The 114,565-nt window shown below is 68.0% G+C and carries 98 protein-coding genes, 1 pseudogene and 1 riboswitch (1 of these 100 cut by a window edge); of the genes and pseudogenes, 46 read left to right on the top strand and 53 right to left on the bottom strand.

Going from position 1 to position 114,565, the window contains the following annotated elements:
- Nucleotides 1-2,769 carry the 5' portion of a DUF748 domain-containing protein gene (locus CY658_RS25585; RefSeq protein ID WP_101492871.1) on the bottom strand. It extends 1,041 nt beyond the left edge of the window, so the window shows 2,769 of its 3,810 coding nt (coding positions 1-2,769); its start codon is at nt 2,767-2,769; the stop codon falls past the left edge of the window.
- Nucleotides 2,770-3,495: 726 nt separating this feature from the next.
- Between CY658_RS25585 and CY658_RS25580 the strand changes: the two genes are divergently transcribed.
- The 15 genes from CY658_RS25580 (at nt 3,496) to CY658_RS25510 (ending at nt 20,658) form a co-directional block, all read left to right on the top strand.
- Nucleotides 3,496-4,356, top strand: coding sequence for a lytic transglycosylase domain-containing protein (locus tag CY658_RS25580; protein ID WP_101492870.1), 861 nt, complete (start codon nt 3,496-3,498; stop codon nt 4,354-4,356).
- Between the two features lie 49 nt (nt 4,357-4,405).
- Nucleotides 4,406-4,532: riboswitch (ZMP/ZTP riboswitch) on the top strand.
- 38 nt (nt 4,533-4,570) lie between these two features.
- Nucleotides 4,571-5,815, top strand: a complete 1,245-nt coding sequence (gene glyA / locus CY658_RS25575) for a serine hydroxymethyltransferase (protein ID WP_101492869.1) — start codon at nt 4,571-4,573, stop codon at nt 5,813-5,815.
- 36 nt (nt 5,816-5,851) lie between these two features.
- Nucleotides 5,852-6,295, top strand: coding sequence for a transcriptional regulator NrdR (gene nrdR, locus CY658_RS25570; RefSeq protein WP_007836918.1), 444 nt, complete (start codon nt 5,852-5,854; stop codon nt 6,293-6,295).
- Nucleotides 6,296-6,336: 41 nt separating this feature from the next.
- A complete protein-coding gene (ribD, locus tag CY658_RS25565) occupies nt 6,337-7,455 on the top strand; it encodes a bifunctional diaminohydroxyphosphoribosylaminopyrimidine deaminase/5-amino-6-(5-phosphoribosylamino)uracil reductase RibD (protein ID WP_101492868.1) in 1,119 nt (372 codons plus the stop codon).
- A gap of 86 nt (nt 7,456-7,541) precedes the next feature.
- The gene (locus tag CY658_RS25560; protein WP_101492867.1) at nt 7,542-8,207 is read left to right on the top strand and encodes a riboflavin synthase; all 666 of its coding nucleotides are present in this window, start codon (nt 7,542-7,544) and stop codon (nt 8,205-8,207) included.
- Nucleotides 8,204-9,358, top strand: a complete 1,155-nt coding sequence (gene ribBA / locus CY658_RS25555; protein ID WP_099796647.1) for a bifunctional 3,4-dihydroxy-2-butanone-4-phosphate synthase/GTP cyclohydrolase II — start codon at nt 8,204-8,206, stop codon at nt 9,356-9,358. The genes CY658_RS25560 and ribBA overlap by 4 nt, the downstream gene beginning before the upstream one ends.
- Nucleotides 9,359-9,364: 6 nt before the next feature.
- Nucleotides 9,365-9,826 (top strand): 6,7-dimethyl-8-ribityllumazine synthase, encoded by a 462-nt coding sequence (ribH, locus tag CY658_RS25550; protein ID WP_101492866.1) that lies wholly within the window; start codon nt 9,365-9,367, stop codon nt 9,824-9,826.
- The gene (nusB, locus tag CY658_RS25545) at nt 9,823-10,353 is read left to right on the top strand and encodes a transcription antitermination factor NusB (RefSeq protein ID WP_099796645.1); all 531 of its coding nucleotides are present in this window, start codon (nt 9,823-9,825) and stop codon (nt 10,351-10,353) included. The genes ribH and nusB overlap by 4 nt, the downstream gene beginning before the upstream one ends.
- Nucleotides 10,350-11,537, top strand: coding sequence for a pyridoxal phosphate-dependent aminotransferase (locus CY658_RS25540; protein ID WP_101492865.1), 1,188 nt, complete (start codon nt 10,350-10,352; stop codon nt 11,535-11,537). Before nusB ends, CY658_RS25540 begins: the two co-directional genes overlap by 4 nt.
- Nucleotides 11,534-11,992, top strand: a complete 459-nt coding sequence (ybgC, locus tag CY658_RS25535) for a tol-pal system-associated acyl-CoA thioesterase (RefSeq protein WP_101492864.1) — start codon at nt 11,534-11,536, stop codon at nt 11,990-11,992. The genes CY658_RS25540 and ybgC overlap by 4 nt, the downstream gene beginning before the upstream one ends.
- Nucleotides 11,989-12,711 (top strand): protein TolQ, encoded by a 723-nt coding sequence (gene tolQ / locus CY658_RS25530; protein WP_099796642.1) that lies wholly within the window; start codon nt 11,989-11,991, stop codon nt 12,709-12,711. The genes ybgC and tolQ overlap by 4 nt, the downstream gene beginning before the upstream one ends.
- A gap of 34 nt (nt 12,712-12,745) precedes the next feature.
- Nucleotides 12,746-13,183: an ExbD/TolR family protein gene (locus CY658_RS25525; protein WP_101492863.1), complete on the top strand. Its 438-nt coding sequence runs from the start codon at nt 12,746-12,748 to the stop codon at nt 13,181-13,183.
- Nucleotides 13,184-13,186: 3 nt separating this feature from the next.
- On the top strand, nt 13,187-14,110 hold the full coding sequence (locus CY658_RS25520) for a cell envelope integrity protein TolA (RefSeq protein WP_101492862.1): 924 nt from the start codon (nt 13,187-13,189) through the stop codon (nt 14,108-14,110).
- A 93-nt stretch (nt 14,111-14,203) separates the two neighbouring features.
- On the top strand, nt 14,204-15,442 hold the full coding sequence (locus tag CY658_RS25515; protein WP_101492861.1) for a M48 family metalloprotease: 1,239 nt from the start codon (nt 14,204-14,206) through the stop codon (nt 15,440-15,442).
- Nucleotides 15,439-20,658 (top strand): AAA domain-containing protein, encoded by a 5,220-nt coding sequence (locus CY658_RS25510; RefSeq protein WP_101492860.1) that lies wholly within the window; start codon nt 15,439-15,441, stop codon nt 20,656-20,658. Before CY658_RS25515 ends, CY658_RS25510 begins: the two co-directional genes overlap by 4 nt.
- Here the strand turns inward: CY658_RS25510 and CY658_RS25505 are convergent.
- Together CY658_RS25505 and dnaE are read right to left on the bottom strand one after the other, a co-directional pair.
- Entirely contained in the window at nt 20,642-21,013 is a 372-nt protein-coding gene (locus tag CY658_RS25505) for a YgiW/YdeI family stress tolerance OB fold protein (RefSeq protein ID WP_180839055.1), read from the bottom strand. The genes CY658_RS25510 and CY658_RS25505 overlap by 17 nt on opposite strands.
- Before the next feature lie 94 nt (nt 21,014-21,107).
- Nucleotides 21,108-24,626, bottom strand: a complete 3,519-nt coding sequence (dnaE, locus tag CY658_RS25500) for a DNA polymerase III subunit alpha (protein WP_101492859.1) — start codon at nt 24,624-24,626, stop codon at nt 21,108-21,110.
- 61 nt (nt 24,627-24,687) lie between these two features.
- Here dnaE and CY658_RS25495 point away from each other — a divergent pair, with 61 nt between their 5' ends.
- Nucleotides 24,688-25,473, top strand: a complete 786-nt coding sequence (locus CY658_RS25495; protein WP_101492858.1) for a sulfurtransferase — start codon at nt 24,688-24,690, stop codon at nt 25,471-25,473.
- A 15-nt stretch (nt 25,474-25,488) separates the two neighbouring features.
- Here CY658_RS25495 and CY658_RS25490 read toward each other — a convergent pair whose 3' ends face one another.
- The 4 genes from CY658_RS25490 to CY658_RS25475 form a co-directional block, all read right to left on the bottom strand.
- On the bottom strand, nt 25,489-26,412 hold the full coding sequence (locus CY658_RS25490) for a pirin family protein (protein WP_101492857.1): 924 nt from the start codon (nt 26,410-26,412) through the stop codon (nt 25,489-25,491).
- Between the two features lie 34 nt (nt 26,413-26,446).
- On the bottom strand, nt 26,447-26,998 hold the full coding sequence (locus CY658_RS25485) for a flavodoxin family protein (RefSeq protein ID WP_101492856.1): 552 nt from the start codon (nt 26,996-26,998) through the stop codon (nt 26,447-26,449).
- A 78-nt stretch (nt 26,999-27,076) separates the two neighbouring features.
- Nucleotides 27,077-27,502 carry a DoxX family protein gene (locus CY658_RS25480; protein ID WP_180839054.1) on the bottom strand — a complete coding sequence of 142 codons (426 nt, stop codon included), beginning with the start codon at nt 27,500-27,502 and terminating at the stop codon, nt 27,077-27,079.
- A 60-nt stretch (nt 27,503-27,562) separates the two neighbouring features.
- The gene (locus CY658_RS25475; protein WP_101492855.1) at nt 27,563-28,264 is read right to left on the bottom strand and encodes a pirin family protein; all 702 of its coding nucleotides are present in this window, start codon (nt 28,262-28,264) and stop codon (nt 27,563-27,565) included.
- A gap of 163 nt (nt 28,265-28,427) precedes the next feature.
- Here CY658_RS25475 and CY658_RS25470 point away from each other — a divergent pair, with 163 nt between their 5' ends.
- The 4 genes from CY658_RS25470 to trmB all read left to right on the top strand — a co-directional run bounded on the left by CY658_RS25470 (nt 28,428) and on the right by trmB (nt 32,270).
- Nucleotides 28,428-29,381, top strand: a complete 954-nt coding sequence (locus CY658_RS25470) for a LysR substrate-binding domain-containing protein (RefSeq protein ID WP_099796632.1) — start codon at nt 28,428-28,430, stop codon at nt 29,379-29,381.
- 130 nt (nt 29,382-29,511) lie between these two features.
- On the top strand, nt 29,512-30,594 hold the full coding sequence (locus CY658_RS25465) for an NAD(P)/FAD-dependent oxidoreductase (RefSeq protein WP_101492854.1): 1,083 nt from the start codon (nt 29,512-29,514) through the stop codon (nt 30,592-30,594).
- Between the two features lie 15 nt (nt 30,595-30,609).
- Nucleotides 30,610-31,515 (top strand): tRNA glutamyl-Q(34) synthetase GluQRS, encoded by a 906-nt coding sequence (gene gluQRS, locus CY658_RS25460; protein ID WP_101492853.1) that lies wholly within the window; start codon nt 30,610-30,612, stop codon nt 31,513-31,515.
- Entirely contained in the window at nt 31,512-32,270 is a 759-nt protein-coding gene (trmB, locus tag CY658_RS25455) for a tRNA (guanosine(46)-N7)-methyltransferase TrmB (protein WP_101492852.1), read from the top strand. The genes gluQRS and trmB overlap by 4 nt, the downstream gene beginning before the upstream one ends.
- 21 nt (nt 32,271-32,291) lie before the next feature.
- Here the strand turns inward: trmB and CY658_RS25450 are convergent, their stop codons facing one another.
- A complete protein-coding gene (locus tag CY658_RS25450) occupies nt 32,292-32,840 on the bottom strand; it encodes an energy transducer TonB (RefSeq protein ID WP_180839053.1) in 549 nt (182 codons plus the stop codon).
- A gap of 96 nt (nt 32,841-32,936) precedes the next feature.
- Here CY658_RS25450 and CY658_RS25445 point away from each other — a divergent pair, with 96 nt between their 5' ends.
- Nucleotides 32,937-34,109, top strand: coding sequence for an ABC transporter substrate-binding protein (locus tag CY658_RS25445; RefSeq protein WP_101492850.1), 1,173 nt, complete (start codon nt 32,937-32,939; stop codon nt 34,107-34,109).
- Between the two features lie 6 nt (nt 34,110-34,115).
- Here the strand turns inward: CY658_RS25445 and CY658_RS25440 are convergent, their stop codons facing one another.
- Nucleotides 34,116-34,994 carry a LysR family transcriptional regulator gene (locus CY658_RS25440; RefSeq protein ID WP_101492849.1) on the bottom strand — a complete coding sequence of 293 codons (879 nt, stop codon included), beginning with the start codon at nt 34,992-34,994 and terminating at the stop codon, nt 34,116-34,118.
- Between the two features lie 53 nt (nt 34,995-35,047).
- Here CY658_RS25440 and CY658_RS25435 point away from each other — a divergent pair, with 53 nt between their 5' ends.
- The gene (locus CY658_RS25435; RefSeq protein WP_101492848.1) at nt 35,048-35,641 is read left to right on the top strand and encodes a GNAT family N-acetyltransferase; all 594 of its coding nucleotides are present in this window, start codon (nt 35,048-35,050) and stop codon (nt 35,639-35,641) included.
- Complete coding sequence (locus CY658_RS25430; RefSeq protein ID WP_101492847.1) at nt 35,638-37,161, top strand: MFS transporter; 1,524 nt, start codon at nt 35,638-35,640, stop codon at nt 37,159-37,161. Before CY658_RS25435 ends, CY658_RS25430 begins: the two co-directional genes overlap by 4 nt.
- 6 nt (nt 37,162-37,167) lie before the next feature.
- Here CY658_RS25430 and CY658_RS25425 read toward each other — a convergent pair whose 3' ends face one another.
- The gene (locus CY658_RS25425; RefSeq protein ID WP_101492846.1) at nt 37,168-37,857 is read right to left on the bottom strand and encodes an alpha/beta hydrolase; all 690 of its coding nucleotides are present in this window, start codon (nt 37,855-37,857) and stop codon (nt 37,168-37,170) included.
- 110 nt (nt 37,858-37,967) lie between these two features.
- Nucleotides 37,968-38,690, bottom strand: coding sequence for a Crp/Fnr family transcriptional regulator (locus CY658_RS25420; protein WP_099796622.1), 723 nt, complete (start codon nt 38,688-38,690; stop codon nt 37,968-37,970).
- A 132-nt stretch (nt 38,691-38,822) separates the two neighbouring features.
- Between CY658_RS25420 and CY658_RS25415 the strand changes: the two are divergent.
- The 7 genes and pseudogenes from CY658_RS25415 (at nt 38,823) to CY658_RS25385 (ending at nt 47,428) form a co-directional block, all read left to right on the top strand.
- Nucleotides 38,823-39,417, top strand: a pseudogene (locus tag CY658_RS25415) (HD domain-containing protein).
- A gap of 20 nt (nt 39,418-39,437) precedes the next feature.
- Nucleotides 39,438-40,205: a class II aldolase/adducin family protein gene (locus tag CY658_RS25410; RefSeq protein ID WP_101492845.1), complete on the top strand. Its 768-nt coding sequence runs from the start codon at nt 39,438-39,440 to the stop codon at nt 40,203-40,205.
- Nucleotides 40,206-40,304: 99 nt separating this feature from the next.
- Nucleotides 40,305-41,171 (top strand): bile acid:sodium symporter family protein, encoded by an 867-nt coding sequence (locus tag CY658_RS25405; RefSeq protein ID WP_101492844.1) that lies wholly within the window; start codon nt 40,305-40,307, stop codon nt 41,169-41,171.
- 190 nt (nt 41,172-41,361) lie between these two features.
- Complete coding sequence (locus CY658_RS25400) at nt 41,362-42,288, top strand: LysR family transcriptional regulator (RefSeq protein ID WP_101492843.1); 927 nt, start codon at nt 41,362-41,364, stop codon at nt 42,286-42,288.
- Between the two features lie 77 nt (nt 42,289-42,365).
- Nucleotides 42,366-43,793, top strand: a complete 1,428-nt coding sequence (gene tcuA / locus CY658_RS25395) for an FAD-dependent tricarballylate dehydrogenase TcuA (protein WP_101492842.1) — start codon at nt 42,366-42,368, stop codon at nt 43,791-43,793.
- Nucleotides 43,777-45,015: a tricarballylate utilization 4Fe-4S protein TcuB gene (gene tcuB / locus CY658_RS25390; RefSeq protein WP_101492841.1), complete on the top strand. Its 1,239-nt coding sequence runs from the start codon at nt 43,777-43,779 to the stop codon at nt 45,013-45,015. Before tcuA ends, tcuB begins: the two co-directional genes overlap by 17 nt.
- 100 nt (nt 45,016-45,115) lie before the next feature.
- Nucleotides 45,116-47,428: a glycoside hydrolase family 3 N-terminal domain-containing protein gene (locus CY658_RS25385; RefSeq protein WP_101492840.1), complete on the top strand. Its 2,313-nt coding sequence runs from the start codon at nt 45,116-45,118 to the stop codon at nt 47,426-47,428.
- Nucleotides 47,429-47,697: 269 nt separating this feature from the next.
- On the opposite strand, the gene CY658_RS25380 is transcribed toward CY658_RS25385, so the two are convergent.
- The 6 genes from CY658_RS25380 to CY658_RS25355 all read right to left on the bottom strand — a co-directional run bounded on the left by CY658_RS25380 (nt 47,698) and on the right by CY658_RS25355 (nt 54,525).
- Nucleotides 47,698-49,122 carry a YadA family autotransporter adhesin gene (locus CY658_RS25380; RefSeq protein WP_101492839.1) on the bottom strand — a complete coding sequence of 475 codons (1,425 nt, stop codon included), beginning with the start codon at nt 49,120-49,122 and terminating at the stop codon, nt 47,698-47,700.
- Between the two features lie 5 nt (nt 49,123-49,127).
- A complete protein-coding gene (locus tag CY658_RS25375; RefSeq protein ID WP_101492838.1) occupies nt 49,128-51,383 on the bottom strand; it encodes a phosphocholine-specific phospholipase C in 2,256 nt (751 codons plus the stop codon).
- A gap of 66 nt (nt 51,384-51,449) precedes the next feature.
- Nucleotides 51,450-51,638: a hypothetical protein gene (locus CY658_RS25370; protein WP_101492837.1), complete on the bottom strand. Its 189-nt coding sequence runs from the start codon at nt 51,636-51,638 to the stop codon at nt 51,450-51,452.
- 147 nt (nt 51,639-51,785) lie between these two features.
- Nucleotides 51,786-52,784 (bottom strand): phosphonate ABC transporter, permease protein PhnE, encoded by a 999-nt coding sequence (gene phnE / locus CY658_RS25365; protein WP_101492836.1) that lies wholly within the window; start codon nt 52,782-52,784, stop codon nt 51,786-51,788.
- Nucleotides 52,781-53,581 carry a phosphonate ABC transporter ATP-binding protein gene (gene phnC, locus CY658_RS25360; protein WP_101492835.1) on the bottom strand — a complete coding sequence of 267 codons (801 nt, stop codon included), beginning with the start codon at nt 53,579-53,581 and terminating at the stop codon, nt 52,781-52,783. Before phnC ends, phnE begins: the two co-directional genes overlap by 4 nt.
- An 8-nt stretch (nt 53,582-53,589) precedes the next feature.
- On the bottom strand, nt 53,590-54,525 hold the full coding sequence (locus tag CY658_RS25355) for a phosphate/phosphite/phosphonate ABC transporter substrate-binding protein (RefSeq protein WP_101492834.1): 936 nt from the start codon (nt 54,523-54,525) through the stop codon (nt 53,590-53,592).
- A 186-nt stretch (nt 54,526-54,711) separates the two neighbouring features.
- On the opposite strand from CY658_RS25355, the gene CY658_RS25350 reads away from it, so the two are divergent.
- Complete coding sequence (locus CY658_RS25350) at nt 54,712-55,581, top strand: HAD-IIA family hydrolase (RefSeq protein ID WP_101492833.1); 870 nt, start codon at nt 54,712-54,714, stop codon at nt 55,579-55,581.
- Here CY658_RS25350 and CY658_RS25345 read toward each other — a convergent pair.
- Nucleotides 55,518-56,438, bottom strand: a complete 921-nt coding sequence (locus CY658_RS25345) for a MurR/RpiR family transcriptional regulator (RefSeq protein WP_180839052.1) — start codon at nt 56,436-56,438, stop codon at nt 55,518-55,520. The genes CY658_RS25350 and CY658_RS25345 overlap by 64 nt on opposite strands.
- 10 nt (nt 56,439-56,448) lie before the next feature.
- Entirely contained in the window at nt 56,449-57,414 is a 966-nt protein-coding gene (locus tag CY658_RS25340) for a LysR family transcriptional regulator (protein WP_101492832.1), read from the bottom strand.
- Nucleotides 57,415-57,519: 105 nt separating this feature from the next.
- Between CY658_RS25340 and CY658_RS25335 the strand changes: the two genes are divergently transcribed.
- The 4 genes from CY658_RS25335 to CY658_RS25320 are packed head-to-tail and all read left to right on the top strand — an operon-like array spanning nt 57,520 to nt 61,367.
- Nucleotides 57,520-58,521, top strand: a complete 1,002-nt coding sequence (locus CY658_RS25335) for a hydroxyacid dehydrogenase (RefSeq protein ID WP_101492831.1) — start codon at nt 57,520-57,522, stop codon at nt 58,519-58,521.
- Complete coding sequence (locus CY658_RS25330) at nt 58,518-59,210, top strand: RraA family protein (RefSeq protein WP_101492830.1); 693 nt, start codon at nt 58,518-58,520, stop codon at nt 59,208-59,210. The genes CY658_RS25335 and CY658_RS25330 overlap by 4 nt, the downstream gene beginning before the upstream one ends.
- A 49-nt stretch (nt 59,211-59,259) precedes the next feature.
- The gene (locus CY658_RS25325; protein WP_101492829.1) at nt 59,260-60,237 is read left to right on the top strand and encodes a Bug family tripartite tricarboxylate transporter substrate binding protein; all 978 of its coding nucleotides are present in this window, start codon (nt 59,260-59,262) and stop codon (nt 60,235-60,237) included.
- A gap of 5 nt (nt 60,238-60,242) precedes the next feature.
- Complete coding sequence (locus CY658_RS25320) at nt 60,243-61,367, top strand: NAD(P)/FAD-dependent oxidoreductase (protein WP_101492828.1); 1,125 nt, start codon at nt 60,243-60,245, stop codon at nt 61,365-61,367.
- A 61-nt stretch (nt 61,368-61,428) separates the two neighbouring features.
- On the opposite strand, the gene CY658_RS25315 is transcribed toward CY658_RS25320, so the two are convergent.
- The 8 genes from CY658_RS25315 to urtA all read right to left on the bottom strand — a co-directional run bounded on the left by CY658_RS25315 (nt 61,429) and on the right by urtA (nt 68,661).
- Nucleotides 61,429-61,779, bottom strand: a complete 351-nt coding sequence (locus CY658_RS25315; RefSeq protein ID WP_101492827.1) for an alpha/beta hydrolase — start codon at nt 61,777-61,779, stop codon at nt 61,429-61,431.
- 231 nt (nt 61,780-62,010) lie between these two features.
- Nucleotides 62,011-62,355 (bottom strand): zinc ribbon domain-containing protein, encoded by a 345-nt coding sequence (locus tag CY658_RS25310; protein ID WP_101492826.1) that lies wholly within the window; start codon nt 62,353-62,355, stop codon nt 62,011-62,013.
- Nucleotides 62,356-62,374: 19 nt separating this feature from the next.
- Nucleotides 62,375-63,607 carry a formamidase gene (gene fmdA, locus CY658_RS25305; protein WP_013541972.1) on the bottom strand — a complete coding sequence of 411 codons (1,233 nt, stop codon included), beginning with the start codon at nt 63,605-63,607 and terminating at the stop codon, nt 62,375-62,377.
- A gap of 24 nt (nt 63,608-63,631) precedes the next feature.
- Complete coding sequence (gene urtE / locus CY658_RS25300; protein WP_101493083.1) at nt 63,632-64,321, bottom strand: urea ABC transporter ATP-binding subunit UrtE; 690 nt, start codon at nt 64,319-64,321, stop codon at nt 63,632-63,634.
- A gap of 15 nt (nt 64,322-64,336) precedes the next feature.
- Nucleotides 64,337-65,080 carry an urea ABC transporter ATP-binding protein UrtD gene (gene urtD, locus CY658_RS25295; RefSeq protein ID WP_101492825.1) on the bottom strand — a complete coding sequence of 248 codons (744 nt, stop codon included), beginning with the start codon at nt 65,078-65,080 and terminating at the stop codon, nt 64,337-64,339.
- 22 nt (nt 65,081-65,102) lie between these two features.
- The gene (urtC, locus tag CY658_RS25290; protein ID WP_101492824.1) at nt 65,103-66,299 is read right to left on the bottom strand and encodes an urea ABC transporter permease subunit UrtC; all 1,197 of its coding nucleotides are present in this window, start codon (nt 66,297-66,299) and stop codon (nt 65,103-65,105) included.
- Nucleotides 66,300-66,328: 29 nt separating this feature from the next.
- Nucleotides 66,329-67,243 carry an urea ABC transporter permease subunit UrtB gene (urtB, locus tag CY658_RS25285; protein ID WP_101492823.1) on the bottom strand — a complete coding sequence of 305 codons (915 nt, stop codon included), beginning with the start codon at nt 67,241-67,243 and terminating at the stop codon, nt 66,329-66,331.
- 149 nt (nt 67,244-67,392) lie between these two features.
- Nucleotides 67,393-68,661: an urea ABC transporter substrate-binding protein gene (gene urtA, locus CY658_RS25280; protein WP_056582156.1), complete on the bottom strand. Its 1,269-nt coding sequence runs from the start codon at nt 68,659-68,661 to the stop codon at nt 67,393-67,395.
- 242 nt (nt 68,662-68,903) lie between these two features.
- On the opposite strand from urtA, the gene CY658_RS25275 reads away from it, so the two are divergent.
- The 3 genes from CY658_RS25275 (at nt 68,904) to CY658_RS25265 (ending at nt 74,034) form a co-directional block, all read left to right on the top strand.
- Nucleotides 68,904-72,302 (top strand): hybrid sensor histidine kinase/response regulator, encoded by a 3,399-nt coding sequence (locus CY658_RS25275; protein WP_101493082.1) that lies wholly within the window; start codon nt 68,904-68,906, stop codon nt 72,300-72,302.
- Complete coding sequence (locus tag CY658_RS25270; protein ID WP_101492822.1) at nt 72,271-73,173, top strand: response regulator transcription factor; 903 nt, start codon at nt 72,271-72,273, stop codon at nt 73,171-73,173. Before CY658_RS25275 ends, CY658_RS25270 begins: the two co-directional genes overlap by 32 nt.
- Nucleotides 73,174-73,263: 90 nt before the next feature.
- The gene (locus CY658_RS25265; RefSeq protein ID WP_101492821.1) at nt 73,264-74,034 is read left to right on the top strand and encodes a TIGR04325 family methyltransferase; all 771 of its coding nucleotides are present in this window, start codon (nt 73,264-73,266) and stop codon (nt 74,032-74,034) included.
- Between the two features lie 60 nt (nt 74,035-74,094).
- On the opposite strand, the gene CY658_RS25260 is transcribed toward CY658_RS25265, so the two are convergent.
- The gene (locus CY658_RS25260) at nt 74,095-74,526 is read right to left on the bottom strand and encodes a VOC family protein (protein WP_101492820.1); all 432 of its coding nucleotides are present in this window, start codon (nt 74,524-74,526) and stop codon (nt 74,095-74,097) included.
- A 109-nt stretch (nt 74,527-74,635) separates the two neighbouring features.
- On the opposite strand from CY658_RS25260, the gene CY658_RS25255 reads away from it, so the two are divergent.
- From CY658_RS25255 to CY658_RS25235, 5 genes are all read left to right on the top strand, one after another.
- Complete coding sequence (locus tag CY658_RS25255) at nt 74,636-75,556, top strand: LysR family transcriptional regulator (protein ID WP_101492819.1); 921 nt, start codon at nt 74,636-74,638, stop codon at nt 75,554-75,556.
- Between the two features lie 24 nt (nt 75,557-75,580).
- A complete protein-coding gene (locus CY658_RS25250) occupies nt 75,581-76,477 on the top strand; it encodes an SPFH domain-containing protein (protein WP_101492818.1) in 897 nt (298 codons plus the stop codon).
- Between the two features lie 46 nt (nt 76,478-76,523).
- A complete protein-coding gene (locus CY658_RS25245) occupies nt 76,524-76,727 on the top strand; it encodes a hypothetical protein (protein ID WP_099796597.1) in 204 nt (67 codons plus the stop codon).
- A 54-nt stretch (nt 76,728-76,781) separates the two neighbouring features.
- Nucleotides 76,782-77,627: a substrate-binding domain-containing protein gene (locus CY658_RS25240; protein ID WP_101492817.1), complete on the top strand. Its 846-nt coding sequence runs from the start codon at nt 76,782-76,784 to the stop codon at nt 77,625-77,627.
- A 71-nt stretch (nt 77,628-77,698) separates the two neighbouring features.
- The gene (locus CY658_RS25235; protein ID WP_101492816.1) at nt 77,699-78,433 is read left to right on the top strand and encodes a transporter substrate-binding domain-containing protein; all 735 of its coding nucleotides are present in this window, start codon (nt 77,699-77,701) and stop codon (nt 78,431-78,433) included.
- A gap of 272 nt (nt 78,434-78,705) precedes the next feature.
- On the opposite strand, the gene CY658_RS25230 is transcribed toward CY658_RS25235, so the two are convergent.
- From CY658_RS25230 to alaS, 22 genes are all read right to left on the bottom strand, one after another.
- Nucleotides 78,706-79,113 (bottom strand): hypothetical protein, encoded by a 408-nt coding sequence (locus CY658_RS25230; RefSeq protein WP_101492815.1) that lies wholly within the window; start codon nt 79,111-79,113, stop codon nt 78,706-78,708.
- 82 nt (nt 79,114-79,195) lie between these two features.
- Entirely contained in the window at nt 79,196-81,427 is a 2,232-nt protein-coding gene (locus CY658_RS25225) for a M1 family metallopeptidase (RefSeq protein ID WP_101492814.1), read from the bottom strand.
- Nucleotides 81,428-82,086: 659 nt separating this feature from the next.
- Entirely contained in the window at nt 82,087-83,403 is a 1,317-nt protein-coding gene (locus tag CY658_RS25220) for an MFS transporter (RefSeq protein ID WP_101492813.1), read from the bottom strand.
- 46 nt (nt 83,404-83,449) lie between these two features.
- Nucleotides 83,450-84,556: a porin gene (locus CY658_RS25215; RefSeq protein WP_101492812.1), complete on the bottom strand. Its 1,107-nt coding sequence runs from the start codon at nt 84,554-84,556 to the stop codon at nt 83,450-83,452.
- Nucleotides 84,557-84,612: 56 nt separating this feature from the next.
- Nucleotides 84,613-85,581 carry a PDR/VanB family oxidoreductase gene (locus tag CY658_RS25210; protein ID WP_101492811.1) on the bottom strand — a complete coding sequence of 323 codons (969 nt, stop codon included), beginning with the start codon at nt 85,579-85,581 and terminating at the stop codon, nt 84,613-84,615.
- Between the two features lie 23 nt (nt 85,582-85,604).
- Complete coding sequence (locus tag CY658_RS25205) at nt 85,605-86,657, bottom strand: aromatic ring-hydroxylating oxygenase subunit alpha (protein WP_101492810.1); 1,053 nt, start codon at nt 86,655-86,657, stop codon at nt 85,605-85,607.
- 12 nt (nt 86,658-86,669) lie between these two features.
- Nucleotides 86,670-86,891: a recombinase-like helix-turn-helix domain-containing protein gene (locus tag CY658_RS25200; RefSeq protein ID WP_099796588.1), complete on the bottom strand. Its 222-nt coding sequence runs from the start codon at nt 86,889-86,891 to the stop codon at nt 86,670-86,672.
- 31 nt (nt 86,892-86,922) lie between these two features.
- Entirely contained in the window at nt 86,923-88,104 is a 1,182-nt protein-coding gene (locus CY658_RS25195) for an FAD-dependent monooxygenase (protein WP_101492809.1), read from the bottom strand.
- A 28-nt stretch (nt 88,105-88,132) separates the two neighbouring features.
- Nucleotides 88,133-89,119, bottom strand: coding sequence for a Bug family tripartite tricarboxylate transporter substrate binding protein (locus CY658_RS25190; protein ID WP_101493081.1), 987 nt, complete (start codon nt 89,117-89,119; stop codon nt 88,133-88,135).
- A 14-nt stretch (nt 89,120-89,133) separates the two neighbouring features.
- Complete coding sequence (locus tag CY658_RS25185; RefSeq protein WP_101492808.1) at nt 89,134-90,105, bottom strand: VOC family protein; 972 nt, start codon at nt 90,103-90,105, stop codon at nt 89,134-89,136.
- 16 nt (nt 90,106-90,121) lie between these two features.
- Nucleotides 90,122-91,597, bottom strand: coding sequence for an aldehyde dehydrogenase (locus tag CY658_RS25180; RefSeq protein WP_101492807.1), 1,476 nt, complete (start codon nt 91,595-91,597; stop codon nt 90,122-90,124).
- Between the two features lie 20 nt (nt 91,598-91,617).
- Complete coding sequence (locus CY658_RS25175) at nt 91,618-92,418, bottom strand: aspartate dehydrogenase (RefSeq protein WP_101492806.1); 801 nt, start codon at nt 92,416-92,418, stop codon at nt 91,618-91,620.
- A gap of 20 nt (nt 92,419-92,438) precedes the next feature.
- Complete coding sequence (locus tag CY658_RS25170; RefSeq protein ID WP_101492805.1) at nt 92,439-94,136, bottom strand: thiamine pyrophosphate-binding protein; 1,698 nt, start codon at nt 94,134-94,136, stop codon at nt 92,439-92,441.
- Nucleotides 94,129-94,968, bottom strand: coding sequence for an SDR family oxidoreductase (locus CY658_RS25165; RefSeq protein ID WP_101492804.1), 840 nt, complete (start codon nt 94,966-94,968; stop codon nt 94,129-94,131). Before CY658_RS25165 ends, CY658_RS25170 begins: the two co-directional genes overlap by 8 nt.
- Nucleotides 94,969-94,984: 16 nt before the next feature.
- Nucleotides 94,985-95,818 carry an IclR family transcriptional regulator gene (locus CY658_RS25160; RefSeq protein ID WP_101492803.1) on the bottom strand — a complete coding sequence of 278 codons (834 nt, stop codon included), beginning with the start codon at nt 95,816-95,818 and terminating at the stop codon, nt 94,985-94,987.
- 36 nt (nt 95,819-95,854) lie between these two features.
- A complete protein-coding gene (locus tag CY658_RS25155) occupies nt 95,855-96,724 on the bottom strand; it encodes an alpha/beta fold hydrolase (RefSeq protein WP_101492802.1) in 870 nt (289 codons plus the stop codon).
- A gap of 23 nt (nt 96,725-96,747) precedes the next feature.
- Nucleotides 96,748-97,311 (bottom strand): cupin domain-containing protein, encoded by a 564-nt coding sequence (locus CY658_RS25150; RefSeq protein ID WP_257884991.1) that lies wholly within the window; start codon nt 97,309-97,311, stop codon nt 96,748-96,750.
- Nucleotides 97,312-97,364: 53 nt separating this feature from the next.
- Nucleotides 97,365-98,180, bottom strand: a complete 816-nt coding sequence (locus CY658_RS25145; RefSeq protein WP_101492801.1) for an SDR family oxidoreductase — start codon at nt 98,178-98,180, stop codon at nt 97,365-97,367.
- Nucleotides 98,181-98,209: 29 nt separating this feature from the next.
- The gene (locus tag CY658_RS25140) at nt 98,210-99,193 is read right to left on the bottom strand and encodes a Bug family tripartite tricarboxylate transporter substrate binding protein (RefSeq protein WP_101492800.1); all 984 of its coding nucleotides are present in this window, start codon (nt 99,191-99,193) and stop codon (nt 98,210-98,212) included.
- A 192-nt stretch (nt 99,194-99,385) separates the two neighbouring features.
- Entirely contained in the window at nt 99,386-100,645 is a 1,260-nt protein-coding gene (locus CY658_RS25135; RefSeq protein WP_101492799.1) for a D-amino acid dehydrogenase, read from the bottom strand.
- 53 nt (nt 100,646-100,698) lie between these two features.
- Nucleotides 100,699-101,715, bottom strand: coding sequence for a 2-dehydropantoate 2-reductase (locus CY658_RS25130; RefSeq protein ID WP_101492798.1), 1,017 nt, complete (start codon nt 101,713-101,715; stop codon nt 100,699-100,701).
- Between the two features lie 32 nt (nt 101,716-101,747).
- Nucleotides 101,748-104,372 (bottom strand): alanine--tRNA ligase, encoded by a 2,625-nt coding sequence (gene alaS / locus CY658_RS25125; protein WP_101492797.1) that lies wholly within the window; start codon nt 104,370-104,372, stop codon nt 101,748-101,750.
- 261 nt (nt 104,373-104,633) lie between these two features.
- Between alaS and CY658_RS25120 the strand changes: the two genes are divergently transcribed.
- The 3 genes from CY658_RS25120 to CY658_RS25110 all read left to right on the top strand — a co-directional run bounded on the left by CY658_RS25120 (nt 104,634) and on the right by CY658_RS25110 (nt 107,243).
- Entirely contained in the window at nt 104,634-105,458 is an 825-nt protein-coding gene (locus CY658_RS25120) for a ferritin-like domain-containing protein (protein WP_101492796.1), read from the top strand.
- Between the two features lie 741 nt (nt 105,459-106,199).
- Nucleotides 106,200-106,436, top strand: a complete 237-nt coding sequence (locus tag CY658_RS25115; RefSeq protein WP_101492795.1) for a hypothetical protein — start codon at nt 106,200-106,202, stop codon at nt 106,434-106,436.
- A gap of 3 nt (nt 106,437-106,439) precedes the next feature.
- The gene (locus CY658_RS25110; RefSeq protein ID WP_101492794.1) at nt 106,440-107,243 is read left to right on the top strand and encodes a winged helix-turn-helix domain-containing protein; all 804 of its coding nucleotides are present in this window, start codon (nt 106,440-106,442) and stop codon (nt 107,241-107,243) included.
- Nucleotides 107,244-107,291: 48 nt separating this feature from the next.
- Here the strand turns inward: CY658_RS25110 and CY658_RS25105 are convergent, their stop codons facing one another.
- The 3 genes from CY658_RS25105 to CY658_RS25095 all read right to left on the bottom strand — a co-directional run.
- Nucleotides 107,292-107,729 carry a hypothetical protein gene (locus CY658_RS25105; RefSeq protein WP_101492793.1) on the bottom strand — a complete coding sequence of 146 codons (438 nt, stop codon included), beginning with the start codon at nt 107,727-107,729 and terminating at the stop codon, nt 107,292-107,294.
- Between the two features lie 2 nt (nt 107,730-107,731).
- On the bottom strand, nt 107,732-108,592 hold the full coding sequence (locus CY658_RS25100) for an OmpA family protein (RefSeq protein ID WP_101492792.1): 861 nt from the start codon (nt 108,590-108,592) through the stop codon (nt 107,732-107,734).
- Nucleotides 108,593-108,618: 26 nt separating this feature from the next.
- A partial coding sequence (locus tag CY658_RS25095) for a beta strand repeat-containing protein (protein ID WP_101492791.1) occupies nt 108,619-114,565 on the bottom strand: 5,947 nt, incomplete at its 5' end.

Genomic DNA, 114,565 nt, shown 5'->3' with positions numbered 1-114,565 from the left:
GTCGGCGAGCGCCGGGCGGCCGCCCTGCCCGTTCGGCGGATTCGACGAGAACGAACTGAGCTTGCCGGTCAGCTCGCTCAGGTCGGCCGAGTAGTTGGGCTTGACGAACAGGTCGGTGAAATCGATCTTGCCGTTGACCAGGCTCATCGGGCCGAAGTTGATGACAGGCGCCGGGCCGCTGTCGGCCGCGGGCGCGCCAGCTACCACCGGGGCGGATGCGGCCGGTGCGGCCTCAGGGGCACCGCCGACCATGGCTTCGGCCGACACCGGCGCACCACCCGAGGCCCGCTGCGGCGCCGAGGCCGGCGCGCGGGTCGTGGTGGTCGTGCCGCCCGGGCCCTTCTTGGTGCTGGCTTCAGTGGCAGCGGCGGCGGCCTTCGAGGCTTCCTCGCCCTTCTTGGTCAGGCTCAGCAGGTTGAGGCGACCGGTGGGATCAACGATCACGCGGGCGAAGAAGTCGGTCAGCGTGGTCTCGCGCACATCGACGGTCGGCGCCGCATTGGGCGCCAGGCTGACCTGCAGACCGCGCAGGCTCAGGGTCTTCCAGCTCAGCAATTGGCTGTTGCCGCGGTCGAAGCCCGGCGATTGGGTCAGCGAGACGCTGTTGGCGCGAAAGTCGTCCAGCGCGGTATCGCCGGCCAGCTTGACGCTCATGCCGGCTGGCGTGGTCGCATAACGCACCGTGCCGCGGTAGCTCGCGAAGGCGCGGCGGATGTCGACATTGAGCGCGTCGGCGTAGTAGGCCTTGAAGGCATGCGCCGGGAACGACGCCACCTCGAGCCGGCCCTCGGCCGCCAGCGGCTTGAGCACGACGGTGCCCTTGTAGTCGAAGCGCCCCGGGTCCGCGCGGCGGCCCGCGCCGATGCGGCCCGACACCTGCAGCGGCGAGACGGTGTTGGTGTCGGGCGCGATCTTCTGGGCGTGGAGCTTGAAGGCCGTGACCTCGATCGCCACCGGCGCCGAGCCGGCCTTGTCCGCATAGGACAGGCTGCCGTTGTCCACGGCCAGCGTGCCCAGCGTCAGCGCCCAGGGCTTGGTGTTGGCATTGGCGCGCGCCGCGCCGGCGTCGGCCGGCTTGGGCGCCGCCACCTTGACGCCGCCGGCCGGGGTCTTGAGCCAGCGCTCGAACATCCAGCGCTTCTCGTTGTCGCGCTCGATGCTCACCTTGGGGTTGGTCGCGGTGAACGACGCGATGTTCAAGGTGTGCTTGGTCATGTCGACCTCGGCATCGACCAGCTCGAAGCGGCCAACGCTGGCCAGCGCGGTCTTGGCCTGGGTGAGCGCCAGACCGTCGGCAGCCAGGCGGCGCGCCTTGAACTTCAGGTCGGGCTGGGCCCAGGACACGTCGATCTGGCCGCTGAGCTTGCCGTCGAGCGTGGGCTCCAGGCTCTGCGCCAGGTACGGCGCGGCCAGCGAGAGCGGCAGCGCCTCGACCTCGGTCTGCACGTCGGCCACCTTGTCGGTCGCCGTGCCCTTGAACTTCAGCGTGGCGCCGGCAACGGCGGTGCTGCCGTCGAACTGTGCGGGCTTTTCCATGGGCCAGGTGACGGCCGTGAGGTTGATTCCGAGGTCGGTGAGGTCGATGGACGCGCCGGGCTTGACGGTCTCGTCGCGCCAGCCGATGCGTCCGCCGTCGAGCGCGATCTTGTCGACCTGCACCTTGAGCTTGGGCTTCTCGGCCGGCTTTCCGCCCGGCGCGCTGGCTGCGGGCGTGGGCAACGGCGCCACCTTTTCGGCCGTGCCGGTCGCGGGGTTCGTGGCCATCAGGTTGAGCTGGCCGGCCGCGTCGCGCGCCACCACCAGTTGCGGCTTGGTCAGCGCAACCTCGCTCAAATGAAACACGGACTCCAGCGGCCGCACGTCGGCCAGTGCCAGCTTGAGCGAGTCGAAGCCCAGCAGGTCACGACCGCGGGCGTCGCTCAGCTTGGCGCCGTGGGCCTCGACCGTGCCGGTGATCTTCAGGCCGATGGTGCCGGTCTGCTGGAAATCGATCTTCAGGTCCGCGTCCAGGCTGCCGGCCTGCAGCTTCACCGGCAGGCCGCCGGGGATGTAGCCCAGGTACGGCACGAGGTCGAGCCCCTTGAACTGCACGTGGGCGTCGGTCTTGCGGCTTTGCGCGAACGGCGTCGTGAAGGCGGCCGAGTCGAACTGGCTGCCGTTGAGCGCAAAGGCCAGCTTGGGCTCGGTCTTGATCTCGCGCTGGGAGGCGAGGTTGCTCAGGAACGGCACGTTCAGCGTGAAGCCGCGCAGTTCGTGGCGGCGTTTGACGGTCTGGTCGTCGAAATCGACCGCACCGTCCTTGATCGAGATGTTGTAGATCGCAAAGCGCGCGGGCTCGGCGTTGGGGTCGGGCGGCGGACCCGAGGCCAGCTTGGCCAGGATGTCGTCGATGTCGTACTTGCCGTCGGCCTGGTGCGTGAGCAGCACCGCGGGCGCCTCGACCGTCACCGCGTCGATCACCGGCGCCAGGCGGAACAGCGATTGCAGTTCGGCGTCGGCGTAGATGCGCTTGATGGCCACCTGCGGCTGCTTGCCGTCGACGGTGGCAATGCGCAGGTCATTCAGTGCGAGTTCGAGCGTCCAGGGCTTGAAGTCGATCTTGCCGACGGTGACTTGGCGGCCCAGTTTCTCGCTCGCAATCTTCTGGAGCTGGCTCTTGGCAATCGGCGGCACCGCCAGCCAGGCAATGACCCACAAGGCCAACAACACCAGCAACGCGACAACCCCACGCCGCACCCATTTGTTCTGTTTGATCGAAGCAGCATCCATTCGCAGAAGTGTGCCGCAAACAGATGCCAACAAAGTTGGCTGAAACGTGAATGCGTTCCCATTTGGCGAGGCATTGCGATGCGCCTGCGGCGCTCAGCAAGACAGTGAGGCAGAAAGTGCGCAGCGCTGCGCAGGTGAGGTCCTAAAACGAGAAAGCCCGGTGAGTCGACGAAGTGTCTTGTCACCGGGCTTGATGGCGGGCTCAAAACCCATGCCATCGATTCGCGCGACCGGAAGTAATGGTTCCCGCCGTGCTGGCAGCAAGAGATTGCCGCCGTGGAGTCCTCCATCGTTCGAGTCCTTGACTTGCACCTCGGACTGCCTGACTTCGGAAAAACGCCTGAAACCTCAGGCCCGTTCAGATTAGGCGTCCCTCCCTTCCTTTGCAAATGTCTTTTTCCAAGGGATTTCCCGTAGGCGCCCCCCCCTGGCGCCCCCTCGGACGAGGGGATTCTTCAAGCATTTATTAACATATGAAACTAAATCCTTATGCTTGACCGTGTATTTAGCCACGCTAGAATCCGCCTGCCCTCGCTGCTCGACGCAGGAGGGCCTCCCTGAATCCGCTGCCGAATTCCACCGGCGTGATCAGGCCGCCGCGCTCCCACCCCCACCCCTCCATGCGCGGAGCCTGATTCGTAGACATACCAATCCAAGCGCCGTTGCCTTCATCCATCGCCCTTTCCGGCGCTGCATGCCAGGTGCCGCACAGAAAGGAAAAAAGCGATGAGCAAGGCGTTTGATGCCACAGCCCGCGGGCTACGGACCTTCGTGTCCGATGTGGCAGACGGCTTTTTTGAAATCACCCACAACGGGTTTGCACTGGTCGGTCTGGCCATCGTGTTCGCGGCCCTCGCCCTCGTGGCGCGTCCCGACCTGCGCAAGACCGGCGAGGAACAACTGATGGGCTGGCTGCAGTCGCGCAAGCCCGCGCCCGAAGCCACCGACCTGGAGCCGACCGCCATCGTGCGTACCACGGCTGCGAGCCCCGACGAGCTGCCCAAGCAGCAGGCGGCGGTGGCTTACTGGCTCAGCAAGAAGTACCGCGTCGCGGCCGAGCCGCTGAGCGTGCTGGTCTCCGAGGCCTACCAGATCGGCAAGCGCACCAAGCTCGACCCGACGCTGATCCTGGCCATCATGGCCATCGAATCCAGCTTCAACCCGTTCGCGCAAAGCCACGTCGGCGCGCAGGGCCTGATGCAGGTCATGACCCGCGTGCACGGCGACAAGTACGAAAGCGCGGGCGGCACGCTCACCGCCTTCGACCCCGTGACCAACATGCGCGTCGGCGTGAAGGTGCTGCAGGAATGCATCGCCCGCGCCGGCTCGCTCGAAGGCGGCCTGCGCTACTACGTGGGCGCTGCCAACCTCGACGACGACGGCGGCTATGCCGCCAAGGTACTGGCCGAGCACGAGCGCCTGCGCCAGGTCGCCGCCGGCCGTGCGCCGTCGACGATGGCCGTGCCGCCGCCGACCACGGCGCGCGCACAGCCGATTCCCGTCGTGGCACCCGCCAAGCCGGCAGGCGAAGAGCCTGCCACCGGCAGCGAGCCGGCCAAGGTCGCCCTGCTCTCCGCGGTTTCCTGAGGCCTTGTCACCCCTACAGGCCCGGATGCCTCCGGGCCTGCGCTACACTCGGCCTGTACGCGACTGGCGATAGGCGCAGCACCCCGAAAAAGGTGCCACGCGCTGACGTGGAATACCACTGGGAAGCGTGCCGCCTGACCACAACAGGCGTTCAGCCGTTCGCCTGGGCAGCCCTTGTTTGGTTGAACAAGGACCTCGTCTTCAAAGGACTGCCATGTACCACCGCAACATCCTGGTCGAACAGACCGATCCCGAAATCTGGGCCGCGATTCAAGCCGAAAACGCGCGCCAGGAACACCACATCGAGCTGATCGCCAGCGAGAACTACGCCTCGCCGGCCGTCATGCAGGCCCAAGGCTCGCAGCTCACCAACAAGTACGCCGAAGGCTACCCGGGCAAGCGCTACTACGGCGGCTGCGAGCACGTCGACGTGGCCGAGCAACTGGCCATCGACCGCGTCAAGCAGATCTTCGGCGCCGACGCCGCGAACGTGCAGCCGCATTGCGGCGCCTCGGCCAACGAAGCCGTGATGCTCGCCTTCCTGAAGCCCGGCGACACCATCATGGGCATGAGCCTGGCCGAAGGCGGCCACCTGACCCACGGCATGCCTCTCAATATGAGCGGCAAGTGGTTCAACGTGGTGAGCTACGGCCTGGACGCCAACGAAGCCATCGACTACGACGCAATGGAACGCAAGGCGCATGAGCACATGCCCAAGCTGATCATTGCGGGTGCGTCGGCCTACTCGCTGCACATCGACTTCGAGCGTTTCGCCAAGGTCGCCAAGGACGTCGGCGCGATCTTCATGGTCGACATCGCCCACTACGCCGGCCTCGTGGCCGCGGGCGTGTACCCCAACCCGGTGCCGCACGCCGACATCGTCACCTCGACCACGCACAAGAGCCTGCGCGGCCCGCGCGGCGGCATCATTTTGATGAAGTCGCAGCACGAAAAAGCCATCAACAGCGCCATCTTCCCCGGCCTGCAAGGCGGCCCGCTGATGCACGTGATTGCCGCCAAGGCCGTCGCGTTCAAGGAAGCCATGACGCCCGAGTTCAAGGCCTACCAGCAACAGGTGGTCAAGAACGCCAAGATCGTGGCCGACACCCTCACCGAGCGGGGCCTGCGCATCGTGAGCGGACGTACCGAAAGCCACCTGATGCTGGTCGACCTGCGCGCCAAGGGCATCACCGGCAAGGAAGCCGAAGCCGTGCTGGGCGCCGCCCACATGACGATCAACAAGAACGCGATCCCCAACGACCCGGAAAAGCCGATGGTCACCAGCGGCGTGCGCATCGGCACCCCCGCCATGACCACGCGCGGTTTCAAGGACGAAGAGGCCCGCATCACGGCGAACCTGGTGGCCGACGTGCTCGAGAACCCGCGCGACGCGGCGAACATCGACGCGGTGCGCGCCAAGGTCCACGCCTTGACGAGCCGCTTCCCTGTCTACCGTTGATTTCGTAAGTAACAGAAGAAGAGAAGCACTGGCCGCATGAAATGCCCTTTTTGCGGTCATCTCGAAACGCAGGTCGTCGAGACCCGCGTTTCGGAAGACGCCGACTTCGTCCGCAGGCGCCGCCAGTGCAGCGCCTGCGACAAGCGCTTCACCACGTATGAGCGCCCAGACGTCAATTTCCCCGTCGTGGTCAAGAAAGACGGCAGCCGCGCCGACTTCGACTCGACCAAGGTGCGCGCCTCGATGATGCTGGCGCTGCGCAAGCGCCCCGTGAGCATCGAGCAGATCGACAACGCCCTGCTGCGCATCGAGCAAAAGCTGCTGGCCAGCGGTCTGCGCGAAATCGATTCGACCAAGGTCGGCGAACTCGTGATGCGCGAACTCAAGAAACTCGACAAGGTCGCCTACGTGCGCTTTGCCTCGGTGTACCGCAGCTTCGAGGACGTGGACGAGTTCCGGCAGCTGCTGCGCGATATCTGAGCAAGGCGCTGCCTCGCGCCGCCTTTTTTCGCTCCGTACCCATGCCCTCCTCCGAACACATCGCGACCGCCCTGCGGCTCGCGGCCTCCGCGATCCGTCTGACCGACCCGAACCCGCGCGTCGGTTGTGTGCTGTGCGACGCCGAAGGCCGCGTGATCGGCCAGGGCCACACGCAACAAGCGGGCGGCCCCCACGCCGAGGTGATGGCGCTGCGTGACGCGCAGGCCCAGGGCCATTCGACCGCGGGCGCCACCGCCTACGTCACGCTCGAACCCTGCTCGCACCACGGCCGCACCGGCCCCTGCTGCGACGCGCTCATCGCCGCCGGCGTGCGCCGCGTCGTGGCTTCGCTGGCCGATCCGAATCCGCTCGTGGCAGGACAAGGCTTTGCGCGCCTGCGCGCGGCGGGCATCGAGGTCGAGGTCGGACCGGGCGCCGACGAATCCCGCGAGCTCAACATCGGCTTCTTCAGCCGCATGATCCGCCGGCAGCCCTGGGTTCGAATGAAGATTGCCGCCTCGCTCGACGGCCGCACAGGCCTGCAGAACGGCGTGAGCCAGTGGATCACCGGCGAGGCCGCGCGCACCGACGGCCATGCCTGGCGGGCCCGCACGGGCGCGGTGCTGACCGGCGTCGGCACGCTGCTCGAAGACAATCCGCGCCTGGACGTGCGCCTGGTCGACACGCCGCGTCAGCCCCACCTCATCGTGGTCGACAGCCACCTCCAGACCTCGCCCGACGCTCACATTTTCATAGCTGGCCGCGCTGTCTGGATCTACGCTGCCAGCCGGCACAACGAAGAAAAGGCGGCCGCGCTCGAAGCCCGCGGCGCCACCATCACCTGCCTGCCCAACCTGCACGGCAAGGTCGACCTGCCCGCGATGCTCAAGGACCTCGCGGCGCGCGGCGTCAACGAGCTGCACGTCGAATCGGGCCACAAGCTCAATGGTTCGCTGCTGCGTGAAGGCTGCGTGGACGAGCTGCTGGTGTACCTGGCGCCCAAGCTGATCGGCAGCGGGCTCGACATCGCCAGCCACCTGCACGCCGACGGCCCGCTCACCTCGCTGACCGGCGCGCTGCCGCTCGAATTCAAGTCGGTGGACATGCTCGGGCCCGACCTGCGCATCGTTGCGCGCGTCGCCGGCCGCGACCGCTTCTGAGCCGTCGAGGCTGCGGCGCGGCACATTCGCTGCCGTAAACCGGCCCTTCGGGCCGAAGACCCCTCGATGTCTGCGAAAATGTGCGAATGTTCACCGGAATCATCACCGGCGTGGGGCGCATCGCCGCCATCCACGACCTCGGCACCTCCTCCTCCTACGGCAAGCGACTCAGCATCGAGGTGCCCGACGGCTACCTCGACGACGTCGGGCTCGGCGACAGCATCGCGCTCAACGGCGCCTGCATGACGGTCACGACGCTCGCACCTGAACGCGGGCAATTCACCATCGACATTTCCGCGGAGTCCCTCGACAAGACGGCCGGCCTGACCAACGAAGGCAGCCGCATCAACCTCGAGAAAGCCCTGCGCGCAAGCGACCGCCTCGGCGGCCACATCGTCTCGGGCCACGTGGATGGCATCGGCACGGTGAGCTTCTTCGCGCCGGTCGGCGAAAGCTGGGAGCTGCGCGTGGTCGCACCGCCCGCGCTCGCACGCTTCCTGGCCTACAAGGGCTCGATCACCATCAACGGCGTGAGCCTCACGGTCAACAGCGTGGCCGACATTGAAGGCGGCGCCGAGGTCAGCATCAACCTGATCCCGCACACCGTGGACAACACCTCCCTCGGCGGCCTGTCGGCCGGCTCGAAGGTCAACCTCGAAATCGACACTGTGGCGCGGTACGTGGAGCGCATGCTCCAGGCCGGCGTCCTGGTTCCGCAGACTTCCACGTATTCCAAGGACACCGCCGAATGAACGCCTCCGTCACGCCGATCGGCGCCTCCCGCGCCGACCGTGCGCCCGCACCGATCTCCCCGGTCGAAGACATCGTGGCCGAGCTGGCCGCCGGCCGCATGGTCATCCTCGTGGACGAGGAAGACCGCGAGAACGAAGGCGACATCGTCATCGCGGCCGACCACATCACCGCCGAATCCATCAACTTCATGGCACGCCACGCGCGCGGCCTGATCTGCCTCACGCTCTCGCGCGAGATGTGCGAGCGGCTGCAGCTGCCGCCGATGGTCCAGCGCAACGGCGCCAAGCATTCGACCGCGTTCACCGTCTCCATCGAAGCCGCCGAAGGCGTCACCACCGGCATCTCGGCCGCCGACCGCGCCCGCACCGTGCAGGCCGCCGTGGCGCGCAATGCCGTGGCCGCCGACCTCGTGCAGCCCGGCCACATCTTCCCGCTGCAGGCAGTGGACGGCGGCGTGCTCATGCGCGCCGGCCACACCGAAGCCGGCTGCGACCTCGCCGCCATGGCCGGCTGCTCGCCCGCCTCGGTGATCTGCGAAGTGATGAACGAAGACGGCACGATGGCCCGCCTGCCCGACCTGCAGATCTTCGCGGCCGAACACGGCCTCAAGATCGGCACCATCGCCGCGCTCATCGAGCACCGCAGCCGCGTCGAATCGCTGGTCGAAAAAGTCGGCTGCCGCGAGATCCAGACCAACTGGGGCACCTTCACGGCCCACGCCTTCATCGACAAGCCCAGCCGCGGCGTGCACCTCGCGCTGGTGCGCGGCCAGTGGGCGCCCGAAGACACGGTGTCGGTGCGCGTGCACGAGCCGCTGTCGGTGCTCGACGCGCTCGAAGTCAACCGCCCGATGCACTCCTGGAGCCTGGATGCCAGCCTCTCGCACATCGCGAATGAAGGCAAGGGCGTGGCCGTGCTGCTGAACTGCGGTGAAAGCGCGGCCGAGCTGCTGTCGCAGTTCGACGGCACCGCGCGCCCGGCGCAAGCCCCCGAGCGCGGCCGCATGGACCTGCGCAACTACGGCATCGGCGCGCAGATCCTGCGCGAATGCGGTGTGCACAAGATGAACCTGCTCGGCGCGCCGCGTCGCATGCCGAGCATGGCCGCCGGCTTCGGCCTCGAAATCGCCGGTTACCTCACGAAAGACTGAACGACCATGCAAGGTTCAAACAAGGGCGCGACCACGCTCAACGGCAAAGGCCTGCGCATCGGCATCGTGCAGGCGCGCTTCAACGCCGACATCACCGACGCGCTGGCCACGGCCTGCCTGTCGGAGCTCGAAGCGCTGGGCGTGGCTGCCTCCGACATCCATCACGTGCAGGTGCCCGGCGCGCTCGAAGTGCCCGTGGCGCTGCAGGCGCTCGCCGAGCGCGGCGGCTACCACGCGCTCGTGGCGCTGGGCTGCATCATCCGCGGCGAGACCTACCACTTCGAACTGGTGGCCAACGAATCGGGCGCGAGCGTGAGCCGCGTCGCGCTCGACTACCGCCTGCCCATCGCCAACGCGATCCTCACGACCGAAAACCTCGAACAGGCCGTCGCCCGCCAGACCGACAAGGGCCGCGACGCAGCCCAGGTGGCGGTCGAGATGGCACAACTGCTGGCCACCCTTTCATGACCGAAGACACCTCCAAGTCCGCCAAATCCCGCCAGTCGCGCACCGGCCTCACGAGCACGGGCGTTCGCAAGGCCGCGGCCAAGTCGAACCGCAGCCGCGCACGCGAGTTCGCATTGCAGGCGCTCTACCAGCACCTGGTGGGCCGCAACGACCCGACCGACATCGACCACTTCACGCGCGACCTCGCAGGCTTCCACAAGGCCGACGCGGCGCACTACGACGCGTTGCTGCACGGCTCGATCAACGGCGCCGAACAGCTCGACGCGCTGATCCTGCCGCTGCTGGACCGCAAGTTCACGGAAATCTCGCCCATCGAGCACGCCGTGATGTGGATCGGCGTGTACGAGTTCCAGAACTGCCCCGACGTGCCCTGGCGCGTGGTGCTCAACGAGTGCATCGAACTCGCCAAGGAATTCGGCGGCACCGACGGCCACAAGTACGTGAACGCCGTGCTCAACGGCCTGGCGCCGCAGCTGCGTCCGCTCGAAGTCGAAGCCGACCGGGCGTCGGGCAAGGCGCGCCCATGAGGATCGCGACGCGCGCGCAGCGCATCGAACCGTTTTACGTGATGGAGGTCGCCAAGGCGGCTGGGGTGCTGGCCCGCGAAGTGGCCCACACCGACCGTCCGATGATCTTCCTGAACATCGGCGAGCCTGACTTCACCGCCCCGCCCCTCGTGCAGGAAGCCGCGGCCCGCGCCGTGCGCGCCGGCGCCACGCAGTACACGCAGGCCACCGGCCTGGACCACCTGCGCGAACGCATCAGCGGCTGGTACAAGCAGCGCTTCAACGTCGACGTGCCGGCCCGCCGCATCGTCGTCACGGCCGGCGCCTCGGCCGCTCTGCAGTTGGCCTGCCTCGCGCTGATCGAATCGGGCGACGAAATCCTGCTGCCCGACCCGAGCTATCCCTGCAACCGCCACTTCGTGAGCGCTGCAGACGGCAAGGCCGTGCTGGTGCCGACCACGGCCGAAGAGCGCTTTCAGCTCACCGCAGCCAAGGTCGAGGCCGCGTGGACCGACAAGACGCGCGGCGTGCTGCTTGCCTCGCCGTCCAACCCGACCGGCACCTCGATCGCGCCCGACGAGCTGCGCCGCATCCACAACGTGGTGTCGCAGCGCGGCGGCATCACGCTGATCGACGAAATCTACCTGGGCCTCTCGCACGACGATGCTTTCGGGCAGACGGCACTGGCCATCGACGACAACGTCATCAGCATCAACAGCTTCAGCAAGTACTTCAACATGACCGGCTGGCGCCTCGGCTGGCTCGTGGTGCCCGAGGTGCTGGTGCCGGTGGTCGAACGCCTGGCGCAGAACCTCTTCATCTGCGCGAGCACGGTGTCGCAGTACGCCGCGCTGGCCTGCTTCGAGGCCGAGAGCATCGCCGAGTACGAACGCCGCCGCGCCGAATTCAAGGCGCGCCGCGACTGGTTCATTCCGCAACTGAATGCGCTCGGGCTGAACGTGCCCGTGGTGCCTGACGGCGCTTTCTACGCCTGGGCCGACTGCACGAGCGTGGCCGACAAACTCGGCATCTCCGGCAGCTGGGACTTCGCCTTCGAAACCATGAAGCGCGCCCACGTTGCCGTCACGCCCGGCCGCGACTTCGGCACCGCCGAGACCTCGAAGTTCGTGCGCTTCTCCACCGCCAGTTCAATGGCGCACCTGCAGGAATCGGTCGAACGCCTGCGGGCCATGATCGCCTCATGAGTTTCGAGTTTCCGATCCGCGTCTACTGGGAAGACACCGATGCCGGCGGCATCGTGTTCTACGCCAACTACCTGAAGTTCATGGAGCGCGGTCGCACCGAGTGGCTGCGCTCCCTGGGCGTCGAGCAGCGCAAGCTCAAGGAAGCCACCGGCGGCCAGTTCGTGGTCAGCGAAACGCAGCTCAAATACCATCGGCCCTCGCGGCTGGACGACGAACTGCTGGTTACAGCCGAACTCCGACAATTGGGCACCGCGTCGTTGACAATCGGTCAGCGCGTGCTATCAAAGACAGAGCAAGAGCGCACCGGCGCTGCGGCACCGGTCTTGCTGTGCGAAGGCACGATCCGCATCGGATGGGTGGACGCCGCCACCTTGCGCCCTGCGCGCATTCCGGCCCAAGTTTCGGGAACCCTCGAGCACTCCAGCGGCTCCATGATTCAACCTTTCAAGCCATGAACCAAGATCTCTCCATCATCAATCTCCTGCTCCACGCCAGCTTCGTGGTGCAACTGGTCGTGCTGCTGCTGGTGATCGTGTCGGTCGCCAGCTGGGCCGCCATCATCCGCAAGTACTTTTCCCTCAAGCGCATCCGTGTGCTCAATGAAGACTTCGAGCGCGAGTTCTGGTCGGGCACCAGCCTCAACGAGCTGTTCGCCTCGGCGGCACAAAACGCCAAGTTCGCCGGCCCCATGGAGCGCATCTTTGCCTCCGGCATGCGCGAGTACCAGAAGCTGCGCGAGCGCCACGTGACCGATGCGCCCACGCTGCTCGACGGCGCCCGCCGCGCGATGCGCGCGAGCTTCCAGCGCGAGCTGGATGCGGCCGAGCAGAACCTGTCGTTCCTGGCCACCGTCGGTTCGGTGTCGCCGTACGTGGGCCTCTTTGGCACGGTCTGGGGGATCATGCATGCCTTCACCGGCCTGGCCGCCCTCACGCAGGTGACGCTGGCCACCGTGGCGCCCGGCATTGCCGAAGCGCTGGTGGCCACGGCCATCGGCCTGTTCGCCGCCATTCCCGCGGTGGTCGGCTACAACCGCTTTGCGCGCGAGATCGACAAGATCGCCATCGCCCTGGAGACCTACATCGAAGAGTTCTCCAACATCCTGCAGCGCAACCTCTCGGCCAACCCCGGCGCCGTGACGCCCGCCGCCTCGGTCACCGCCGCGAACCGCTAAGTAGCGGCGCGCACAAGACAAAGGACGCGACGACATGCCTGCCGTTTCATCCCGGGGCCGCGGCCGCCGCACGATCAACGAGATCAACATGGTCCCGTTCATCGACGTGATGCTGGTGTTGCTGATCATCTTCATGGTCACCGCCCCGCTCATCACGCCGAGCGTGATCAACCTGCCGACGGTCGATCGTGCCAACAAGCAGCCCGAGAAGCCCATCGAGATCGTCATCAAGAGCGACGACGAAGTGCAGATCAAGAAAGACCCGTCCACCGGCACCGGTGGCGCGTCGATTCCCATGACGCAGATCGGCTCGGCGGCCAAGGCCGCGCAAGGCGGCGACGCCCAGCGCCCCGTGGTCATCAGCGCCGACAAGTCGGTGAAGTACGAAACCGTCGTGAAGGCGATGAACCAGCTCAAGCGCAGCGGCATCGAGCGCGTGGGGCTGTCGGTCACGACCACGGGCGGCAAATAAGGCATGTCGCTCGCCCTGGATCGCCCCGAGTTCGCGCCACCGCCGCAGCGCGGCACGCCCCGCGCGGTGGTGCTCGCGCTCATTGCCCACGCGCTGCTGATCGCCGCCCTCACCTGGGGTGTGCGCTGGCGCAGCGAAGCCGACGACGGCGCGGTCGATGCCGAGCTGTGGTCGACCACGGTGATGCAGCCCGCCCCGCGCCTGTCGGTGCCGGAGCCGCCGGCCCCCGTGCCCGCACCGCCGCCGCCTGCGCCCGCGCCACCCCCGCCGCCTCCCCCGGCCGTCAAGCCGCCCGAGCCGGCGCCGGCCCCCGCACCCGACATCGCGCTGGAGCGCGAGAAGAAGCTCAAGGAACAGAAAGCGCAGAAGGAGCGCGAGCTCGAACAGCAGCGTCAGCAGCAAAAGAAGAAAGAGCTCGAGGCCAAGGAACGCGCCGAAGACGAGGCCGAGCGCAAGAAAGAGCAGCAGAAGAAACTGGCCGACCAGAAGAAGCAGCAGGAAGCCGAGGCCAAGCAGGCCGAAGCAAAGAAGGCTGAAGCGGCCACCAAGCAGGCGGCGGCCGACCGCGCCGCGACGCTCAAGCGCATGCAGGGCATGGCCGGCGCCAGCGGCAGCGACGATGCCAAGGGCAACGCGCTGCGCTCGTCCGGCCCGTCGAGCGGCTATGCCGGCCGCATCGCCGCCGCCGTGCGCCCGAACATCACCTTCCCCGATGCCGACAGCGTGAACGGCAACCCGGAAGCCGAGTTCGAAGTAAGGCTCGCACCCGACGGCACCATCGTCGGCGTCAAGCTCGCCAAGTCCAGCGGCCTGCCGGCCTGGGACGAAGCGGCCGAGCGCGGTCTCCGCAAGACCGACAAGCTGCCGCGCGACACGGACGGGCGCATCTTCCCCTCGCTCATCGTCACGCTCAAGCCCAAGCGCTGACCCCCTGCAATCGCCCACATCGTGGGTGATTGCAAGCGACACCACCCGCTCGTTTAGGATCGTCGGCAACTCATTGTTGCTGGCGCTCCTGACATGGTCGACTCTTTCCCTGCCGTTCGCCTCCAAGACCTGACGCCGCTGCCCTACCAGCAGGCACTGGCTGCTCACCTTCAGGCGAACGAACCCGAGGCCTGGCGCTGGGCCGCCTCCGCCGAAGCGCGCGAAGAACACACGGCCGCCATGCGTGCCGAGTTGCTGCGCAGCGCCTACCGGCTCGACGCCGACGCGCACCCTGACCTGCATGCCGACGCCGCACTGGCCGCACAACGGCTGGGCGTCACCGCGCGCATCACGCTCTACCAAGCGCCGTCCGGCGACGGTGCGGCCATGAACGCCGCCATCTACGTCGTGCCGGGCGAGGCGCATATCGTGCTCTCGGGCCCGCTGCTCGAACGGTTGCAAGGCCCGGAGCGTCAAGCCGTGCTCGGCCACGAACTCGCGCACTACCTGCTGTGGGAACGCGACGGCGGCAAGCATCACGTCGTCGATCGCCTGCTGCACGCCACGGCGGCCGACCCGCGCGCCGATGCGAGCCACCTGCAGGCCGCGCGGCGCCATGCGCTGTACACCGAGGCCTTTGCCGACCGCGGCGGCTGCGTGGCCTGCGGCGCGCTCGAGCCCGCCGTGAGCGCGCTCATCAAGATCGAGACCGGCCTCACGCAGGTCAACGTGGCGAGCTACCTCGCGCAGGCTGAGGAGATCTGCGCCGACCCGAACAACAAGGCATTGCAGACGCGCGGTGTGAGCCATCCCGAGGTGTTCGTGCGCGCCCGCGCGCTGCGCCTGTGGACCGGCCGCGAGCACGACGCCGACGAATGGCTGGCCGCCGCGCTCGAAGGCCCGCTCGACCTGGGCACGCTCGACATGCTCGGCCAGCAGCGGGTGAGCGCGCTCACGCGCGGCACCCTCGCGCAGCTGCTGCAGCGGCCCGTGTTGCAGTCGGAATCGCTGCTGGGGCATGCGCGCCGCTTCTTCCCCGACTTCGCGCCGCCCACGTCGGCCATGCCGCCGCCCGAGCCCGCGCCGGCCGGCCTGCACGACTACCTGGCCAGCGTGCTGGTCGACTTCGTCGCCGCCGACCCCGAGATGGACGACGTCACCCTCGCCGCCGCGCTGGGCCTGGCCGATGCGCTGGACTGCGCTACGCCCTTCGAACAGCGCGTGCTGAAAGACCTGGGTCTGTCCAAGCGCAACTTCACCCGCGTCAAACGCGACGCCGCCGCCCTGCTCGACAAGGCCGCCAACCCGCCTTCGCAAGCCGCAGCCGCATGACCCTCGCTCCCGCCCCGCTCCTGCAACTGCTCGCCACCGCCGAGGCCCACGGCGGCCTGCAGACCGACGACGTGCTCAAGCTCGTGCTGCCACTGCTGCGCGAGGTCTCGGCCCTGCACGAACTCGGCAACGTCGCCGCGCTCGGCAGCGCTTTTGCCTACCGCGTGACCGATGCGCCCGCCGAACCCGCGCTGGCGCTCGCCCAGCCCGACGGCACCGCGCCGCGCCGCCACCCCGAAGCCATCGCGCCGCTCGAGCAGCCCGCCGCCTCCGTGCTGCGCGTGGTCGGCGAAACGCGCCTGACCGTCGATGCAGACACCGGCGTCGCGCTCGAGAACCTCGCGGTCATGGCCGATGCCGGGCCCGACACCGTGCCGACGCGCCCCGTCTACCTGCCCGGCTACGCCGCATGGGAACTGCGCCTGGGCCACCACGACGCGCTCGGCGACATCCTGTGCCTGGGCCAGGTGCTGGCCAGCCTGTCGTGCGGGCTCGACTTCACCGACGGCGACGATCTGACCCGCTTTGCCGCGCACCGCGGCAACCTGTTCGAGCTGAACCGCCGGCTGCACCCCGTGGTGGCCGCCGTGATCTTCGAGATGACCGCGCTCGACCGCCACGAACGCGCGCGCGACCTGCCCTCGGTCATCCGCCGCCTCGAGACCTACCGCGACCAGCCCGTCGACCTCGGGCTGGACCGCATCGCGCCCGCAAGAGACGGTGCCGGCCAGCGCCGCCAGGCGATCCAGCTGCACCTGCGCGACCGGCTGTTCGACCTGTCGCGACGCAACCGCCTGCTGTACTTCAAGCCGACGCAGGCGCATGTGAACCTCACCGTCGCCAGCGTGCCGCTGGTGGTCGACCTGAACAGCATCCGCACCGACCAGCTGTGCGTGTGGGACGGCCGCTTTGCCGCCGACATCGCCAGCTGTGACCCCGTGCCGCTGGCGCGCTGGCTGCGCTTCGAAGACCAGCCCTACCTGCCCGGCGCGCTCGACCGCATCCTGCAGGAGGCGCGGCGCGACCGGGCCGAGTACGGCTTCTCGCAGCTGTCGCTGGTGGTGGCCTTCCTGCGCTGGCACAACCTCAAGGAGGGCGAGGCCGAACGCGCCGAGCGCATCGCCTCGCCGCTGCTGATGCTGCCGGTCGAGCTGACGCGCAAGAAAGGCGTGCGCGACCAGTACCTGCTCGAAGCCTCGGCCAGCGAGGCGCAGGTGAACCCCACGCTGCGCCACCACCTGCGCCAGCTCTACGGCATCGCGCTGCCCGAGACGGTGGACCTGCGCGAAACCTCGCTCGAACAGTTCCACGCACAGCTGTCAGCGCAGATCGCGCAGAGCGAGCCCGGCGTGCAGTTGCGGCTCGTGAAGCAGCCCGAGATCGCCGTGATGCACCAGCGCGCGCGCCAGCGGCTCGAACAGTTCAAGCGCCGCACCCGCGTGCGCTCGCCTTCGGCGGTGCCGGTGGCCTCGCAAGACTTCAGCTACGCGCAGGACGACTTCCGCCCGCGCGGGCTGCAGCTGTTCCATGCGCGCGTGCGCCCCGTGCCACTGCCGGTGCGCGAGGCCGTCGGTGGCGCGCCACAGCCGCGCGCGCCGCAGATGGCAGCCACGGCTGCCGATGACACCGAGCGCAAGACCTTCGCACTGCGCGACAGCAGCGGCAACCCCTACCAGTGGGACATCGACCTCACGGCCGTGACGCTGGGCAACTTCAACCACCGCAAGATGTCGCTGGTGCGCGACTACTCGGGCCTGGCCGAATCCGACCTGGCCAGCGAAGCCTTCGACCGCGTGTTCTCGCTGCAGCCACGCCGGGTCGACGCCGAGACGCCGCCCACCTTGCCGCTGGCCGACCAGTGGCCCGTGGTGCAGGCCGACGCCACGCAGACCGCCGCGGTGGCGCTGGCGCGCACGGGCACCAGCTACATCATCCAGGGCCCGCCGGGCACGGGGAAGTCGCAGACCATCACCAACCTGATCGCCGACTACGTGGGCCGCGGCCAGCGCGTGTTGTTCGTCTGCGAGAAGCGCGCCGCCATCGACGTCGTGTTCCACCGCCTGCGCCAGCAGGGGCTGGACGAGCTGTGCTGCATGATCCACGACTCGCAAGGCGACAAGAAGGCCTTCGTGCAGAACCTGCGCAAGACCTACGAGCTGTGGCTCGAAGCGCCCGGCACGCTGGCGCAGGAAAGCACCGAGCGCACGCAGGTGCTCGACGCGATGGACCTCGACCTGCGCGCGCTCGAACGCTTCGACGCCGCCATGCACGACGTGCCCGAACACATCGCGGTGACGCTGCGCGAACTGCTCTCGCGGCTGGTCACGCTCAAGGCCAGCGACCCGTCGCTCACGCCGCTGCAGGCCGAAGCATTGCCCGCCTTCGCGGCCTGGCGCCGGCATGCGGAGCTGGTGTCGCGCCTGCACCTGGCCGTGACCGAAAGCCTGGGCGCTCCCAGCTTTGCGCAGCATGTGTTCGCGCAGCTCGCGCCATCGCTGCTGGCGCAGGAGAAACCGCTGGCGCGGCTGGTCGAACGCAGCGAACGCGCCATCGACCTCAGCGCGCCTTGCCGCGATGCGCTGGTCGACGCCTGGCCGCCGCTGGCCGAGGCCGGCGTGTTGTGGCGTGATGCGCTGGCCGTGGTGGCCGATGCGCGCAGCGTCGCCTCGCTGGCCGCGCGCGGCCAGCTGGCGCTGCTCGACGCGGCGCACCCGAGCAGCCTTGCGCTCGGCGCCGCCCTGAACGACAAGCGCGCGCTGCAGCAGGCGCTCGACGCGCAGCTGCAACGCACCGCCCACTGGCGCGACAAGCTCTCACCCGGCGACACCGAAGCCGCACTCGCGCAAGCCCGCACGCAGCAAGGCTCGCTGCTGCGCTGGCTGCAGCCCTCGTGGTGGCGCCTGTCGGGCGAGCTCAAGCGCCGCTATGACTTCGCCGCGCATGCCGTGCGCCCGCAGTTCAGCCAGCTCCTCGAAGACCTGCGCGCCGAACAGGCCGCGCGCACCGCGCTCGACCAGCAGGCGGCACGCATCGAGGCCGACTACGGCTGCACCGATGCCGACGCCTTCGCGCAGCAACTGCAGGCCATGCGCGGCATCGACGCCGGCGCCGGCCTGCGCGCGGCGTTCCAGGCCCACCTGCGCACCGACGCGGCCCGCCGCAGCGTCGAACAGCTTGTCGCCGCCGCGCCGCGCGTCGACACGCTCGACGCCCTCTGGCGCGACCTGCTGCACGATGCCGACGCGCAGCCGCTGGACGCGCTCGACGCGCTGGCCCGCACGCTGCGCGACCAGGCCGACGCGCTGCCGTCGGTGCTCCAGCCGCTGCAGGAACTGGCCGACGCCGACCCGGCCGTGGCCGCCGCGCTGCGCACCCTGCCGCTGCCGCCCGAAGCCATCGAATACGCCGTGGCGCGCGAAGGCCTGGAGCGCGTCTACCGCACCGAACGCTGGCTGCCGCGCTTCGACGGCGCCACGCTCGCGCGCCATGCGCAGCGCCTGGGCGAAGGCGAACGCAAGCTGCTCGAACGCAACGCACGCACGCTGGCCGCCGCGGTGCGCCAGCGCTTCCGCGACCATGTACAGAAGAGCGCCCTGCCCGCCAGCCAGCTCGACACCGACGGCAAGGTCTTCAAGAAGAGCTACAACGCGGGCCGCCGCGAGCTCGAACACGAGTTCGGCAAGACCATGCGCTACAAGGCGATCCGCGAACTGGCCAGCGGTGACACCGGCCGCGTGGTGCGCGACATGAAGCCGATCTGGCTCATGAGCCCGCTGTCGGTGTCCGACACGCTGCCGCTCGCGGCCGACCTGTTCGACGTCGTGATCTTCGACGAGGCCAGCCAGATCCCGGTTGAGGAAGCCGTGCCCGCGCTGTACCGCGCGCCGCAGATCATCGTGGTGGGCGACGAGATGCAGCTGCCGCCGACGAGCTTCTTCTCGTCGGGCCGCGACGCCGAGGAAGACACCGTCACCGTGGAAGGCGACGATGCAGAGAACGGCGAAGAAGCCGAACGCATTGCCGTCGTGCTCGACGCCGACAGCCTGCTGAACCAGGGCGCGCGCAACCTGCCGGCCACGCTGCTGGCCTGGCACTACCGCAGCCGCTACGAATCGCTCATCGGTTTTTCGAACGCAGCCTTCTACGCGGGCAACCTGTACACCATTCCCGACCGCAGCCTGCCCGCGCCGGAGCGCGGCGAGATCGTGGTGCAGTCGCGCAGCCCGACCGACGAGTCCGTGAAGGCGCAGGTCGACGCCCTGCTCTCGCGCGCGATCAGCTTCCACCGCGTGGCCGACGCCGTGTACGAGAACCGCATTAACGACGGCGAGGCGCGCCATATCGCGCAGCTGGTGCGCGAGTTGCTCCAGCGCGAGACCGGTCGCAGCCTGGGCATCGTGGCGTTCTCCGAAGCACAGCAGGGCGAGATCGAGGAAGAGCTGAACGCGCTCGGCGCGGTCGATGCCGACTTTGCGGCGCGGCTCGAGGCCGAGGTCGTGCGCGAGGAAGACGACCAGTTCTGCGGCCTCTTCATCAAGAACCTGGAGAACGTGCAGGGCGACGAGCGCGACATCATCATCCTGAGCATCTGCTACGGCCCCAACCCCGAGGGCCGCATGCTGATGAACTTCGGCCCCATCAACCAGCGCGGCGGCGAGAAGCGCCTGAACGTGATCTTCAGCCGCGCCAAGCACCACATGGCGGTGGTCTCGACCATCCGCCACGAGGCGATCACCAACGACCACAACGAAGGCGCGGCGGCGCTGAAGAACTTCCTGCGCTATGCCGAGTGCCTGTCACGCGGCGACGAGGACACGGCGCGGCGCGTGCTCGAAGGCATGAACCCGCTGGCGCGCGGCCACGTGGCGCGGCAGACGCGCACGGACGACGTCACGGCGCAGATCGCGCAGGCGCTGCGCGCGCGCGGGCATGCGGTGGACGAACAGGTGGGTCAATCGCGTTTTCGCTGCGACCTCGCGGTGCGCGCATCGGGCCAGGGGCACTATGCGCTGGGCATCCTGGTGGACGGCGCGGCGCAGGACGGCCACCGCCACAACGTGCTGGAGCGCTATGTGTCGCGCCCGCGCATCCTCGATGCTTTCGGCTGGCAGGTGATGCAGGTGCTGGCCAAGGACTGGCTGCACGCCCCCGAGGCCGTGCTCGACCAGGTCGAGCAGGCGCTCGGGAAAAAGGCCGGGGTCAGCGCAGGACGGTGATGACGCGCTTCACGTCGAGTTCGGTCTTGCCGGTGAGCCGGTCCTTGTCGAACTCGCCGCTGAGTTCGACGCGCACCTTGTCGTCGATCTTCACGCCCGGCGGGAAGTACTTGGCGTCGATCTCGACCTTCAGGCGCCCCGTGTCGTCGGCAAAGGTGTAGTGCTCGCCGCCATCGTGCGAGACGATGAAGCCGCGCACCGTGGCGTGCTGGTCGTCCTGGCCGGTTTCGAGCAACTGCTTGACCGTCAGGTTCGGCACCGACGTCGGGCCGGCGTACTGGGCCCAGGCCGCGGCCATGGGCAGCGCCACGCCGAACATCAACGCGGTGGTCTTGAAGATCTTCTTGAAATGCATGCGGTCTTTCTCCTGTGAGTGGCCCAAGGCCAGGTTGCAACAGACAGATGGACCGCGCGCAGGCCTCGGGGTTCCCCAAGCTCGTGCGGTCCGATCAATCGTAGATGACCTGTGCCTTGCCCGCTTCGGCCTGCGCGGTCCAGCTCGCAAGCGCCGCATCGGTCGGGAAGAACTTGGCGCGATCGCCCAGCTGCAGCTCGACCTGCGCCCCGCCCCGCGCCATCGACAGGCGCACGGGCAGGCCGTGCACGAGGTCGCCGACCTCGGTCTGCTCGGTGCGCGCCGGAAAGTCTTTCAAGAGGCGCGCGATCTCGGGCACCTTGCCGTTCACCGCCACGCGCAGGAACTTGCCGAAGCGGCAGCGCGCCGAGGCCAGGTCCCACACCTGCTGCACCTGGAAGCGCGCCTCGAAGCCGCCGCGCGCGGGCTGCAGCTTGCCGCTCACGATGACGAGCTCGTCGTCCTTCAGCGTGTTGCGGTTGGCGTTGATGAGCGCCTCGTCGGCCGTGGCGTCGATGCCGTCCGACTTGTCGTCGAGCTTGAAGATCGCCAGCCGGCCGCGCTGGCCGTTGATGACGCGGAAGTCGCTCACGATGCCGGCAATGACCTGCGGGTCGCGGCTGTCGAGCAGATCGCCGATCTCGCGCTTGCAGAAGCGCCGCACCTCGTGCGCCACCTCGTCGAACAGGTGGCCCGACAGGTAGAAGCCGACAGCCGTCTTCTCGAAGGTCAGGCGCTCTTTCACGCCCCAGGGCGTGGCGTCGACGAGGTCGGGCTCCTGTGTGGCCGAGCCATGCTCGCAGTCGCCGAAGATGTCGACCTGCGACGCATTGGCCGCCGTGGCACTGGCGAACTCGAAGGCACGGTCGACCGAGGCGATGAGCGACGCGCGGTTCTGCTGGATGGCATCGAACGCGCCGGCCTTGATGAGCGCCTCGACCGTGCGCTTGTTGATGCGCTGGCGATCGATGCGCACGCAGAAGTCGTACAGGCTCTTGAACGGTCCGCCCTCTTCGCGCGCCCGCACCACGGCCTCGACCGCGAGCTGGCCCGTGCCCTTCACGGCGCCCAGGCCGTAGCGGATGATCTTGTTGGTGACCGGCTCGAAGCGGTAGTTGCCGCGGTTCACGTCCGGCGGCTCGAAGGTGATGTTGAAGTTCTTCTGGGCGTCTTCGAACAGGAGCTTGAGCTTGTCCGTGTCGTCCATTTCCACGGTCATGTTCGCGCAGAAGAACTCGGCCGTGTAGTGGACCTTGAGCCAGCCCGTGTGGTACGCCAGCAGCGAGTAGGCGGCGGCGTGCGACTTGTTGAAGCCGTAGCCCGCGAACTTCTCCATCAAGTCGAAGATTTCGTCGGCCTTGTCCTGCACGATGCCGTGCGTGGCCAATGCGCCCGCGCGGAACTTCTCGCGGTGCTCGGCCATTTCCTCGAGCTTCTTCTTGCCCATCGCGCGGCGCAGCAAGTCGGCGCCGCCGAGCGAGTAGCCGCCCAGGATCTGCGCGGTCTGCATCACCTGCTCCTGGTAGACCATGATCCCATAGGTCTCGGAGAGCATTTCGGCCACGGCCGGGTGCGGGTACTCCACGTCTTCGCGGCCGTGCTTGCGCGCCACGAAGCTGGGAATCAGGTCCATCGGGCCCGGACGGTACAGCGCGTTCAGCGCGATCAGGTCTTCCAGGCGCGTGGGCCGCGCGTCCTTCAGCATGCCCTGCATGCCGCGCGATTCAAACTGGAACACGGCCTCGGTCTTGCCGTCGGAGAACAACCGATAGGTCGGCCCGTCGTTCAGCGGGATGTTCTCGAACGCAAAGTTCTCCTGGCCCTTGTGGCGCTTCATGATGAACTCGCGCGCAATCTCCAGGATGGTGAGCGTCGCAAGACCCAAGAAGTCGAACTTCACGAGGCCGATGGCTTCGACGTCGTCCTTGTCGTACTGGCTCACGGCCGATTCGCTGCCGGGCTGCTGGTACAGCGGGCAGAAGTCGGTGAGCTTGCCCGGTGCAATGAGCACGCCGCCGGCGTGCATGCCGATGTTGCGGGTCATGCCTTCGAGCTTCTGCGCGAGCTCGACCAGCATGCGGACTTCTTCTTCCTTCTCGATGCGCTCCGCCAGTTGCGGCTCCATCTCGATGGCGTAGTTGTTCTTGTCGCCTTCGATCTTGGTCGCGGGCGGATACTGCAGCGTGACCGACATGCCCGGCTTGTTCGGAATCAGCTTGCTGATGCCGTCGCAGAACATGTAGCTCATGTCGAGCACGCGGCCCACGTCGCGGATGGCCGCGCGCGCGGCCATGGTGCCGAAGGTGGCGATCTGGCTCACGGCGTTGCGGCCGTACTTGTCCTTCACGTAGTCGATCACGCGGTCCCGGTTGCCCTGGCAGAAGTCGATGTCGAAGTCGGGCATCGAGACGCGTTCGGGGTTCAGGAAACGTTCGAACAGCAACTTGTATTCGAGCGGGTCGAGGTCGGTGATCTTCAGCGCGTAGGCCACGAGCGAGCCGGCACCCGAGCCCCGGCCCGGGCCCACGGGGCAGCCGTTTTCCTTGGCCCACTTGATGAAGTCGCCCACGATCAGGAAGTAGCCGGGGAAGCCCATGTTCAGGATCGTGTTGATCTCGAACTCGAGGCGTTCCACGTAGCGCGGCCGTTCGGCCTCGCGCTTGGTTTCATCCGGGAACAGGTGCTTCAGCCGCACCTCCAGCCCGTCGAACGACTCCTGGCGGAAGAACTCGCCGATCGGCATGCGCACGCCTTCGCTGATGAAGGGCGTGGGAAAGTCGGGCAGCTGCGGCTTGCCGAGCACCAGCGTCAGGTTGCAGCGCTTGGCGATCTCGACCGTGTTGGCCAGCGCGCTCGGCACGTCGGCGAACAGCGCCTGCATCTCGGCGCTCGACTTGAAGTACTGCTCTTCGGTGAACTTGCGCACGCGGCGCGGGTTGCCCAGAATTTCGCCTTCGGAAATGCACACGCGCGCTTCGTGCGCCTCGTAGTCCTGGCGTTCGGCGAACTGCACCGGGTGCGTGGCGACCACCGGCAGCTTCAGGCGGGCGGCGAGCTTCACGGCCGCAATCACGTGCGGCTCGTCTTCGGGACGGCCAGCGCGCTGCAGCTCGATGTAGAAGCGGTGCGGGAACATGCCCGCGAGTTGCAGCGCCAGCTCGGCGGCGCGCTCTTCCTGGCCTTGCAGCAGCGGCTGGCCCAGCGGCCCGGCCTGTGCGCCCGACAGCGCGATCAGCCCGCCCTGCAGCTCCTGCAGCCATTCGAGCTTGCAGGCCGCCTGCGACTGGCCGCGGCTCACGTTCTGCGTCCAGGCGCGGGCCAGCAGCTCCGACAGGTTGAGGTAGCCCTCGATGCTCTGCACCAGCAGGATGAGGCGGGTCAGCGCGCCGGGCTCCTTGCCCAGCCCGTCGATGAAGATTTCAGCGCCGATGACAGGCTTGACGCCCTTGCCCCGGCCCTGCTTGTAGAACTTGACCGTCCCGAACAGGTTGTTCAGGTCGGTGATGGCCAGCGCGGGCTGCTTGTCGGCAGCGGCGGCCTTGATGACTTCGTCGATTCGATTCGTGCCATCGACGACGGAAAACTCGGTGTGCAGACGCAGGTGAACAAACATCCGTCGATTGTAGGAAGCCGCCCTCCACGATGTGGTGTGGCGATCCCTACAATCCCGCCCCGTGCAAGAGATTTTGAATATCGCCGCCTACAAGTTCGTGGGCATCAACGACAGCCCCGTGCTGCGTGAGACCCTGCGCGACCGCGCGCAGGCCCTGGGCCTCATGGGCACCATCCTGCTGGCGCCCGAAGGTATCAACCTGTTTCTGGCGGGGCCGGCGCAGGCCATCCACGACTTCCTGGCCGACCTGCGCGCCGATGCGCGCTTTGCCGACCTCGAAACCAAGGAAAGCTGGTCGGCCACGCAGCCCTTCCGGCGCATGCTGGTGAAGCTCAAGCGCGAGATCATCCGCATGGACCACCCGGCCATCCAGCCCGCCGCCGGCCGCGCGCCCGGCGTGGACGCGCCCACGCTCAAGCGCTGGCTCGACCAGGGCCACGACGACGAGGGCCGCGCGATCGTGATGCTCGACACGCGCAACGACTTCGAAGTCGACGAAGGCACCTTCGACGGCGCGATCGACTGGCGCATCACCAAGTTCACTGAATTCCCGCCCGCATTGAAAGCGCACCGCGCCGACTTCGAAGGCAAGACCGTGGTGAGCTTCTGCACCGGTGGCATCCGCTGCGAGAAGGCCGCCATCCTCATGCGCGAGGAAGGCGTGGAACACGTGCTGCAGCTCGAAGGCGGCATCCTCAAGTACTTCGAGGACGTCGGCGGCGCGCACTACCACGGCGACTGCTTCGTGTTCGACGGTCGCCGGGCCCTGGCGCCCGACCTCAGCGCGCGCGCCTCCGATGCCAGCGCCCGAGCCTCGGAAGACCCGGACATCGGCATCAAGCAATAGGCAACGCGCGCGGGCTCAGACCGGCGTGGTGCCGACGTCGGGCTCACGCACGCCGAAGGGCTTGCCCGGCAGCGGAATGAACTCGGTCTCGCCGGGCACCTGGCCCATGCGCTGCGCGGCCCAGTCGCCGCCGGCTTCAAGGATGCGTTCGCGCCGGCTCGAAACGAAGTTCCAGGTGATGTAGCGCGGGCCGTCCAGCGGCTCGCCGCCGATCACCATGAGGCGCACCGCCGTGTCGGCCGTGAACACCGCGCCCTGCCCGTCGGGCAGCACCGCCATCGTGTGGGCGGGCGCCGGTTCGCCATTCACCTGCGCATCGGCATCGACCATGTAGACCGCCAGTTCCGGCGCCAGCGCGGGCAGCTCGAAACGGCCGCCGGCCGGCAGCGCGATGTCCAGGTAGACCGTCTGTGCCAGCGTCTTCACCGGCGAGCGCACGCCGAAGGCCTCGCCCACCAGCACGCGCACCGGCACGCCCTGCACCGCGAGTTCGGGAATCGCCTCGGCCGGCGTGTGCTCGAAGCTGGGCTCGACCTCTTCATGGGCCTGCGGCAGCGCGGCCCACAGCTGCAGGCCGTGGTTCACGTAGGTGTCGGCCAGCAGGCGCTCCGGCTTGCGCTCGGAGTGCACGATTCCGCGCCCCGCGGTCATCCAGTTGATGGCGCCGGGCTGGATTTCCTGCACGCTGCCGAGACTGTCGCGGTGCATCATCGCGCCCTCGAACAGATAGGTGACCGTCGACAGGCCGATGTGCGGATGCGGCCGCACGTCGTGCGCGTTGCCGGGCTGCTCGGTGGCCGGACCGAAGTGGTCGAAGAACACGAAGGGCCCGACCGAGCGGCGCTGCGCCGCCGGCAGCACGCGCCGCACGTTGAAGCCACCGCCCAGGTCCTTGTCGTGGGGCCGGAGCAGTTGGATTTCGGGGATGGTGTCGGTCATCGTGTTCTCCTGGAAGCGAAGTTCGGTCGGGGCGTTATGCGCGTGATCTTGCCACCGCACCCACGCGCTCGCCAAAGGCACGCGCGGTTTCCAGATCGCCCTTGGGCATCTCGGCCGGACTCGCGTCCGAGGGCGATTGCGTGAGCAGGCCGCCGTAGCCGCCGACGTAGTTCATCGCATCGCGCGTGGCCGCCTTGTTGTTGGTCGGCAGGATGCCCATGCTGACCCAGATGCCGCTGTGCTGCATGGCCAGCGTCCACAGGTAGGTCATGGTCGTGACCTTGTCGCCGTTCATCGTGGCGCTGTTGGTGAAGCCGGCGAAGAGCTTGTCTTTCCAGCCTTGCGTGTACCAGACCTTCGACGACGCGTCGGCGAATTTCTTGAACTGCCAGCTCACGCCGCCCATGTAGGTCGGTGAGCCGAAGATGATCGTGTCGGCCGCGGCCAGCGTCTCCCAGCCATCGGCCGGCAGGTTGCCGTCGGCGTCGATGGCGAGCAGTTGCGCGCCCGCCCCGTCGGCCACGGCCTGGGCCACGCGCTGGGTGTGGCCGTAGCCGGAATGGAAGACAACGACGATGTTTGCCATGAAACGGATTTCCTCAAAGAAGCGATGAAGTCAGCAGGCCGCGCCCACGAGGTGTGCGCGGCCTGGAAGGGAACGAGCTTACTTTTTATCGATGCTGAAGCGGCCGGCGCCGAAGGCGGCGAAGGCGAGCAGACCACCGGCGATCGCGATGTTCTTGAAGAACATCAGCTGGTTCACGAAAGCCTTGTCGGCGGGCATGCCCCAGTAGTTGTGGAACAGCACGGCCGCGGCCACGGTGAAGATCGCCAGCACGATCGCCGACACGCGCGTCTTGAAGCCGACGAGCAGCAGCAGGCCGAGCCCCAGCTCCACGACGATCGCGATGACTGCCGCCACTTGCGGCAGCGGCGCGCCCACCGAGGAGATGTACCCCACGGTGCCGGCAAAGCCCATGAGCTTGCCGAAGCCGGCGGGCACGAACAGCGCAGCGAGCAGCACGCGGCCGATGAGTGCCAGCGTGTCCTGGGCGGCGTTGGGGGCGGTGGTTGTGGTGGAAATGGTCATGGTGAAACTCCTCGTTGGTTATTGAAGCGAAAGGAACAAAGAAAGGAAAAAGACGCCGTCTCAGGCCGCCAGGTCGAACACCAGCACTTCGGCATCGGTGCCGGCGCCGAGCGTGAGTTGCGATTCGCCTTCGAGCATCGCGGCGTCGCCGCCCACGAGCTTCTGGCCGTTGACTTCGAGCGCGCCACGCACCAGGTGCACGTAGCTCTTGCGTTGCGGGTCGAGCGCCAGGCTCGCGGTCTCGTTGCCGTCGAACAGGCCGGCGAACAAGCGGGCGTCGGCGTTCACCGTCACCGAGCCGTCGCGGCCATCGGGCGAGGCCACGAGGCGCAGGGTGCCGCGCTTCTCGGCGTCGCTGAACTGCTTCTGCTCGTAGCCGGGGGCGATGCCGCGTTCCTTGGGCTCGATCCAGATCTGCAGGAAGTGCGTGGTCTCGTCGGCCTTGTGGTTGAACTCGCTGTGCATCACGCCGCGCCCGGCGCTCATGCGCTGCACGTCACCCGGCGGAATGGATTCGATGTTGCCCATGCTGTCCTTGTGCGCGAGTTCGCCCGAGAGCACGTAGCTGATGATCTCCATGTCCCGGTGGCCGTGGGTGCCGAAGCCGGCGCCCGCCGCCACGCGGTCTTCGTTGATCACCCGCAGGTTGCCGAAGCCCATGAAGGCCGGATCGTAGTACCCCGCGAAGGAAAAGCTATGGAACGAGCGCAGCCAGCCATGGTCGGCATAACCGCGTTCCTGTGATTTGCGTACCTTCAACATATCGAACTCCTTGCTGCCCCACCCGGTTCGGGCGCCGGGGCTTTCGTCGTGGGCCGCGCCGGATGCGCAGCGGATGAGAAGAATTTTGGGCTTCCATCCCTCTCTGAAAGACGCCCGGTTTTGATGGCATCATTCAAAATATTTGAACGATGGAGCCCGCCTCATGCCCAGCGCCCGAGACGTACTGACCCCTGACGCGCTGGCCATGCTGCAGACGGTGGCGGCCGCCGGCAGCTTTGCCGCCGCCGCGCGCGCGCTCGGCCTCGTGCCCAGTGCGCTCAGCTACCGCGTGCGCCAGATCGAAGACGCGCTCGACGTGCTGCTGTTCGACCGCAGCGCGCGCCAGGCCCGCCTCACCGAGGCCGGCGCCGAACTGCTGCGCGAGGCCGCGCGCCTGCTCGGCGAGATCGACGCCGTGGCCAACCGCGTGAAGCGCGTGGCCACCGGCTGGGAGCCGATGCTGACCATCGCCGTCGACAGCGTGATCGCGCGCGACCCGCTGCTTGACCTGTGCACCGCCTTCTTCGCGCTCGATCCGCCCACGCGCCTCAAGCTGCGCGACGAAACCCTGCTCGGCACCATCGAGGCGCTGACCAGCGGCGAGGCCGACCTGGCGATCGGCGCGGTGCTCGATGCCGCGAGCCTGGCCTTCACGGCCACCGGCATCCGCAGCCGCCCCATCGGCGAGCTACGCTTCGTGTTCGCCGTGGCGCCGCACCATCCGCTCGCGCGCCTGCCGCAGCCGATCAGCGATGCGGTGCTGCGCCAGCACCGCGCGGTGGCCGCGGCCGACTCGGTGCGCAGCGGGCCGAGCATGACGGTGAACCTCGTCGGCGGACAAGACGTGCTCACCGTGCCCAGCATGCAGGCCAAGATCGCCGCGCAGTTGCACGGCCTGGGCGGCGGCTTTTTGCCCGAGCCGATGGCGCGGCCCTACATCGAGGCCGGCCATCTCGTCGAACTGCAGACCGAGCGCCAGCCGCCACTGGGCACCATGCACTGCGCGTGGCGCGTGCGCAGTGCGGGCAAGCCGGGGCGCGCGCTCGAATGGTGGCTCGCGCAGTTCGAGCACGAGGGCACGCGCAAGGCGCTGCTCGAACGGCACCGGGGCCGTTGAACGCCACGCGGTGCGGGGCTGCAATACGCGGCTGCATAAGGGTCGCCCCCAGCCCGGCGGCGCGCGCAGACCGAGGTAGAGTGTGCACGGCCTCCTCCGTCATCACCCTGTCAAAAGAAAAGAGTCCGCCATGCCCAAAGCCAAAGCCCGCGCCACCGCCGACCGCCACCGAACTCCCGCCGCCGCCCGCCACTACGCCGTCATCGGCGCCGGCATTGCCGGCGTGGCCTGCGCCCGCACGCTGATGCAGGCCGGGCACCGTGTCACGGTGTTCGAACGCGAGGCCACGCCGGGCGGGCGGATGGCGAGCATCGACACTGCCTTCGGCCGCTTCGACAGCGGCGCTCAATACTTCACCGTGCGCGATCCGCGCTTTGCGCAGGTGCTGGCCACCACGCCCGCGCTGTGCCGCCCCTGGAGCGCCAACCTCGTGCGCGTGCTCGACGCCCACGGCCGCGTGGCCGAGGCCGCATTGCCTTCGCTGGAGCCGCACTGGGTCGCCCAGCCCGGCATGGACGCGCTCGTGGCCCACTGGGCCGCGCCGCTTGGCGAGCACCTCGTCACCGGCACCCAAGTCACCCGCATCGAGCCCGACGCGCTCGACGCCACCCGTTGGCAGCTGCGCACCGCCGGCGCCGACGATTCGCAGCACGTGTACTCCGGCTTCGACGCCGTGCTGCTGGCCGTGCCGCCCGCACGCACCCGCGAACTGTTGGCCGACGGCGAACGTTCGGCCACGCTGAGCCGCAAGATCGATCGCGTGCGCATCGCACCTTGCTGGGCGCTGATGATCGCTTTCCCCCAGGCCAACCAGGCCAACATGTCGCACCTCGGCCCGCAATGGAACGTGGCGCGCAGCACCCACCACCGCGTGGCGTGGCTGGCGCGCGAATCGTCCAAGCCCGGCCGCGAACGCGTCGAACGCTGGACCCTGCAGGCCAGCGCCACGTGGTCGGAAGAACACCTGCGCGACACGCCCGCGCGCATCGAGGCCAAGCTGCTGCGCGCCTTCTCGGAAATCACCGGCATCCACGCCACGCCCAGCCATGCGCAAGCGCGCTGCTGGCCCGAAGCGCAGACGCAGGTGCCGGTCGGCCAGACCCACCTGTGGGACGCCAAGGCGCGCATCGGCATCGCGGGTGATTGGTGCATCGGCCATCGCGTCGAAGACGGCTTTGTGTCGGGCCTGTCGCTGGCCCTGGCCGTTCTCTAAGTCCTCCAAGAAAGGATGCGCGCCACCGGCCGCTTCGCGCCCTCGCCCACCGGCCCGCTGCACGCCGGCTCGCTGGTGGCCGCGCTCGCGAGCTGGCTCGATGTGCGCGCGCGCGGCGACCAGGCGCGCTGGCTGATCCGCATCGAAGACGCCGACACCGAGCGCTGCCTGCCCGGCATGGGCGAGCACATCCTGCGGCAGCTCGCCGACTGTGCCCTGCTCCCCGACGAACCGCCCGAGTGGCAGACGAAACGCACCGCCCACTACGAGGCGGCGCTGGCCGCCCTGCAGGCGCGCGGCCTCGCCTACCCCTGCGGCTGCTCGCGCAAGGACATCGACCTCGCCCTGGCCCGGCTCGGCCATGCGCACGAACGCCACGGTGAGCGCGTCTACCCCGGCACCTGTCGCGATGGCCTGCACGGCAAGCCCGCGCGCGCCTGGCGCTTTGCCGCGCACCGCATGCCGGCCGGCGACCTGCACTGGACCGATCGCCGCCTGGGCCCGCAGCAGCAGGATGTGCAGCGCAAGGTCGGCGACTTCGTGCTGCGCCGTGCCGACGGCCCCTGGGCGTATCAGCTCGCCGTGGTGGTCGACGACGCCGACCAGGGCGTGACCGACGTGGTGCGCGGCGAAGACCTGGCCGACAACACCGCGCGCCAGATCCTGCTGCAGCAGGCGCTCGGCCTGCCCACGCCGAGCTACCTGCACACGCCGCTGGTGCGCGGCGCCGACGGCGACAAGCTCTCCAAGCAGAACGGCGCCACAGCCATCGACACCGCCACGCCGCAAGCCGCATTGACCGCGCTCGACACCGCCGCCCGCGCCCTCGGCCTGCGCCCCACGGCAGCCGACGACTGCGCCGCCGCATTGGCCGACTGGGTGCCCGAATGGCGCGATCTCTACAATTCGCGGCCCTCATGAACATTCCCGACACCGTGTCCAACGACCTCCCGCCCGTGCCTCCCGAAGACGACGCCACCGACGGCAAGCCGCATCCGCTGCACCGCCGCCTCAAGAGCTTCGTGAAGCGCGCCGGCCGCACCACCGACGGCCAGGCCCGCGCCTTCGCCGAGCTGGGCCCGCTGTTCCTCATTCCCTACACGCCCGAGCCGCTCGACCTCACGGCGGCCTTCGGCGGCCGCGCCGGCCCGACGGTGCTGGAGATCGGCTTCGGCATGGGCGAGGCCACGGCGCACATCGCCACCGTGCTGCCCGAGACCAACTTCCTGTGCTGCGAGGTGCATGAGCCCGGCGTGGGCGCGCTGCTCAAGCGCATCGGCGAGCAGTCGATCTCGAACATCCGCATCTGCGCGCACGACGCGGTCGACGTGCTCGACCACATGCTGCAGCCCGGCACGCTGGCCGGCGTGCATGTGTTCTTTCCCGACCCGTGGCACAAGAAGCGTCACAACAAGCGCCGCCTGATCCAGCCCGAGTTCGTGACCAAGCTGGCGCAGCACCTGCGCCCCGGCGGCTACATCCACTGCGCCACCGACTGGCAGCCCTACGCCGAGCAGATGCTCGAAGTGCTGGGCGCCGAGCCGCTGCTGCGCAACACCGCGGCGGACACCGGCTACGCGGACAAGCCGGCGTATCGCCCGCTCACCAAGTTCGAGAACCGCGGCCTCAAGCTGGGCCACGGCGTGTGGGACCTGGTGTTCGAAAAACGCGCCTGAGCGCGCACCACGCCGCTCAACTCAATCGAGCCGGAAGCGGAACGGCAGCCGCATCGCGCCGCGCACCGCACGCCCGTCCGCCGTGCGCGCCGGGTCGAAGCGCCACTCCTTGATCGCATCGGTCGCCGCCCGCGACAGCAGCGGGTGCGGCGAGCGTTCGACGCGGATGTCTTCGGGCTTGCCGTCCACGCCGACAAAGAAGGTGGTGACCACCACGCCCTCGATGCCCTCTTCCGCCAGCGCGGGCGGGTACTTGGGATAGCGGCGCTGGCGAATCACCGGGTCCTTCACGACCGCGTCCGCCGCAACGCGCGGATCGGCGCGCGGGGCCGCCATGAGGGTCGGCCCCGACGGCAATGCCATCGGCGGCCCCGCCAGTGGCACCGGTGGCGGCTCGATCATCGATGGCGGCGGCAGGGGTGGCGGGTCGATCATCGGTTGCGGCGGCTGCGGTGCAGCCACGGGCACGAAGACCTCCGGCGCGGACAGCGCCTTTTCCACCACCTTCGATGGGGGCGACACAACGCAACCGGCGAGCACCACGCACACCCCTCCCAAAACCCAGGACATGTTCAAGTTCATAAGGGCAATTCTGGAGCACCCGCGCCTTCCGCCCTGGCCTCGAAATTGCTACACTTTTTTACTATAGTTAGCAAAAGGTAGCCAATGAACGCGTCTCGCAGGACATGGCTGGGCAAGGCCTCCGCAACGCTGCTTCTGGGAAGCGGCCTCGGCATCACCCGTCCCTTGCTGGCACAGACGACGCCACGCCCCGCAGCCGGCGCAGCCCGCGTCGTCCTGCTCGGCCAATCGGTGCCCCTCACCGGTAGCGCCAACGAGATCGGCAACGCCTTCGCGGCCGGCAGCCGCCTCGCCGTGAGCGACTTCAACACGCGCAACGCCGCCACCGGCCTGCAACTGAAGCTGCTGCAGCTGGACGACGGCTACGACGCCGCGCGCGCCACCACCAATGCCCGCACCTTGCTGGGCGCGAACAAGGCCGACATGCTGTTCGGCTTTGTCGGCACCGCCAGCAGCGAGGCTGGTGCCAAGGTCGCCACGCAACAAGGCAGCCTGCTGTTTGCGCCCTTTGCCGCGTCCGACACGCTGCGCGGCCCCGAGCACCCGAACGTGTTCCATGTGCGCCCCGGCATGATCGACGAGGCCCTCAAGATCGTGCGCCAGTGCGCCACCGTGGGGCAAAAGCGCATCGCGCTGGTGGGCGACGACGACGCCATGGGCCGCGCCGGCCTGGCCGCCGTGGAGCAGGCCATTGCCGAACTCAAGCTGCCGCCGCTGGTTGCGAGCGCACTGGTACCCGCCGGCGCCGACAAGCTCGACGCCGCGCTGAAGACCGTGCAGCAGCAGACGCCCCAGGCCATCGTGCTGGTGTCGCTCTCGGGCACCACGGCCGGCGCCATCCGCAAGCTGCGCAAGAGCGGCTACGCGGGCAACTTCATGGCCTTCTCGATCGTCGGCATCGACCCGCTCTACGCCGAGCTGGGCAAGGACATCGGCGGCATCGTGATCTCGCAGGTGGTGCCCTCGCCGCGCCCGTCGGCCATTCCGATCGTCAAGGAGTACCTCGCGGCGGTCGACAACTCCGACCAGACCGCGTCGTACGAAGGGCTCGAGGGCTTCATCGCCGCCAAGGCCGCGGGCGAGGCGGTGCGCCGCGCGGGCCGCGGCTTCAACACCGCGACCCTGCAACGCACGATGACGGCGATGACCGACTACGACGTGGGCGGCTTCCGCATCAACCTGCGCCCCGGCCTGCGCGACAACGTGCGCAGCATCGACCTCATCAGCATTTCGGCCGACGGACGCGTGCTGCGCTGAAGCAATTTACACAGTGCCGTCGCCCAGCAGCTCGGTGAAGCGCTGCTGCACATACAGCGCCGTGGCCCCGAGCGGGCGCCCCGGCAGCCACAGCATGCGCACCGACAGCCGCGGCAAGGCCAGCGACGGGCAAGGCACCTCCTTCAGCGCCTTGCTGAAGCCTTCGTAGCGCGCGATGTTGATGGGCAGCACGGCCCAGCCCAGGTTGTCGGCCACCATCTCGGCCGTGCTGTAGAAGCTGTCGGAGCGCCACACGCGCGGGCTGTAGGCCACCTCGTGCACGTCGTCCGCATGCATCAGCAGCTGGCGTTGCCGGGCCAGGTCCTGGCGCCGCACGGTGCGGCCGTCGGCCAGCGGATGGTCGCTGGCCACGAACACACCCTGGCGCACGCTGCCGATGTGGCGCTGGTCGAAGCTGGCGCGCACCGGGCCGCGGTCGAAGTGAAAGGCCACGCTGGCGCGCTCCTGCTCGACGTAGTCGGCCACCTCGGTCGCGGTGCCGTTCAGCAGCGTGAGTTCGAGGCTCGGAAACTTCACTGAAATCTCGCGCATCAGCGTGCCGATGGCGGTGTACGGCAGGGCTTCGTCGAGCGCCAGCGACAGCGCCGCCTCGTCGCCCCCGTGCAGCGAGCGGGCGCGCTGGTCGAGTTGTTCGGCCTGCCGCAGCAGCTCGCGGGCCTCGAGCAAGAGCACCCGGCCCGCGTCGGACAGCTGCGCGTTGCGCCGCGACCGGTCGAACAGCGCCACGCCGAGGTCGACTTCGAGCAGGCCGATGGCGGTGCTCACGGCCGACTGGGCCTTGCCCAGATGGCGCGCCGCGGCCGAGAACGAGCCGCACTCGGCGGTCGTCACGAACTGGCGCAATTGATCGACGGTCCATTCCATTTCGGTCACCCATCTATTTTTCAGATTGATTCCATCTTTATTCATTCATTTCAATGACGCAAGATGACGCCATGACGAATGTGAACAACAAGACGGCACCGGCGTTCGAACTGAGCTGGTGCAGCGATCCTTCCCAGGCGCAGGCGTTGACCGCCCTGTTCCTGCAGCAACTTTCTCCCGCCTACATCTCTCACTCCGAGTTGCAGGAGCAGCGCGCCATTGCGATCGGCGAATGGCGCCCCGACCTGCCCGCCCTCTTCGAAACCCAGCTGCGTGAAACGCTGGCGCTAGCCGCGGCCGCCGCCAACGCACGTGTAGCGGTCGCGCGAATCGACGGCGCACTGGCCGGCTTCGCGCTGATCTCCATCGACGACACCCGCCGCGCCGCGCGCAGCTTCGCGACGCTCGACGACCTCGTCGTCGATGCGCGCTTCCAGGGCATGGGCCTGGGCGGGCAGCTGTTCGACTGGGTCTGCGCCGAGCTGCAGCGCCACGGCGTCCAGCGCCTCTTTCTCGAAAGCGGCATCGGCAACACCCGCGCGCACGACTTCTTCCACGCACGCGGCTGCACGACGGTCTCCGTGACGATGCTCAAGGAACTGGACGGCACCACCGCACAGTCGCACGACCGGAGGGCCACGCCATGAACGGCTTGAACCCCACCGCCAAGAAATGGATCACGCTCGGCATCGTCTCGATGGCGCTGCTGCTGATCGTGGTCGACATGACCGTGCTCTACACGGCACTGCCCACGCTCACGCACGACCTGGCCGCATCGGCCACCGAGAAGTTGTGGATCCTCAACGCGTACACGGTGGTCGTCTCCGGCTTCCTGCTGGGCATGGGCGCGCTGGGCGACCGCGTGGGTTACCGGCGCATGTTCGTCGCGGGCCTGGCCGTGTTCGGCGTGGCCTCGCTGTGCGCGGCCTACGCGCCGAACCCGGCCGTCCTCATCGCCGCGCGGGCCCTGCTGGGCGTGGGCGCGTCGATGATGATGCCGGCCACGCTGGCGATCCTGCGGCTGGTGTTCACCGACGAGCGCGAGCGCGCCGTGGCGATCGGCGTGTGGGCCTCGGTGGCCTCGGGCGGCGCAGCGCTCGGGCCGGTCGTGGGCGGCGTGCTGCTCGAATACTTCTGGTGGGGTTCGGTGTTTCTCATCAACGTGCCCGTGGTGGTGCTCGCGCTGGTGCTGGCCCTGTGGCTGCTGCCGACGCAGCAGAACACCGGCACGCGCCCGTGGGACTTCATCGGCTCGGTGCAGGTGCTGGTGGGACTGGTCTTCCTCGTGCTGACTATCAAGGAGCTCACGAAATTCGCGCCCTCGGCCCTCACGGCCGTCATCACCGGCGCACTCGCCGTGGTGGCCATGGCGTTGTTCGTGCGGCGCCAGCGGCTCAGCAGCGCGCCGCTGATCGACTTCCGCCTGTTCCGCAACGCGTACTTCTCGGGCGGCGTGATCGCGGCCATCGTGGCCTCGGTGGCGCTGATCGGTGTCGAGCTGGTGTTCAGCCAGCGGCTGCAGCTGGTGGTCGGACTCACGCCGCTGCAGGCGGGCCTCACGCTGCTGCCGCTGCCGCTGGCCGCCTTCGTGGCGGGGCCGCTCGCGGGCCTGCTGCTGGCGCGCATCGGCTCGCGCCCCGTCATCCTGGGCGGCCTCGTCACCACGGCGCTGGCGCTGTGCGCCCTCGCACTGGCGGTCGATGCCGCAGGCCTGCTCAAGCCGGCCATCCTCGTGCTGCTGGGGCTGGGCGTGGGCGCGACCATCACGGCGGCGTCCAACGCGGTCATGAACAACGCGCCCGTCGAACACGCCGGCATGGCGGCGTCGATCGAAGAGGTGTCGTACGAACTCGGCGGCGTGCTGGGCATCGCATTGCTGGGCAGCGTGCTCTCGTCGAGCTACACGGCCGCGCTGGTCATTCCCGACGGCCTGGCCGTGCCGGCCTCGGCAAGCGACAGCATCGACGCCGCGCTGCTGGCTGCCGAAACGCTGCCCGCGCCGATCGCCTCGCAGCTCGTGGCACTCGCGCACGCGGCCTTCGACCAGGCCTTCTTCTCGGTGATGGGCGTGGCCGTGGCGATCGTGGTTGCGGCGGCCTGCGCCGTGGCCTTCCTCGGCTGGCGGGCCCGCCCGACGGCTGCGCAGCGCACGGAGCGCTGCGCGTAACCGGCCTCAGGCGCTCGCGGCTTCGTCGATCAGTGCGGCCACTTCGGCCGGCATTGACGCCAGCGAGGCATGGCTGGCTGCCAGCGTGATGACCTTCTTCGCGCCCAGCCGCGCCGACATGCGCTCCTGATTGACGGGCGAGATCATGCGGTCCTCGCTCGAGATCTGGTACCACGACGGCTTCTTCTTCCAGGCCGGCGCCGTGATGGTGTCGCCGAAGGTGCTGGCCAGCGGCGCCTTCTGCGTGAGGCCCATCACCAGGCCTTCTTCGGCGCTCAGGTCCTGGCAGAAGCTCTCGTGGTATTTCTCGGGGATCACCCACAGGTAGCCGTCGCTGTCGGGCGCCAGGTTGGGCACGGCCACCGGTGGATGCTCCTGCGTGATGCCGCCGGGGCTTTCGCCCGCATCGGGCGCAAAGGCGGCGATGTAGACCAGCCCGACCACGTTGGGCATGTCGCCGGCCTGCGTGATCACCGCGCCGCCGTACGAGTGGCCGACCAGCAGCACCGGCCCCTGCACCTGCGCCACCATCTTGCGTGTGCGCTCGGCGTCGTCGGCGAGCGAGGTCAGCGGCAGCTCGACCGCGCGGATCGCCGTGTGGCCCTTGCGCAAGAGTTCGACGATGACGTTGTGCCAGTGCGCGGCGCCGCCCCAGAAACCATGGACCAGCACGACCGTCGGTTTGTTGTTGCTCATGATTCGCCACCTTCCAGTGAAGAAATAAGACGCCGAACCGCCGGAATGACGGACCGGGAAGGTCTTATACGCCTGCGCCCTGCCCGCGTTGTGACAAGACCATCACCCCATCACCCCGTGCGCACCAGCCCCTGCAACGCGTCGAGCGACAGCAGTTCGATGCGCCCGTAGCCCAGCGACACCACGCCTTCGGTGGCCAGCGCGTTGAGCTCCTTCGACAGCGTCTGACGCGTCACGCCGAGCATCATGGCCAGCGCCTCCTGCGACAGCATGAGTTCGTGCCGCAGGTGCACCGACTGCGTGGCGTCGCCGCGCGCCAGCACCAGCAGCCGGTGCGCCACACGCGCGCGCAGGCTGCGCAAGGTGGCGTCTTCCGCCAGCCCGTAGAGCATGCGCACGCGCGCGGCCAGCATCGCGGCGATGGCGTTGGAAAACGCCACGTCGCGCATCTGCCGCGCAAAGGCATCGGGCGACACCACCAGCAGGTCGAGCGCTTCGAGCGCGGTGGCGTCGTGCGTGCGCGGCGAGCCGTCGATGAGCGTGATCTCGCCGAACCAGTTGCCCGGCTCCAGCACTGCGAGGATGGCTTCGCGCCCGTCCTGGCGCAGCGACGAAATCTTGATGGTGCCCGCCACCAGCCCGTAGAAGCCGCCGCCCGCCGCGTGGATCGGATCGCCCTGGCGAAACACCATCGTGCCGCGGCGCACGTGCAGCAATTCGGCCGCGCCCACCAGCGCGTCGCGCTGCGCGCGCGGCATGCTGGTGAACCACGGGTTGCCGTCGAGCGCGGTGCGGTGCGCGGCCGAAAGGCGCGGCTTGGTCGAGGTGGCCATGGAGGAGGAAAGGGAGAGGAAGGGCACCCGAGGCGGGTTTACCAGAAGCCTACATTGTCAAATTCTTGACAGTTGAAGGTCAAGCGCAGGTCTACAGTGACCGCCATTCCCCCAAGAACGGAGACGCACACGATGAATGCACGGGCAAGTTTCAAGAGCATGCAAGAGAGCACGCGCGAAGACTGGCAACTGATCGGCGGCGAGTTCATGCAGTTCACGGGCGGCCTGCCCGCGCGCGCGCGTGATCAAGCACCTGCAGATCCTCGAAGGCGACTACGGCGGCTTTCCGGTCGACCGCTACACGCACTCGCTGCAGACCGCCACGCGCGCGCTGCGCGACGGCCGCGACGAGGAATACGTGGTGTGCGCACTGCTGCACGACATCGGCGACACGCTCGGCAGCTTCAACCACCCCGACATTGCCGCCGCCATCGTCAAGCCCTTCGTGAGCGAAGCCAACCACTGGATGGTGCAGCACCACGGCATCTTCCAGGGCCACTACTTCTTCCACCACATCAGGCTGGACCGCGACATGCGCGACAACTTCAAGGACCACCCGCACTACGAGCGCACGGCCGAGTTCTGCGCGCTCTACGACAACCCGGCCTTCGACCCCAAGGCCGAGACCCTGCCCATCAGTGAATTCGAACCCATGCTGCGCCGCCTGATGGCGCAGCCCAAGCAGAGCATCTACAAGACGGTGCTGCAAGAGCCGGCCGCCGCCTGATCACGAAAGGACACACCCCCATGAACGCAACCTCCGCCTCCGAAATCCAGAAGCTCGTCTCCGCCGAAGAATGGCAGCTGCGCGTCGACCTCGCCGCCTGCTACCGCCTGGTGGCGCTGTACGGCTGGAGCGACCTGGTGTTCACGCACATCAGCGCGCGCGTGCCCGGCCCCGAGCATCACTTCCTGATCAACCCCTACGGTCTGATGTTCGACGAGATCACGGCGTCGAGCCTGGTCAAGGTCGACCAGCAGTGCAACAAGATCATCGACTCGCCCTACCCCGTGAACCCGGCCGGCTTCGTGATCCACAGCGCCGTGCATGCCGCACGCGAAGACATCCAGTGCGTGCTGCACACCCACACCCGGGCCGGCATTGCCGTGAGCGCGCAGAAGAACGGCGTGCTGCCCATCAGCCAGCAGTCGACCTTCGTGCTGGCCTCGCTCGCGTACCACGACTATGAAGGCGTCGCCTTCCGCGACGACGAGAAGCCGCGCCTGCAGGCCGACATGGGTCATGCCAACTTCCTCATGCTGCGCAACCACGGCCTGCTGACCTGCGGCAAGACCATTGCCGACGCCTTCCTTTCGATGTACACCTTCGAAAACACCTGCCAGATCCAGATCGCCGCGCAGTCCGGTGGCGGCGAACTCACGCACGTGAACCCGAAGATCATCGATGGCGTGGGCCAGGCGATGAAGGTGCAAAGCGGCGGCCTCGGCGGCATGTTCGTCTGGCCTTCGCTGATCCGCAAACTCGACCGCATCGACGACAGCTACAAACAATAAGACCACGCGTCGGTCCCGGTTTCCACGGCTGCCAGCGCCCGCGCGACGGGTGCCGGCAGCCATTTTTTTAAATAGAAGAACGAAAGAGGAGACAAACCCATGGACACCACGCTCATCGTGACCCGGTTCCTGTTCGGCGCGCTCGCGCTCGTGATGTTCGGGCTGGGGCTGTCGCTCTCGCTCGCCGACTTCCGGCGCCTGTTCAAGCACCCCAAAGCCGTGACCCTCGCGCTCGTGCTGCAGGTCATCGGCCTGCCGCTGGCCTGCTACGCGATCATCGTGGGCTTCGGGCTGTCGCCGGTGTTCGCCATCGGGCTCATGCTGCTGGCGGCCTCGCCGGGCGGCATCTCGGCCAACCTGTTCTCACACCTGTTCGGCGGCAACGGGGCGATGAACATCTCGCTCACCGCGGTGAACACGCTGCTGTCGATCGTCACGCTGCCGCTCATTGCCAACTGGGCCATCAACCACTTCGCGCCGAGCGGACAGGTGGTGCCGCTGCAGACACGCAAGCTGGTCGAGGTGATCGCCATCGTGCTGGTGCCGGTGGCCATCGGCATGTTCGTCGCGTCGCGCCAACCCGGCTTCGCGGCACGCATGGAAAAGCCGACCAAGATCTTCAGCGGCGTGGTGCTCGCGGTGGTCACGGTGCTCGCCATCGCCAACGAGTGGAAGACCATCACCTCCACCTTCGCCGAGATCGGCGTGCCGGTGCTGCTGTTCAACCTCGTGAGCCTGCTGGCCGGCTACTACCTGAGCCGCGCAGCCGGCCTGGACAAGCCGCTGGCCACCGCCATCAGCTACGAGATCGGCATCCACAACTCCACGCTCGCCATCTTCATCGCGGTGAGCGTGCTCGGGAGTTTTCCGCTCGCGCTGCCGGCCGCGATCTACTCGGTGGTGATGTACATCACGGCCCCGCTGTTCGGATGGTTGCTGCTGCGACGCGGCCATAGGGCCGGCTAACCCCATGCAAGGGGTCGCGAAGCTCGCCATAGCCCGCCCATCAAGGCGCGCGACGCCGCGTGTGCGTCCGCACACGCAAGGAGCGCAACGCCGAGGGACGGGCTATGGCGAGCTTCCCTTCGGGCTGCTGCGCGACCCCTTGCATGGGGTTAGCCGGCCCTAGCTCCCGTGCCTGCGCCATGATGCGCGCATGGAACTGAGACAACTGCGCTACTTCGTCAAGGTCTGCGAACTGCGCAGCATGGGCCGCGCGGCCGTGGAGCTGGGGGTGGTCACCTCGGCGCTGAGCCAGCAGATCAGCCGCCTCGAAAGCGAGCTCTCGACGCGCCTCCTGCAGCGCAGCTCGACCGGCGTCACGCCCACCGATGCGGGCCTGGCTTTCCTGCACCAGGCACAGCTCATGCTGCGCCATGCCGACGACGCCGTGCGCGCCGCGCAGCAGGCGCGGCTGTCGGGCCATGTGAGCGTGGGCCTGGCGCCCACCACCGCCACCGTGCTGGGCGTGCCGCTCATGCAGGCGATGCAGGCGCGCTACCCCGAGGTGCGGCTGCACATGGTCGAGGCGCTGTCGGGCCACCTCACCACCATGCTGCACGCGCGCCAGCTCGACCTGGCGGTGCTGTTCCAGACGGATACGCCACGGCGCTGGAGCGTGGCGCCGCTGCTGGCCGAAAAGCTCTTCGTGATCGCCTCGCCTCAACTCACGCCGCGCCCCACCGGTGCGAAGGTGCGGCTGTCGCAACTGGCCGAGGTGCCGCTGATTTTGCCCAGCGGCAGCCACGGCCTGCGCGCCACGCTGATGGCCGCCTTTGCGCGGGCGCGCGTGGCGCCGCGCATCGTGGCCGAGGTCGACGGCCTGGCGCTGCTGATGGACGCGGTGCGCGCCGGCCACGGCGCCACCATTCAGCCCGGCGCCGCCACCGCGCGGCACGACCGCGACGACCTCGAGCTCACGCAGATTTCCGACGCGCACGTCGGGCGCCGCAACCTGCTCGTGAGCCTGTCGGACGATGAGCTTTCGCCCGCCGCGCTGGCCGCGCGCGTGGTGGTCACCGAAACGGCCCGCATGCTGGTCAGCGAAGGCCGCTGGGCCGGCGCAAGTCTTCTCGAAAGCTGAACACCTGTTGCGTCTTTCGGCCTTTCGCGTGAAGGCCATGCGCCCTAAAGTCTCCTGCATTCCAAGGAGACCCACGAGTGATAGACGTACTGGTTGTCGGTGGCGGCAATGCCGCGCTGTGCGCCGCCCTGATGGCGCGCGAGGCCGGCGCTTCGGTGCTGCTGCTGGAGGCCTCGCCCAAGGCATGGCGCGGCGGCAATTCGCAGCACACCCGTAACCTGCGCTGCATGCACGACGCGCCGCAGGACGTGCTGGTCGAGGCCTACCCTGAAGAGGAGTACTGGCAAGACCTGCTGAAGGTGACCGGCGGCCTCACCGACGAGCACCTGGCCCGCCTCGTGATTCGCGCCTCGTCGAACTGCCGCGACTGGATGCGTCGCCACGGCGTGCACTTTCAGCCGCCGCTGTCGGGTGCGCTGCATGTGGCGCGCACCAACGCCTTCTTCATGGGCGGCGGCAAGGCGCTCGTCAACGCCTATTACCGCAGCGCCGAAACGCTCGGCGTGCAGATCCGCTACGACACGCCCGTGGCCTCGGTCGAGCTCGACGTCGACCGCTTCGTGGCCGTGCGCACCGAGGCCGGCGAGCGCATCGAAGCGAAAAGCTGCGTGCTGGCCTCGGGCGGCTTCGAATCGAACCGCGAATGGCTGCGCGAAGCGTGGGGCCAGAACGAACGCGGCGAATGGCCGGCCGACAACTTCCTCATCCGCGGCACGCGCTTCAACCAGGGCGTGCTGCTCAAACACATGATCGCCGCAGGCGCCGACAGCATCGGCGATCCGTCGCAGGGCCACATGGTCGCCATCGACGCGCGCGCGCCGCTGTACGACGGCGGCATCTGCACGCGCATCGACTGCGTCTCGCTCGGCGTGGTGGTCAACCGCGACGCGCAGCGCTTCTATGACGAGGGTGAAGACTTCTGGCCCAAGCGCTATGCGATCTGGGGCCGGCTCGTGGCGCAGCAGCCGGGGCAGATCGCATGGTCGGTCATCGACCAGCAGGCGGTCGGTCGCTTCATGCCGCCCGTGTTCACCGGCACGCAGGCGAACACGCTCGGCGAACTCGCACAGCAGATCGGGCTGGACGAAGCCACCTTCGTGCGCACTGTGCAGGACTACAACGCCGCCTGTCGCGTCGGCCGTTTCGACCACACCGCGCTGGACGATTGCCACACCGAAGGCCTCGCGCCCGCCAAGACGCACTGGGCGCGCCCGATCGACACCGCGCCCTTCTACGCCTACCCGCTGCGCCCCGGCATCACCTTCACCTACCTGGGCCTGAAGGTCGACGAGACGGCGGCCGTGCGCTTCGGCGGACGGCCGAGCCCCAACCTCTTCGTGGCCGGCGAAATGATGGCCGGCAACGTGCTGGGCAAGGGCTACACGGCCGGCGTGGGCATGAGCATCGGCACGGCCTTCGGCCGCATCGCCGGCACGCAGGCTGCGAACGCGGCAAAGAACATTACGAAGAACTCCCCGGAGACCGCCCTTGCAGCAGCTCACTGACCTCGTCGCACGCGCCCGTGCGGATGCCGACGGCATCGGCAGCACCCCGTCGCCATCGCAGCGCGTGATCCCGATCCAGGCCGCGCTGCCGTTGACCGCCTCCGAAGGCGAGGTCGCGCGCATCCTGCAGATCTGCAACGCCTGCCGCTACTGCGAAGGCTTTTGCGCCGTGTTCCCCGCGATGACGCGCCGGCTCGAATTCGGCAAGGCCGACACGCACTACCTCGCGAACCTGTGCCACAACTGCGGTTCGTGCCTGCATGCCTGCCAGTACGCACCGCCGCACGAGTTCGCGGTGAACGTGCCGCAGGCGATGGCGCAGGTGCGCCTGCAGACGTACCACGACTACGCCTGGCCGCCCGCGATGGGCGCGCTCTACAAGAAGGCCGGGCTCACCGTCGCGCTGGCACTGGCGAGCGGGCTCGCGTTGTTCCTCGTGCTGGCCGTGGCGATGTCGGGTTCGCTCTTGCACGAACCGCTCGCAGGCAATTTCTACGCGATCTTTCCGCACAACTTCCTCACGCTGGTGTTCGGCGTGGTGTTCTTGTTCGTGATGTTCGCGCTGGCCATGGGCGCGCGCCGCTTCTGGCGCGAGGTCTCGCCCGCGAACGACCCGGCCAACGCCCCCGACCTGCCGGGCGTGCGCCGCGCAGCGAGCGCCGAGGCCGCGCACGACGCGCTGCGCCTGACCTACCTGGACGGCGGCCACGGCGAAGGCTGCAACAACGCAGACGACCGCTTCACGCTGTGGCGCCGGCGCTTCCACCACTTCACCTTCTACGGCTTCATGCTGTGCTTCGCTTCCACCTGCGTGGCGACGCTGTACCACTACCTGTTCGACCTGCACGCGCCCTATGCGCTCACGAGCCTGCCGGTGCTGCTGGGCACCGCGGGTGGCATCGGCCTCGTGATCGGCCCCGTCGGCCTGTTGTGGCTGAACCTGCGGCGCCACGCCGCGCACGGCGATGCGGCGCAGCGGCCGATGGACCGCGGCTTCATCGCCCTGCTGCTGCTCACGAGCCTCACCGGCCTCGCACTGCTCGCATGGCGCGACACGACCTTCATGGCGCTGCTGCTCGCCGTGCACCTGGGCGTGGTGATGGCGCTCTTTCTCACGCTGCCCTACGGCAAGTTCGCGCACGGCATCTTCCGCTGCGCGGCGTTGTTGAAGTTCGCGATCGAGAAACGCCTGCCCAGCCGGCTGCGGCTGGGTGCGGACTGACCCGCAGGGCCCGAAGCGGCCGGGGTCAGACAAGCCCCTACGCCCAGGGCGGAAACCCGCTGGCCGGGGCCGACGGGTGTTGTCTGCAGAATAGGCGGCCATGCATGTTCGAAAAGCCGCCGTTCTCGCCCTCGTCCTGTCCGCCCTCTCCCTCCCCGCCCTGATTCCCCCCGCCACCGCGGCGTCCGTTCCCAAAGCCCTCCAGCCCTCTCACCCGTCCCAGGCGCTCGACGCGGCCGATGCCCGCATCGAGTCGCTGATCGCGCGCATGACGCCGCAGGAAAAGGCCGGCCAGCTCAGCCTGTACGGTCCGGCCGACATCAACATTCCGAACAACCCGCAGGCCGGCTGGCGCAACGGGCAGCAGGAGACCGAGGACGTGCGCAACGGGCGCCTCACGGGCCTGTTCAACAACGCCGGGCTCGAAGGCAAGCGGCGGTTGCAGCAGGTGGCGGTGCGCGAGTCGCGCCTCGGCATTCCGCTGATCTTCGGTGCCGACGTGATCCACGGCTTTCGCACCATCTTCCCGATGCCGCTGGCCGAGGCCTCGAGCTGGGAGCCCGCGCTGGCCGAGCGCACCGCGCGCGCGGCGGCGGTCGAGGCCACGGCCGACGGCTTCCGCTGGACCTTTGCGCCCATGGTCGACATCGCGCGCGACGCACGCTGGGGCCGCGGCCTCGAAGGCGTGGGCGAAGACCCGTACCTCGCGCGCCAGTTCGCGGCGGCGCGCGTGCGCGGCTTCCAGGGCAGCGCGTTGTCGAACGCCGACTCGATGCTCGCCACCCCCAAGCACTTCGCGGCCTACGGCGCGGCCGAGGGCGGGCTCGACTACAACACGAGCGAGCTTTCCGAGCGCACGCTGCGCGAGGTCTACCTGCCGCCGTTCCGCGCGGCGCTCGATGCGGGCGCGTTGTCGGTCATGAGCGCCTTCAACGAGATCGGCGGCGTCCCCTCTACCGCCAACCCCGCGCTGCTCACCGGCGTGCTGCGCGACGAGTGGAAGTTCAAGGGCTTCGTGGTGTCCGACTACACGGCCGACGAGGAACTCATCGAGCACGGCCACGCTGCCAACAGCCGCGAAGCCGCCAAGCTGGCCTTCATGGCCGGCACCGACGTGAGCATGCAAAGCGGCCTGTACATCCGCCACCTGCCCGACCTCGTGGCTTCGGGCGAAGTGCCGATGGCGCGGCTCGACGAGGCGGTGCGGCGCGTTCTGCGGGTCAAGCTCAAGCTCGGCCTCTTCGACGACCCGATGCGCGGCCTCGACGGTCCGCCGGCCGACCAGCGCGTGGAGAACCCCGAGTTCATCGCGCTGGCCCGCGAGAGCGCGCGCCGCTCGATCGTGATGCTGAAGAACGAGGGCCAGCTGCTGCCGCTGGCCAAGACCGGCCCGCAGAAGATCGCGCTGATCGGCCCCTTCGCCGAAGGCACGAAGGATTTGATGGGCTCCTGGAGCCTGTTCCCGGGCCAGTCCGCGCCCGTGGGCATCGACGAAGGCCTGCATGCCGCGCTGGGCATCGAGGCTTCGCGGCTGACCGTCACGCGCGGCGCGAACGTCGAATCGCTGCTGCCGGGCGGCATCGAAACCGCCGTGGCCGCCGCGCGCGACGCCGACGTGGTCGTGCTGGCCATCGGCGAGAGCCAGAAGATGTCGGGCGAGTCGCGCTCGCGCAGCGACATCGGCCTGCCGCAAGCGCAGCAAGACCTGGCCGAGGCCGTGACCGCCACGGGCAAGCCGGTGGTCGTGCTGCTGAGCAACGGCCGCGCGATGGCGCTCAAGGGTGCGGTGCGCAATGCGCGCGCCATCCTCGTGACCTGGTTCCTCGGCGTGCAGACCGGCCACGCGATTGCCGACGTGGTGTTCGGCGACGCCAACCCCTCGGGCCGCCTGCCCGTGAGCTTTCCACAGACTGCTGGCCAGGTGCCCTACTACTACGCCCACAAACGCACCGGCCGCCCCTCGCCCGAGAGCGCCCCGGGCACGGCCTTCAAGACGCGCTACCTGGACGCGACGAACGAGGCGCTGTACCCCTTCGGTTTCGGCCTCGGCTATGCGCCGGTGCGCTACGACCAGGTCGAGCTGAGCAGCGACCGGCTTGCCATGGGCAAGACGCTGCGCGTGCGCGCCACCGTCACCAACACGGGCACGCGTGAGGCGGAAGAAGTGGTGCAGCTGTACCTGGCCCAGCGCGCTGCGAGCGTGACGCGGCCGGTGCGCGAGCTGAAAAATTTCCGCAAGGTGCGGATCGCACCGGGTGCGTCGGAGGTGGTCGAGTTCACTGTCGGCGACGACGATCTGCAGTTCCTGGGGCGGGACATGAAGCCTGTGGTCGAGCCGGGTGAGATCGACTTGTGGGTCGCGCCTTCTGCGGCAGGCGGGATTCAGAAGCGCTTCGTGCTGACGCGGGAGTGAGTTTCTTCGGGGCGCGTGCCCAGGCCACCGGGTACTTCCCTCCGCGAATGTCCCCCGGGGCTGCGCCCCTCCTCCTTGATTTCGCTGCGGGAAGCACCCAGTGTCCTGCGCACACCGAGCGCTGTCGTGGTGCTGGCCGATCAACGACCGCGCTGATGACGATCACGTCGATGGGGTGCCTTGCGCAGCGAAACCAAGGAGGAGCCCGAAGGGCGGGGGACATTCGCGGAGCAAGGTACCCGTCGGCGGGATCGTCGCCCTGAACAAGATCAGTCGAACACCCCTGTGAACGCCACCCGGCTCACCACGCCCGAGCTGCTTGCGCCGACACCCATCGTCACGCTGTAGCGCCCATCCTGCGAGGTGCGGCGAATCGATCCGCCCATGGCGCTTTCACTGCGGAAGTTGCCCAAGCCCACGGCATAGCTGATCTTGCCGGGAACGACAGGTGCAGCCTCCATCGCAGCGACGCCCGCGATGCCCGCATAGGCACGCCGCGCGTTCTCGTCCATCTGGTTCTGCAGGCGCGCAGCCGTGAGGTCGGTGTAGGCCTTGCCCAGCGGCAGGCCCTGTGCGGCGACGCTGTCGGTGTAGGCGTTGGCTGTGCTCACGCCCTGCTGCACCATGCCTTGCACCTGGCCCACGTTGGTCGCGTCGTCGGGCGCGCTGCCGGGTGCCACGCCGGTGAGCTGGCGGTTGCCGAGCGCCACTTCGCCGGCCGACGACTGCAGCCCGCTCATGCCCACCGCCACGTAGTTCGACTGCGCGCCACGCGTGGTCGTGCTGCCCGCGCCGAGCGCCACGCTGTTGGCGTGCGAGGCCGAGGCGTTGCTGCCGAGCGCGATGGCGTTGTCGGCACTCGCGCGTGCGGCGCTGCCCAGCGAAATCGCCTGGTTCGCGTTGACATACACGCCGGCGTCGGCACCGATCGCGATGTTGCCCGTGCCCATGACGTTCTGGCCCGCGCCGCTGCCCTGTGCGATGTTGTGGCTGCCCACCACGCCCTGGCCCGCGGCCGTGCCCAGCGCCAGGTTCTGGTTGCCCTGCACACCACCGCCCGCGGACTGCCCCATGGCCACGTTGTTGCTGCCCGCCACCTGCGCGCCGGCCATCTGGCCCGAGGCCTGGTTGCCCGAGCCGGTGACGCCGCTGCCCGCACCCTGCCCCGTGGCGAGGTTGTAGCTTCCGTTCACGTTGCGGCCCGCGTCGCCGCCGTAGGCCTGGTTGGCATTGCCGGTCACGTTGCGCCCGGCGTTGCTGCCGTAGGCCTCATTGCCGGTGCCCTTCACGTCGGTGCCGGCCCAGAAGCCGACGGCGTTGTTGTAGTCGCCGGTCACGTTCTGGCCCGCGCTGCGGCCCATCGACTGGTTCCAGCCGCCGACCACGTTGGTGCCCGCGTAGTAGCCGATGGCCTGGTTCGCGTTCTTGCCCGACACGCCGGTGCCGGCGCCCTCACCGATGGCGAGGTTCCAGTTGGTGCTGACGTTGTTGCCCGCGCCCTTGCCGATGGCCACGTCGTTGCTGCCCGTCACGCCGGTGGTGCCGGCCCTGTCGCCGATGCCCAGGTTGCCCTTGGCCGGGTCCCAGGTGATCGGCTGGGCCGAGGCGATGCCCATGCCCATGCCCGCTGCGGAGCCGAGGGCCACGGCCAGCCCGAGCAAGGTCTTGCTGTGCGTTCTGTTCTTGCGCTTCATGTCGATCAGGCCTTCAGGTGCAGGGCCATGGCCGGATCGCTCACGCCGGGCTTGCCGGTTTCGACGCGGCCCGCAAAGCGGCGCTCGGTGTGCTCGGCGGTGACGGTGAAGTCGTACCAGTAGCCGCTCTTTTCCAGGCTCCAGTGCAGCATGCCGGTGGCGCCCGGCGCGACCTCGAGCGTCCAGGGGCCGTCGGTGCGGTAGGCGTTGGCTGTGACGGTGACCTTGCCGGTCGCCTTGCCCGTGTTGTGCACCTTCAGGTAGACCTGCCCGTCGACCGGCTCGTAGCAGACCTGCACCTCGGGCTTGAAGCCGGCGGTGTCCAGGGCGAGCGCGTCGCCCTGGAAGCTGCGCACATAGCCGTTGGTGCTGTAGACCCACAGGTCGTACTTGCCGCTGTCGCTGGCGCCGGTGTTCCAGTAGTCGGCGAGCTGCTTGCCGGCCTCGACGGTGTAGCGGCGCGGAATGCGGTCCAGGTGCAGCTTGTCGTACACGTGGAACACGGCGCCCTGCGTGCCGGAGTTCGCGAACACCAGCTGCACGAGGCCGCGCGGCTCGACGCGTGCGCTGGTGTGCAGCTCGTAAGGCAGCGCGCGCGAGAAGCGCGTGCCGGTCTCCTGGTACAGCGGCTGCGGCGTGGCCGGTGCTTTGGTGATGACGCCCGTGTTGGCCAGGCGGCGCTGCTCGGTATTGATCGCGGGGAAGTTGCTGGTGTCTGGCAGCGTGGGAACGATCGGGTCGTTCGGGTGCACGAAGTCGAAGCAGGTGGTGAGGTCGCCGCACACGGCGCGGTGCCACGGGCTGATCGCGTCCACCGTGATGTCGAAGCGCTGCTCGAGGAAGCGGCCGACCGAGGTGTGGTCGAACACCTGCGAGTTGACCCAGCCGCCCTTGCTCCACGGCGACACCACGTACATCGGCACGCGCGAGCTCAAGCCCCAGGGGCGGATCTTGCCGGTGGTGGTGTTGTCGGCGGCGGCCAGGTAGCTGCCCACCGAGGCGTCGAAGTACTCGCCGTCCAGCGGCACGGTCGACTTGCCCATGAGGTTGCCATTCGCGTCGTACGACGGCACGGCCGGCATGGCCAGGTGGTCGAAGAAACCGTCGTTCTCGTCGAAGGTCACGAACAGCGCGGTCTTGCTCCACACCGCAGGGTTCGAGGTGAGCGCGTCCAGCACGTCGGCGATGAAGTCGGCCGCGCCGGCCGTGCCTTCGCTGCTGCCGGGGTGCTCGGCCAGCGCCTGCGTGGGCAGCACCCACGAGACCTCCGGCAGGGTGCCGTTCATCACGTCCTGCTTGAGCTGGGCCAGGAAGTTGGTGGCGCCGTCGGCCGCGTTGGGGCCGCCCGTGAGGCCGTGTTCATAGATCGGGGAGCCCGGCTGCGCGGTGCGGAAGCTCTCGAAGGCCAGGCCGCCGTGCATGGCGCCCGTCCAGTTGTTGTTCATGTTCTGGTAGATGTGCCAGCTGACGCCCTTCTTCTGCAGCACGTCGGGCAGCGTGTCCCACTTGAACGCGTTGTTGACGTACTTGTAGTTGTAGTCGCCCGTGATCGGGTCTTTCTGGCCGGAGCCGTCGGCCTCCTGCGGGCGGCCCGCCACCCAGTTGGATGGCTTGGGCCAGCAGCGCGAGTTGATGGGTTCGGAGTCGGTGTCGGTGCTGTTGATGCCCTTCTTGCGCAGTTCGGGATTGAAGTTGGAGCCAGAGAAAAACACGATGCGGTTGGGGTCGGTGCCGGTGAGGATGGAGCAGTGGTAGCTGTCGCACACCGTGAAGGCATCGGCCAGCGCGAACTGGAACGGAATGTCTTCGCGCAGGTAGTAGCCCATCGTGGCCTGGTTTTTGAACTGGATCCAGCGGTCCATCTTTCCCTGGTTCCATGCGGCTTGCTGGTCGGGAAAGTTGTGCGGCGTGCCCGAGCCGATCAGCGCATTGGCAATCGTCGAATCGCGGCGGAATGGCGGAATCTCCGCGCCGCCGGCGGGGTTCGACTGGAAGTACACCGACTTGCCGTTGGCCAGCGGAATCGGAAAGCGGTCGCCGAAGCCGCGCACGCCGCGCAGCGTGCCGAAGTAGTGGTCGAAGCTGCGGTTCTCCTGCATCAGGATCACGATGTGCTTGATGTCCCTGATGGTGCCGGTGTCGACGGCGGCGTCGGCGGCGAGCGCCTTGCGGATCGTGGGCGGCAGCATCGTGAGGGCCGAGGCCGCGCCGACGGCGCCGGCCGACTTGCGGAAGAAATCGCGACGGTTGGTGGGGTTCATGGGGAGTCTTTCAACGCGAGGACAGAACAGAAGAAGTGGGAGGCGTGTCGATGAAGGCGGCGCGGCTCAGGGCGCGCACTTCAGCGCCGGCGTCGGCTGGCCGGGCTGTTCCGGCGTGGTGGTCGGGGGCGCGGTGCCGGTGGGCGGCAGCACCGGCAGGCCGCCGCCACCGCTTCCGCCGCCGCACGCGGCGAGGCTCAGGCACAGGAGAAAGCCCGCCGCAGCGAGGCCATACCGGGAAGAACGTGAGGTCATGAAGGTGTCCTTTTCTGGATCGAAGGGGCGTGAGAAGAAAAGCAAGGCGAAGCCGGGCCGTGCAGGCCTCGGAGGGCTTGCACCGGAACGGGAAGAAACGGAGAAAACTCGGGTGCCCGAATGGGCAGAGGGGGTGGGTGTCAGCGCTCAGGCATAGCGGCTGCGCAGCCGGGCTGCGACCCTGTCGAGCACGAGCACCGTGAGGAAGATCGCGATCAGGATCGTTCCGACGTGCGCGTAGTTGTACATGTCGTAGCGGCCCTTCAGCTCCTGGCCGATGCCGCCCGCGCCCACCAGCCCCACCACGGTGGCCATGCGCACGTTGCGGTCGAGGATGTACAGCGTGTACGCAATGAACTGCGGCACCACTTGCGGCAGCACCGCGAAGCGCATCACCTTGAGCTTGTTCGCGCCGATGGCACGCAGCGCTTCTTGCGGCTTGTCGTCGGCGGTCTCGATGTCTTCCGCGTAGAACTTGCCGAGAAAGCCGGCCGAGTGCAGTGCGAGCGCCAGCACGCCGGCGATGGGGCCGAAGCCGTAGGCGAGCACCAGGAACAGCGCGCTCACCAGCTCGGGCACCGCGCGGAACATGCCGACCACGCTGCGCGCCAGCGTGTAGACGGCGCGGTTCGGCGTGTAGTTCTTGGCGCTGCACCAGGCCAGCGGTGCGCTCAGCACGATGGCCAGCAGCGTCGCCCAGATGGCGATCTCGAAGGTCTCGAGCATCTTCACCGCCACATGCCAGAGGTAGCCGAAGGGCTCGACCAGCACCTCGCGCCGGTCGATCACCTCCTCCATCTGCAGCGTCTGCGGGTTGAGCTTGGGCTGGCGCGATTCCTCCATCTCGACATGCGAGAACCACGGCAGCCGCTCGCGGTCGAAGCCCTCGATGCGCGACACCTCGGTGCGCTCCGACACCTGGGGCGGAAACAGCGAACGCGCGATGGTGCCCAGGCCCGACAGCACCTGCGACTGGTCGCGCAGGCCGACGGCCGCGAGCACGCCTTCGCCCGTGAGGGACAGCATGCGGCCCATCTCCACGCGCTGGCCGGCGAAAAAGCCGACCACCACCACGAGCAGCAGCACAGCGAGGCTGCGGGCGCCGAAGGGGCGCGGCAGGTCCCAGGCGGATGCGGGGCGGCTCATGACACCAACTCCAGCGTGCCGGTGTGCAGCGGCAACGACGCTTCAGGCGCTGGCCGCACGGGCGTCGGGGCGCGCCCGTAGACCGCATCGAACACCTTCGGGTCGAAGGCCGCGGGCACGCCGTCGAACACCACCGCGCCATGGCGCAGCGCCACGATGCGGTCGGCGAACTCGCAGGCCAGTTCGATCTGATGCAGGCTGCACAGCACCGTCGTGCCTCGTTCGCGCGCCTGCGTGCGCAGCAGCGACAGCACGTCGTGGCTGGTCTGCGGGTCGAGGCTGGCCACGGGCTCGTCGGCCAGCACCAGCGGCGGCTCCAGCATGAAGGCGCGCGCAATGCCCACGCGTTGCTGCTGGCCGCCCGAGAGTTCGCTCACGCGGCGCAGCAGGTGCTGCTCCTGCAGGCCGACCGATTCGATCAGCGCGCAGGCCTTGGCACGCTGCGCGTCGGAGAACAGGCCGAGCAGCGCGCGCCAGGTCGGCACCGCGGGCAGCGCGCCGGCCAGCACGTTGTCGGCCACGGTGGAACGCAGCACCAGGTTGAACTGCTGGTGGATCATGCCGATGCGCGGACGGATGCGGGCCAGCGAGTTCGCGGCAATCTGCACGCCCTCGACCTGCACCGAGCCCTGCGTGGGCTTGACCAGCCCGTTGGCCATGCGGAGCAGCGTCGACTTGCCCGCGCCCGAGGCGCCCAGCACCACGCAGAACTGCCCCGCCGGCACCTGCAGCGACACGCCGTCGAGCGCGCGCGTGCCGTCGGCGTAGTGCATGGCGACCGATTCGAAATTCAGCATGGCGACGCTCAACGCTCGGCGGACTTGGCGAGGATGCGGCCCTTGAGCTCGTCGGTCAGCAGGCCGAGCTTTTCGGCGGCGACGTTGAATTCGGCTTCGGAGAACTTGGTGTCGTAGCCGTCGATCTTGCCGCCGCCGTAGCCGCGGATCATGTCGGGCGTGACGCCGGGGGCCTTGTTCACGGTCTGGAAGGCGTCCTTCAGCTTCGCCTTCAGCGGCTCGGGCAGCTTCGAGTTGAGCGCCAGCGGCGGGTACGGAATGGGCATGCTGCGCGCCACCACCTTCACCGTCTTCGGGTCGACCACGCCCTGCTTCACGGCCTTCTCGTAGGAGTCGAACGAGAGCGAGGCCACATCGACCTGGTCCTGCACCAGCGCGGCCAGGCTGCTCGCGTGGCTGCCGGTCATGCGGATGGCGCCGAGGTCCTTGGCCGGGTCCATGCCGGCGTCGAGCAGCATCGCGACCTGGAAGGTGAAGCTCGAGGCCGAGTTGACGTCGCCGAAGGCCACGCGCTTGCCCTTGAGGTCCTTGACCGACGCGATGGGCGCATTGGCCTTGGCGAACATGCCGGCGTAGTACACCGAGGCGCCCTTCTCCACGCCCACGGCCAGCAGCTGCGCGCAGCCGCGCTTGTTCGCCTGCACATACGACACGGGGCCGAAGAAGGCGATGTCGGCCAGCTGGTTGCACATGCCCTCGACCACCGCGCCGTACGACTGGCCGACCTTGAGGTCGAAGTTCAGGCCGGTGCTGCGCGTGATGGCGTTGAACACCGGCGCGTAGTCGGCCTTGGTGCCCGACTCGGTGCCGCCGTCGGCCGGGATCAGCAGCACGCGCAGCGGCCGCTCGCGCGAGCCGTCGGCCACCGATTGGGCCTGCGCGGCCAGCGGCAACGCGGCAGTCAGCGTGAGGGCGGCAGCCGCAAGGGCCAGGAGCTTTTTCATGGTCGGTTCCTTCGTTTGGAAAGCGGTGGGCGTGCGGTTGCAACGCCCGGATGAAGAGAACTTTAGGAGCCGCAGATGACAGGAAAATGAAATAAGCTCATTTCAAAATTCAAATATCACTGAGCAATATTCAATAGAATCCGCCGCCATGGCCGAGCCCCCGGACGGCCCCACCACCAGAGATCCATGAGCACGCATCACACGACACCAGGGACCACGAACGGAAGCGGCATCCATGCGCTGACGCAGGCCCGCCACCTGCTGGTCGACCTCGACGGCACGCTGGTGCGCCAGCAGGAGGCGATCGACGGCGCGGCCCGTCTGCTCGCGCACTTTCACGACCGCTACGCCATCGTGTCCAACAACTCCACGCACACCGCGCAGGGCCTGTCGGTGCGGCTGCGCAAGCTGGGCCTGCGCGTGCCGCCCGAGCGCATCGTGCTGGCCGGCGAACTCGCGGTGCGCCAGCTGGCGCAGCAGCATCCGCAGGCGCGCGTGCTGCTGGCCGCGAGCCCTGCCCTGCAGCGCTATGCGCGCGCGCAGGGCTGCCGGCTGGTGCCCGCCGACGCCGACTTTGTGCTGCTCGCGCTCGACATGCACTTCAGCCACGCGCGCCTGTCGGTCATTGCGAACGAACTGCGGCGCGGCGCCAAGCTGATGGTGACCAATGCCGACGCCACGCACCCGGGCCCTCAGGGCCGCGTGGTGCCCGAGACCGGCGCGCTGCTTGCGGCCGTGGTCGCGGCCAGCGGCGTGCAGCCGTGGCGCGTGGTCGGCAAGCCCGCACCGCTGCTGTTCGAGGAAGGCCTGCGCTGCCTCGGTGCGAGCGCCGAGGGCACGGTGGTGGTCGGTGACAACCCACTGACCGACGGCGAAGGCGCCGCGCGGCTCGGCCTGGCCTATGTGCTGGTGGGTGAATCGCCGGGTGCGGTGGCGCCCACGGTGGCGGGGCTGCTGGCGCCGCCCGTCTCAGAAGCAGTGGAACCCGCGCCTCAGTACCGCTTGAGCGAGAGCACGTCGAAGGTCTGGCGCAGCGTGCGCACCGAGGTGTCGTAGTCCGACAGCGCCAGGCAGGCGATCAGCACGTCGATGATCGCCAGCTGCGCGAGCCGGCTCGTCATCGCCTCGGTGCGGAAGTTGGTTTCGCGCGCCATGGTGAACAGCAGCACGTCGGCAAAGGCCTGGATCGGTGACTTGCCGAAGTTGGTGATGCACACCGTGGCCGCGCCGGCCTCCTTGGCGAGCCGCGTGGCCATCACCGTCTCGTGCGTGCTGCCCGAATGCGAAATGGTGAGCACCGCCGTCTTCGCATTGGTGAGCGAAGCGCTGATGGCCTGCACGTGCGAATCGACCACCACCTTGGCATTGAGGCCGATGCGCAGCATGCGGTAGTGCGCGTCTTCAGCGATGGTGGCCGAGCTGCCGATGCCGTAGATCTCGATGCGCTCGGCCTTGCGGAACAGCCGCACCGCGCGCTCCATCGCCTTCGCGTCGAGCATCGACTGCGTGTCGTGCAGCGTCTGCACGTTGCTCTGGAAGATCTTGCGGATGACGGCGTCGGCCTTGTCCTGCGGGTCGAGGTCTTCGTGGATGAAATCCACCGGCCGCACCAGTTCCTGCGCCAGCGCGATCTTGACCTGCTGGAAGCCCGTGGCACCGAGGTTCTTGCACAGGCCCACGATGCTGCCCTCGCTCGACCCGGTGCGCTCGGCCACCTCGCTGACCGACATGTGGACCACCTCGCGCGGGTTCTTCACGATGAAGTCGGCGATCCGCTGGCCCACGGGGCCCAGCGACGACCACAGGGTTTCGATGCGCGCCAGCACCGCCGAGACCTGGCCGTCGGGCACCTCGGGCGGCGGTGCGCCGTTGGCCTTGGTGCTGGCGGGTCGGGAGGTGCTGTTGCGCTTCATGGCCACAAGCTTACCCGCGCCCGATGGCGCTTTTGTGCAGCACGGCCGTGGGCGTCTGGCCCGAAAGCGCCGACGAAAAAAGCTGCGCCCCTTCGCTGCGCAGCAAGGTCACGAGACGCCGCGCCGCCGGCGACAGATAACCCTCCTTGCGGTACGTGACGCCCAGGTGGCGGCGCAGCGTGGTCTCCTTCAGCGGCACCTCGCGCAGCGTGCCTTCGCGCCCGGCCGCGCCGAGCGTGTGGCGCGACAGGAAGCTCAGCATGTCGGAGCGCGAGATCAGGCGCGGCAGCAGCGGGATCGAGTTCGCGTTGACCTGCACCGCAGGCAGCGGCAGCCCGCGCGACTGGAACGCCGCGTCGAGCCACTGGCGGCTGGGAATGGGGTCGGCGGGCAGCACCCAACGCCATTGCAGCAGCGACTTCATCGTGATCTTCGGCAGGTCGAACACGGGGTGCTGCGGGCTGGCGGCGACCACCACCACGTCCTCGACGATGGAATGCGTGACAAAGGCCGGGTCGTGCTCGGGCATGAGGCCGATCAAGAGGTCGATGGCGCCTTCTCGCAGCCGCTCGCGCAGCGCCATGCTGGGCGCGACGGTGATGTCGATGCGCGTGTCGCCGGCCTCGGCCAGCAGCAGGTTGCACACCTCGGGCAGCACGTGGTCGGCCGCGATGGGCCCGCTGCCGATGCGCACATGGCCCGCGTTGCCCTTGGCGAAATCGCTCACCTCGCGCAGCGCCTCTTCGGTGGCGCCGCGCAACAGCCGGGCCCGCGCGAGCAGCACCTCGCCCACCGCCGTGAGCTGGATGCCTCGGCCCTTGCGCTCGAACAGCGCGCTGCCGAAGGCCTCCTCGAGCCTCTGCACCGCCTTGGTCAGCGCGGGCTGCGTGCGGCCCAGCTTGTCGGCGGCCTGGCCCAGGTGGCCGGTGTCGGCGACCACCTCGAAATATTTCAGGTCGCGCAGCTGGATGTCCATTCATAGCTCCGAGGAATCGTTGAATGAACATTATCGATTGGACGGAATGAATGGCGATTTCCACAATCCAGCCCATACCGCCCCTCGAACGACCCCGATCCATTCATGAACCTCACCGTCCTGGTCACCGCGCCACGGCTTGCCAAGGCCGGCGCCGACCTTCTTGTCGAAGCCGGCGCCCGCGTCATCTACCTTGCGAACGCAGACAGCGTTGAAGAAGTTGAACAACTGATGGCGAGCGAGCCCATCGACGCCGTCATCTCGCGCACCGTGCAGCTGTCGGCCCGCGCCATCGCCGCGTGCCCGACGCTGAAAGTGATTTCGAAGCACGGCGTGGGCGTGAGCAACATCGACGTCGAGGCGGCCAGCGCGCGCGGCATTCCGGTCTACGTCACGCCCGGCGCCAACGCGCAGTCCGTCGCCGAAATGACGCTCGGCCTGATGCTCGCCGCCGCTCGCCGCATCGGCTGGATGGACCGCGAGCTGCACGACGGCCGCTGGTCGCGCGCACAAGATGGCGTGGAGCTGCATGGCAAGACGCTGGGCCTCGTCGGCTTCGGCCAGATCGGCCAGCGCGTGGCGCGCGTGGGCCTCGCGCTCGGCATGCAGGTGGCCGCGTTCGACCCCGCGCTCGGCAACGGCCCGAGCCCGGTGACCGGCGTGCGCCTGCTGCCTTCGTTCGATGCGCTGCTGCCGCTGAGCGATGTGCTCAGCCTGCACGTGCCGCTCAACCGCCACACGCGCCAGATGCTCGGCGCCGCGCAGCTTGCGGCGTTGCCGCGCGGCGCGATCGTCCTCAACACGGCGCGCGGCGAAGTGATTGACGAGCCCGCGCTCATCGCCGCGCTGCAAAGCGGCCAGTTGCACGCGGCCGGCCTCGACACCATGGCCGATGAACCCCTGCCCGCCGGCAGCCCGCTGGCCGCCCTGCCCAACGTGGTGCTCACGCCGCATGTCGGCGGCTCCACGCCCGCGGCGCTCGCGGGCATGGCCAGCGGCGCCGCACGCAACGTGCTCGGCTGGCTGCAAGGCCGCCCGGTCGATCCTTCGGCTTGCGTGAACCCGCAGGTTTTGTCTTCACCCCTTCTGCACGGAATCACCGCATGACCGCTCCGCTCTCCTGGCCGCCCGGCTACCGCATCAACCCGCGCGCGCCCGGCCCCGACGCCGCCCTCGTCGACGCCTTCCGCACGCTGCCCGTGGCCGCCATCGGCGATGCGATGAGCCGCAATGTCGGCACCGTCGGGCTGCGCCAGTACCACGCGCGGCTTGAGACGGTGCTGTGCGGCCCGGCCGTCACCGTGCGCGTGCGGCCCGGCGACAACCTGATGATCCACAAGGCGCTGATGATGGTCGCGCCGGGCGACGTGCTCGTGATCGACGGCGGCGGCGACGTCACGCAGGCGCTGGTCGGCGGCCTGATGCGCACCACCTGCATCGCGCGCCAGTTGGCAGGCCTTGTCATCGACGGCGCGGTGCGCGACCTGTGTGAATGGGCCGAAGACGGCATGCCGATCTTCGCGCGCGGCCACACGCACCGCGGGCCCAGCAAGGACGGCCCCGGCGAAGTGAACGTGCCCGTCTCGTGCGCGGGCCTGGTCGTGATGCCGGGCGACCTCGTGGTGGGCGACGCCGACGGCGTCATCGCCGTGCCGGCCGCCGAAGCGGCCGACGTGCTCGCCAAGACGCGGGCCCACCTCGCCCGCGAGGAAAAGATCCGCGAGACCAACCGCACCGGCACCGCCGACCCCGAGCGCTTCGACGCCGTGCTGCGCGCCAAGGGCCTGCCGGTCTGAGCGGCGGCCACGAGATCACCAGAACACGAACACCCCCAGGAGACAAGACATGAACCGAAGAGACTTTCTGCAGACCACCGCCTTCGCATCCCTCGCCCAAGCGGCCGGCATGGCCTACGCGCAAGGCGACTGGCCGCAGCGGCCCGTGAAGCTGGTGGTGCCCTTCACGCCCGGCGGCGGCACCGACGCGACCTCGCGCCTGATTGCGGAGCGCCTCACTTCGCTCGAGCGCTGGACCGTCGTCGTCGACAACAAGCCCGGCGCGGCCGGCAACATCGGCCTCGATGCCGTGGCCAAGGCCGCGCCCGACGGCTACACGATCGGCATGGGGCAGACCTCCAACCTCACGATCAACCCCTGGCTCTATTCGAAGATGCCCTTCGAGGCGCTGAAAGATTTTTCGCCCATCGCCGAAGTGGCCTCGCAACCCGTCGTGCTCGCCGTGCGCGCGGACTCACCGTTGCGCACGCTGGCCGACTTCATCAAAGCCGCGAAGGCGAAGCCGGGCGAGTTCAGCATCGCGCAGGCCGGCAACGGCACCGTCGGGCACCTGGCCGGGGAAATGCTGGCGCGCCGCGCGGGCATCAAGGTCATGCAGGTGCCCTACAAGGGCGCAGGCCCGGCCATGAACGACCTGATCAGCGGGCAGATCGCGCTGTACTTCGGCAGCAGCGTGTCGGTGATGTCGCAGCTGTCGAACGGCCGCGCCCGCGCGCTGGCCGTCACCTCGGCCAAGCGCCTGCCCGCGTTGCCGAACGTGCCCACCGTGGCCGAGCAAGGCTTCGCAGGCTTCGAGGCCACGACCTGGGTCGGCCTCGTCGGGCCGGCTGGCCTGCCCGCCGACGTGGTCAACCGCATCAACGCCGCCGTGGTGAAGACCGTGGCGCGCAAGGACGTGCAGGACAAGCTCGCGCAGGAAGGCAGCGTGCCCGCCAGCGGCACGCCGCAGCAGTTCGACGCCTACATCCGCGCCGAGCACGCCAAGTGGGGCGCGCTGATCCGCGAAGCCGACATCAAGCTGGACTGAGCCGCATGGACCGGATCGACTGCGTCGTGATCGGCGCCGGCGTGGTGGGCCTGGCCATTGCGCGATCGCTCGCCCTGGCCGGGCGCGAGGTGGTGATCCTCGAGGCCGAGCACGCCATCGGCACGCACACCAGCGCGCGCAATTCGGAGGTGATCCACGCGGGCATCTCGTACGCACCCGGCTCGCTCAAGGGCCGGCTGTGCGTGGCGGGCAAAGCCGCGCTGTACGCCTACTGCGCCGAACGCGGCATCGGCCACCAACGCATCGGCAAGCTCATCGTGGCGGTGCAGGACGCGGAGCTGCCCGAGCTCGACAAATACATCGCGCTCGGCGCAGCCCACGGCGTGACCGACCTGCGCCTCCTCGGCGCCGCCGAAGCGCGCGAGCTGGAGCCCGAAGTGGCCTGCGTCGGCGCCCTGCACTCGCCTTCGACGGGCATCGTCGACAGCCATGCGCTGATGCTGTCGTACCTGGGCGACGCGGAGCGCGCGGGCGCCTCGCTAGCGCTGCAGAGTCGCGTGCTGGCCGTGCGGCCCACCGCGGACGGCCTTGTGGTCGAGGTGGGCGGCGCGGAAGCAACGAGCGTGCTGTGCAACACGGTGGTGAACGCGGCCGGACTCGGCGCGCAGGAAATCGCCGCACGCGTGGAAGGCATGCCCACAGACAAGGTCCCACCGCTGTACTACGCGATCGGCCACTACTTCTCGCTCGCGCGCAAATCGCCCTTCCGCCACCTCGTGTACCCGACCGGGCGTGAAGGCGCCTTGCGCGCCCACGTCACGCTCGACCTCGGCGGCCAATGCAAGTTCGGGCCGGACCTGAGCTGGCGCGACGGCATCGACTACAGCTTCGACGCCTCGCGCGAGGCGGCCTTCTACCAATCGGTTCGACGCTATTACCCCGCTTTGCAGGACGGTGAGTTGCAGCCGGGCTACACCGGCATCCACCCACGCTTGGCAGGCCCGGGCTCGTCGATGCACAACACGGCGACGGATTTCGTGATCCAGACTTCGCAGGACCACGGCATCGCGGGGCTGGTCAGCCTGTTCGGCATCGAGTCGCCGGGGCTGACGGCGTCGCTCGCGCTGGGCGAGCACGTCGCGGGCCTGGTGGCAAAGATGCAGGCATGAAAAAACGGGCCCGAGGGCCCGTTCGTTCTTGTCAGCCCCCGAAGGGACTGTGGTCGACCAATTACAGGCCAGCCTGGCGCGTGAACGACACGCTGGGCTTCTTGTACGCAGCCGGCACTTCGTCGCGGTAGAACGCACGGCGGTCGAGGCTGGCGAGCGGGTCGTGGGCCTTGGCGACGGCTTCAGCGCGGACCGTCGAGCGATCGGCGGTCGAGGTGAAGGTCTGTGCGCCGGCAGTGGCGCCGTCGCTGTACTCGTTGCCGGCGCGGGCGGCGGCCACGGCTTGCGACGCGACTTCCGAACGCGACAGCGTCGAGTTCACGGTGTGCACGCCGTCATAGGTTTCAGCGTGGGCACCGGCAGCAGCCAGGAGCGAGAGGGCAACGGCGGCGAGGGTCTTCGAGGCATTCATTTCAATCTCCTTCAGGTGGTGTGTCGATGGAATGAAGTTTGAACCTGAAGCGCCCAAAAAAACGGCAGCAAAAGGAATCGCGGCGTTCACGGGATTGAAACAATCGCGCATCGTCCGCGCATGCGACACGGCGGCCGGAACCCTGCCCTCCAGAGGGAACGCACGAGAAAGTTCTCGTCATCGGCATTCCTCGCATGCGTCAAGCGCATGCAAGGAATCCGTGCCGAACCCTCAGTGCGAGATCATCCAGGGCCGCCGCGACGGGGCCGATTTCGCGCCGTTCGGCGCGGTCTGCGTGGCACTGCGCCGCGATGCTCCCGAGCAGCAACCGCAGCCCGAGGGATGCCGCAGCCGCGCATAGTCGCGCGAGCTCGATGGCTCATGCCGCGCGCGTTCGTTGGTGGCCATCGCGTGGCGCGTGTCGGCGGCCATCAGCGCCAGGCGCGGCGCGGCGGTGAACACGCGCGGCGAGGCCGTGCCGCAATCGGGGCAGGCAGCGGGCTCGTCGCGCTGGCCCGAAGGCCGCAGCGATTCGAAGCCACCGCACTGCCCGCAGGCGTAGTCGTAGGTCGGCATGCGTGAGGCCTTCTCTTCTTCAGCGCAGGTCGTGCGACAGCGGCATGTCGATGCTGCCGTCGATGAACTTCACCGGCCCCGAGGCGTTCGGGTTGATGTCGAAGTCGAAGATGCCCGTGGGCAGCCACAGCGTGGCGCACGAGTTGGGCACGTCGACCACGCCGCTGATGTGGCCCTGCACGGGCGCCGTGCCCAGAATCGAATAGGCCTGCGCGCCCGAGTAGCCGAACTTCTTCAGGTACTCGATGGCGTTCAGGCAGGCCTGGCGGTAGGCCACGTTCACGTCGAGGTAGTGCTGCTTGCCGCTCTCGTCGACCGAGATGCCTTCGAAGATCAGGTAGTCGTTGTACTGCGGCGTGATCGGGCTGGGCTTGAAGATCGGGTTCTTGATGCCGTACTTCGCCATGCCGCCCTTGATGAGCGTGACCTTCATGTGCACCCAGCCGGCCATCTCGATGGCGCCGCAGAAGGTGATCTCGCCATCGCCCTGGCTGAAGTGCAGGTCGCCCACGCTGAGGCCCGCGCCGTCGACATACACGGGAAAGAACACCTTCGAGCCGCGCGACAGATCCTTGATGTCGCAGTTGCCGCCATGCTCGCGCGGCGGCACGGTGCGGGCGCCCTCTGCGGCTGCCTTGGCACGCGCTTCGCCGGTCATCTTGCCCATGTGGGCGGTGCCGGCGAACGGCGGGTTCGCGAGGCCTGGCACGCGGTCCGGGTCGGTGGCGATGAGCTTGCCTTCGCGCTCGTTCCACATATCGAGCATGGGCTTGTCGGGCAGACAGCCGATGAGGCCGGGGTGGATCAGGCCTGCGAAGTTCACGCCCGGGATGTGGCGCGAGCTCGTGAACATGCCCTTGAAGTCCCAGATCGATTTCTGCGCTTCGGGAAAGTGGTCGGTCAGAAAGCCGCCGCCGTTCTTCTTCGAGAAGAAGCCGTTGAAGCCCCACAGGCTGTCCTGCTTGGCGCCGATGTCGAGCAGGTCGACCACCAGCAGATCGCCGGGCTCGGCACCCTTCACGCCCACGGGACCCGAGAGGTAGTGCACCGTGCTCAGGTCGATGTCGCGCACGTCGTCGGCGCTGTCGTTGTTCTTGATGAAGCCTCCGGTCCAGTCGAAGGTCTCGAGGATGAAGTCGTCACCCGGGTTGACCCAGCAGGCCATCGGAATGTCCGGGTGCCAGCGGTTGTGGATGTTCTCGTTCTCCGTGGGCGATTGGGTCAGGTCGACCTTGATCAGCGTGTCCGTCATGTGCAGTGGCTCCTGGGGTTGTGGTTAGACAGAGAGATAGGCTTTGATGTGTTCCACATCGGTCTTGTCGCGCGCGGTCTCGTGCACGAGCCGGCCGCCTTCGATCACGAAGAGCCGGTCGGCCACGTCCATCGCGAAGCTCAGCACCTGTTCGGACACGACGATGGTGATGCCGCGCAGCTTGCGGATCTCGTTAAGCGCCTTGGCGATGTCCTTGATGATCGAAGGCTGGATGCCCTCGGTGGGCTCGTCGAGCAGCAGCACCTTGGGGTCGGTGACGAGCGCGCGTGCAATGGCGAGCTGCTGTTGCTGGCCGCCCGAGAGGTTGCCGCCCTTGCGGCTCTTCATGTCCCACAGCACGGGGAACAGCGCGTAGATTTCTTCGGGAATGCGCCGGGTCTTCGAGTTCTCCAGGCCGGTCTGGATGTTCTCTTCCACGGTCAGCGTCGGAAAGATCATCCGGCCCTGCGGCACGTAGGCGATGCCCTTGGCCACGCGCCTGAAGCTCTCGTCGCACGACACGTCCTGCCCCGCCACCTCGATGCGCCCGCTCTTCAGCGGCAGGATGCCCATGAGGCTCTTGAACAGCGTGGTCTTGCCCATGCCGTTGCGGCCCATGATGGCGATTGTTTCGTTCGCATGGCCTTCGAACGAGAGGCCGTGCAGGGCCTCGCTCTGCCCGTAGGCGACGTGCAGGTCTTCGACCTTCAGCATGATGGTGCTCATGGTTCAGTGCCCCAGGTAGACGTCGATGACTTTCGGGTCGGCCTGCACCTTCTCCATCGGCCCTTCGGCGAGGATCTTTCCCTGGTGCATCACCGTGACCTTGTGCGCGATCTGCTTCACAAAGGCCATGTCGTGCTCGATGACGATCACCGCGCGGTTCTGGCAGATGCGCTTGAGCAGGTCGGCCGTGAGCTCGCGTTCGCGCGCGCTCATGCCGGCGATGGGCTCGTCGAGCATCAGCAGTTCGGGCTCCTGCATCAGCAGCATGCCGATCTCCAGCCACTGCTTCTGGCCGTGGCTCAAGAGGCCCGCTTCGGTGCGCAGCTTGTCGGCCAGGCCGATGTCTTCGGCCACGGCCTGCACCTTCGACTTCACTTCGTCGTCGCACTGGAACGCCAGCGCGCCGAACACCGAGCGGCCCTTCGGAAACGACACCTCCAGGTTCTGGAACACGCTCAGGTTCTCGTAGATCGACGGCGTCTGGAACTTGCGGCCGATGCCCAGCCGCACGCGCTTGTGCTCGGCCATCTTCGTGAGCTCGGTGTTCTTGAACTTGATGCTGCCGGCGCTGGCGCGCGTCTTGCCGCAGATCAGGTCGAGCAGCGTGGTCTTGCCGGCGCCGTTCGGGCCGATGATCACGCGCAGCTCGTTCTTGTCGATGTACAGCGTCAGGTCGTCGATGGCCTTGAAACCGTCGAAGGAGACGGTGAGGTCTTCCACGGCGAGCGCGAAGTCGGTGTTGCTCATGGGGTGGGGGCTCCGGGTTCGATCAGGCGCGCTGGCGGCCGATGCCTTCGGGCAAGGCGGGCTCGGGCTGCGGCGCGGCAACAGGGGATGGGGCCGACACGGCGGCGGGCGGCGGCTTCACCGCGGCGTCGCGCAGGGCCTGGCGACGCGAGGCCCACCACGGCTTGATCGTGTCTTCCCACAGGCCCGCCAGGCCCATCGGGAAGGCCATGGTCACGCCGATGAAGAGCGCGGCCATCAAAAAGAGCCACAGGTCGGGGAAGCTTTCGGAGAACAGCGTCTTGCCTGCATTCACCAGCAGCGCGCCGTACACCGCGCCCACCAGGCTCATGCGGCCACCGACGGCGCAGAAGATCACCATCTCGATCGAGGGCACGATGCCCACGAAGCTCGGCGACATGAAGCCGACCTGCAGCGCGAACATGGCGCCGCCGATGCCCGAGAGCCCGGCCGCCAGGCAGAAGGTGAAGACCTTGAAGTTCGACACGTCGTAGCCCGAGAAGCGCACGCGGTCTTCCTTGTCGCGCATGGCGAGCAGCAGCGTGCCCAGCTTGCTGGTCTGCACCCAGCGGCACAGCAGAATGCTCAGCACCAGCAGGCCCACGCAGACGTAGTAGAGGATGTACTTGGCGCTGTCGGTGCGCGTGTCCCAACCCAGCATCGTCTTCAGGTCGGTCATGCCGTTGACGCCGCCCGTGTAGCCCTGCTGGCCGATGATGAGCACGGTGCAGATGAGCGCCACCGCCTGCGTGATGATCGCGAAGTACACACCGCCCACGCGGCGCTTGAACATCGCGAAGCTCACGAGCCAGGCCAGCGCCATCGGTGCCAGCACCACCAGCGCCAGGCTCAGCGGCAGGCTCTTGAACGGCAGCCACAGCGCGGGCAGCTCAGTGATCTGGTTCCAGTCCATGAAGTCCGGGATGCCGGGCGTCGACTGGATCTTGGTGGTGATGGGGTCGGAGGCTTCGAGCTTGAGGAACATCGCCATCGCGTAGCCGCCGATGCCGAAGAACACGCCCTGCCCCAGGCTCAGCACGCCGCCGTAGCCCCACACCATGACGAGGCCCACGGCCACGAAGGCGTAGGTGAGGTACTTGCCCACGAGGTTGAGGCGGAAGATGTCGAGCGACAGCGGCAGCACCACCGCGAGCAGCAGCACCAGCAGCAGGAGGCTGCCGAGCTGGTAGCGCTGGATCGAGGCCTTGAGGAAATTCATCGGAACGTTCTCCAAAACAGGAATCGATTTCAGCGGCGAACTTTGACTGCGAACAGGCCTTGCGGCCGCATCATCAGAATCAGCACGATCAGCGACAGCGTCAGCACCTTGGCCATCGAGCCGGTCATGAAGAACTCCGAGATCGACTGCGTCTGCGCAATGCCGAAGGCCGAGACCACGGTGCCCAAGAGGCTGGCCGCGCCGCCGAAGGTGACGACCAGGAAGGCGTCGACGATGTACAGCGAGCCCGAGGTCGGCCCGGTCGAGCCGATGGTGGTGAAGGCCGCGCCCGCCACGCCGGCAATGCCGCAGCCGATGGCGAAGGTGAGGCGGTCGGTCTTCTGGGTGTCGATGCCGGTGGCGTTGGCCATGGTGCGGTTGGCCACGGTGGCGCGCACCCGCAGGCCCCAGCGGCTCTTGTGCAGCGCGATGAGCACACCGCCCGTCGCCAGCGCGGTGAGCGCCAGCACGAACATGCCGTTGATCGGAATGTCGAGGCCTTCATGCGGCGTCCACGAACCCATGAGCCACTCGGGCAGCGTCGGGCTCACTTCCTTCGGGCCAATGAAGGTGCGGAATATCTGCTGCAGGCCCAGGCTCACGCCCCAGGTGGCGAGCAGCGTGTCGAGCGGTCGCTTGTACAGGTGGCGGATCAGCGCCCACTCCACGAGCCAGCCCGCGATGAAGGCGAACACGAAGGCGAGGCCGATCGCGATCGGAAAGTAGTACGGCATGAACGAGGGCGCCATGCGCTCGGTCACCTGCGCGGCCAGGAAGATCGAGTAGGCACCGATGGTCATGAACTCGCCATGCGCCATGTTGATCACGCCCATCTGCCCGAAGATGATCGCGAGCCCGAGGCCCATGAGCAGCAGCACCGCGAAGAGGCTCAGCCCCGCGAAGCCCTGCATGAGGCCGATGTTCATCATGTCCGACAAAGTCATGGCGACAAGTTCCGGTATTGGGTATTCGTATTGGCCCCTTCCCCCTCTGGGGGAAGGTTGGGATGGGGGCAGGCAGAGCGTGCCCAGTGGTGACGCCGCTTGCCCCCACCCCTGCCCTCCCCCAGAGGGGGAGGGAGAAAGGCAAAGACTTACTGGTAGCCCTTCGGGAACGGATCAGGCTTGATCAGTTCAGCCGACTCCGCCACCACCTTGAAGCTGCCATCCAGCTGCCCCTGCCCGATGCGCGCCTTGCTCCACAGGTGGTGGTTCGCGTCCAGCTTCACGTAGCCTTCAGGCGCGGTCTTCAGCTCGATGCCCGGCGAACCGGCCACGACCTTGTCGATGTCGAAACTGCCCGCCTTCTCCACCGCGGCCTTCCACAGCCAGGGGCCGAGGTAGCCCGCCTGCGTCACGTCGCCGATCACCGCGTCCTTGCCGTACTTGGCCTTGAAGGCCGCCACGAACTTCTTGTTGTTCTCGTTGTCGAGCGACTGGAAATACTTCATCGACGAGTAGAAGCCCGCGAAGTTCTCGCCGCCCACGCCGGTCATTTCGTCTTCGGTCACGGCCAGCGTCAGCAGGAACTGCTTGTCGCCGGTGATGCCCGCGGCCTTGAGTTGCTTGTAGAAAGCCACGTTCGAGCCGCCCACCACCGCGGCAAAAATGCAGTCGGGCTTGGCCACCTTGATCTTGTTGATCAGCGAGTTGAAGTTGGTGTGGCCCAGCGGGTAGTACTCCTCGCCCTTGACCGAACCCTTCTGGAAGTTCTCGATGTGCTTGCGCGCGATCTTCATGGAGGTGCGCGGCCAGATGTAGTCGGAGCCGACCAGGAAGAAGGTCTTGGCCTTCTTCTCCTTCGCGCCCCAGTCGAGGCCCCAGATGATCTGTTGCGTGGCCTCTTGCCCGGTATAGATCACGTTCTTGCTCTGCTCCAGGCCTTCGTAGAAGGTCGGGTAGTACAAGAGGCCGTTCTCTTTCTCGAACACCGGCAGCACGGCCTTGCGCGAGGCGCTGGTCCAGCAACCGAACACGGCGGCGACCTTGTCGTTGACCAGCAGCTTCTTCGACTTCTCGGCGAAGGTCGGCCAGTCGGAGGCGCCGTCTTCCTTGATGACCTTGATCTTGCGACCCAGGATGCCGCCCATGGCGTTGATCTGGTCGATGGCCAGTTGCTCGGCCTGGATGGAGCCGGTCTCCGAGATGGCCATGGTGCCGGTGGACGAATGCAGCTGGCCCACCGTGACTTCGGTGTCGGTCACCGCGAGCTTGGTGGTGTTGACCTTGGCCGTGGGGAACTGCCCCTGGCCGAAGCTCAGGCCGCTCAGGCCCATCACGGGCAGCGCGGCGGCGCCCTGCAGCAGACGGCGGCGGCGCAGTGCCATGGCATCGAGAGAGGAAGGGTCGGAATCACGCGACATCAGGAACTCCAGGCAGGTTGTAAGAAGGGAGAGCCGCGCACCATCGCAGTGCATCGGACGGTGCCGCTAGCACCATGGCTGGTACTTTAGAAATCACTTGCCTCTGCGCGAATACGTCATTCAACGTAGCGGCGCACCCCCGCCCCACCCGCAGACTCCCGAGCCAGACAACGCAGGAGACAGCAGGGAGCGCTTCTTGCTGTACCTGCCGCATGCCACAGCCGCCGCCGCGAGAACCCGCCATGACATCCGTCTCCGGACAGAAGATCTTTCGCATCCGCCGCGACTACAACGCCTGGGTCGCGAACGAAACGCTGGAGGACTACGCGCTGCGCTACACGCCGCGCAGCTTTCGCAAGTGGTCGGAGTTCCGCGTGGCCAACGCGGCCTTCGGCGCCACCTCGTTCCTGGCGCTGGAGGCCATCGGCGGCGCCATCGCGCTGAGCTACGGTTTCTCGAACGCGCTGTGGGCGATCCTGGTGGTGGGGCTCATCACCTTCCTCACGGGCCTGCCGATTTCGTACTACGCCGCACGGCACGGCGTCGACATGGACCTGCTCACGCGCGGCGCAGGCTTCGGCTACCTGGGCTCCACGCTCACCTCGCTGATCTACGCGAGCTTCACCTTCATCTTCTTCGCGCTCGAAGCCGCCATCCTCGCGCTGGCGCTACAGATGTACCTCGATTGGCCGCTGTGGCTGCTGTACCTGGTGTCGTCGATCGTGATCATTCCGCTGGTGGCGCGCGGCATCACGCTGATCTCGGGGCTGCAGCTGTGGACGCAGCCGATCTGGATCGTGCTGTTCGTCTGCCCCTTCATCGCGGTGATGGTGAAGAAGCCCGAGCTGTACGCCGACTTCACCGGCCTCGTGGGCCGCACCTCGGACAGCAGCGGCTTCGATCCGCTGATGTTCGGCGCGGCGGCCACGGTGGCGTTCTCGCTCGTGGTGCAGATCGGCGAGCAGGTCGACTACCTGCGCTTTCTGCCCGAGAAGACCGCCGCCAACCGCGGGCGCTGGTGGACGGCCGTGCTGGTCGCCGGGCCGGGCTGGATCGTGCCGGGCATGCTCAAGATGATGGGCGGCGCGTTCCTCGCCTTCCTGGCACTGCAGCACGAGATTCCGGCCAACCACGCGATCGAGCCCACGCAGATGTACCTCACGGGCTTTTCGTACGTGCTGCGCGACCCGGCCTGGGTGCTGGGCATCACGGTGCTGTTCGTGGTCGTGTCGCAGATGAAGATCAACCTGACCAACGCCTATGCGGGCTCGCTGGCGTGGTCGAACTTCTTTGCGCGGCTCACGCACAGCCACCCGGGGCGCGTGGTGTGGCTGGTGTTCAACGTGGCCATCGCGATCTTGCTGATGGCGCTGGGCGTGTTCGCCGCGCTGGAGCACGTGCTGGGCTTCTACAGCAACATCGCCATCGCCTGGGTCGGCGCGCTGGTGGCCGACCTGGTCATCAACAAGCCGCTGGGCTGGAGCCCGAAGACCATCGAGTTCAAGCGCGCGCACCTGTACGACATCAACCCCGTGGGCCTCGTTGCGATGCTGGTGGCGGCGGCGCTGGCGATGCTGGCCTACTCGGGCGCGCTCGGCCAGTGGGCGCGGGCCTTCTCGCCCTTCATCGCGCTCGCCACGGCCATGGCCGTGTCGCCGTTGCTGGCGTGGAAGACGCGCGGGCGCTACTACCTGGCGCGCACCGACATCGACCGCTGGACGCCGGGCCAGAGTGTGAAGTGCTCGGTGTGCGACAACAGCTTCGAGTCGGAAGACATGGCCCACTGCCCGGCCTACAGCGCACCGATCTGCTCGCTGTGCTGCACGCTCGAATCGCGCTGTCACGACCGCTGCAAGACCGACTCACGTGCGGCCGAGCAGATGAGCGGCTGGCTGCAAGCGCTGCTGCCGCCTGCCCTGTCGGCGCGGCTCAACTTTCGCGTGGCGCACTACCTGCTGGTCGCCACCTCGCTGATCGCGCTGCTCGCCACAGTGGTCGGCGTGGTCTATGCGCAGGAGGCCATCGCGGGCACCATCGATTCAACGATGGCGACAGCATTCCTGAAAGTGTTCGCGCTGCTCTCGGTGATCGCCGCCGTGGCCGCGTGGTGGGTGGTGCTGGGCAGCGAGAGCCGGCAGATGGCGCAGGAAGAATCGAACCGCCACAACAACCTGCTCGCACTCGAAATCGAGGCGCACCGCCGCACCGACGCCGCGTTGCAAACCGCCAAGGAAGCCGCCGAGGCCGCGAACCAGGCCAAGACGCGCTACGTGGCGGGCATGACGCACGAACTGCGCACGCCGCTCAACAGCATCCTGGGCTACTCGCAGATCCTGCTCAAGGGCGGCGACGCGGCCCTGCCGCCGCGCGAGGCGGTGCAGACCATCCACCGCAGCGGCGAGCACATGCTGGGCCTCATCGACGGCCTGCTCGACCTCGCGCGCATCGAGGCCGGGCGGCTGCAGCTGGAGCCCTCGCCACTGGCGCTGCCCGCTTTTCTCGACCAGGTCGTGCAGATGGTGCGGCCGCAGGCCGAGGCCAAGGGCCTGGCGTTCGTCTACACGCATGCGGGCCGCCTGCCGCCGTGGGTGCATGCCGACGTGAAGTGGCTGCGGCAGATTCTCATCAACCTGCTGACAAACGCCGTGCGCTTCACCGACAGCGGCACCGTCACACTGCACGTGGACGCGCGGCGCGAGGTGCTGCGTTTCGACGTGGTCGACACCGGCATCGGCGTGGCGCCGCAAGACCGCCAGCGCATCTTCCTGCCCTTCGAGCGCGGCGCCGCGGGCCGCCGGCGCGGCGAGCCGGGCACCGGGCTGGGCCTGACGATCACCGGGCTGCTCACCTCGCTCATGGGCGGCGAACTCAAGCTGGCATCGACCTCGTCGGCGGGCAGCACCTTCAGCGTGCGCGTGTACCTGCGCGAGGTGGCCGATCCCGGCCCGCAGGCGGGCTCGCGCGAGCCGGTGTCGGGCTACCTGGGCGAGCGCCGCACGCTGCTGGTGGTGGACGACCAGCCGGTGCAGCGCCAGATGCTCGCCGGCATGCTCGCGCCGCTGGGCTTCACGGTGCGCGAGGCGGCCAGCGGCACCGAGTGCCTGGACAGCCTGCGCGAAGAGCTGCCCTCGGCCATCCTGCTCGACCTGACGATGGACGACATGGACGGCTGGCAGACCGCGCGCTCGGTGCGGGCCTCGGGCTTCGCCGAGCTGCCGATCATCATCGTCTCGGCCAACATGTTCGAGAACCAGGCCGACCGGCTGCGCGCCGCGGGCTGCCAGGCCTTCGTGGGCAAGCCGGTGATCGAGTCGGAACTCATCGCCACGCTGGAGCGGCACCTGGGCCTCGAATGGCTGGCCATCGGCGACGCCCTGCCGCCGCCCGCCGACCCCGGCGCCACCCCGGCACGCCCGCCCCTGCTCGCACTCAGCGAAGACGACCGCGCCGACCTGATGCGCCTGGTGCAGATGGGCCATGTGCGCGGCTTGCACACCGCACTCGACCGGCTGGCCGCGGCCTCGCCCGCCGCGGCCGCCACCTGCACCTGGCTGCGCGGCATGGTCACGCGCTTCGAACTCGACACGCTCCGCAACGCACTGGCAGAAGATGCAGACACCACCACCCTCGCCTCCTCCTGAATCGATGTCCGAGCGCCCCGTCGTGCTGGTGGTCGACGACGCCCCCAGCAGCCTGGGCATGCTGTGCGACACGCTCGAGGCCAGCGGCTACACCGTGCTGGTGGCGGCCGACGGCGAGTCCGCGCTGCAGCGGCTCGAGCTGGTGGTGCCCGACGCGATCTTGCTCGACGGCCTCATGCCCGGCCTTTCGGGTTTCGAGACCTGCCGGCGCATCAAGGCCAACGCGGCGCTCGCGCACATCCCGGTGCTGTTCATGACCGGCCTGTCAGAAACCGCGCACGTGGTCGAGGGCTTCGAGTGCGGCGGCGTCGACTACGTGGTGAAGCCGATCCGTGCGCAGGAGGTGCTGGCGCGCCTGCACACCCACACGCGCAACGCCCGCATCACGCGCATGGCGCGCGACGCGGTCGATGTGGCGGGCATGGGCGTGGTGTTCGTCGACACGCGCGGGCGCATCGCCTGGCGCTCGCCGCAGGCCGCGCTGTGGCTGCATGCGCTCGAAGACCCGGTGGCGCCGGGCCGCCTGCCTGCCTCGGTGGAGCCCGCGCTGATGCCCGGCGCGTCGATCGCCATCGGCACCGCCACGGCCATGCGGCTGTCGGTACGCAACCTGGGCGCCGCGGCGCTCGGCGAGACCATGCTGCTGTTCGCCATCCAGCGCGAAGGCCCGGCCGCGCGGCTGGCCGAAGCCGCCCTCACGCCGCGCGAGACCGAGGTGCTGTCGTGGCTCGCCAAGGGCAAGACCAACCGCGACATCGGCGAGATTTTGGGCACCAGCCCGCGCACGGTGAACAAGCACCTGGAGCACATCTTCGAGAAGCTGGGCGTGGAAACACGGGCGGCGGCGGCGGCGCTCGCGAGCGGTATGTAACCCCTATGGGGTAACCGCCCCAACGGCGCCGGGCTATCGCCCTCCAATGCACCGGTTGCGCTCAGAATGGGCAGGCCACCGGAGACAGAGATGCTTTCAAGCCTGCTGGCCTTCCCGCCCCGCGAAAGCGCCTACAAGCGCAAGTTTTTGAACAACACGGACGAGAACCTCTTCATGGGGTCGTTCGAGAGCTTCGCGGCGGCCGAGGCCGGCGCACCGCCCAGCAAGGCCGTCGGCTATGCCAATGCCGATGCGGGCGAGCTCTACAGCCCGCAGATCTATTTCTACGACTACCCCGGCCTCTTCTGGCTGGGCCGCTCCATCGATGCGGGCCTGACGCGCGTGTTCGACCTGGGCGGGCATGTCGGCATCAAGTACTACGCCTTCCGCCGCGTGCTGACCTACCCCGACACCCTGCGCTGGACGGTGTGCGACGTGCCGGGCGTGGTCGAGAGCGGCCGGGCGATGGCGGTCAAGCGCGAGGCGACCGCGCAACTGAGCTTCACCACCGACTCCTGCGATGCGAGCGGCTGCGACGTGCTGTATGTCTCGGGCAGCCTGCAGTACCTGCCGACACGCATGGACGCGATTCTTTCTTCGCTCGCCGTGAAGCCCCGGCGCATCGTCATGAACACCACGGCCGTGCACCCCGAGCGCACGATCTACACGCTCAACAGCATCGGCGTGGCCGTGTGCGCCTACCGCATCCAGCACCACGACGAGCTGCTGGCCGACCTTGCACGCTCCGGCTACCGGAAGCGGGACGTGTGGCGCAACGAGGGCAAGCCGATCGAGGTGCCCTTTGTCGATGGCGGCGACAAGCCGTACTACGCGGGGTGCTGCTTCGACCTGATCGTCTGATTCGACCGCATCGCCTTGCGGGTGCCGCCCTAAGGCATTGCTTTTTTCCCGTCGGCGCTTTCAGACCGCGAACAGCGAATCCAGGTCCACAAAGGACTTCAGCTCGATGGCGTTGCCCGAGGGGTCGAGAAAGAACATCGTCGCCTGTTCGCCGGGCTCGCCCTTGAACCGGATGTAGGGCTCGATCACGAATTGCGTCTGGCGTGCGATGAGCTTGTCGGCCATCGCTTGCCACAGGTCCATCGGCAGCACGGCGCCGAAGTGGCGCACAGGCACGTCGTGGCCGTCCACGGCGCTGTGCGACTTGTGGCCGCATTCGTCGGGTGCCAGGTGCGCCACGATCTGGTGGCCATGAAAGTTGAAGTCGACCCATTCGGACGAACTGCGGCCTTCCGGACATTCGAGCAACTCGCCGTAGAAGGCGCGCGCCTCGGCGATGTCGCGCACGGGAAAGGCCAGATGGAACGGGATGCGTGCAGTGGGCGTGTTCATGGGGTTCATCGATCTAGGAGTTCAGGGTGAGCGAACTCTAAGCAGCGAGCCTCATAACCGAAAACGATATATTTCGGCACTGAGCACCACCAATTTCGATGAATCAAAAATGATCACCGAGCTTCGCACCTTCATCGCCGTGTGCCGCCACGGCACGTTCGCCGCCGCGGGAGAGCGCATCGGCCTCACGCAGTCGGCTGTCAGCAGCCAGATCAAGCGGCTTGAAGAATCGCTGGGCTTTTCGCTCTTCGATCGCACGGGCCGCTCCGCCACCTTGAATGCGGCGGGCGAAACGACGCTGGGGCGGGCGGAAGAAATCTGCGCGCTCTACGCCAAGCTCGGCGAGTTGCCCGACGACGCGGCCAACGCCGGGCTGCTGCGCATCGGCGCCATTGCGTCCGCGCAGCCGACGCTGGTGGCGCGGGCGCTCGAAAAACTGCGCGCCGGCTTTCCCCTGCTGCGCGTGCACATCTCGCCCGGCGTGTCGATGCGGCTCATGGATGACCTGGACGCCGGCAGCATCGATGCGGCCGTGATCATCCGGCCGCCCTTCGGCATTCTTCCGGAGCTGACGTGGCAGACCCTGGTGCGCGAGCCCTATGTGCTCATTGCGCCAGCCGACGTGCCCGGCAGGAACTGGCGCACCCTGCTGCGCGAACAGCCGTTCCTGCGCTATGACCGCGCGTCGTTCGGCGGGCGCATGGTCGAACGGTTCCTGCGGCGCGAAGACCTCGCGGTGAGCGACGCCATCGAGGTCGACGAAATCTCCGGGCTCATCCACCTGGCCTCGAAAGGCCTGGGCGTTGCGCTCGTGCCGTGGGTCGAGGCCCACCTTCCGCTGCCGCCGGGCGTGCGCATGCTGTCGCTGGGCGAGTCCACGTTCCATCGCGAAGTCGGGCTCCTGCAGCGGAAACCGCGGGCCAGCCCGCCCCTCGTCGCGCAGTTTGCGCAGTGCCTGCGCGACGCGGCCGAACCGGCGAAGGCGGGCCGAAAGAAAGTCTTGACGACCTCCAAAAAGATATTAAAGTGATATCACTTTGAACAGGAGGCCTTCATGCACGAGCAGACCCCGTCCATCCCCCGCCAGGTTCGCAGGGAGCGGCCGTATCGGTCCGTCAACGGATACGGCATCGTCGCCGTGGCGCTGCTGATCCTTGCGGTCGGCGCCTGGGTTCTCGTGCGGCGGATGATGCCGCTGCCCCTGAGCATCTTGCTGATCGTCGTCGGCGTCGCGCTGCTGCCGGGGCTGTACATGCTCAAGCCCAACGAGGGCATCATCCTCACGCTCTTCGGCAAGTACCAGGGCACCGACCGCGCCGAGGGCCTGCGCTGGACCAACCCGTTCCAGTCGGGCCAGAAGATCTCGCTGCGCGCGCGCAACCTCAACACGCCGCCGCTGAAGGTGAACGACAAGCGCGGCAACCCGGTGGAGATCGGTGCGGCCGTGGTCTGGCGCGTGCACGACACGGCACAGGCCGTGTTCGAGATCGACGACTACAACAAGTTCGTCGCCATCCAGTCTGAAGCCGCCATCCGCCACCTGGCCACGCTCTACGCGTACGACAGCGGCGACGACCTGCAAAGCGACGAGGTCACGCTGCGCGCCGGCCTCGATGTGGTGGCCGATGCGCTCAAGGCCGAGCTGAACCAGCGCTTTGCCAGCGCGGGTGTCGAGGTGCTCGATGCCAAGCTCACGCACCTGGCCTACGCGCCGGAAATTGCCCAGGTGATGCTGCGGCGCCAGCAGGCGGTGGCCATCGTGAGCGCGCGGCACCAGATCGTGGCGGGCGCGGTCGGCATGGTCGAGGCGGCCCTCAAGGGCCTGTCGGAGCGCAACCTCGTCGTGCTCGACGACGAGCGCAAGGCCTCGATGGTGTCGAACCTGCTGGTGGTACTGTGCTCGGACCGCGAAACCCAGCCCGTGGTCAACACGGGCACGCTCTACACCTGATGCATCCACGGCACCGCCCTGCCGCCGCCACGTCTTTTTTCCTCTGATGGCCAGTCCCGGTAAGAAGTCCTATCCGCTGCGCATCGATCCGGCCCTGTGGGCCGAGATCGAGCGGCTGGCGGCCCAGGAGCTGCGCAGCGCGAATGCGCAGGTCGAGTTCCTGCTGCGCGAAGGGCTCGCGAAGCGGGGGCGCCTGCCGGCGGCCGATGCGCCCGCCAAAGATGCGGCCCCGCCCAAGCCGCCACGCTAGGCTGGTAGTAACCCCGAATTTTCTGAAGGCCGATTGACAGCCTCGGCCCCTACGATGACACGGCACGATCTTCAGGAGACACACGCCGTGAAAGCCTTCGTTCCCCGTTCCGCCCTGACCCGCCGCGCCGCCCTGGCGCTGGCCGCTTCCTTCGCCCTCGCCGGGTGCGTCAGCACGCCACCCGCCGCCACCGGCGACATCCACGTCATGACCTCCGGCGGCTTCACTGCCGCCTACAACGAGCTGCGCCCGGGCTTCGAGCGCAGCAGTGGCCGCAGCGTGAAGACGGCCTACGGCGCGTCGATGGGCGCTGCCAGCGATTCGATTCCCAGCCGCCTGGGTCGCAACGAGCCGGCCGACGTCGTGATCCTTGCGCGCCCTGCGCTCGATGCGCTGGTGGCGCAGGGCCAAGTGGTGGCGGGCAGCCAGGTCGACCTGGTGCGTTCGTCGATCGGCTTTGCGGTGCGCAAGGGCGCGCCCAAGCCCGACATCGGCACGGTCGATGCACTCAAGCGCACGCTGCTGGCGGCGCCGTCGATCGCCTATTCGGCGAGCGCGAGCGGCACCTACTACGAGACCGAACTGCTCAAGAAGCTGGGCATCGAAGACCAGGTGAAGCCCAAGAGCAAGCGCATCCTCAGCGAGCGCGTGGGCACGGTGGTGGCGCGCGGCGACGCGGCCCTTGGCCTGCAGCAGGTGAGCGAGCTGTTGCCCATCGAAGGCATCGACTACATCGGCCCGCTGCCTGCCGAGGTGCAGCGCGTGACGGTGTTCTCGGCCGGCATTGCCACGGCATCGAAGCAGCCCGAGGCAGCGCGGCAGCTGATCCGCTACCTCAACTCGCCGGCCGCAGCGCCGACGATTGCGAAGACAGGGCTGGAGCCCATGCCAGCGCGCTGAACCCGCGGCCTCACGGCCCGTAAACTGGCGGCCTTCATCCCCTCCTTCCGCCTTCCCGACGAACGGACGCCATGACCACATCGCCCTCTTCCGCCCTCGTGACCGCCTTCGCCCCCAACGGCACGCTGCGCGCCTCGATCAACCTCGGCAATCCGATCCTTGCCAACAAGGACGCGACCACCGGTGAGCCTGTCGGCGTGTCGATCGACCTGGCCCGCGAGTTCGCGCGGCGGCTTGGCGTGGGCATCGAGCTGGTGGTGTTCGAGAAGGCCGCGGCTTCGGTGGACGCGGTGAAGAACGAGAAGGCCGACATCGGATTTTTCGCGGTCGATCCCGCGCGCAGCGAAGGGCTGCGCTTCACGGCACCCTATGTGCTCATCGAAGGCAGCTACCTCGTGGCCGAATCGTCGGCGTTGACCGATAACGCGCAGGTCGATGCCGAAGGCCATCGCATCTCGGTCGGCTCTGGGAGCGCCTACGACCTGTTCCTCACGCGCGAGATCAAAGCCGCTGAGATCGTGCGCCTGCAGGGTGCGGGGCCTGCGCTCGCTGCACTGCGCGCAGGCGACGTCGAGGTAGCGGCGGGCATTCGTCAGTTGCTCGAAGGCGAGGCGGCCCGCGCACCGGGCGTGCGCGTGTTGCCGGGGCGCTTCATGGTGATACAGCAGGCAATGGGTACGCCGGCCAGTCGCGGGGCTGAGGCGCAGGCGCTGCTCTCTTCCTTTGTCGAGGAGATGAAGGCTTCGGGCTTTGTCGCCGACGCATTGAAGCGCCATCGCATCGAAGGCGCGATCGTTGCGCCGTAACTAGCGCGCTCGTTCAGGGCGCGTGCACAGGCCACCGGGTACTTCCCTCCGCGAATGTCCCCCGGGCTTCGCCCTCCTCCTTGATTTCGCTGCGGGAAGCACCCAGTGTCCTGCGCCCGCTGGGCGCAGTCGTGATGCTCGCCGATCAATCGCTGCTCTGAACTCGCTCACGTCGATGAGGTGCCTTGCGCAGCGAAATCAAGGAGGAGGCCGCAGGCCGGGGGACATTCGCGGAGCAAGGTACCTCGTCGGCGGGAGCGACGCCCTGAACGTCAAAGCTTGTGCGCCTCCACTGGCCCTTGCGAATAGAACAGGAAATAGCCCGTCTGCGTCTTGAAGCCGTTCTTCTGCCACCCGGGCGGCACCTTGAAGATGCCGAGCTGGTCGCTCGAGATGCCGACGAAGGACGTGTTTTCCGTGTCGGTGGTGATGCGGCTCCAGCGCTCGCGTGTCACCGGTTGCATCTGCATCTTGGGTTCGCTCCATTCGGGCGTGCGCACCTTGTCGCGCATGATGAAGCGGTCGCCGTCGCGCTCGATCTTGACGACCTCCTTGAGCACGCCGTTGCGTTCGACGGCGTAGACGCCGACCAAGTCGGTTTCCGGCCCGCCGCGTGCGCCGCAGGCCGAGAGCAGTGACACGCAGGCCACTGCAAGCAAAGAATTCAGAAGTGTTTTCATGAGATTCGTTTGAGGTGACGCATGCGCCGCCAGGCACGCCCGACGGCACATGCGGGGTTCACGAAAGAAGGCTCAGCCCAACTCAACGCTTCTGGTTCTCGCGCAGCGGCAGCTTGCCCTGGAAGCGCAGGGCGTGCGGGTACTCTTCCTTGCCGCCCGTCTCCACCGCCGCCATCTTCTGCTGGCTCTCCTGCGTCTTTGCGAGCAGCGGCGCCGGCAGGTTGAGCACACCCTTGATCTGGTCGTACTGCGCCTGCGTGATGCGCCCCACGCCGAGCAGGCGGAAGGCATCGCGCTCGATGTTCAGCAGCAAGGGCTTGTTGCCCGCGAAGTTCTGCACCTTGGCCAGCAGGTTGCTCCACGACGGCGCGCTGTAGTTGCTCACGTAGTAGTCCTGCCCCGTCGGCCCGGCGAGCACCGCGGTGCAGCCCGGCAGCTCGACCTGCGTGGCGTTGTTCGACATCACGAAGGTCTCGCGCTTTTCCATGGCATCGCCGTACGCCAGCGTGACGGGAATGGTCCACGTCGAGGCCGGGAACTGGTTCTGGTTGGGGAACGACTCCTGCGTGATGTTGACGTAGGTGCGGTCGCCGGCGCACTGCGCATCGACCGTGAGCAGCGGCACGCCCGTCTGCCGGATGAGGCTGTCGCCGATGTCGCTGACCTTCTTGTTGGTGGCCTTTTCCAGCGAGGTCCACAAACGCGTGGGCGTGACGTTGCCATACGCATAGTCCTTCAGGTAGATCTGCAGGCCCTTCTGCATCGCCTCTTCGCCGATGTAGTTCTGGATCGTCTCCAGCACGTGGCTGCCCTTGTTGTAGACAAAGATCGATGGGCTGATGAAGCCGAACGAGCCCGCGTCGTTCAGGTTGCGTTGCACCGGCACGGCCGAGGGCTTCAGGTCGGCCACGATCACGTTGTGTTTGTCGAGCACGTAGTCGGAGAAGCTGTAGTACTCGGGGTGGAACTTGATGGTGGTGCGCCGTTCGAACCAGCGCGCAAACGACTCGTTGAGCCACACGTTGTCCCACCAGTCGAGCGTGACCAGATCGCCGAACCACTGGTGCGCCACCTCGTGCGTGACCACGGTCACCGAGTACAGCGTGGGCTTGTCGCCGGGCTTGGTGAGCACCGCATCGGCAAACTCGAAGATCGCGCCCCAATTCTCCATGCCGCCGAAGCCGGTGTTGGGCTTGTTGTCGTAGCTGTCGTTGGCGGCCACGGTGTCGAACTTCTTGAAGGGCAGCGAGATGCCGGTGTACTTGTAGTAGTAGTCCATCGACACCTTGGTCCACTCCATCGCGAACTTGGCCCAGTCGGAGCGGCCCGGCGGCGTGAACCAGCGCAGCGCCATGTCGCTGCCGTCGAGCGGGTTCTTGAATTTGTCGGCCAGGATGTCGAACTTGCCACCGCCGAAGAAGGCCAGGTACATCGGCATCGAGGGCGTCTTCTCGAAGGCCACGCGCTGGTAGCCGTCGGGCAGTTTCACGGCCTCGGTCTGTGCGCCGTTCGACACGGTCTTCCATTCGCCCGGCACCTCGGCCGAGATCTCGAAGGTGTGGCGGAAGGCCGGCTCGTCCCAGCCCGGGAACCACTGCCGTGCGAAGTTGGTTTCGCCCTGCGTCACGATGGCGTCGCTGCTCACGCCCTCGGGCGTGGACAGGCCGACCTTGAAGATGCCCGACGCGGCCGAGCACAGCGGGTTTTTCGCCAGCACTTCGGGCGTGCAGTACTCGGCATCGGAAAACTGGATCTTGCCGTCCCACTCCATGTGCAGCAGGTACTTGCCCTTGGCGATCTGGCCGTCGTTCAGGCGCAGCTGCACGAAGTCGCCGCGCGTCTGCGGCGTGGGAATCAGCGGGATTGCCTCACCCGGCTTCGAGACCTTGCGCAGCGTGGTGCGCCCGCGCGCAAAGTTGAGGTCGTGCGCGGCGACGACGATGGCGTCGACCGGCTGCAGCACGTCGATCTCCACATCGGCGCGGCCCACGAAAGTCTTGAGCGCCGCATCGGGGCGGAACCACAGCTTGTAGTTCACGGGCCAGACCGTGTCGGGCAATTCCATCGGCCGGGCCGAACGATCGACCGCGGCCACCGCCGATTCGGGTGCGGCGGGCACGCCATCGTCGGGTGACTTCTTGGTGGTGTCTGCGCCGTCGGCCGCGGGCGCCGAGGCCCCCGGTGCGTTCAGGCCCGTGCCGCCGAACGACGCGCCACCGCCGCTGTCTCCGCCGCCGCCGCAGGCCGTCAGCGCGGCAAGGGTCACGGCCGTGAGGGCCAGACGATGAACGACAGGTGTATTCAGTGATTTCATGATCGCCTCTGGGTACTCTTGGTAAGGAACATGCGCCGCACCGCAGGCACCGGCGGATAGCCGGTGATGCGCGTGACGCGCGCGGGATGAGTGGAACGAACGACAGATCAACAAGAAATGCGGGCAGCACAGCGCCCTCCCGGCGAACAACCAGTTCGTCAGGAACGCAGGCTCAGGCCGGACCGCACCGCGTGTGCTGCGGTGGTCCCAGGATGCGCGGGGCGAGCGGCGCCATTCCCGTCAAGACGCGGGGTGTGGGGGGAGCGTGTGAACGCGGTGGGGTGTCGCGGGCCGGGCTCAGTGCCCGTGCATCGACACGATGCGTTCACCCGAAGGGCGAACGGCCGGGGCCATGGCGAAAGCGATGGCGACGGCAAGACTGGCTGCGGCTCTTGTGGTTGATTTCACGCGCATTCCCTCGTCCGTTGAAGTGCTCGCAGTTGTAGCTGATCGATGCAATGAGCTCAACGCGTCGCGGAACTTTTCTCTCTCAAATTGTTCGCGCGCGATAGGTCGAACGGCATCATGGCCGGCTGTGCATGCCAAGCAATACGAAGATGGTTCTGCGCCCGAAACACCTGCTCACGCAGATGACGAAAACACGGGCCATGCACTGTGACGAAGCGGCCACAGTACGAAGGTTCAAGCCACGCCGAACACTACGAAAGCTGTGAACCAGAGACTGCAGTGGTGCGTTGCGCACGCTCGCGCCACCACAGCAAAAAGCCGCATGCGAACACCACCACCTGCGTGCCGATGAGCAGTGCAAAGCCCGCAAAGAAACCCGCCGCCGACGAGGCCGCTGTCACCGTTGTGTGTGCTGCACCACCGCTGTGCGACACCGCAGTGATCACGCCACCCATCAGCGCCGGCATGAAGCCCGCCACGAGGCTGCCCACGCCGTTGGTCACGCCGAAGGCACTGGCCGTGTGCTCGGAGCGCGCGCAGTGCTGCACGGTGCTCGGAATGGCCGGGCTCTGCAGGCCCCAGAAGAAGTTGGCCGCCACGAGGCAGGTCGCGGCCATGTACGGGTCGCGCGCGTTGATGGCCAGCAGCACCGACAGTGCCACGCCCGCGCTCGCGCCCATGAAGATGAAGGGCACGCGGTCGCGCCCGAGCTTGTCGATGAGCACACCGCCCGTGAACACCGCGAGCACCGTCGCGTACTGCGGCAGCGAGGCGATCCAGCCCATCTCGCGCAGCGAGAAGCCGCGCGCCTCGCGCAGGTAGGTCGGCAGCCAGTTGCTGCTGCCCCAGAGGTAGGCCAGCGCTGCCGAGGTCAGCAGCGTGATGAGGAACAGGTGCCGCGTGTGCAGCGCGCCTTTCACGATGCCGGCCACGCGCGCCATCGCATCGCCGAACGACGAGGGCTTGATGCCGTCGCCGTGCCCCGGCGGCATGCGCACGAAGGCCAGCACCAGCGGAATGCCCAGCACGATGTTGAGCACGCCCAGCACATGGAACGAGCTGTCCCAATCGAACTGCGTGAGCAGGTAGCCCACCAGCGGATAACCCACCGCCAGCCCCAGGCCCGTGCCCATGTTCACCAGCGCGTTGGGTTTGCCGTTCTCGTCGCTCTTGAAGTGCGCCTTGATGTACGACGAGGCCAGCGAGAACAGCGGCCCCTCCGACACGCCCAGCAGCACGCGCGACGCCAGCAGCAGACCATAGCTGTTGAACATCGGCGAAGCCCAGGTCACCACGCCCCAGAGGATGAGGCCGTAGATCAGGCTGCGCCGCACACCGAACAGCGCCGAGCAGAACGGCGTGAGCACGAAGGCCGACACGCCGTAGCCGAGCATGAAGGCCGTGGCCAGCAGGCCCTGGCTCACGCGGTCGGAAGCGTCGATGCCCACGTGCTTCAGAAAGGCCGCATCGGTGATCAGCACCGCGATGTTGATGCGGTCGACGTAAGAGATCGCCACGATCACGAACAGCGTGATGACGCCGTACCAACGGAAGTTCTTGCTCTGCATGACCGGGGCTCTCTCTTGCGGGGGGGTGCGCGCTGTCTTGCCGCGCCTAGAACATGTGGCGCATGCCGAACTCGACGCCGCTGGAGGCGCGGTTGGGCCGCGTGATGGCGCCGGCCAAAGCCTGCGTTGCGCCGTTCTTGTTGCTGATGCGGGCAATGGTTCCGTACACCGCCGTGCGCTTCGAAAGGTTGTGCACGTAGCCCAGGGCCAGCTTCGACGTCGTGGGCTCGAGCACCGCGTTGAGCGGCTCCAGCTTGTAGCGCGCGTACGAGGCCTTGATCTCGCCCGGGCCGATGGGCAGCTGGAAGCCGACCAGCACGCCCTTGGCGTCGGTGCTGCCCTTCGACTCCTTGTACAGCTCGCTCGTGAGCTTGAGGTTCATGAGCGAGGGGCCGAAGGTGTAGGCGGCGCCGAGGTTGGTCACGCGCAGGTCGCCGCTTGCATAGCGCGTGCGGCCGGTGGCAATGGCCACGTTGAGGCCGCCGCTCTGGTAGCCGAAGCGCGCGCCCGTGTGCTGGCCGTCGTGCTTGTTCGACACCTGGGTGCCGGGCAGCACCGAGGTCGAGTCGTTCTCGCCCATCGCGTACATCACCTGGCCGTAGAAGCCGCCCAGGTTGGCCGGCAGGAAGTAGCCGACGCTGTTCGAAGCGCGCGTGCCGGTGGGTGCCACGAGGCCGCCCAGGCCCGAGAAGTAGATCTGGTTGGCGCCGATGCCGCCGCCGGTGCCGAAGGGGTCGAAGATCGCGGTGTTCCAGAAGGCGGGCACGTAGTCGCGGCCCATGCGCACTTCACCGAAGGGGCCGGCCAGGCTCACGGTCGAGCGGCGGTTGAAGCTCATCACGCCGGGCGTGCCGTTGCCGCTGGCCTGGTTGTTCGAGTTCGACGGAAAGCCCGTGCCGCTGTCGTTCTGCAGGCCCATCTCGAGCCAGAAGTTGGCCGAGAGTCCGCCGCCGAGGTCTTCGGTGCCGCGAAAACCGAGGCGGCTGAACATGTTGCCGCTGTTGCCCAGCTGCGTCTTGTGGGCCGATCCGTCGCCGCTGCCGCGCGTGTAGATCACGGAGGCATCGACCACGCCGAACAGCGTCACGGAAGATTGGGCCAGCGCTGCGCCAGCCGCGGTGGCCGCAGCCATCGCGATCAAGTACTTTTTCATTGAATGTCTCGGTTGGTTTTTCTCTCGGCCGTCTTGTGGGGTGTGGCCTCAGCGTCTCAAATGTCCAGCACCAGCCGCTCGCCTTTGCAGCGAGAGACGCAGATCATCATGGTCTTGTTGGACGCACGTTCGATCTTGGTGAGGATGCCGTCGTGGTGATCGACTTCGCCCTCGAGCACCGCTGTTTCGCAGGCGCCGCAGACGCCTTCCTTGCAGCTGTGGTCGGGGGTGAGGCCAGCGTCGATCAGGCTGTCGAGAATCGATTTGCCCGGGGGCACCTCGACGCTCTTGCCGCTCTTGGCGCACTGCACCACGCAGGTCTGTGTGGCGCTGGGCGCCTCCACATGCACGGCGGCGAAGCGCTCGATGTGTGCGTTGGCGTAGCCCAGTTGCTCGCAGCTCTTTTCAAAGGCGTCGAGCATCGGCGTGGGGCCGCAGCAGTAGTAATGGCTGGTGGCGCCCTTGCCGCCCAGCAGCGACGCGAGGTCGGGCGGTGCGCCCTTCTCGTCGTCGAAGTGCCAGGTGAGCTGCACCGATTTTTCGGTGGCCAGCGCCTCGATGGCGTCGCAGAAGGCGGCCTCTTTGCGGGTGCGTGCGCAGTAGACGATTTCGACGGGCTTGCCGATGGCGATGAGCCGCTGCAGCATGCACCAGATGGGCGTCACGCCGATGCCGCCGGCCACGAGCACCGAGCGTTCGGCGCCCTCTTCCAGCTTGAAGTTGTTGCGCGGCGCCGAGATGGGCAGCGTCATGCCCACGCGCAGCTGCTGGTGCACGTAGCGCGAGCCGCCGCGGCTCTTGCGGTCGTTGAGCACGCCCACCACGTAGCGCTGGCGGTCGCTCGACGGGTTGCACAGCGAGTAGCTGCGCACCAGCCCGTTGGGCAGGTGCAGGTCGATGTGGGAGCCGGCCTCGAAGGCGGGAAAGTCCACCGCCGGCGTGGCCGGCCGGAACTCGACGCTGACGATGCCGTCGGCCTCGTAGCGCATGGTGTGCACGAGGGCGTTCAGCGTGGGAGAAGACATGGCAATGCTCGCTTGCTTGCAGTTCAGGCCGTGGCGGCCTCGGCTTCGGCCAGCTGCGCTTGCGCGAGGTTGCGCATGTGGCGGCGCAGGCGGACGATGCCCAGGTCGTGCTGGTACAGGTTCTCGTGCTGGTTGGCATCGGCTTCCATCTCTTCGAGCATCACGCGGTCTTGTTCCAGCACGTGCCAGTGGCGCGCCTCGAGGCGGTTCTTGTAGAGGAAGCGCCAGGTGTCGCGCTCCCAGCCGGGCGACAGCTTGCGTGCGCGCCAGAAGAAGGTGGCGGTCATGCCGTTGGCCATGGGCGAGAAGGCGCCGATGATGATGAAGTTGCCACCGGGGCCGCCGGTCTTCGGGTACGGAATTTCCAGGCGCATCCAGTGGATGCCGGTGTCGGCCCACTCGGTCCAGTCGAAGTTGACGTTGCGCTGGCCTTCCTTCTCGAACACGAAGCCGATGTCGGTCGGGCGGACGCCGAACTTGGCGCTCGAGTCGCCCTCAGCCATCGAGTGCGACTGCTTGTGCAGGTACGTGCCGTGCATCGGGTCCATCACGTTGTCCAGCACGTAGCGGTAGTCGCCCTTCCATTCCGTGTAGCAAAGGAAGTTCGAGTACTCCGCTTCGTCGGTCAGCTGCTCGGGCAGCACCAGCGGCGGCGGCACATCGACCGGCTCTTTCGAGTTGTAGAGAAACACGGCGCCCGCGCGCTCCTGCACGTGGAAGTGCCGCGTGGCACGCGAGCCTTCGAGCTTGCAGCCCGGGCTGCCGGGCACGCGCGTGACCACGCCGTCATGGCGCACTTCGACGCCGTGGTACGGGCACGAGAGCCGGTCGCCCAGGATCACGCCTTGCGACAACGGCGCGCCGCGGTGCGGGCAGCGGTCTTCCAGCGCGTGCAGCACGGCTTCGCCGTCACGCCACAGCGCAATCTTGCGGCCGAGGCGGCGCAGGGAGATCGGGTTCTCCTTGATGAAGTGCGAGGGGCAGATCGGGTACCAGAGGTCTTTCAGGCCGATCTCGAGCAGGTGGTCGACCGGATCGGCAGGGGCCGGTGCGGCGGGATGGATGGCGATGGTCATGATGGGTTCTCCTCAGGCGGCCAGCGTGGCCATTTCCTTGCGGTACAGCGCCTCGGTCCACGCGAGGCCGCCCGGCGTGGCCAGGCCGCTGTCGTTCAGGCGCTGCACCAGGCCCGGCAGGTCATGGATGCCGTCGCCATAGGCGCGTTCGATCACGTCGCCCAGCAGGTCTTCGTAGGTGGTCGCGGGGCGCTGGCGCGCCTGGTGCGGTTGGAGAAAGCGGTCTTGTTGCATCGTGAGCCTCCGTATGGCGAGGAGAAAAAATTCAGGCAGTGGCGGCAGCAGTGGCGGTGACAGCGCCCTGCGCCGGCACGCCCAGCGGCACGGCCCAGGCGTCGTAGGCGTACACCCAGTCGGCATTGCCGCCTTCGCGCAGCCAGTTGTTGCCGCGCGAGCCGAGCTGCACCTGGCTGGCGCGTTCGATGCGCGCCGTCTGGTAGGCCTGCAGTGCAGCGGGAATGTCGGCCATGGCCACGCCGTCGAGGTGGCGCGACAGCACCACGGCGTCTTCGATGGCCATGCCGGCGCCCTGCGCCATGAAGGGCAGCATCGGGTGCGCGGCATCGCCCAGCAGTGCCAAGCGGCCCTGCGCCCAGGCGGGCATGGGGTCGCGCTCGTACAGCGCGGTCTTCAGCACCGTGTCGCAGGCGTCGAGCAGCGCACGCGCCTCGGGGTGGTAGGCCACGTACTGCTCGCGCAACTCGTCGACGCTGCCCGGCGCGGTCCACGACTCGAGGTGCCAGGTGTCCTGCGGCGTGGTCGCGAAGATGAAGATGTCCTTGCCGCGGTTCAGCGGGAACGTGACGATCTGGCTCTGCGGGTTCGGGCCCCACCACTTGGTGAAGGCGCCCAGGTTGGGCACGCCGGCCACGCGCTCGGCGGGCACCACGGCGCGGTAGGCGACGATGCCCGTGAAGCGCGGGCTCTCGGCGCCGAACATCGCGGTGCGCACGCCCGAGTGGATGCCATCGGCACCAAGGAGCACGCCCACGCGGGCGCTGGTGCCGTCGCTGAACGACAGGGTCACGCCCTGGTCGTCGGCCGCGATGCTCTCGGCGCGCTTGCCGAGTGCCACGCGTTCGGCGGGGAACATGTCGGCCAATGCGGCCAGCAGGTCGGCGCGGTGGATGGTGAGCTGCGGCGCACCGTAGCGCTGTTCGGCCGAGTCGGCCATTTCGAGGCGCGAGGTTTCTTCGCCGCTGTCGTAGGTGCGGCTGATGCGGTGCGACGGGCGGGCCGCCGTCACGCGGGCCGCTTCGCCCACGCCCAGGCCGTCGAGTGCGCGCACGGCGTTCGGCGTGAGGTTGATATCGGCGCCGACGCGGGCGAACTGCTTGGCCTGCTCGAACACGACCACGTCGTGCCCCGCGCGGCGCAGTGCGATGGCGGCGACCAGGCCGCCGATGCCGGCACCGACGATGCCGATGGTGGATTCGCTTGTCTGCATGGTGTCTCTCTTTGTTCTTGCGTGCGGCTTACTCGGCCACGATGTTGCGGGCTTTGATGATCCGGGCCCAGACGGCCGTCTCATCGCGGATGTGGGTGGCGAACTCGGCGGGCTTCATGGCCGCGTCGGTCATGCCTTGTGCCTTGAGGCGTTCGCGCACGTCGGGCTGGGCCAGCATCTCGGCCGCGTCTTTTGCGAGCTGTTCGACCACCGCGGGCGGCGTGCCCTTGGGGGCCAGCAGGCCGTACCACGAGGTCACGGCCACGCCCTGGATGCCCTGCTCCGCCAGCGTGGGAATGTCGGGCGCGGCGGGGCTGCGCTTGGCCTCGGTCACGCCCAGCGCAATGAGCTTGCCGTTCTTGATGAAGGGCATGGTCGCGGGCAGGTTGCTGAACATCAGCGGCACCGAACCGCCGAGCACGTCGTTGAGCGCGGGCGCCGTGCCCTTGTAGGGCACGTGCAGCAGGTCGATGCCGGCCTGCTGCTTGAACAGCTCGCCCGCCAGGTGCAGGCCGCTGCCCACGCCGGGCGAGGCATACGACAGCGTGTTGGGCTTGGCTTTGGCCATGGCCACCAGTTCCTTCGCGCTCTTGATGCCCGAGGCCGGCGCGGCCACCAGCACGTTGGGTGCCTTGGCGAGCATGGTGACGGGCACGAAGTCCTTCTCGATGTTGAACGGAAAGTTCGGCATCAGCGTCGGGTTGATCGTGAGGTTGCCGGCCGGCACCACCAGCAGCGTGTGGCCGTCGCCCTTGGCGCGCTTGACCTTGTCGATGCCGATGTTGCCGGCCGCGCCCACGAGGTTCTCGACCACGGCCGCCTGGCCGTAGCGCTTGGCCAGGCCGTCGGACAGCACGCGGGCCAGCGTGTCGACCGGGCCGCCGGGCGGGAACGGCGAGACGATGGTGAAGCGGTCGCTCGACAGCTGCTTGTGCACGTCGCTCTGTGCGTGCGCGGGCAAGGCGATGGCCAGCGCGGCGGCAGCCATCAGGGAGAAGGAAAAACGTCGTTGCATGAGGTTCACCGGGTTCATTTCTTCTCGGTCAGGAAAGCACCTTTCGGGCCTTCCGCGTTCTTCTGGCGGCGCGTGTTGCCGTCGAGGCCACCATCGACCGCCCATTCGGCGAACACGGTCGGGCCGGGTTCGAACTCGCGCGGCTGCCAGTCGGCGGTGAGCTGGTCTTCGTCGGCGTAGTACTCGATGAGGCCGCCAGCCGGGTTCTTGAAGTACCAGAAGTACGCGGACGACACCGGGTGGCGGCCCGGGCCCAGTTGCGTGTCCCAGCCGCAGCGCGAGAAATGCAGGCCGCCGCCGAACACCTCGTGGATGTCGCGCACGGTGAAGGCCACGTGGTTGAGCCCGCGCTTGCCCGAAGGAATCTGCAGCAGGAACAGGTCGTGGTGGCCGCCCTCGGCCGCGCAGCGCATGAAGGCGCCGCGGTTCGGATAGCCGTCGGATGACACGAAGCCGAAGCGCTGCGCGTAGAACGCGCTCGTCGCCTTCACGTCGCTCACGAAGAACACGACATGGCCCACCTCGATCGGCGTGGCGCGTTCGTAGATGGGTGCGGGCTGATTCACGCGCGGCTTGGCGTTCCACGTGTTCATGGCGCCGCAGTCGACCTCGACCGCGCGCTTGCGGCTCACCTGCAGGCGCACGGCCAGGCCGTTGGGGTCGGTGCAGCCGATGCGGCGCGCGCCGTCGACCGTGGTGTCGGTGAAGGCCGGGTCTTGCGCGATGGCGGCGGCGTAACGGTCCAGGTCCGCGTCGCTTTCCACGCCCCACACCACTTCACGCAATGTCGGGCCCTCTTCCATCGCGGGCGGCAGGCCGGGCTTGTCCCACGCCGCAACGACCACTTTGCAGCCGTTGAGGCACTCGAAGACGAGTTCGTCGGCGGCTTCGGACGTGAGTGAAAGGCCCCAGTCCTGGAAGAACTGGCGGCAGGCGGGCAGGTCGTCCGCGCCGTAAGTGATCTGGTCGATGCCAAGTACGCTCATGATTTTTCGCTCTCGTTCAGTTCGCCCAAGGCAGGGGTTGTTCGTTCGTGCCCCAGTACATGCTCTTCTGCTCCATGTACTGGAAGATGCCTTCGCGGCCCTTCTCGCGGCCCAGGCCGCTGTCGCGCCAGCCACCGAACGGCGTGGACACCGAGAACTGCTTGTAGGTGTTGACCCAGACCGTGCCGGCCTGCACCGCGCGGCCCAGCTTCCAGGCGCGCTTGAAGTCGCGGCTCCACACACCGGCGGCCAGCGCGTAGATGCTGTCGTTGGCCTGCGCGATCAGTTCTTCCTCGTTGTCGAAGGGCATCGCGACCAGCACCGGGCCGAAGATTTCTTCCTGGCTGATGCGGGCGTTGTTGCTCAGGCCTTCGAGGATGGTCGGCTGGTAGAAGTAGCCCTTGTCGTAGTCCGCGCCGTGCGGGCGCACGCCGCCCGTGCGGATGCGGCCGCCTTCGGACACGCCCAGGTCCACATAGCGCTCGATGCCTTCGCGGTGCTTCGCCGTGATGAGCGGGCCCATCTGCGTGCGCTCCGAGGCCGGATCGCCCACGCGCAGGGCATTGGCGCCTTCGGCCAGCCGCGTGAGGAACTCGTCGTAGATGCTGCGTGCGACAAACAGGCGCGAGCCCGCGATGCACGACTCGCCCGACGAACTGAAGATGCCGTACAGCACGCCGTTCACCGCATGGTCGAGGTCGGCGTCGTCGAGCACCATGGTCGGCGACTTGCCGCCGAGTTCGAGCGACACCGGCATCATCTTGTCGGCCGCGATGTGGGCGATGTGCTTGCCGGTGGTGGTGCCGCCGGTGAACGACACACGCTTGACCAGCGGGTGCTTGGTGATCGCGTCGCCAATCACCGAGCCCTTGCCCGGCAGCACGCTCACGATGCCCTTGGGCACGCCGGCCAGCTCGCAGATGCGCGCCAGCTCCAGCGCCATGAGCGGCGTGACTTCGGCGGGCTTCACAACCACCGCGTTGCCGGCGGCCAGCGCGGGCGCCAGCTTCTGGGCTTCGCTCGCGATGGGCGAGTTCCACGGCGTGATGGCCGCGACCACGCCCATGGGCTCGTGCACGCTCATCGTGACGAAGGCGCCGCGCGAGGGGGTGATGGTTTCTTCGAGCGTCTCGAGGGCGGCGGCGAAGAACTGGAAGGTGGCCGCGGCGCTGGCCACGAGGTTGCGCGTTTCGCTGATCGGCTTGCCGTTGTCCAGGCGCTGCTTCTGCGCGAGCGACTCGCCCTCTTCGCGGATCAGCTGCGCCACGCGGTGCAGCACGGCGGCGCGCTCGTGCGGCAGGCGCTGCGCCCAGCCGCTGGTGCGAAAGGCGTGGTCGGCGCGCGTGATGGCTTCTTCGACGTCGGCCAGGCTCGCGGCCTTCAGGCGCGCAATGGGCTCGCCGGTGGCCGGGTACAGGCTTTCGTAGACGTCGCCGCCGCCCAGGCGCCATTCGCCGGCGATGCAGATCGGAAGGAGTTCGGTGGAGATCATGGGGTGACTCGGAAGGTCAGTCAGATGGCCAGGGGCGCGACGCGGTTGCGCAGCGCGCGCACAGCGCTGTACACGGTCAGGGCCGAGGTCTTGGGGTTGGCCGCGAGCGGCTTGTTGCGCATGGTCAGCGCGAAGCTGCCGAAGGCGCCTTCGGCTTCGACGGTGTGCACGTTCTCGGTGGTGGCCGGGTCGGCAATGAGGCGCACCAGCGTCTGGTCCAGGCCCAGGCCCGCGAGCGACACGGTGGCTGCCACGTTGGCGTTCTTCGGATAGAGCAAGGCCGCTTCGCGCGCGCTGCCTTCGAAGATGACGGTTTCGTGGGCCAGCGTGTCGAGGTCGCGGCCCTGCTCGGCCGGCGTGCCCTTCCAGGCTTGCGGCGGCTTGCGGCCGGTGTAGCGCACGCTGCTCAAGCCGCCGATGCGGGCCGCGGCGAGCGCGTCGATGCCGCCGATGGCGCCGGGAATCAGCTGCACCTGCGTGTGGCCGGCGATGGCGGCGGCTTCGAGCTTCTCGGCGAAGCCCGCGGCCGACAGCGCGCCGACCGATGCGACCACGCAGGGCGTGCCGCGTGCCAGCGCAGGCAGCACGTGTTCCTCAATGGCGGCATGGCCGGCGGTCTCGACCACGAGGTCGATGCCGCTCGCGGGCACGGCGCTGCCCACTTGCGCGTCGGGCGCGACCTTCTGCGCGGCGGCAACGCCTTCGGCCGGCACGACGATGGCCACCACCTTCAGGGCGGGATCGCCGCGCAGCAGTTCGAGCACCGAGGTGCCGATGGCTCCGCAGCCGACGAGTGCAATGCGCGTGATGGCAGTGGTCATGCGTGGGGCTCCGCGTTCGCTCACTGGGCCGCGCCGAGCGCGGGAATCTGCGTGACCGTGTTGGTCGGCGGGCCGGCGAAGGTGGTCTTGAAACCGCCGATCGACAGCATGTCGATTTCCAGCAGGAACGGGCCGTTGGCGGCGAGCGCCTTGTCCAGGTGCGCCGGCAGGTCGGCCAGGTCTTTCACGCGGGCATGCGGCAGCGCGATCGACTGGCACAGCAGGTCGTAATCGGGCGTGTGCAGCTCGGCGTAGCACTGGCGGCCGCCGTACTGCGCGTCCTGGATGTTCTTGATGACGCCGTAGCTCTTGTCGTTCATGAGCACGATGACCATGGGCGCCTTCTCCTGCACCATGCAGGCCAGCTCGCCCAGGTTCAGGATGAAGCCGCCGTCGCCGGCCAGGCAGAAGGTCTTGCGGCCCGAGCCCGTCACCGCCGCGCCGATGGCCGCGCCGATGGCCATGGGCATGCCCTGGCCGATGCCGCCGCCCGTGGCGTGCACGCCGGCGCTGGGTTCGAACACGCGCAGCTCGCGGTTGCCCCAGGTGCTGTTCGACACCGTGACGTCGCGCACCCAGTTGAACCGGCGGCCGGCCACCGACTGCAGCTGGCGCACGAGCTCGGCGTACGGGCCGAGGCCGTCGCGCAGCGTGGCCACGGCCTGGTCGTGCGCGGCGCGCAGGTCGACCAGCAGCTGCGGGTCGGCCTTGTACTTCGCGGCTTCGAGGCGATCGGCCAAGCCGTCAAGGGCCAGCGCGGAATCGCCACAGACAAAGGCTTCGGACGCATAGCAACGGCCTTCGGCGGCGGCATCGGCGTCGATGCGGTACAGCGTGCGCGGCAGCTTCAGTTCGTACTTGAGCGTCTCGTTGCCGCGCAGGCGCGAACCGACCACGAGCATCGCGTCGCAGGTCTGATAGAAGGCCTCGACGGGCTTCTGGATGTTGTAGGCGCCGAGCGAGCCGGCATCGTCCTCGGGCACCGTGCCGCGGCCCTGCGTGGTCGTGACCACGCCGAAGCCCAGCTTCTGCAGGCGCTGGATGGCGGCGCGGGCATGGCGGGCACCGCCACCGACCCACAGCAGCGGACGCTGGGCGGTGGCCAGGCGCGCGGCCAGTGCATCGAGGCCTGCGGCCGAGGGCACGGGACGCTCGATAGGCAGCGGCGACAGGTCGGCCGGCATGGTCGTGAGCGCCGACTGGATGTCGATCGGAATCTCCACGCTGACCGGGCCGGTCGGCGCCGTCATGGCGAGCTGCACCGCGCGCTTGAGTGTGCCGAGCACCGTCTCAACGCTGCGCACGCGCAGCGCGGCCTTCGACACGGCCTTGAGCATGGTGAGCTGGTCGGGCGCCTCGTGGATGTACGACATGCCCTTGTCCAGGTACGGCGTCTCGATCTGGCCCGTGATGTGCAGCAGCGGCGCACCGGCGGTCAGTGCCTCGACCATGCTGCCGGCGATGTTGCCCGCGGCCGGACCGGTGCTGGTGATGCACACGCCCAGGCTGGCGGTGGAGCGCGCATAGGCATCGGCCATGTTGCCTGCGCCGGCCTCGCCGCGCGCCGAGATGAAGCGCACCGTGCCGCGCTGCGCGAAGGCATCGAGGATCGGCATGTTGTGGATCGAGATGACGCCGAAGGCTGCCTTGACGCCGCACTGCTCGAGAAAGGCGGCGACGACGGCGCCGACCGTGACGGTGTTGTTGGGGTTATGCATGGCGGGAATGGCCTCCGGAAATATCGATGTGGCTGCCGGTCGTGTACGACGCGAGCGGTGAAGCAAGGAAAAGGATCGCGCGCGCGGCTTCGGTCGGAAGCCCCAGGCGACCCAGCGGGATGTGTTTGGTGGTGGCGAGCTGGCGGCTCCAGGCGGCCCAGTCCTGCGACTTGTCTTCGCGCGCCTCGAAGCGGCGGCGCCACTGGCCCGACTCGACCAGGCCGATCAGGATGCCGTTGACGCGCACGCCCTGCGGCGCGAACTCGGTGGCCATCGAACGCACGAGGTTCAAGAGGCCGGCGCGCGCGGCCGAGGTGGCGACCATGTGCGGCTCGGGCTGGCGCGCGAGCAGCGAGTTGGCGCAGACGATGGCGGCATCGCCGAGCACGGCGCGCTGCGCGGCGAGCTGCGGCAGGAAGGCGCGCGTGGGATGGATGACCGAGAAGAACTTCAGGTGCAGCTCTTCCATCCAGGCCGCGTCGTCGGTGTCGGCGAACGTGGACACACGCCCCTGCCCCGCGTTGTTGACCAGCATCGACGCCGGGCCGAGCGCGGCCTCGCTCGCGGCGGCGAAGGCGCGCACCGAGGTGGCGTCGAGGACGTCGCAGGTCTGTGCGAACAGCTTCGCGTCGGGGTACTGCGCACGCAGGCCGGCCACCGCGGCATCGAGCCGTTCGGCGTTGCGGCCACACAGCGCCACGGCAGCGCCGCAGCCGAGCAGCAACTCGACCGTGGCCAGGCCGATGCCCGACGACCCGCCCGTGACCACGGCCACGCGGCCGGCCAGTGCGTCGGCGGCGAAGAAAGAGGGGGAAGGAGCGGAGGTCGTCATGATCGAAAAAAGCGTGTCAGGCGCTGCGCAGCGGAACCACCTTGGCGGTGCGTGCGGGCGAGTAATTGAGCAGGCCCGAGATCTCGTCGGCGGTGCCGCGCACGCGCAGCACCATCTCGTCCATGCGGTTCTCGTCGATGTGGCCCGAGGTGATGGTGGCGCCCAGCGCCGCCACGATGTGGCCGCTGTGGTCGCGCACCGGCGCGGCGATGGTCGAGATGTTCGATTCGAAGAAGCCCTCGCCCAGCACATAGCCGCGCTGGCGGTCGGCCTGCACCATGTCGAACAGCTCGTTCACGGTCTTGGGCGTGCTCGGCGAGAAGGTCTCGAGCTTGTCTTCGGGGTACAGCGCGCGCAGCTGCGGCAGCGTGAGGTCTTCCAGCAGGATGCGGCCCAGCACCGTGGCGTGGGCCGGCAGGCGCGTGCCCACCGTGACCGAGCTGGCAAACGGCGTGGCCGGCGCCACCTTGGCGACGTAGACGATCGAGCGGCCGTCGCGCACCACGAGATTGCAGGGCGTGCGCAGCTCGTCGCACAGGCGGTTGAGCAGCGGCGTGCCCAGTTGTGTGAGTTCCAGCGAGGCCAGGTATTCGAAGCCCAGGCGCAGCACGGCCAGGCCCAGGCGGTAGTCGCGGCCGCCCTCGGCGCGCTCGAGGAACCCCATGTTCTCCAGCGTGGTGAGCAGGCGGAAGACGGTCGAGCGCGGCAGGTCGAAGCGGCGCGCCAGCTCGGGCGCGGAGAGCGTGCGGCTCTCGCGGCTGAACTCGCACAGCAGGCGCAGGCCGCGCTCCAGCGCGGGCACGTTGTAGCGGTCTGCGCCCTCTTCCATCACTTCGTTGTCGGTGGCCATCTGGGAATTCCTCTCGGTTCTCTTGTTCGTGTCGGGTCAGCCGGCGAGCGATTCGCGCAGCAAGGCGGCGACGGCCTGTGGTTGTTCCACATAGCCGGCGTGACCCGCATCGTCCACCAATTCAAGCGGCACGCCGCAGCGGCGCGCGACTTCTTCGCAGGCAGCCGGTGGCGTGACGACATCGAGCGCACCGCAGGCCACGCGCACCGGCATCGGGGGCGGCAGGTCGGCCAGCAGGTCGGCGTTGCACAGCAGCTCGACGGCCTGGCGGTAGCCGTGGTCGTTCAGGCGCGCCATGTTCCAGCGCACCCACTGGCGGGCATGCTCGGAGGCACCGTCGGACACGAGCCGGCCCGCGCGCTTCGCGGCCATGCCGGCGATGCCGAGGTCGTCGAGCGTGGCCAGGCGTTCGGCGCGCACCTTGGCGCGGGCGTCGATGCGGTCGGGGGCGCCGTAGCCGATGGCGGGGCTCACGAGCACGAGGCGGCGGATGCGGGCACTGGTGCTCGAGTCTTCGCGCGCAGCCGATGCGGCGGTGATGGCGCCCAGCGAATGGCCGACGAGCACGCAGGAGCGGATCGAGAGCGCGTCGAGCAATTCGCCCAAGCGTGCGGCGTAGTCGGCGGCGGTCGGCGCAGCCGAGGCCAGCGGCGTCGAGCGGCCGTAGCCCGGTGCGTCCCACGCGATGAGGCAGGCCTGCGGCGCCAGCAGCGCCGCGGTGTCGAGCCACGAGGCCGCGCCCGAACCAATGCCATGCAGGCACACGATCACCGGGCCCTGTCCGCATTCGCGCATCGACACCACCGCGCCGCCGCCGACCGCGACGTCGCGGGCCGGAAAGCGCGCGTCGAGCCGCGCCAGCTCGGAAGCCGGCAGGGTCTGCGCGGGGATGTCGATGGTGCCCATGGCCTGCTCGCTCGTTCGTTCGCTCAGCGCTTGATCTTGGCCAGCGGATGGTCGGCCGGGTACGTCGGCTTGATCGGCTTTTGTGCGCCGAGCATCACGCACATCAGCGCGTCTTCGTCGCCGATGTTGATCTCTTCGCGGTACACGCCGGGCGGCACCGAGATCAGGTCGCGGTCGGTCATGATGGTTTCGAAGCGCTCGCCGTCCTTCTCGATGACGACCTTGAGCTTGCCGCGGATGAGGAAGAACACTTCTTCCACGTCGGTGTGCAGGTGCGGCGGGCCTTCATGGCCGGCCGGGATCACCATGGTCGAGAAGGTGAAGCTCTCCGAAGCCACGGTGTTGGTGTCGGCCGCGACACCGGTGCCGCCGGTGCCCACGTAGCGCATCTGCGCACGGCGGAACTTGGGGTCGAAGTCGGCCTGGAACTTCAGCGCGTCCCAGTCGTACGTGCGGGTTTCGTAGCGCGCGATGCGGGTGTTCATCCACTCGGCCAGGCTGCTGCCCTCGGGCTGCACCAGGGTGCTGCCGACATCGGCAGCGGCGGTGTTGCTGTTGATCTTTTGCTGTTCGGACAAATCGCTCATGGGTGTACTCCTTGGTCGGGAAAATTCGTTCAGTGATGCGCTTGCTGATTCGCTCAGTGCATCGCAAAGCCGCCGTTGACGGCGAGCAGCTGGCCGGTGACGAAGCGCGCCAGGCCGGACAGCAGGAACACGGTGGCGCCGCAGACGTCGGCCGCCTGCTGCTCGCGCGGAATGGCGCGGCCTTCGAGGTATTTCTGGTGGCGCGCCATCGGCACGTACTCGGTGGCCTCGACCAGCGTAAGACCGGGCGCCACGGCGTTCACCGTGATGTTGTCGCCGCCCCATTCGCGCGCCAGCGAGCGCGTCATGGAAATGACGGCGCCCTTGCTCGACGCGTAGGCCAACAGGTTGGGCGCGCCCCACAGCGCCGTGTCCGACGCGAGGTTGACGATGGCGCCACGGCCGCTGGCTGCCAGCGCGGGGCGGCAGGCGCGGCCCATGAGCCAGCTGCCGCGCACATTGACGTTCATCACGCGGTCCCACATGTCGATCTCGAGCTGGTGCGCGTCGCGGCCGCCCGAGTTGGTGATGGCGGCGTTGTTGACGAGGCCGTCGAGGCCGCCCAGCAGGCGCACCGCCTCGGCGGCGCCTGCCTCGATGGAGGCCGGGTCCGACAGGTCGATCGCCAGCGCGTGCGCCGTGCGGCCGGCATCGCGCAGCGCCTTCGCCTCGGTCTCGGCCAGCTCGCCGAGGATGTCGGCCAGCACCACGCGCGCACCCGCCGCGGCCACGCACTGCGCGAACGCCAGGCCCAGCCCGCGCGCGCCGCCCGTGACGAGCACGCGGCGGCCGGCCAGCAGGTTGGCGGGCATCTCGGCCAGCAGCGACTGCAGGCTGGAGGGATCGGCGATGGCTTTGAGGTCGGTCATGGCGGGCGTCACGTCGGGTTGGGTGAGGTTCAGTCGGCCTGGATGCCGAGTTCCTTGATGACCTTGCCGAAGCGCGCGAAGTCGGCGGCGTTGGTCTTGGCGAGCACGTCGGCGTCGCCGCCCACGGGCGTGGTGCCCAGCACGGCCATGCGCGACACGATGTCGGGCATCTTCAGGATCTCGTTGAAGTGGCCGTTGAGCGTCTTCACGACTTCGGGCGGCAGGTTGCGCGGGCCCCACAGGCCGTTCCAGGCGGTCAGCTCGACGTCCTTGTAGCCCAGCTCGGCGAAGGTCGGCACCTTGGGCGCGAGCGGCGAGCGTTCTTTCGAGGCCACGGCCAGCGGCACCATCTTGCCGTTGGGCATGTAGGGCGCCACGGGGCCGAGCGTGATGAAGGTCACCGGCACGTGGCCGCCGAGCACGTCGTTGACGGCGGGCGCCACGCCCTTGTACGGCACGTGCGCCAGGCTGGTGCCCGAGGCGCGGGCGAACATCTCGCCGAGGATGTGCATCGGCGAGCCGCTGCCCGGGCTGGCGTAGCTCAGCGACTTGCCGCCCTTGGCCGCGGCCACCGCGTCCTTCAGGCCGGTGTAGCCCTTGGCGCCGCTGGCCACGAGGAAGAGCGGCAGGCTGCCGGTCTGCACGATCGGTGTGAAGCCGTTGAGCACGTCGTAGCCCGAGGCGCTGCCGGTCTTGAGCACCAGCTGCGCGATCGAGAAGGTGCTGGGCGCGAGCAGCAGCGTGTAGCCGTCCGGCGCGGCCTTCGAGACGAAGGCGCTGCCGATGATGCCGCTGGCGCCGGGGCGGTTGTCGACCACCACGGGCTGGCCGACGCGGGCCGAGAGCTTCTCGGCGTACAGGCGCGCCAGGGCGTCGGTGTCGCCACCCGCCGGATAGGCAACGACCAGCGTGATCGGCTTGCTGGGGTAGGTGTCTGCCCAGGCGAATCCGGAAGCGCAAGCGGCGGCCAGGGAGACGGCAGCGGCGATGGCGAGGCGGCGAGTGTGTGTCATCGGGGGTCCGTGGAATCGGTGGTTTGTTTCACTAAAGAAACAACGATTTATTAATGGAACACCGCGAGAATACCGAGGAAGACAACTTCATGACTAGGTAAAAACCCTAGATGACATGCAACCGGGCGTGTACGCCCCATGAAAAAGGGCGGCCGTTTCGGGCCGCCCTTCGAGGGTGGGAGCGGGGTTTGGCTACCCGGCGTAGCGCGCGACGGTCAGGCCTTCCATGTCGATCTCGGGCACCCTGCCCCCGATCAGGTCGGCCATCACGCGACCCGTGCCGGCCGCCATGGTCCAGCCGAGCGTGCCGTGGCCGGTGCTCAGCAGCAGGTTGGGCACGCGCGTGGCTCCGATCACCGGCGTGCCGTCGGGCGTCATGGGGCGCAGGCCGGTCCAGAAGGACGCGTCTCGCACCGAACCGCCGCGCGGGAACAGGTCGGTCACGACGTGTTCGAGCGTGTCGCGCCGCCGCGCATCGAGCGCGAGGTCGAAGCCCGAGAGCTGCGCCGTGCCGCCCACGCGGATGCGATCGCCCAGGCGCGTGACGGCGACCTTGAAGGTCTCGTCCATCACGGTCGATTCGGGCGCGCCGCTCGCGTCGCTGATGGGCACGGTGATCGAGAAGCCCTTGACCGGGTACACCGGCAGGTCGATGCCCAACGGCCGCACCAGCGCGGGCGAGTAACTGCCGAGCGCGACCACGTAACGGTCGGCGGTGAAATGGCCCTGGTCGGTGCGCACCGCGGTCACGCCCTTCCCCGCTTCATGCTCGATGGCCTCGATGGTCACGCCGAACCGGAACTGCACGCCCTCGGCTTCGGCCAGCTTGGCCAGCGCCTGCGTGAACTTGAAGCAGTCGCCAGTCTCGTCGCCCGGCAGGCGCAGGCCGCCGACGAACTTGTCTTTCACGGCACCGAGCGCGGGCTCATGCACAACGCAGCCGTCGCGGTCGAGCACCTGGTAGGGCACGCCGGACGCCTTCAGCACTTCCACGTCTTTCGCTGTGCCGTCGAGCTGCGCCTGCGTGCGAAAGAGTTGGAGCGTGCCCTGCATGCGCTCGTCGTAGCGGATGCCGGTGTCGGCGCGCAGCGTCTTCAGGCAATCGCGGCTGTATTCGGCGAGCCGCACCATGCGGCCCTTGTTGAGTTCGTAGCGTGCCTGCGTGCAGTTGCGCAGCATCGACAAGCCCCAGCGCCACATCGCCGGATCGAGCATCGGCTTGATGACCAGCGGGCTGTGCTGCATGAGCATCCACTTGATCGCCTTGACCGGCACGCCCGGCCCGGCCCAGGGCGCCGAGTAGCCGGGCGACACTTCGCCCGCATTGCCGAAGCTGGTTTCAAGCGCGGGCGCCGGCTGGCGCTCCAGCACCGTCACCGTGTGCCCGGCGCGCGCCAGGTAGTACGCCACCGAGGTGCCGATGACACCGCTGCCGAGAATCAGGACCTGCATGACAACCCCTCCCTCTTGAAAGCCGCCATGGGCCGAGGGTACAGGCTCGGCGGTCAGAGACCTAAAGCGTCCTGCAATTGGCGTGCCGTCCAGCGCTTCGGGCTTTGCGGCCAGGCCTCGAGTAGCGCGACCATGCGCGCGTTGCGCGGTGCGCTCAGGCCGTGCTCCTGCGCGAGCCGCACCACCTCGCCGCTGAGTGCGTCGATCTCGGTGCGACGGCCCAAGGCCAGGTCGTCGGCCATGCTGGAGCGCGCCTTGGCGTCGATGCGCAGCATGCGCGCCGCGACGATGCGAAACAGCCAGTCGGGCAACCGCAGCAGCCCCGGCAACCGCCGCGCCGGCACGGCCGCCACCTGCGCGGGCACGATGCCGCCCGTGCGCAGCACGTCCAGCGTTTCGTCGATGAGCGCCGCGAAGCAGCGGCGGTAGCCGCGCTGCATGAGTTCGTCGCGCAGCGGCAGGCCCGACAGCGCATTGACCGGGTTGTTGAGGTTGAGCAGCAGCTTGCCCCACTGCACGGGCAGCAGGTCGGCATGCAGGTCGAGCGGCACGCCGGCGCGCTCGAACACGGGCAGCCAGTCGCGCAGCGCGGGGTCGTCTTCCGCGGCCAGCCGGCCGGGGGTGCCGCGATGGAAGGCGCCGTCGTCGATCTCCGCCACGTTGTACGGCACCATGCCCGCGCGGATGTTGAGCGAGGGGCCGGCCTGCCCTGCGGCAGCGCAGTTCGAGATGCCGTTCTGCAGCGAGACGACCGTGGTGCCGGCCGGCAACGCAAAGGCCAGCTCACGCGCCGCCTCGGCCGTGGCGCCGCTCTTCACGCACAGCAGCACCAGCGCGGGCCGTGCGCCCACCGGCACCTGCTCGCACAGGCGCAGCGTGGGCGCCGCCAGCTTGTGCCGGGCGCCGTCGAGGTCGGTGAGCGTGAGGCCGTGGCGGGCGAGCTTGTCGAGCACGCGCGGACGGCCGACGAAGGTGACGGGTACGCCCGCCGCCGCGAGGCTGCCGCCGATGAAACAGCCGATGGTGCCCGCCCCCATCACGAGCACTTCACCGGGGATCGTGTCGGACATGAAGTGCTGTGTGAGGAGTGAGCGAGACGATCTCAGGTACGTTGGGCGACCCAGGCCTGCACCGATTGCAGCGCGGCCGGCAGGCCCGCGGCGTCGGTGCCGCCGGCCATGGCCATGTCGGGCTTGCCGCCGCCCTTGCCACCGACCTGCTGGGCCACGAAGTTGACCAGCTCGCCGGCCTTGACCTTGCCGATGCTGTCGGCCGTGACGCCGGCTGCGATCTGCACCTTGTCGCCGTCGACGGCGGCCAGCACGATGGCGGCGGTTTTCAGCTTGTCCTTCAGCTTGTCCATGGTGTCGCGCAGCGTCTTGGCGTCGGCGCCGTCGAGCTTGGCCGCGAGCACCTTGATGCCGTTGACGTCCACCGCCTGCGCGATGAGCTCGTCGCCCTTGGACGATGCGAGCTTGCCCTTGAGCGCACCCACTTCGCGTTCGAGCGTCTTGACCTGCTCGAGCACCTGCGAGAGGCGGCCCTGCAGCTCGGCGGCCGGCGACTTGAGCGTGGCGGCCACGCTGTGCACGGTCGATTCGAGGTCTTGCAGATACGACAGCGCGTTGGCGCCCGTGACCGCTTCGATGCGGCGCACGCCGGCGGCCACGCCGCCCTCGCTGACGATCTTGAACAGGCCGATGTCGCCCGTGCGGCCCACGTGGGTGCCGCCGCACAGTTCGCGGCTGGTACCGATGTCGAGCACGCGCACGGTCTCGCCGTACTTCTCGCCGAACAGCATCATGGCGCCGGTCTTCTGGGCCGACTCGAGGTCCATCACACGGGCCTGCGTGGGCGCGTTGTCCAGGATCTCGGCGTTGACGCGCTTCTCGATCTCGAGAATCTGGTCGCGCGTGACGGGTGCGTTGTGCGCGAAGTCGAAGCGCGTCTTGTCGGCATCGACCAGCGAGCCCTTCTGCTGCACGTGGTCGCCGAGCACTTCGCGCAGGGCCTTGTGCATCAGGTGGGTGACCGAGTGGTTGCGCATGGTGGCGGCGCGGCGCGCGGTGTCGACCGCGGCCTTGACCGCGTCGCCGACCTTCAGCGTGCCTTGGGTCTGCGTGCCGTGGTGGCCGAACACGTCGGCCTTGATCTTCTGCGTGTCGTCGACGCCGAACTGCACGCCTTCGGCCACGAGCACGCCCTGGTCGCCGACCTGGCCGCCGCTCTCCGAATAGAAGGGCGTGGTGTCGAGCACCACGATGCCGCTCTGGCCTTCCTTCAGTTCGGTGACGGCCACGCCTTCGAGGTACAGCGCGACGACCTTGGCGTTGGCTTCCAGGTGGTCGTAGCCGGTGAAGGTGTTGCCCGCGCCGGCGTACTCGACGTTGCGGTCCATCTTGAACTTGCCGGCGGCCCGGCCCGCGGCCTTCTGCTTTTCCATCGCGGCATGGAAGCCGGCTTCGTCGACGCTCAGGCCGCGCTCGCGGCAGACGTCGGCCGACAGGTCGAGCGGGAAGCCGTAGGTGTCGTGCAGCTTGAAGGCGACGTCGCCCGGCAGCACCTTGGCATCGCCGGCCAGCGCCGCGTCGAGGATTTCCATGCCGATCGCCAGGGTCTCGAAGAAGCGTTCTTCCTCAGCCTTCAACGTCTGGGTAATGTGCTTCTCGTCGGCCACGAGCTTCGGGTACGCATCGCCCATGAGCTTCACGAGGTCGGGCACCAGCTTGTGGAAGAAGGGCTTCTTCTGGCCCAGCTTGTAGCCGTGGCGGATGGCGCGGCGAATGATGCGGCGCTGCACGTAGCCGCGGCCTTCGTTCGACGGAATGACGCCGTCGGCCACCAGGAACGAGGTGGCACGGATGTGGTCGGCGATCACGCGCAGCGAGTTGTTCGACAGGTCTTTCTCACCCGTTTCACGGCCGGCGGCCTTGATGAGCGCGTCGAAGATGTCGATTTCGTAGTTGCTGTGCACGTGCTGCAGGATTGCCGCCAGGCGCTCCAGGCCCATGCCGGTGTCGACGCAGGGCGCCGGCAGTTTCTTGACCGAGCCGTCGGGCTGCATGTCGAACTGCATGAACACGTTGTTCCAGATCTCGATGTAGCGGTCGCCGTCTTCATCGGGCGAGCCGGGCGGGCCGCCGGCGATCTCGGGGCCGTGGTCGAAGAAGATTTCGGAGCACGGGCCGCAGGGGCCCGTGTCGGCCATCATCCAGAAGTTGTCGGACATGTAGCGGCCGCCCTTGTTGTCGCCGATGCGCACGACGCGCTCGGGCGGCAGGCCGATTTCTTTCGTCCAGATGTCGTAGGCCTCGTCGTCCTCGATGTAGACGGTGGCCCAGAGCTTTTCGGCCGGCAGCTTGTAGACCTGGGTCAGCAGCTCGAAGGCCCACTTCAGCGAGTCGCGCTTGAAGTAGTCGCCGAAGCTCCAGTTGCCCAGCATTTCGAAGAAGGTGTGGTGGCGCGCGGTGTAGCCCACGTTCTCGAGGTCGTTGTGCTTGCCGCCGGCACGCAGGCAGGCCTGCACCGAGGCGGCGCGCACGTAGGGGCGCTTGTCTTCGCCGAGGAACACGTCCTTGAACTGGACCATGCCCGAGTTCGTGAACATGAGCGTCGGGTCGTTGCCCGGCACCAGCGAGCTCGAAGGCACCACCGTGTGGCCCTTGGAGGCGAAGAAATCGAGAAAGGTCTTGCGGATGTCCGCGACCGTGAATGTGGGCTGGCTCATCTTTGGATTTCGTCTGCCGTCAGGGCGGCCTGGCGATGGCGACCCTGCGTCGAAACCACTGCGTTGAACCGGCCTAACTGCTTGATTTGCTTGAACAATCGATTATAGGTTTGCGCATGGGGCCCGGGCCCGCCCCGGGCCTTGCGCGCACGCGATCCGGAAGCCGGGGCTAATATGGACGGCTGAAGCGGCGCGCGCCCTCCCCGGCTGCAGCCTGTTTCTTCCCTGTTTTCATCGGCAACCATGAATCAAGGAGCACGCATGGCGGGTCAGGCCTCAGCACCTCACTGGAAGATCGAAGACCTCGATTTCTCCCGCATCGCACGCGAGCAGGTGCGCACGGACGAAAACCTCTTCTACCTGGTGGCGTCGGCCTCCTTCATCGAGAGCGGCTCCGACCTGTACACCCAGAACCTGGTCGATTTCTTCCAGGGCGACGACGAGGTCACCGAGTGGCTGTCGAACCACTGGGAACAAGAAGAGTTGCAGCACGGCCAGGCCCTGCGCGCGTACGTGCGCCACGTGTGGCCCGAGTTCGACTGGGACACCGCCTACCGCGGCTTCCTGGCGGAGTACGCGACCTACTGCAAGGTCGAGCTGCTGGCCCCGACCCGCGCCCTGGAAATGACCGCCCGCTGCGTGGTCGAGACCGGCACCGCCACCTACTACCGCGCCATGGCCCGCAGCACCACCGAGCCGGTGCTGCGCGACCTGGCCACGCGCATCGCGACCGACGAGGTCAACCACTACAAGCACTTCTACCGGTTCTTCCGCCGCTACCGCGCGCAGGAGCGGCTGAACCGCTTCCGCGTGATGGGCACCATCGGCCGGCGCACGCTGGAGCTGAAGAGCGAAGACGCCGACTGCGCCATCCGCCACGTGGTGCAGGCCCGCGCCCCGCACCGGGCGAACGACGCGGCCTACGTGCAGCAGCTGAGCGCACGCATGAACAGCACCATCCGCACCCACCTGAGCCCCGGCGCCGCGCTCAAGATGCTGATGCGCCCGCTGGAGCTGCCGCCCCCGGTGCAGACGGTGATCCAGTACCCGATCCGGCAGTTCATGGAGCACGTCTTCCTGCGCTGAAGGGCCAAAAATGCCGAAAAACAGGCAAAAAAAACCCAGCACGCTGCTGGGCTGAATCTCTGGATTGCTGTCACGCACAGAGAACCCGCACTGGAAGCGAGTCCGCAAAATTTAGGGCCGGCGCCGCCCCGGGGTTGTCAGACAACACCGACAGTTCTGCACGATCGTGCGGACCGGGGTATCCCCGCAAGTTCGAAAAACTGCCAAATTCTTCACACTTTTTAACTTGTCCTACGGTTACGACATTTTTCAGCTGACATGCTGAGCGCGTGTCCTCACCGAGGATGCACCTGCTGTCACGCAACAGGGCCGCAAAAGAAGAGCTCTCTGTTTGCCTTAGAGCGCGCCCCTTCGGGGGCCCCTCGAGATACCCGCTTCGGCGGGTATTTTTTTGCCCGCCGCGGGCCGCCCATCGCGCTACCACATCGAAATGACGGGTTTTCCCAATCCGATGGGGACAATGTTGTGGAAAACCGTGTGTGCAGCGCGCGAAACCGTTGCCTGGCGGGGCCTGCAACGCGGTGCCTGCGAAAGAGGCAGCGGGCGGAAAAAATCCGGAAAAATGTTTTTCCAGACCATTTCCGGCCGGCGTCTGGCCCGCCGATACCGCCGCGGTCACCTCGCAGCCCCCGCGCGCGGCGTTGACAGAATTCATCAGACTCCTCCCTCGAAGCCCCCACTAGCATCGAACGACCCGGGCGGCCAGCCTGCGCTGTGCCGGGGAAAAGGGAGCAAAACATCGTGAAGTGGATCGTGGCTGGCTTTGTGGCACTGGTGTTCGCCGTGCTGTCGTTCAACGCATTCATTGCCAACGACCTGAGCCGCCAGTCCAGCGGCAACCGGCTCATCGCCATGCTCACCGACCTGTACGGCTGGCTGCTGGGCAGCATCGGCGCGGTTGCGACGGGCGTTCTGTTCGCGGTGTGCGCCGTGGGCATCGTTGCCCTGGCCGTCCGGGACGGCAAGCAGGCGCAGTAGGCCATGCCGGTCACCACGCGCGTGGCCCTGCTCGACGAGCACGGCACCACCGGGCGGCAGCTGCTGCACAGCCTGCCCCGCCTGGGCTACGACGCCCTGCACTTCGCCAGCCTGACCGATTTTTTTGCCTCGCTAGACAGCGGGCAGCAGATCGACCTGCTGCTGCTGGTGGTCGAGAACGAGCTGGCGTCGCGCAGCCTCTTCGCGGCCTGCCGGGCCCTGAACATTCCGACACTGCTCATCGTGCGCGACAAGCGCTGGGAACAGCTCATGCCCTGGCGCGACGCGCCGGGCTGGGACGATTTCGTCGAGCTGCATGGGGCCGGCATCGAAGACGCCATCAACGAGCTGGCCTGGCGCATGCGCACCCTGCTGCTGCGCGCTCGCCATGCCGCGCAGACCGCCAGCCTCGGCGCGGCGAGCTGGGGCCCCTATCGCTTTCTCGACATGGCCCACACAGTGCAGCTGCGCGACCGGCGCATCCGCCTGCAGCCGCGCCAGTACGCCTTCGCCGTCACCTTGTTCCGCAACGCCGGGCAGGTGATCACGCGCGACTGGCTGTGGCAGGCGATCTGGGACAAGACCACGCCCTATGAAGGCACGCGTGTGCTCGACGTGTGCGCGGCCAACATCCGCAAGCGCCTGAACCTGTGCGCCGAGAACGGGTACGAGTTGCGCGCGGTCTACAAGCAGGGCTACCGGCTGGTGCCGGTGTCGCCCGCGCTCGACCCCATCCAAGGCATCAAGGAGAGGGAGTTCACGCGACAAGGCCGGCCACGCAATGCCGTCCTTGCCGTGAATTTCTGACAGGCCCGGCCCTGCATCGGGCCGGGCCTCGCGGCACGCGTCAGGGCGTCAGGCGTTCGCCCCCACGTGAATCAACCGCGCCGGCTTCAGCCGGCCGTCGAGCGACGTCAGCCAGGCGTCCAGGTCGTCGTTGGCCACGGGCGTGAGCAGCAGCTCGAAAGAACGCTGCGCGCGCACCGCCACGGGCACCGCCTCCACGCTCTCCAGCTCCGAGCGGTGCGCAAGGTACAGCAGCGGCAGCGTCCAGTCGGCCGCCTGGTGCATGGCGGGCACGCGCGCCACCGTCTTCTGCGCATCGGCGTGCAGCCCCAGGATGACCCCGTCGAAGCGCTGCCCCACCTCCAGCGCTTGAATCAGGTCGCTCAGGCGCACGAACGGAATGAAGTCGGCGCCCAGCGCCGTCAGCGAATTGCCGGTGCAGGCGCGCTGCAAGGCGTCGGAGTCGACCAGCGCGATCCGGTACCCCGAGGGGGCGGGCGCGTTCATCCTCACTGCTCCCCGGCGATGTCGAGTTCGACGCGCCGGTTGGGCTGCAGGCACTGCAGCAGCGCCGGGGTGCGTTGGGTGCCTTCGCAATCCGATACCACCGGCTGGCGCTTGCCCATGCCCGCTGTGCGGATCAGCTTGCGGTCCAGGCCCTGTTGAACCAGCAGATCGCGCACGGTGTTGGCACGCTCGAGCGACAGCGCCTCGTTGTAGGCGTCGCCGCCCAGCCGGTCGGTGTGGCCCGTCACCACGATGTAGTGCAGCGACCTGAAGTTGTTGCGCAGCTCGCCGGCCAGGTGCTCCAGCCGCGCGCGCCCGGCGGGCAGCAGGTCGGTGAGCGAGGCGCCATCGAAGCGGAACAGCCCGTCGGCACTGAGCGTGACCTTCTGCGGCGGCGCCAGCTTGGTGCTGGCCGGGATCGGCGTGGCCGCCGGCGGCTGCGCGAGCAAGGCGCAGTCGGGGTTCTTCCACCAGCCGCCGGTCATCAGCTCGTTGCCGTTGAAGCGCACCATGTACTGGCAGGTGGTGTAGTCGCTGCCCTTGCCCGTGTAGAAATGGAAGATGTAGTTCCACTCGCGCACGCCCCACAGCCCTTCGCTGAAGTGCGGCCAGCCCAGCAGCTCGCGCAGCTGGTCCTTGCCCATGCCCGGGCGCACGCGCTGGAACTTGTCGACGCCGGGGAAGGCGCCCTGCTTCCATTTGGCGCTGCCCAGGTCCGGAAACTCCTCGGGCTTGGGCGCCGCCGGCTTATCGGCCACGGCGCGCGCCTGCGCTTCTTTGTCGATGGCGGCGCCGGGCGAGGCGCAGCCTTGAAGGGCCGCAAGCAGTGCCGCCAGGGCGACGGCGGACAGGGTTCGGTTCATTTTGATCATTCTTTTTCTCTCCCGCTTCAATTGAAGACCCACTCGGCGCCGACGGTGGCCGCCGCTCCGGCGCGGCTCATGCCCACGCCGCCAGTCATGCTCCAGCCGTTGTTCTCGGCCGTGCGACGGAAGCTGATGCCCACCGCGCTCTCGCCCTTGAACGTGCCGTAGCCGACGCGCATCACCGTCTTGCCCGGCACCGAGGTGCCCGGCATCTGCACGGCCATGGCGGCGGCCACGCCGGCATACGCGTTCTTCGCCACGTTGCGGATCTCGCTGCCCAGCGCGCTAGTGCGCGCGTCGGTGTAGGCCATGTTGGCGGCACCGGCCTGGTTGAGTTGCTGCACGTTCACGGCGTCGGTCGGTGCCACGCCCGGCGCCACGTTCTGCACCGTCACCGGGCCGGTGGAGGCACCGTTGCCCATGGTCACGCTGTTGTAGTTGACGCTGCCGTCCACGTTCGTGTCGTAGCGCACCGCGCTTTGCTGCACGGCCTGCAGCTGGCGCACGTTCACCGCGTCGGTGGCCTGCGTGCCGCCGGCCACGTTGGTGATCTGGCGTTCGCTGCCGGTCGAGCCGACCGACACCGCGCCCTGTGCCGACTGCACCACGGTGTTCGAGAACATCTCGCGCTGGCCGTTCATGCCCGTGCGGTTGGCCACCGCGCCGTCGCCCAGTGCCACACTGTTGGCCGTGGTGGCCGTGCTGTTGGCACCCAGCGCAATGCTGCCGGTCGCCTTGGCCTGCGCCCCGTTGCCGGTGGCGATGGCGTTGTTGCCCAGCGCGACAGCGTTCGGCCCGATGGCCACGCTCTCGGCGCCGGCTGCGTTCGAATCGGCCGCCTTCGAGTTGGCGTGGAAGTACTTGATGCCACCACCACCCGTGGTCATGTTGTTGATCGCCTGGTTGGTCGCGTTGAGCTGGCTGCCGTTCACTGCGTCGGTGCTGGTGGCGCTGATCTCGCCGGCCGCGACGTTGGTGATCTGGCGCTCCGCGTCCTTCGAACCGACGCTGACCACGCCCACCGGCTTGGTGCCGGCGAACTGGTAGGTCGTGCCCTGGAGCGTGACGCTCTCCGTAGGCTTGGCGTCCGACGTGGTCGCGTCATTGCCCAGCGCGACGCTGTTCTTCGTGGTGACCACGGCACCGGTGCCGATCGCCACGCCCTGGTCGGCGTTGACGACCGCGCCCGAGCCCACCGCCGTGCTGTCGGTGCCCGTGGAGGTGGGCGACACGTAGGTCGTCGGCGAACCGGTGATCCACTTGCTGCCCGCCGCCGCGGCCTGGCTCGCCACGGCCTGCAGCTGCGCCACGTTGACGGCGTCGCTCGGCGCGCTGCCGGCGGCCACGCCAGTGATCTGGCGGAACACGCCGTTGGCCGCGTCGCCCACGCCCACCGCACCCGTGGTGCTGGTGGTGGCGGCGATGGCATCCGCTTGTGCAGCGGTCGCGCCCGCCGGCACATAGCCCTGCACGCCGGCCTCCCTGTCCGCCACCGAGCCTGCGCCCAGTGCAGCGCCACCGGTCGCAGTGGCCGTGCTGCCGGCCCCCATCGCCACGCTCAGATCGCCGACAGCGGCGCTCACCGCGCCCATCGCGACACTCGCCACGCCCGAGGCGTTCGAGGCCACACCCGCGGCCACGCTGCCGTTGCCCGCAGCCCGCGCCCAGGCGCCGAAGGCCGCGCTGTCGATGCCATCGGCGGTCGAGAAGTACCCCACCGCCGTGCTGCGGTCGCCGAGCGCCCAGGCAGCATTGCCGATCGACGTGGCGCTGACGCCCGCGGCCTGCGCCGCCGCGCCCATGGCCACCGCGTTGGCGGCCGTCGCCTGCGCGTCCTTACCGGCGGCGATGGCGTCGGTGCCCGTCGCACCGTCGTTGTTCTCGTTGCCGCCGCCGGTCGAGTTCACGCTGTAGTACTTGGTCTTGCTCTCGGCGACCGTGTCGTTGAGCTGGCTGACGTTCACCGCATCGGTGCCGGCCACCCCCGGCGCCACATTCGTGATCACCTTGCCGCCCGCATCGACGCCCGCCGTGGTCACGCTCGGACCGCCGACGATGGTCAGGCCGGTCGCGCCGAGGGTGACGTTCGGGCCGACAGTCACGCCGGCGTTGTTCATCACCGTGTCGCCGGTCGTCACGCTGTCGAACTTCACGTCCTTGGCGGTCGCCACGGTCAGCGTGTTGCCGTTGCGGGTGACCACCATGTTGTCGCCGTTGGCGAAGTTGGCCGTGCCGCCCGGTGCGATGTTCTGCGGTGTCGCCTCGCCGTTCGCGCTCAGGTTCCAGCCCTTGCTGGCGGTGGTGTCGACCAGCTTGAGCTGCTCTTCGGTCGCTGCGCGGCCCACGGTCGCAAAGCTCGGGTCGGTCAGCGTCTTGTTGCTCAGGCCCTTGATGTCGTTGCTGACACCGCTGAGGTTCACGCTGCCGCTGGTCACGCCGCCGGCTGCGACCACCGTGCTCGTCGTGCCGTTGGTCACCGTGGTGCCCGCCGCCGACGTCTTCGCGACGTTGCCCGTGCCGTCGTTCACCGTCAGGCCCGTGGTGTTGAGCACGCTCTGGCCCACGGTCACGCTGTTGTTGACCTTCACGTCGTCGGCGAGCTTGACGTCGAGATTCGTGCCCGTGCGCGTGATCGTGACGTTGCTGTCCGAGTTGCTGAAGTCGACCTTGCCGCCCGGCGCGACATTGCCGCCCGTGGCTTCGCCGTTGGCCGCCACGTTCCAGCCTGCGCTGGCCGTGTCATTGACGATCTTGAGCTGTTCTTCGGTCGCCCCACGGCCCACTGTGGCGAAGCTCGGATCGGTCAGCGTCGTGTTGCTCAGGCCCTTGATGTCGTTGCTGACACCGCTGAGATTCACGCTGCCGCTGGTCACGCCGCCGGCTGCGACGTTCGTGGTCGTCGTGCCGTTGGTCACCGTGGTGCCTGCGGCCGTCGTCTTCGTGACATTGCCCGCGCCGTCGTTCACTGTGAGGCCCGTGGTGTTGAGCACGCTCTGACCCACCGTCACGCTGTTGTTGACCTTCACGTCGTCGGCCAGCTTGAAGTCGAGATCGGTGCCCGTGCGGGTGATCGCGATGTTGCTGTCCGAGTTGCTGAAGTCGACCTTCGCTCCCGGTGCGACATTGCCGCCCGTGGCTTCGCCGTTGGCGCCGACATTCCAGCCCTTGCTGGCCGTGGTGTCGACCAGCTTGAGCTGTTCTTCGGTCGCTGCGCGGCCCACAGTCGCAAAGCTCGGATCGGTCAACGTGGTGTTGCTCAGGCCCTGGATGTCGTTGGTGACACCGCTGAGCTTCACGTTGCCGCTGGTCACGCCGCCGGCCGCGACGACCGTGGTCGTCGTGCCGTTGGTCACCGTGGTACCGGCGGCCGTTGTCTTCGTGACGTTGCCCGCACCGTCATTCACCGTCAGCCCCGTCGTGTTGAGCACACTCTGGCCGACCGTCACGCTGTTGTTGACCTTCACGTCGTCAGCCAGCTTGAAGTCGAGGTCCGTGCCGTTGCGCGTGATGGCGATGTTGCTGTCGGAGTTGCTGAAATCGACCTTGCCGCCTGGAGCGACATTGCCGCCCGTGGCTTCGCCGTTGGCGGCCACGTTCCAACCTGCGCTGGCCGTGTCGTTGACCAGCTTGAGCTGCTCTTCGGTGGCCCCACGGCCCACGGTCGCGAACGTCGGATCGGTCAGCGTCTTGTTGCTCAAACCCTTGATGTCATTGGTGACACCGCTGAGGTTCACGCTGCCGCTGGTCACGCCACCGGCGGCCACTGCGGTGGTCGTCGTGCCGTTATTGACCGTGAGGCCCGTGGTGTTAAGCACGCTCTGGCCCACCGTCACGCTGTTGTTGACCTTCACGTCGTCAGCCAGCTTGAAGTCCAGGTTCGTGCCGCTTCGCGTGATGGCGATATTGCTGTCCGAATTGCTGAAGTCGACCTTTCCGCCTGGCGCGACATTGCCGCCTGTGGCTTCGCCGTTCGCTGCGACATCCCAGCCCGCGCTGGCCGTGTCGTTAACGATCTTGAGCTGCTCTTCGGTGGCCCCACGGCCCACGGTCGCGAAGCTCGGGTCGGTCAACGTGGTGTTGCTCAGGCCCTTGATGTCGTTGGTGACACCGCTGAGATTCACGCTGCCGCTGGTCACGCCACCGGCGGCCACTGCGGTGGTCGTCGTGCCGTTGTTGACCGTGAGGCCCGTGGTGTTAAGCACGCTCTGGCCCACCGTCACGCTGTTGTTGACCTTCACGTCGTCGGCCAGCTTGAAGTCGAGATCCGTGCCAGTGCGCGTGATCGCAATGTTGCTGTCCGAATTGCTGAAGTCGACCTTGCCGCCCGGCGCCACGTTGCCGCCGGTGGCTTCACCATTGGCCGCCACGTTCCAGCCCTTGCTGGCCGTGGTATCGACCAGCTTGAGTTGCTCTTCGGTCGCTGCACGGCCCACGGTGGCAAAGCTCGGATCGGTCAGCGTCGTGTTGCTCAAACCCTTGATGTCATTGCTGACGCCACTGAGGTTCACGCTGCCGCTCGTCACGCCGCCGGCGGCCACCGCGGTGGTCGTCGTGCCGTTGTTGACCGTGAGGCCCGTGGTGTTGAGCACGCTCTGCCCCACCGTCACGCTGTTGTTGACCTTCACGTCGTCAGCCAGCTTGAAGTCCAGGTTCGTGCCGCTTCGCGTGATGGCGATATTGCTGTCCGAATTGCTGAAGTCGACCTTTCCGCCTGGCGCGACATTGCCGCCTGTGGCTTCGCTGTTCGCTGCGACATTCCAGCCCGCGCTGGCGGTGTCGTTGACCAGCTTGAGCTGCTCTTCAGTCGCGCCACGGCCCACGGTCGCAAAGCTCGGATCGGTCAGCGTCTTGTTGCTCAGGCCTTTGATGTCGTTGGTGACACCGCTGAGGTTCACGGTGCCACTGGTCACGCCACCGGCCGCAACGGCGGTGGTCGTCGTGCCGTTGTTGACCGTCAGGCCCGTGGTGTTGAGCACGCTCTGTCCCACCGTCACGCTGTTGTTGACCTTCACGTCGTCGGCCAGCTTGAAGTCGAGATCCGTGCCGCTGCGCGTGATCGCGATGTTGCTGTCCGAGTTGCTGAAGTCGACCTTGCCGCCCGGCGCGACATTGCCGCCTGTGGCTTCGCCGTTCGCTGCGACATTCCAGCCCGCGCTGGCCGTGTCGTTGACCAGCTTGAGCTGTTCTTCGGTGGCGCCACGGCCCACAGTCGCGAAGGTCGGGTCGGTCAGCGTCTTGTTGCTCAAGCCTTGGACGTCGTTGGTGACACCGCTGAGATTCACGGTGCCGCTGGTCACGCCGCCGGCCGCGACGGCCGTGGTCGTGGTGCCGTTGTTGACGGCCAGGCCCGTGGTGTTGAGCACGCTCTGACCGACGGTCACGCTGTTGCTGACCTTCACGTCGTCGGCGAGCTTGAAGTCCAGATCCGTGCCTGTGCGCGTGATCGCGATGTTGCTGTCCGAGTTGCTGAAGTCGACCTTGCCGCCTGGCGCGACGTTGCCGCCGGTGGCTTCGCCGTTCGCCGCGACATTCCAGCCCGCGCTGGCCGTGTCGTTGACGATCTTGAGCTGCTCTTCGGTGGCTCCACGGCCCACGGTTGCGAAGCTCGGGTCGGTCAACGTCGTGTTGCTCAGGCCTTTGATGTCGTTGGTGACACCGCTGAGATTCACGGTGCCGCTGGTCACACCGCCAGCTGAAACAGCGGTGGTCGTGGTGCCGTTGTTCACGGTCAGGCCCGTGGTGTTGAGCACGCTCTGTCCCACCGTCACGCTGTTGTTGACCTTCACGTCGTCGGCCAGCTTGAAGTCGAGATCCGTGCCGCTGCGCGTGATCGCGATGTTGCTGTCCGAGTTGCTGAAGTCGACCTTGCCGCCCGGCGCGACATTGCCGCCTGTGGCTTCGCCGTTCGCTGCGACATTCCAGCCCGCGCTGGCCGTGTCGTTGACCAGCTTGAGCTGTTCTTCGGTTCGG

The organism is Variovorax sp. RO1, from assembly GCF_002849325.1.
Taxonomy (GTDB): Bacteria; Pseudomonadota; Gammaproteobacteria; order Burkholderiales; family Burkholderiaceae_C; genus Variovorax.
This window is presented reverse-complemented; position numbering and strand designations above follow the sequence as displayed.

Coding starts and splice junctions, on each gene's coding strand:
- gluQRS (WP_101492853.1), top strand. CDS start 30,610: ATGCGCGCCACCGGCCGCTTCGCGCCCTCGCCCACCGGCCCGCTGCAC.
- CY658_RS25230 (WP_101492815.1), bottom strand. CDS start 79,113: ATGAAAACACTTCTGAATTCTTTGCTTGCAGTGGCCTGCGTGTCACTG.
- CY658_RS25200 (WP_099796588.1), bottom strand. CDS start 86,891: ATGCAACAAGACCGCTTTCTCCAACCGCACCAGGCGCGCCAGCGCCCC.
- CY658_RS25410 (WP_101492845.1), top strand. CDS start 39,438: ATGAACGCAACCTCCGCCTCCGAAATCCAGAAGCTCGTCTCCGCCGAA.
- CY658_RS25225 (WP_101492814.1), bottom strand. CDS start 81,427: ATGAAATCACTGAATACACCTGTCGTTCATCGTCTGGCCCTCACGGCC.
- CY658_RS25140 (WP_101492800.1), bottom strand. CDS start 99,193: ATGACACACACTCGCCGCCTCGCCATCGCCGCTGCCGTCTCCCTGGCC.
- CY658_RS25270 (WP_101492822.1), top strand. CDS start 72,271: ATGCAGACACCACCACCCTCGCCTCCTCCTGAATCGATGTCCGAGCGC.
- CY658_RS25265 (WP_101492821.1), top strand. CDS start 73,264: ATGCTTTCAAGCCTGCTGGCCTTCCCGCCCCGCGAAAGCGCCTACAAG.
- CY658_RS25160 (WP_101492803.1), bottom strand. CDS start 95,818: ATGGCCACCGACAACGAAGTGATGGAAGAGGGCGCAGACCGCTACAAC.
- nrdR (WP_007836918.1), top strand. CDS start 5,852: ATGAAATGCCCTTTTTGCGGTCATCTCGAAACGCAGGTCGTCGAGACC.
- CY658_RS25335 (WP_101492831.1), top strand. CDS start 57,520: ATGAACCTCACCGTCCTGGTCACCGCGCCACGGCTTGCCAAGGCCGGC.
- urtE (WP_101493083.1), bottom strand. CDS start 64,321: ATGCTGAAGGTCGAAGACCTGCACGTCGCCTACGGGCAGAGCGAGGCC.
- CY658_RS25380 (WP_101492839.1), bottom strand. CDS start 49,122: ATGAAGCGCAAGAACAGAACGCACAGCAAGACCTTGCTCGGGCTGGCC.
- CY658_RS25540 (WP_101492865.1), top strand. CDS start 10,350: ATGAGGATCGCGACGCGCGCGCAGCGCATCGAACCGTTTTACGTGATG.
- CY658_RS25465 (WP_101492854.1), top strand. CDS start 29,512: ATGCCCAAAGCCAAAGCCCGCGCCACCGCCGACCGCCACCGAACTCCC.
- ybgC (WP_101492864.1), top strand. CDS start 11,534: ATGAGTTTCGAGTTTCCGATCCGCGTCTACTGGGAAGACACCGATGCC.
- CY658_RS25485 (WP_101492856.1), bottom strand. CDS start 26,998: ATGGCAAACATCGTCGTTGTCTTCCATTCCGGCTACGGCCACACCCAG.
- CY658_RS25185 (WP_101492808.1), bottom strand. CDS start 90,105: ATGAGCGTACTTGGCATCGACCAGATCACTTACGGCGCGGACGACCTG.
- alaS (WP_101492797.1), bottom strand. CDS start 104,372: ATGAGCCAGCCCACATTCACGGTCGCGGACATCCGCAAGACCTTTCTC.
- CY658_RS25435 (WP_101492848.1), top strand. CDS start 35,048: ATGACGCAAGATGACGCCATGACGAATGTGAACAACAAGACGGCACCG.
- CY658_RS25325 (WP_101492829.1), top strand. CDS start 59,260: ATGAACCGAAGAGACTTTCTGCAGACCACCGCCTTCGCATCCCTCGCC.
- CY658_RS25425 (WP_101492846.1), bottom strand. CDS start 37,857: ATGAGCAACAACAAACCGACGGTCGTGCTGGTCCATGGTTTCTGGGGC.
- CY658_RS25430 (WP_101492847.1), top strand. CDS start 35,638: ATGAACGGCTTGAACCCCACCGCCAAGAAATGGATCACGCTCGGCATC.
- CY658_RS25515 (WP_101492861.1), top strand. CDS start 14,204: ATGGTCGACTCTTTCCCTGCCGTTCGCCTCCAAGACCTGACGCCGCTG.
- CY658_RS25255 (WP_101492819.1), top strand. CDS start 74,636: ATGATCACCGAGCTTCGCACCTTCATCGCCGTGTGCCGCCACGGCACG.
- urtB (WP_101492823.1), bottom strand. CDS start 67,243: ATGACTTTGTCGGACATGATGAACATCGGCCTCATGCAGGGCTTCGCG.
- urtC (WP_101492824.1), bottom strand. CDS start 66,299: ATGAATTTCCTCAAGGCCTCGATCCAGCGCTACCAGCTCGGCAGCCTC.
- CY658_RS25130 (WP_101492798.1), bottom strand. CDS start 101,715: ATGTCCGACACGATCCCCGGTGAAGTGCTCGTGATGGGGGCGGGCACC.
- ribH (WP_101492866.1), top strand. CDS start 9,365: ATGCAAGGTTCAAACAAGGGCGCGACCACGCTCAACGGCAAAGGCCTG.
- ribD (WP_101492868.1), top strand. CDS start 6,337: ATGCCCTCCTCCGAACACATCGCGACCGCCCTGCGGCTCGCGGCCTCC.
- CY658_RS25100 (WP_101492792.1), bottom strand. CDS start 108,592: ATGAACCGAACCCTGTCCGCCGTCGCCCTGGCGGCACTGCTTGCGGCC.
- CY658_RS25470 (WP_099796632.1), top strand. CDS start 28,428: ATGCCCAGCGCCCGAGACGTACTGACCCCTGACGCGCTGGCCATGCTG.
- CY658_RS25245 (WP_099796597.1), top strand. CDS start 76,524: ATGGCCAGTCCCGGTAAGAAGTCCTATCCGCTGCGCATCGATCCGGCC.
- CY658_RS25240 (WP_101492817.1), top strand. CDS start 76,782: ATGACACGGCACGATCTTCAGGAGACACACGCCGTGAAAGCCTTCGTT.
- CY658_RS25510 (WP_101492860.1), top strand. CDS start 15,439: ATGACCCTCGCTCCCGCCCCGCTCCTGCAACTGCTCGCCACCGCCGAG.
- CY658_RS25155 (WP_101492802.1), bottom strand. CDS start 96,724: ATGGGCACCATCGACATCCCCGCGCAGACCCTGCCGGCTTCCGAGCTG.
- CY658_RS25145 (WP_101492801.1), bottom strand. CDS start 98,180: ATGACCGACCTCAAAGCCATCGCCGATCCCTCCAGCCTGCAGTCGCTG.
- CY658_RS25340 (WP_101492832.1), bottom strand. CDS start 57,414: ATGGACATCCAGCTGCGCGACCTGAAATATTTCGAGGTGGTCGCCGAC.
- CY658_RS25180 (WP_101492807.1), bottom strand. CDS start 91,597: ATGATCTCCACCGAACTCCTTCCGATCTGCATCGCCGGCGAATGGCGC.
- CY658_RS25170 (WP_101492805.1), bottom strand. CDS start 94,136: ATGCATAACCCCAACAACACCGTCACGGTCGGCGCCGTCGTCGCCGCC.
- CY658_RS25150 (WP_257884991.1), bottom strand. CDS start 97,311: ATGAGCGATTTGTCCGAACAGCAAAAGATCAACAGCAACACCGCCGCT.
- CY658_RS25480 (WP_180839054.1), bottom strand. CDS start 27,502: ATGACCATTTCCACCACAACCACCGCCCCCAACGCCGCCCAGGACACG.
- phnE (WP_101492836.1), bottom strand. CDS start 52,784: ATGAGCCGCCCCGCATCCGCCTGGGACCTGCCGCGCCCCTTCGGCGCC.
- urtD (WP_101492825.1), bottom strand. CDS start 65,080: ATGAGCAACACCGACTTCGCGCTCGCCGTGGAAGACCTCACCGTCTCC.
- ribBA (WP_099796647.1), top strand. CDS start 8,204: ATGAACGCCTCCGTCACGCCGATCGGCGCCTCCCGCGCCGACCGTGCG.
- CY658_RS25350 (WP_101492833.1), top strand. CDS start 54,712: ATGAGCACGCATCACACGACACCAGGGACCACGAACGGAAGCGGCATC.
- CY658_RS25320 (WP_101492828.1), top strand. CDS start 60,243: ATGGACCGGATCGACTGCGTCGTGATCGGCGCCGGCGTGGTGGGCCTG.
- urtA (WP_056582156.1), bottom strand. CDS start 68,661: ATGTCGCGTGATTCCGACCCTTCCTCTCTCGATGCCATGGCACTGCGC.
- CY658_RS25445 (WP_101492850.1), top strand. CDS start 32,937: ATGAACGCGTCTCGCAGGACATGGCTGGGCAAGGCCTCCGCAACGCTG.
- CY658_RS25490 (WP_101492857.1), bottom strand. CDS start 26,412: ATGACCGACACCATCCCCGAAATCCAACTGCTCCGGCCCCACGACAAG.
- CY658_RS25330 (WP_101492830.1), top strand. CDS start 58,518: ATGACCGCTCCGCTCTCCTGGCCGCCCGGCTACCGCATCAACCCGCGC.
- dnaE (WP_101492859.1), bottom strand. CDS start 24,626: ATGTTTGTTCACCTGCGTCTGCACACCGAGTTTTCCGTCGTCGATGGC.
- CY658_RS25315 (WP_101492827.1), bottom strand. CDS start 61,779: ATGAATGCCTCGAAGACCCTCGCCGCCGTTGCCCTCTCGCTCCTGGCT.
- fmdA (WP_013541972.1), bottom strand. CDS start 63,607: ATGACGGACACGCTGATCAAGGTCGACCTGACCCAATCGCCCACGGAG.
- CY658_RS25190 (WP_101493081.1), bottom strand. CDS start 89,119: ATGCAACGACGTTTTTCCTTCTCCCTGATGGCTGCCGCCGCGCTGGCC.
- CY658_RS25450 (WP_180839053.1), bottom strand. CDS start 32,840: ATGTCCTGGGTTTTGGGAGGGGTGTGCGTGGTGCTCGCCGGTTGCGTT.
- CY658_RS25135 (WP_101492799.1), bottom strand. CDS start 100,645: ATGCAGGTCCTGATTCTCGGCAGCGGTGTCATCGGCACCTCGGTGGCG.
- CY658_RS25385 (WP_101492840.1), top strand. CDS start 45,116: ATGCATGTTCGAAAAGCCGCCGTTCTCGCCCTCGTCCTGTCCGCCCTC.
- tolQ (WP_099796642.1), top strand. CDS start 11,989: ATGAACCAAGATCTCTCCATCATCAATCTCCTGCTCCACGCCAGCTTC.
- CY658_RS25195 (WP_101492809.1), bottom strand. CDS start 88,104: ATGCAGACAAGCGAATCCACCATCGGCATCGTCGGTGCCGGCATCGGC.
- CY658_RS25205 (WP_101492810.1), bottom strand. CDS start 86,657: ATGACCATCGCCATCCATCCCGCCGCACCGGCCCCTGCCGATCCGGTC.
- CY658_RS25580 (WP_101492870.1), top strand. CDS start 3,496: ATGAGCAAGGCGTTTGATGCCACAGCCCGCGGGCTACGGACCTTCGTG.
- glyA (WP_101492869.1), top strand. CDS start 4,571: ATGTACCACCGCAACATCCTGGTCGAACAGACCGATCCCGAAATCTGG.
- CY658_RS25375 (WP_101492838.1), bottom strand. CDS start 51,383: ATGAACCCCACCAACCGTCGCGATTTCTTCCGCAAGTCGGCCGGCGCC.
- CY658_RS25505 (WP_180839055.1), bottom strand. CDS start 21,013: ATGCATTTCAAGAAGATCTTCAAGACCACCGCGTTGATGTTCGGCGTG.
- CY658_RS25440 (WP_101492849.1), bottom strand. CDS start 34,994: ATGGAATGGACCGTCGATCAATTGCGCCAGTTCGTGACGACCGCCGAG.
- CY658_RS25475 (WP_101492855.1), bottom strand. CDS start 28,264: ATGTTGAAGGTACGCAAATCACAGGAACGCGGTTATGCCGACCATGGC.
- CY658_RS25525 (WP_101492863.1), top strand. CDS start 12,746: ATGCCTGCCGTTTCATCCCGGGGCCGCGGCCGCCGCACGATCAACGAG.
- phnC (WP_101492835.1), bottom strand. CDS start 53,581: ATGCTGAATTTCGAATCGGTCGCCATGCACTACGCCGACGGCACGCGC.
- CY658_RS25560 (WP_101492867.1), top strand. CDS start 7,542: ATGTTCACCGGAATCATCACCGGCGTGGGGCGCATCGCCGCCATCCAC.
- nusB (WP_099796645.1), top strand. CDS start 9,823: ATGACCGAAGACACCTCCAAGTCCGCCAAATCCCGCCAGTCGCGCACC.
- CY658_RS25310 (WP_101492826.1), bottom strand. CDS start 62,355: ATGCCGACCTACGACTACGCCTGCGGGCAGTGCGGTGGCTTCGAATCG.
- CY658_RS25250 (WP_101492818.1), top strand. CDS start 75,581: ATGCACGAGCAGACCCCGTCCATCCCCCGCCAGGTTCGCAGGGAGCGG.
- CY658_RS25400 (WP_101492843.1), top strand. CDS start 41,362: ATGGAACTGAGACAACTGCGCTACTTCGTCAAGGTCTGCGAACTGCGC.
- CY658_RS25370 (WP_101492837.1), bottom strand. CDS start 51,638: ATGACCTCACGTTCTTCCCGGTATGGCCTCGCTGCGGCGGGCTTTCTC.
- CY658_RS25355 (WP_101492834.1), bottom strand. CDS start 54,525: ATGAAAAAGCTCCTGGCCCTTGCGGCTGCCGCCCTCACGCTGACTGCC.
- CY658_RS25215 (WP_101492812.1), bottom strand. CDS start 84,556: ATGAAAAAGTACTTGATCGCGATGGCTGCGGCCACCGCGGCTGGCGCA.
- CY658_RS25210 (WP_101492811.1), bottom strand. CDS start 85,581: ATGTCTTCTCCCACGCTGAACGCCCTCGTGCACACCATGCGCTACGAG.
- CY658_RS25105 (WP_101492793.1), bottom strand. CDS start 107,729: ATGAACGCGCCCGCCCCCTCGGGGTACCGGATCGCGCTGGTCGACTCC.
- CY658_RS25260 (WP_101492820.1), bottom strand. CDS start 74,526: ATGAACACGCCCACTGCACGCATCCCGTTCCATCTGGCCTTTCCCGTG.
- CY658_RS25120 (WP_101492796.1), top strand. CDS start 104,634: ATGGCGGGTCAGGCCTCAGCACCTCACTGGAAGATCGAAGACCTCGAT.
- trmB (WP_101492852.1), top strand. CDS start 31,512: ATGAACATTCCCGACACCGTGTCCAACGACCTCCCGCCCGTGCCTCCC.
- CY658_RS25275 (WP_101493082.1), top strand. CDS start 68,904: ATGACATCCGTCTCCGGACAGAAGATCTTTCGCATCCGCCGCGACTAC.
- CY658_RS25110 (WP_101492794.1), top strand. CDS start 106,440: ATGCCGGTCACCACGCGCGTGGCCCTGCTCGACGAGCACGGCACCACC.
- CY658_RS25220 (WP_101492813.1), bottom strand. CDS start 83,403: ATGCAGAGCAAGAACTTCCGTTGGTACGGCGTCATCACGCTGTTCGTG.
- CY658_RS25235 (WP_101492816.1), top strand. CDS start 77,699: ATGACCACATCGCCCTCTTCCGCCCTCGTGACCGCCTTCGCCCCCAAC.
- CY658_RS25405 (WP_101492844.1), top strand. CDS start 40,305: ATGGACACCACGCTCATCGTGACCCGGTTCCTGTTCGGCGCGCTCGCG.
- CY658_RS25345 (WP_180839052.1), bottom strand. CDS start 56,438: ATGAAGCGCAACAGCACCTCCCGACCCGCCAGCACCAAGGCCAACGGC.
- CY658_RS25175 (WP_101492806.1), bottom strand. CDS start 92,418: ATGACCACTGCCATCACGCGCATTGCACTCGTCGGCTGCGGAGCCATC.
- CY658_RS25520 (WP_101492862.1), top strand. CDS start 13,187: ATGTCGCTCGCCCTGGATCGCCCCGAGTTCGCGCCACCGCCGCAGCGC.
- CY658_RS25420 (WP_099796622.1), bottom strand. CDS start 38,690: ATGGCCACCTCGACCAAGCCGCGCCTTTCGGCCGCGCACCGCACCGCG.
- CY658_RS25165 (WP_101492804.1), bottom strand. CDS start 94,968: ATGACGACCTCCGCTCCTTCCCCCTCTTTCTTCGCCGCCGACGCACTG.